Consider the following 113,615-nt stretch of genomic DNA (forward strand, 5'->3'; position numbering starts at 1 on the left):
GTCAGATAACGGCGTTTTCTGGCCATGAACCAGTCTCGCGTGCGGGCTGGCCGCTTTGAGGCGCGGCGCGATCAGGGGTTGCCGTCACGCTTGCCTGGCCTCGCCGAGCCGGTCGAGCCAAGCTTGCGCCTGCTTGGGCTCGCCGACTGCGTCCGGTTTGACCGGGCCGCGCGATGCCAGGAACTCCTGGTGCAGATCGAACGGCGACATGGCCAGTTGCTCTCGCATCTGGTCGATCGTCTTGCCTGTTTCGAGCAGATTGTCGACAAACGGCGTCGCGGCATTACGCGATATGCGATCCGCATTGTGCCCGAACAGGCCCCATTGGCCTGCGGCGGTGACGCGCAGGGCCTCGATCAGCGCCTTCGCGTAGTCCGCCTCGAGTTCGGCACGACGGTTATCAAGCCGTTCCAGTCTATCAGCTCTGGCCATGCTCCAGCCCGTACACGGTACAATGGGTGGCGGCAATGCAGGCGGCAGTTGGCGGAGCGTGTTGAATGGCATCTTCTGGGTGCTGCGTTCCTGGCCCCGGGGCGCGACCTGCCCGAGCTATGGGCCGTGCACCACCTGCTACCATCGCTGCAACCGATGGCGAACCCGCACGCACTGATTTACGCCCTGCGACGTCCAAGCAGGCGCCGAGCGCAGCCGTGCCGCCGATCCGTGAGGCAATCGGCCGGTTCGAAGATGATGACAGTTGGGTGCCCCTTGGCCAACTGGGCCGGCGTCTATGTCCTTTGTGGAAAGCTCAGGGAACGTTGCAAAGGCCGCTGCGCCCGCCGCATAAACCAACGCCTGCTTTCGACGCGCCGATAGCTTTTGGTTGAGTGAGTTCTATTTTCGAACTAACAAAGAGTGCGAATCCGCGAAAGGCGCGGACACTTGCGGGAGGATTTCCAGCCATGCGGAGCCTTGAATTTCACTTCGATTTCCGTAGCCCCTACTCCTATCTCGCGCTCACGCGGCTGCCGCTCCTGAATGCCGAAATCGATTACCGGCCGTTCGACGTCCTCGACGTGATGGGCAAGGTCGGTAACGTGCCGACCAGCGTCACCTGCCAGGCAAAGCGCCGGTATCTCCAGCAGGACCTGCGGCGCTGGGCGATGCATTACCAGGTGCCGATTGCACCCAATCCGGGGATGGCGAACATGGATACCCGCGCCATGCTGCACGCCATGCTTGCCGCGCGGCGAAAGGGACTGGCGGCAACCGCTGCCAGCGCGTTGTTCAAGGCGGTCTGGGCGTCGCAAGTCTCGATCGCGAGCGAAGGCGATATTGCGTCCATTCTCGAAGGCGCCGGCATCGACGTGGCTGCGCTCGGCGATCTTGGCAGCGCCGAAGCCGCAGCCGAGCTGGCCGCCGTCAACGCCGAAGCCGCCGAACGGGGCATCTTCGGGGCGCCAACCTTTTTTGTCGGCGAACAGCAGTTCTTCGGCAACGATCGTCTGGAATTTGTCGCAGCTGCGTTGGAGGCCCAGCCATGAAACCACTTGCCATCATCACCGGCGTAGGTCCGGGCACCGGGGCCGCGCTGGTGCGGCGCTATGCGGAAGGCGGCTACCGCGTCGCCATGCTGGCCCGCGACGTTGGCCGTCTCGATACGCTGGCGCGCGAGGTTCCGGACAGTTTCGCCCTTCCCTGCGACGTTGGCGATCCCGACGCGCTCCTTGCCGCGCTCGACCAGGCGGCAGCGGCCGGCGGCCCGGTCAAGGCGGTCGTACATAACGCGGTGGGCGGCGCGTTCGGGAATTTCCTGGATGTCGATCCCTCGGTGCTCGAAGCCAATTTCAGGATCAACGTCATGGCGCTCTACCATATCGCGCGGTGGGCCGTGCCGCACATGGAAGCCGAAGGCGGATCGATCCTTGTCACCGGCAACACGTCCGCCGAGCGCGGCAAGGCCCTGTTCGCAGGTTTCGCTCCGACCAAGGCGGCGCAGCGCATTCTTGCGGAGTCGATCGCGCGCCAGCTCGGCCCCAAGGGCATCCATGTCGCCTATCTTGTGATAGACGCGGTGATCGACGTGCCGTGGACGCGGGAGCGTTTCCCCGGCAAGCCGGACGACTTCTTCATCCAGCCGGCCGACATCGCGGCGGAAGCCTTCCATGTCGCGCACCAGCCCAAAAGCGCGTGGTCGTTCCGCACGGAAATCAGGCCGGCGGGCGAAGTCTGGTAGCGCGGGCAGGCTTTCCCCACAGTGGCACAAGCGAAAGGAACGGCGTGATCATCGAACCCAAACAGGCCTCGGTCGCCATCGTCGGTGCCGGCGACTATATCGGCGGCGCCATTGCGAAGCGTTTCGCACGGGCAGGCTATCTCGTGCAGGCCGGGCGCCGCAACGGCGACAAACTCCAGCCGCTCGTCGACGAGATAGAGGCCGAGGGCGGCCGCATCGCGGCGCGCGGGCTGGACGCCCGCATTCCCGAGGACGTCACGGCCTTTCTGGCCGAGGCCGAAGCCGCGGCACCGCTCGAACTCGTGGTCTTCAACATCGGCGCGAACGTCAATTTCCCGATACTCGAAACCACCGACCGGGTGTTTCGCAAGGTCTGGGAAATGGCCTGCTTTTCCGGGTTCGTCACGGGGCGCGAGGCCGCGCGGATCATGCTGCCCCGGCAGCGCGGCAAGATATTCTTCACCGGCGCCACCGCCGGCCTGCGCGGCGGCAAGGGCTTTGCCGCCTTCGCCTCTGCAAAGTTCGGCCTACGCGCGGTGGCGCAGTCCATGGCGCGCGAACTGTGGCCCCAGAAGATTCACGTCGCCCACCTGATCATCGACGCCGGCGTCGATACCGCCTTCGTGCGAGACCTCATCGCCAAGCGCGAAGGCCCCGACGCGCTCGAGACGCTCGATCCGGACCGGCTGATGCCGCCCGAGGCGATCGCCGACGCCTATTGGGATCTTTTCAACCAGCCGCGGACCGCCTGGACCTTCGAGCAGGAAATCCGCCCCTATGGAGAAACCTGGTAATGGCGGGCAAATCCATCGCATTCCTGTTCGATTTCGGCTCCCCCAACGCCTACCTCGTCCACCGCGTCATCCCGCAGATCGAAAGCCGGCATCCGGTCGTCTTCGATTATGTGCCTGTTCTTCTGGGGGGCATCTTCAAGGCGACCAACAACCAGTCGCCGGCCACCGCCTTCGCGCATATCCCGGCCAAATTGGCTTACGATCGTCTGGAAATCGATCGCTTCTGCGCCCGTCATGGCATCGCAGACTATCGCATGAACCCGCATTTCCCGGTGAACACGCTCACCCTGATGCGGGGAGCGATCGCGGCGCAGCATCTCGGCCTGTTCGCGCCTTATGTCGAGGCCGTGTTTTGCGCGATGTGGCGCGATGGGCTCAAAATGGATGATCCGGAGGTGTTCGCCCGTGCACTCGATGCGGCCGGCCTTCCGGCCGGAGAAATCGCGGCCCGAAGCCAGGCCCCCGAGGTCAAGGGCGGCCTTATCGCCAACACCGACCGCGCGGTGGCGCGCGGTGCCTTTGGCGCACCGACCTTTTTTGTTGATGACGCCATCTATTTTGGCAAGGACCGACTCGACGAGGCGGTCAGGGCCGCCCTCGCATAGGGTCCGGACGGAGCGAGAAATGCGGTGGAACGAACTGGATGAGGAAGCCTGCTCGCTAGCCCGGACCATGTCGGTAATCGGGGATCGCTGGACGTTGCTGATCCTGCGCGAATGCTTCCTCAGGGTGCGGCGGTTCGACGATTTCCAGGAACGGCTGGGGATCAGCCGCGGCATTCTTGCCGAACGGCTCAAGAAGCTTACGGACAGCTCGATCCTGACCAAAGTTGCCTATCAGCAGGACCCGCCGCGCCACGAATACCGCCTCACGCCAAAGGGGCTGGACCTCTACCCGATCCTGATGTCGCTGGTGCATTGGGGGGACGAACACCTTTCGGACGAGGCCGGCCGGCCGCTGGTGCACGTCCATGCCCTGTGCGGTTCGGAATGCGACCCCGTTCTGGCCTGTTCCGAATGCGGCGAACCGCTCGATCCGCGGCAGGTCCGTGTCTATCCCGGCCCTGGCGCACCGCGCCCGCACAATATTCCGTTTATCGCCGCGAGCGTTTCCGCGCCGCCAGAGGGTACGCGCAAGCGCACCTGACGCGGCCTAAATCAGGTCCAAGGCTGCCGCCGGCGACGGCGGTCGGCTGCCTCCATGTCGATCGCTTCGGTCACGCGGCCAAACGCCAGAAAGTGCTGCCACAGCACCGCAAGGCGCTGCCGGTCCATTTGCCACCGCGTCATGCCAAGCTGCCCGGCGGCGGAGAATCAAGAAACAGGCCGGCGTGTTCCACGAAAAGGGAGGGATACTGGAAGTGCGAGGCACGCCCCGCGTCGGGATAGAGGATGAGCTGTGCGCCGGGAGTGTGCTGTTGCAGGTAGAAGCTGTTGATCGTGGGGATCATCACGTCTTCGGCCCCGTTCACGACGAGCGTGGGCACCGCGATCGCCTTCAGGTCGGCAAAGCGTTCGCCCTTCGGTAGTGCCCAGTCGCGCGCTGCCGCAACTTGCGCCGCGATGGATTCCGGCCTTATCGGCGCGTCGAGGTCGGTAGTACGCTGGTGGCGACGATCCCAGAATGCCTTGCCCGCAGCGACCGCCGCCTCCGACCGTCCGAAAAACAGAAACAGGAAATCGTCGAGGTTGCCGTTGCCGCGCGCATGTTTTGCAACGTCGGCCTGGTAGGGCGTCGGGTCGCCGCCGCGCGGTCCCGTGCCAACGAGAATGAGCCGGCGCAGGCGATCGCTGTGTTGCTTGGCATAGGCCTGGGCGACCATCCCGCCCATCGAGAAGCCGAGAAGATCGAAACGCTGGAGACCGAGCGCGTCGGCAAAGGCCGCCACGTGGCCGGCCATGGCTTCGATGGTCGGCGGGACGGCGCCGCCCGAAAGGCCCACACCGGCGTTGTCGAACAGGATTACCGGGCGGCCGCGCCCCAATCCGTCGGTCACCGCCGGATCCCAATGGTCGAGCCCACCGGTAAAATGCTGCAGAAAGACCAGCGGCACACCCTGCACGGCCCCAAAGCGGCGATAGGCATAGCGCACGCCATTGGCCTCGACGAAACGTGTCGGCGCATCCCCGTGGCGCATGCCCGCGGATCGCGGCAGGGCGGCCGATGGTAATACGGCACCGGCGGCCACGATCGCAGCACTACCCAGGCCTAGCACCGCTCGGCGCCCGACGGCTCCAGACACTTTCCGACCCGTTTCATTCAGCGCTTCCATCGACCGCTCCATTTAACATTACAATTGACATGTAATCCGGCAACCTTATCATGACAAGTGTAATCCAATGGTGCCTGACAGGAGAGACCCATGCCGCTCTGGACAATCTATCATCCCGCCGATGCCTATTCGGACAGCGACAAGGCCGAGCTTGCGGAGAAGATCACCGACCTTTACGGCACTGTCATGCCGCGCTTTTCCGTGGGGATCGTGTTCCAGCCGATTGACGCCCGCAATTTCTACGTGGCCGGCAAGCCCGCCGACCGGTTCGTGCGGATCGTCATGGAACACATCGCGCGCTCTTTCCCCAGCATCGAGATCAGCCGCCGTTTCATCGATCGCGTCAACACGCTGCTCAAACCCTATGTCGAGGACCGGGGCTTCGACTGGGAGTTCCACATCGACGAGACGCCGTTCGACTACTGGTCCATCAACGGCTATTTTCCGCCGCGCGCCGATACCGAAGACGAAAAAAGGTGGCGCGCCGAAAACCGCCCTTCCCCGCGCACGCACGACTGACGGAGCACGCCCATGTCCGACAGGAAGACCGCCGTCATCACCGGAGCCTCATCGGGCATCGGCGCCGTTTACGCCCAGCGGCTTGCCGCGCAGGGCTATGATCTGCTGCTGGTGGCGCGCCGCGCCGATCGGCTCGCCGTCCTTGGCGCAAGGCTGGAAGCCGAATTCGGCATCAGCGTCCAATGCTGGATAGGGGATCTCGCCGATCCGGCCGATCTCGCCCGGCTCGAACGCCGCCTCGAAGGGGAGCCCGTGGCCATGCTGGTGAACAACGCCGGCGCGGGCGGCCTTGGCCCCACGGCCACCACCGGAGCCGACGCGCAGGAAGCGCTGATCCGCCTCAACGTCATCGCGCTCACCCGCCTGTCCATCGCCGCGCTTGCGGGGTTCCGCAAGGCGGGTACCGGCACGCTCGTGAACATCGCCTCGGTCATCGCCTTTGGCCCTTCCGCAGGAGGGGCGTCCTACAGCGGCTCGAAAGCCTTCGTGCTGAACTTCACGCGGTCCCTGCAAATGGAATACGCCGATAGCGACATCCGCATCCAGGCCATCCTGCCGGGGCCGATCCGCACCGAGTTCTTCACGTCGCAGGGCCTCAGCGATTCCGTGTTCCCCGACACCGCCTACCTTTCCGCCGAAGAGCTAGTCGATGCCGCGCTCAGCGGGCTGGAACAGGGCGAGAAAGTGACCATCCCCAGCCTTGGCTCGCCCGCGATCTGGGACGCGATCGAGGCCGCGCGCCAGGCGTTCTTCAAGGACGTGCTCGGCGGGCAGGTCGCCGAACGCTACAAGGGCGGCTAGAATTTCAGGAAGGTGGCGTAAACGTGGCAAAATACAGCGAGGACCATAAGCGCGCGACGCGCGAGGCGATCCTCAAACACGCCGCGGAGCGATTCCGCCGCGAAGGAATCGCGGCGGTGGGTGTACGCCCGCTGATGGCCGACGCCGGCCTCACCCATGGCGGTTTCTACTCCCATTTCGGATCGCGGGCGGATCTGGTTGCCGAGACGCTGGAATATGCCAGCGCGTCGACGCACGCCTACTTCGAGAAAGCGGTTGCCGATTGCCCGGATGACAAGAAGCTCGAGACGATCGTGCGGAGGTATCTGCGCCCGATCCATCGTGACCATATGGGGCTGGGCTGCGCCATCTCCGCGCTTGGTCCCGAAATCGCCCGGGAAAGCGAGGCAACGCGTCACCGCCTTACCCCCCGGAACCTCGGGTTGGTCCGCCTGATCGCGGAGAACCTGCCCGCGGGTGGCGATGCCGACGAGCGTAGCGAGCGGGCCAGCGTTGTTTTCGGGGCCATGCTCGGCACCTTGCAGCTCATGCGCATAGAGACCGACCCGGAGATTGCCGCCCGGCTGGCCAAGGCGGGCTGCGAGGCCGCCCTGCGCATCGCTTCGGCGCCTTGGCGTTCCCCGGCTGCCTGACGCGCCTGCTGCGCCTGCTGCGCCTGCTGCGCCTGCTGCGCCTGCTGCGCCTGCTGCGCCTGCTGCGCCTGCTGCGCCTGCTGCGCCTGCTGCGCCTGCTGCGCCTGCTGCGCCTGCTGCGCCTGCTGCGCCATCGTTCGGGCATTGCCTTGGCCCGATCAAGCAAGGGGCGCGGTATCCTCGATTGTGGACCGGTCGCGAAGGGGTGGCTGTTTCAATTCCGTGCGGATCTGACATTTCCACGCTGCGTGCGGCCAACTCCACCGGGGTCAGCAAGGCGCGCGCGTCGATGACCTTGAAAGCATGGGACGGTATACCAGGTGAACAGAGGCCTGGTATCAGGGAGGGTCTTGAGTGCCGCGAACGGCCGCTATCGGGGCGGCACTTTCCATCACGGCACATAGGCGGCAAGCGACCTAGATCAAGCCGTTCCGACGCGTACTCCGGAGCGCCGGCTTGCGCCGAAACCGATCATTCGGCCGATCGACGGCTTCCAGTCTGCAGTGCGCCCAATCAAGTCGTCCGAACTTTCGAATGCCTTTTCTGGATACTGCCGTTCATGAGATCGCGGCGACAGGCCCGCAAAGTGTTTCAAGCTGGGGACGATTACTGCAATCGCGCCCTCCAACCAGCCCATTGCTTCAACGCGGCCTATCAAACTTGAGCGCGGCCACCGTCAACGAAAAGCTCGGTGCCGCTGACGAAGCTCGAGTCTTCTGAGGCGAGATAGAGCACTGCCCGAGCCACTTCTTCCGGTAATCCCACGCGGCCCATGGGCACTGTAGAGGTCAATTTCTGGAACGCCTCGGCTGAGAAGCGTTGTGTTGCGGGCGTATCTATCGGCCCCGGGCTGACCACGTTAGACCGAATTCGCCTATCCTTGAGCTCGATGGTCCATGCGCGCACGAAGTTGCGCAACGCAGCTTTGGTCGCACCGTAAACGCCAAAGCCGCTTGTGCCCTTCACGCCTGCCACCGAGCCCATCAGGATGATCGAGGCGCCGTCCTGGAAAAGCGGAAGGGCCTTCTGCACCGCGAACACGGCGCCCTTGACGTTGATGGAGAAGAGCCGATCGAAATGCTCTTCCGTAAGCTCCTCCAAGGTTACGCTTTCCGCGATCCCTGCGTTGGCCACCAGCACGTCTAACTTGCCCATGGCCGCAACGCTCTCGAACAGACGGTCCAGATCTTCAAGCGACGCTACATCACCGCGGAATGCCAAGGCGCGTGGTCCAAGCGCAGCTACCGCATCATTGAGTTCCTGCTCACGTCTGCCAGTGACGACAACGCGCGCACCGTTCGCCACAAAGATCTGTGCAATTGCCAGGCCGATGCCGGAGCTGCCGCCGGTAACAACCGCGAGCTTACCATCGAGTTTCGACACGGTGCATATCTCCATATATATATATCTAATATCTTTGAGAAAAATGCGCTCAAGGCGCACATTCACCTGAATTAATTGCGCTTTTTTGGGTGAAAGTTTCTTGAATTACTCAAACAGCGATAACTGTTGGGTCAGCTTCCATGCATCTGCTTTGGCGGCGCGTGCACTGCCCCAGACCGATCCCGGACGATGCTTAGGTTGAAGCACTGGATGTGTCGCGATTCAGAATTTTTGCAGGTCAGCCGATGGCCGAAATCCTGCTGCATTTTCCAGCAGCCAATCTGCAACCGATCGGGCATTTTTGCCCGTAAGTTCGGGGACGGTTGTTGTGGTTTCGGCCAAAACGCCTTCACGAAAAATTCGGTCGAGCCCTAACAGAAGGTCCGCAACCATCTCGCTTACCCCTGATGCCAACAGGTACTCGCGATGTTCCGCGTGCGTGCGATGATGATAGGAAACTGTCCGCCCCAGAATTGAAGACAGCTCTTCTGCGATTTCTGGCATGCTGACAGCATGCGGGCCGGTGAGATGATAGGCACGCTGGGCGCCAATGAAACGATCGTCGAGCAGGGCAATACGGGCAACGTCCGCAATATCGCGGGTGTCGATCAGGTTGACCTTACCGTCGCCAGCGGTTCCTCCCCAGTGACCCTCCGCGACCGGCTTCTTGGCCCGTGCGAGAACATCGACGAATGAACCGGGCCTCAACACGGTGTAACCGATCTCTTGGTTTGCGAGATGGGCTTCGATTTTCATATGCCAGTCGAAGGGATGCAGATGCGTGGGCGGGCCAAGCGCAGATAGCTTGACGATATGGGATACCCCTGCCTGCACGGCCGCATCGATCACTGCGATTTCGTTCTCAACTTGGCGGTCGGACGTCCCGTGGGCAAGGAACAGGCGATCCACTCCATCAAGAGCGGATGCGAGCGACGCTGCGTTCGAGAAATCCACCTCGGCCGTCGGTATTCCGGCAGGCAAGCGGTCGGAATTGGCATCCCGCGTCATGGCGATCAAGTCGACCGGGTCGTTTGAGAGGCTCGCCACAAGCGTGGCACCTACTCTACCGGTTGCTCCCGCTACAGCTATGCGCGGGCGTGAAGCGTTACCTGAATGTCCGTTCATAACCAACCTTCGACCTTAACTGGCTCGAGATTGATTATGGGTAGTCGAACTTAAGCGCGCAGGACGTACGATGGTATGGTGCCCCATCCATTCCCTGCTTCAAAAATATGTAAATCCACAGTCGTTTGCAAATGACCGGGCCAGCGCAGCGGCCCCCCTTGTGGCGTAGTCGGGAATGACCGCTATCCACTATCCATCGTTCAACGCCTGCCGGTCCGTTCACGGCCAGTCCCTTCCATTCCGGGAACGATCGTCGGTGCTTCATGAATGGCAGGTGTCGGCTAGGTCCCTGCCATTTTCGGCGCGGCTCGGGAACGGCAGAAATATCCCAGCCCTCGTCATTCAAGCGCTCCACTGTGGCGGTAAACGAACGACGGATTCCGACGCCCCGGACCGGACCCCTGAACGTCCGGCATAGAGGCGGTAATTTACATCACATCGTCTTAGTAGCAGCCGCCCCACCCCTTGCGCACCGAAGTGCCAAAACAGACGTCAGGTGTTGGACAAGCCCGCAGGTTTCAACGCCAGGACCTGTCGGGCGATGATGTGCCGACCGAGAGACGCCCGTTATCATGCAGAGGCATATTGGTTATTGTCCCTGCATTTGCTTCGCGCGCCCCGACGCCGCTGTGGGAATGGTGCGGACCGTGTTGCACTCGGTGCCACCGGCACCGAACTGATTGGGTTTGACCTCGATGGAGACGCGCCGCGTTGTGCCATCGGCTTGGGGCACCAATTCGACGACGATGACGGGCACGTTCGCAGCGGCAGTTCCGTTCGATGGCCTGCCCTTGATCGCCCCCGTTCTCGGGTCGATCGTGATCCAGCAGGGCAACTCCCCGCCGTTTTCGGCCATGGCTGTTATCATCTGGCCCTTCGGTGCGGGCGCGATTTGCGGGCGCAAAACTTCGCGATTGGGGTCCATTTGTGCAGAGACCGGATCGCCGTGAGTCAGTTTGACGTTTGTGTCATGCCCGCTCATCGATGCAGGCTCGGCGAACTGAGTTACGGGACGGGAACTTGTCGTGTCGTTCGACATCCCCTTGGATCGTTCGGTATCGTTCATTCCTGTCCGATCGCCCTGCTGCTCGCGCTGCGGTCCGGTCGTGGTGGTGGTGCCACCGCCCTGCTGCTCGCGCTGCGGCCCGGTCGTGGTGGTGGTGCCGCCGCCCTGCTTTTCGCGTTGCGGCTCGGTCGTGGTGGTGGTGCCGCCGCCCTGCTGCTCGCGCTGCGGCCCGGTCGTGATGCTGGTGCCGCCGCCCTGCTGCTCGCGCTGCGGCTCGGTCGTGGTGGTGGTGCCGCCGCCCTGCTGCTCGCGCTGCGGCTCGGTCGTGGTGGTGGTGCCGCCGCCCTGCTGTTCGCGCTGCGGCCCGGTGGTGGTGGTGGTGCCGCCACCCTGCTTGTCGCGCTGCGGCCCGGTCGTGGTGGTGGTGCCGCCACCCTGCTTGTCGCGTTGCGGCTCGGTCGTCGTGGTGGTGCCGCCGCCCTGCTGCTCGCGCTGCGGCTCGGTCGTCGTGGTGGTGCCGCCGCCCTGCTTGTCGCGCTGCGGCTCGGTCGTGATGATGGTGCCCCCGCCCTGCTTGTCGCGCTGCGGCTCAGCCGTGATGGTGGTGCCACCGCCCTGCTGCTCGCGCGGCTGTTGCGTGATGGTGGTCGTAACGCCGGTCTGGTTGCTGCCTGGCTGCGCGGGCGGGGTGTACGTGATCTTGGGCGTCGGCACGATCGCGACCGGCGCGGCCGATTTGATGGGATTGGCCGGGACCGGAACAACGGCCTGACTCACCGCGGGCAGGTTACCGGCACGCGAAACGGCACGCGCCTCGGGGGCCGCAAGCGGGGTTGCTGCTTGAATGGCCGCGCCGACCGGCGCGACGGCCGCGGGCGCCGCCGCGTTGCTTAGCCCCGCTGCGGGAGACACCGCTTGCGCCCGCGCGCCCGGGTTGGCCGTTATGGGCGCAACCGTGATGGCACTGGAGGGCACTCCCGAAATCCCGGTAGCCCGACCCACGGCCGTTTGCGGGCCCGCAGCAGCCGCCCCTTGTCGAAGCGCGGTTCCACCGGTGGCTACCGCGCTAGCGCCGCCCGTCTGCGGAGCTTCGGGCGAGAGACTGTCGGCCTGGTTTCGTGTGGTCACCACGCCCGCAGCAACGCCGGGATCGATTGCCACTTGCTGAACACCCGGGCCGGTGATCACCTGCTGCACGATCGGCGAAACGCCGTTGCCGACAAACGCCGGACCCGATTGCGAGGTGATGCGGGTGTCGACCGTCTTTTTGTCGGTCTGGTTGTAGACGTTGAATCCGCCCGAACCTCTGCCCTCGGTTTCAAGCTTGGGCTTTGTGGGAGGAGTGCCCCCATCGGTTTGCCCTCCCGGGTTCGGCGACGGTATCACCGGATTCTGCGCGGCGTTCGCATTGGCCCGCGCCCGGCCCCCTGATGGCGTCTGCAGGACTGCATTCTGTGCGGCGTTGGCGTCCGCACGGGCACGGTTTCCGGTGACGCCGCCCGTGTTCGCGTTGGAAGGTGCATTGCCGGCCGCCGCCGGATCCTTGCCGCCGGTCCCCGGCTTGGCGTCCTTGGGTGCCTGTTCCAGGCCGATGGCCACGTTGAACCCGCCGCCCTGTTTCTGGTTGATATCGACCACCGCCTGGTTCGTTACCGTGCCCTTGGTCGCAACCACGTTGGCGCCGGTAGCTGCATCGATACGGGTGCCCTGCAGGGTGACGCTGTCGCCCGCGACATTGACGGTGCCCTGGCTGGAGGAAAGCTTGACCACCTCGTTCTTCACCGTGTTGGTGCGGTCCACCTGGTAACCGCCCTTCACTTCCAGGCTGTTGCCATTGACGTCCCCCGGCGTGCCGCCGTTGCTTGCCTTCTTTTCCTTGCCCACGGTGAAGTCCAGGCCGGCATTGGCGGTTTCCGCCGTGCTGGTCGAGGTAGAACGCGCAGCCTCCAACAACACCTTGCCCCCGGTGGCACCCACGTCCACGCCCTTCGCGCCGCTGATTTCGGTGCCGACGAGCCGCAGATCGCCCCCCGTAGTCGTGACACTGACCTTGCCCGAACCCGATTCGATCTTGCCGACGACAGCTTCGCTGCTGGCGCTCGAACTCTTGCCGTATTCGGCCTCGACGCCCCCGGCCACGGTCTTGCCGATGATGTCGACGCTCAGTTTCTGGTCGACGCCGATCTCCTTGCCGGACTTGTTCTCGGTATTCTGTGCGGCCTGGTAATCGAACGACCCAGCCTGGATCGCAACGCCCTGATCGCCCTTGATCTGCGTGCCTTCGAGCGAGGTCTTGCCGCTGGTGACGGAAACCACGCGGCCACCCGCGTTGTAGCTGGATGTAACGGCCTTGCTCGAACTCTCGCTTTCTGCGGACTGGCTATGGGTAAAGCCCTGCTTCACCCCCGCGCCAAGCTGGGCGTCGGTGGTCAACCCCTGCGAGACGCCGGCATTCGCAGTGACCCCGATCTCGAAGACATCGCTGCGGCTGGAGGTCGAGGAAAACTTCGTGTCCGCTGCGGCGCGATCGGTCAGCGTCGTCGCGCTTTGCAGGATGTCTCCGCCTGCGGCGATCTGCGTGCCCTGATCATTAATCGCGTTCTTCGCCACGCGGACGACGTCCGTACCAGCTGACAGCGTGGTGGTGACCGCGTGCGTGCTGCCCTCTACCGAGCTTTGAGATTCGTTGGCGACGCGGACCCCCGCGCTCGCATCGACCTGGACCTTGACCCCGGCGGTGGCCCCGAACTTGGCCGGGCTGCCCGCGCCGCCGGCTTGTGCGGCGATCTTGTCCGGCGAAAGCTGCACCGAACCTTCGCCCCCAGCCTCGGCCTCGGCCTTGCCGCCGGCCGTGAGGTAAAGTCCGGCAGTCGTCTGGCTGCTGCTCGACGTGGTGATGTCGTGATCGGTCGCCGCCAGGTTGTTGATGTTGGTTGCGGATTCGACCAGCTTGCCCGCCGCCGAAAGGTTTGCGCCGCGCGTGGTGATGTCGTTGTCCGCCACGATCACGAGGTTGCCGCCCGAACTGATCTGGCTGCCCACGTTGGTCAGCTTGTCGGTGGTGTCCTTCGAACTCGTGACTCGCGCGCCGATCGTCACCGTGCTCGATCCTTCAGCCGAAGCCTTCGCGCTGGCGTTGCCGCCCGCTGCCAATGCGGCCTTGCCGTCCTTGCCCGCGACCGCGCCGATCGCGCCGGCCTTGGCTTCCGCGCTCGCCTTGCCTTGCGAATCGACGAAGATGCCGACCGATGTGGTCTTGCTCGTCGTCGTGCTCGTCTCGGTGTTCTCGCCAGACAGGATGTTCACGTCCTTGCCCTTGAGCACGAGATCACCGACGGTGGTCGCCACATTCGAGCCCTGAATGGTCAGGGTGTTGCCCGCCACGATCGCGCCCTTGTCGCCGAACGTCACGTTGGAGGCGACGCTGTCGGACTTCTTCGCCTGGCTGTCGGTCACCGTCTTGCTGTAGAAGTTGAGCGAGGAGGAATTCTTGCCCTCCGCCGATGCCTGGGCCTGGGCCGAAACCTCGCCGCCAGCGCCTGTCTGTTGATTTCTGCTGAGAGTTGACCCGGGAGGGGCGTAAATTTCCACTGAGAAGTGACTCACTTTTGCTGCTGGAGGTGCTCAGTTTGCGCCGACGAGGCGAGCTTCAAGCAGATCGAGCTTTGCGCGGCCATACATTTGACGTTTGATCAGCTTTAGGCGGGTAATCTGCCCTTCTGTCTGTCCGTTCGACCATTGTGATACCATTGCATTTCGGACCGCTGCCAAGTCTCGTTCAACGCCGTTGACAAAAGAGCTCACGAGGCCGCCTCTTGCGCTGTCGAGCCAGTCACTGAGCTTAGCCGCTGATTTTGAACGGATCATCGATTGGAACTCGCTGATCGCTTGACGCGCTGCGACCAGATCAGGGACATGATCTTCGATCACGGCCACAAGGATCGCTTCGGATCTGGCAAGTCCGTCGCGCGCAGATGTCATCAGCCGCGCAAGCACCCGTGCCGATGGTGTGCGAGCGAGGCCGCTTTGATTGGCCTTCTCGGCAAGGCGCCGACGTTGCGCCCATTGCGATACGATACCACGTTGCCCGACAAAGCCTTCGTTGCGCATTTCACGCCAGAGCGCCGAGGCATTGCGAGCACCAGCCTCCCACCTATCATTCATCCATGGCAGCCAGGCATCAAGGGAGCTAGGCCGAGTGCGGAATACATCCAGACGCTGACCGCGCAGCACGTCGCGTACGAGCTTGCGGCTGTACCCCGTTTGTCGAACGATTTGCCGGATGGAGGTCCCATTCTGTGAGAGTTGTTGGATTGCTTCATTCGTCTCCTGCCGGCGCAGGTAGCCTTCATACTGCAGCTTCTCGGCACAGGTGAGAAGCTTGGGATCCACGACATTGTTGCCGACCGCATGCCTAATCTGACGCATGGATTTGTTCACGGCATCAAGGAATGCCCGGCTCGAGTTCTCCATAAGATGCCATCTGTCCGCGACCTGTTCAGCATCAGGTAGACCTTTGGCGATGGCTTCACCGTAGCCGCCACCGCGATCACGGGCGACAACCGATATCGAGGGATGCCTTGCAAGCCAGGCGCGGGACGTTTCCAAGGCGCGATCTGGCAGCAAGGTAACAGGTTTGCGCCGTTCCAAATCGCAAACAATCGTGCCGTAAGTTTGACCACGCCGAAAGGCGAAGTCGTCAATGCCAATGACATTGAGCTCATCGCACCGTGCACCGACACGTCGCCGTACGACCCGCAACAGAGTGTCTTTGCTCACAGGCATCATCAGCCGTTGGGCAAAAGCTGCTCCAGGCCTGCCACCAAGCGCCAGTCCAAGCTGATGAACGATCGTTTCGAGCCGCTGAGTTCGCCGAGCGTACCGGGTAAGAACGCTTTTATTGAATTGCTCGCAAAAGATGCGTCGGCCACAAACTACCACGTCACACCAGAAACGACGTGCCTCGATCAAGAGAATAACCCGCCGACCGCTAAGCGGAAGGTCCGATGGTCTGCGCACATATCGACTTTGTACGCGCCGACTTCGTCGGCCACAGTCGGGACATGTCCCTACAGAGCAACGCGACCGTAACAGAATATGGAAATTCTCACCGACGCTATCAACCGAAACGACCACGAAACCTTCGGGGACCAAGTTCGCGCGCTGAAATCGACCGGGCATGGCAGATCCTCTCAATGGAACAGCCAAAGCCTATCATACCAGCAGCAAAAGTGAGTCAGAGCCACTTCTCGATGAAAATCCCGGGTCAACTCTCAGCAGAAATCAACAGTGCGCAGACCCAGTTTGCGACACCCCGATGCTATTGGAGCAAGGCCGGGGCTGATGGGCGGACGCTTAACCTTGTGTTGCAGGATCTTTCACAAACAACCCGGGCTGTCAGCCAGGTCGAAGGATGCAGCCCGGCCCAAGCTGTGGCGGTCGGTGCCGAACTCGCCAGGCTCCATACCGCGTACTGGGATCATCCCGACCTGGGCTCGGCCGCGTGGCTGCTCGATCGCAAGCGGGGTGCCAGCCACTCCGCAGAAGTCCAGCTTGCGGCGGCGGCAGCCTTCCGCGATCGTTTCGGTAATCGCGTGGCAAGTGGCTGTCTCGATGCGATCGACCATTTCGCGCGGCGGGCTAAGCAAGACATCCTGAACTTGCCGGTGGGCAAAGCGCTGATCCATGGAGAGCCGCGGGTCGATAACGTGCTGTTCGAGGACCTGCCCAGCGGCCCGCGAGCCTGGCTGATCGACTGGCAGTTTGCCACGCTTGGCAGCCCGATGTTTGATCTGGCCTACTTTCTATCGGGTTCTCTGGAGCCTGCAGACCGACGCGCGGTTGAAGAAGGCATGATCAAGGCGCACCAGGCAGCGATTGCCGTTTGTGATCCGGCATACTCGCTCGATCAAGCCCGCCGGGAATTCAAGGCTTCTCTTCCGATTGCGCTGCATTTTTCGGTCGGCGCCGTTCTCGCAATCCCGCCGGGAGATTTGGAAGACCGCCTGCTCTCGACTTTAGCCGAACGCAATGTGTCGGCCCTGATTGACTGGGACTGCCTCGCATCTTGAGCCACGGGCCATCATACGGAATGGATGGCCGCTTCGGGGAAGTCGCAACAGGAACGCGAGTGTCAGCGGCAGAGGCCGGAACCCTGATCGAAAAGAAGGCGCGCCGCGCCGGCATCAGATCGGCAGATGCGGCTTGCTGGTATCGATGGTGATCCAGCGCAGTTCGGTAAATTCGGCAATGCCCGCCTCGCCGCCGAAACGGCCATAGCCGGAAGCCTTGGTGCCACCGAACGGCATCTGCGCCTCGTCATGCACGGTCGGGCCGTTGATATGGCACATGCCCGCCTCGATCCGCTCCGCCACGGTCAGCGCGCGCGCGATGTCGCGGCCGAACACCGACGATGTCAGCCCGTATTCGGTGTCATTGGCGATGCGCACCGCATCGTCATCGTCCTTCGCGCGCAGGATCGTGGTGACCGGACCGAACGATTCCTCGGCATAGATCAGCATGTCAGGCGTCACGTTGACCAGCGCCACGGCGGACAGCAGCGTGGCGTCGTCACCCGCCTCGCCCAGCATCGTTGCGCCCTTCCCCACCGCATCCTCGATGAAATGGCGGATGCGCCGCGCCGTGCCGGTATCGATCACCGACCCCAGCGGTGCCGCGCCGTGACGCGGATCGCCGGCGCGCAGGGCCTCCACACGGGTGCGGAACCTCGCGATGAAAGCATCGGCCACGGCCTCATGCACGATGATCCGTTCGGTCGACATGCATATCTGACCGCTGTTCATGAACGCGCCGAAACCGGCCGAAGCCACCGCTGCATCAAGGTCGGCATCGTCCAGCACGATCATCGGCGCCTTGCCGCCCAGTTCCAGCAGGACCGGCTTCAACTGTTCGGCCGCCAGCGTCGCGATGATCCGGCCCACCTTGGTCGATCCAGTGAAATTGATCCGCCGCACCGCGCGGTGGCGGACCAGCGCGGCCACTACCTCGGCCGCATCGGCCGGGGCATTGGTCACCACGTTGACCACGCCTTGCGGAAAGCCCGCATCGCGGAACACATCGCCGATCAGCCGGTGGGTCGCGGGGCACTGCTCGGATGCCTTGAGCACCACGGTATTGCCGCAGGCAAGCGGGGCGGCCACCGCGCGCACGCCCAGAATCACCGGCGCGTTCCACGGCGCGATGCCCAGCACCACACCGGCCGGGCGGCGCACCGTCATCGCGTGGCAGCCAGGCCGGTCGGAGAGAATCGTCTCGCCCCGCACCATCGTGGTCAATGCCGCCGCCTCGCGCAGCATGCTTGCGGCCAGATGCACGTTGAAGTGCGCCCACCCCGCCGATGCGCCGGTTTCGGCAGGCATCGCGGCGGTAAAGGCTTCCCCGCGCGCCTCCATGATGTCGGCCGCCGCCAGCAGCAGGCGCCGCCGCGCATTCGGCCCTTGCGCGGCCCAGCCGGGAAAGGCCCGTGACGCCGCCTCGGCCGCCGCGATCGCATCTTCCGCACGCCCCGCCGCAGCGCGGCTCGCCACCCCGCCCAGCGGCCCTGCGCGCTCGAACATGGCGCCCGAGGCGGCCGCCACGTCCCGGTTCGCGATCAACAACTTCACGTCCATCTGATCCTCCGGATCGATTGTGGGGAACCGGCGTGTGGAGCGCGCCGGCCTTCGGGCTCGTTGCCATAATAGAATTATGTGCTATCTGACAGAACAAAATTCAGACCGAGGATGAACATGACCCAGTATCCCGCGCTCCACATGATGATCGACGGAGAGCGCGTCACCGGCGGCGGACGCAACACGTTTCCCGTGGTCAATCCGGCCACCGGCATGAAACTCGGCGACTTGCCGCTCGCCACGCAGGCCGATCTCGACCGGGCGCTGGATACCGCCGCGCGCGGTTTCGCCCGCTGGCGTCATTCGCCCCCACAGGAACGTGCCGCAGTGCTGGAAGGCGCGGCGCGACTGATGGAGGAACGGCGCGAGGACCTGGCCCGCATCGCCACCATGGAACAGGGCAAGACGCTGCCCGAAGCCCGCATCGAAGTGATGATGAACGTCGGCCTGTTTCGTTTCTATGCCGGCGAGGTGTTCCGCCTCTATGGCCGCGCGCTCGTGCGTCCGTCGGGGCTGCGCGCAACGGTCATCCACGAACCGGTCGGTCCGGTCGCCGCCTTCGCTCCGTGGAACTTCCCGCTGGGCAATCCGGGGCGCAAGCTGGGGGCGCCGATCGCGGCGGGCTGCTCGGTCATCCTGAAGGCGGCGGAAGAAACCCCTGCCTCCGCGCTGGGCGTGCTGCAGTGCCTCTATGACGCCGGCCTCCCGCAGGAGGTCGCGCAGGCGGTGTTCGGCGAACCGGCGGAAGTCTCGTCCTATCTTCTGCGCTCGCCGGTGATCCGCAAGCTGAGCTTCACCGGATCGACCCAGGTCGGCAAGCTGCTGATCAAGCTCGCCGCCGAAGACCTCAAGCGCACGACCATGGAGCTTGGCGGACATGGCCCGGTGCTGGTGTTCGACGATGTCGATGTCGATCAGGTGCTCGACGCCGTGGTCCCGCACAAGTTCCGCAATGCCGGGCAGGTCTGCGTCGCACCGACGCGTTTCATCGTGGAGGAAGGCATCTACGACCGCTTCCTCGAAGGCTTCGTCCGCCGCGCGCAGGCGATCCGCGTCGGCAACGGAGTGGAGGACGGCGTACAGATGGGGCCGATGGCCAACGCCCGGCGGCCCGAGGCAATGGAGCGGCTGATCGGCGATGCTGTGCGGGCCGGCGCCACGCTTCACACCGGCGGCGCACGGATCGGCAACCAGGGCTTCTTCTTCGCGCCGACGGTGCTGTCCGACACCCCGCTTTCGGCCGAGATCATGAACGAGGAACCGTTCGGTCCCGTCGCGCTCATCAACCGCTATGCCGGTGAAGAAGCCATGATCGCGGAGGCCAATCGCCTGCCCTACGGCCTTGCCGCTTACTGCTGGACCAGCAACGCCAAGCGGCAGAAGACGATCCAGAACCGGCTCGAAACCGGAATGCTGGCGCTCAACACCACTACCATCGGCGGGGCGGACGCGCCGTTCGGCGGCGTGAAATGGTCGGGCCATGGCCATGAGGACGGCCCGGAAGGCCTGGCCGCCTGCCTCGTCACCAAGACCGTCCACGAAGGCTGATCCAGCCGCTGCAACCGGGATAGACACGATGTCTCACGAACTCAGGACCGGCGGCGACCGCGGCTATCTGCGCATCGCCACCGAAGAAGCCTTCGCCACGCAGGAACAGGTCGATCTGCTGATCCGGCTGGTGAAGGACGGCAAGGCCGACCGGGGCATCACCTCGCTCTGGGGCTTCTACGGCATGAACAGCGACGGTCGCGCGCGCCAGACGCTCGATCGCCTGCTCGATCTTGGCGCGGGACGCATCGCCGACATGGACGCCAGCGGCATCGACGTAGCCGTGCTTTCGCTGACCAGCCCCGGCGTGCAGGCCTACGTCGACGTGGAAGACGCCCGCCGTGTCAGCGCCTCATCCAACGCCCTCCTGGCCGAAGCTGTCGCCGCGCACCCCGACCGCTACGTGGGCATGACCGCGATCGCGCCGCAGGACCCGGAATGGAGCGCGGCGGAAATCCGGCGCGGGGCGGAACTCGGCTTCCGGGGCGTGCTCGTCAACAGCCACACCCATGGCGAATATCTCGATCATCCGAAGTTCGATCCGATCTTCCGCGCGCTGGCCGATACCGGCCATCCGCTCTACATCCACCCCACCACGCCGCCCGACAGCATGATCGGCCCGATGCTCGAAGCCGGGCTGGACGGCGCGGTGTTCGGCTTCGGCGTGGAGACCGGGCTGCATCTGCTCCGCCTCATCACCTCGGGCATTTTCGATCGCTATCCCGATCTCCAGATCATCGTCGGCCATGCGGGAGAAGCGCTGCCCTACTGGCTCTATCGCCTGAATTTCATGCACGGCGCGGGCGTGCGCTCGCAACGCTACGCATGCCTGAAGCCGCTGCGGCACGACCTGTTCCACTACATGCGCAACAACGTGCTGGTGACCACCAGCGGGATGCCGTTCGAACCGGCGATCAAGCTGTGCCTCGATGTGCTGGGCGAAGACCGCGTGATGTACGCGATGGACTATCCCTACCAGTACGTGCCCGAAGAGGTGCGCATCCACGACCTGCTCGACATAGCCGACGGCGCGAAGAAGAAGCTGATGCAGACCAACGCCGAACGCGTATTCCGGCTCTGAAAATCCTGTTGCCCCCGGCGCCCGACGCGGCTCCGGGGGCGGCGGGTCACATGCCGCCGAACCGCTTGCGGAACGCTGCGAACAGGCCGCCATCGCGCAGCATGGCGAACTGGCTGTCCGACCAGACATCGGCCCGCGCACCCAGGCGGAGCGGTTCGTCCTGCCCCGGCTCGAGGATTTCGACCACCAGCGTCCGGTCCGCCTCCGAAAGCGCTCCAATGCCGCGCAGCGCGATCCTCGCCGCGGCGCTCACGCCCGAAAGATCCGCCTCAACGACTACCGGCAGCACGCCCAGCGCAATCAGATTCGCACGATGGATGCGCTCGAAGCTGCGGGCGATGACCGCGCGAACACCCAGCAGCGCCGTTCCCTTGGCCGCCCAGTCGCGCGCGGAACCAGTGCCGTAGTTCTCGCCCGCCAGCACCACCACGGGCACGCCCAGCGCCGCGAACGCCATAGCCGCGTCATGGATCGCGCATTCCGCCCCGTCCGGCCCGATCGTCCGGTTGCCCGGCGCGCTGACGAGGCGGTTTTCCAGTCGCGCGTTGTCGAACGTGCCCCGCAGCATAACGTGATGGTTCGCCCGCCGGTCGCCATAGCTGCCGAAGCTGCCCTCGGCAGCGCCGGTCGATCGCAGATAGGCCGCGGCCGGCGTATCGGGCTGGATGCGCCCGATCGGGGAAATGTGGTCCGTGGTCACGTTGTCGCCCAGCACCAGCAAGGCGCGTGCATCGACGATGTCCCCCAACAGCCCCGTGCGTGGTTCGTCGAAGAAAGGCGGTGGCTGAATGAAGGCGGATAGCGCATCCCAGGGGAATTGCGGTGTGCAAGCAGCGTCCAGCGCTGCCCAGGCTTCCGTGTCGCCAGCTTCGGCAGTGCTATCGCGCCAGTGCGTCATCGCGTGCGCGATCTCATCCGGATCGGGCCATATGTCGCGCAGGAACACCGGCTGGCCGTTCCGGTCATGCCCCAGCGGATCGGCGGAAAGATCGGCATAGAGGTTGCCCGCCAGCGCTCCGGCCACAACCAGCGGCGGCGAGGCGAGATAGTTCGCGCCGACCGCGGGGTGAATGCGGTTCTCGAAATTGCGGTTGCCCGAAAGCAGCGAGACCAAAAGGTCCGGCGCGTCCGGTCCGGTCAATGCGGGCTTGAGATCGCCCGAATTGCCGACACAGGTGGTGCAGCCGAAACCCACGACGTGAAAACCCAGCGCATCGAGCGCGTCCTGCAACCCCGCCCGCAGCAGCAGCGCGGCAATACGGCGCGAGCCTGGCGCAAGCGAGGTCTTGACCCAACCGGGAACCGACAGTCCTCGTGCGATGGCCTTGCGCGCCACCAGCCCCGCCGTCAGCATCACCTCGGGATTCGCGGTGTTCGTACAACTGGTGATCGCCGCGATGGCCACCGCCCCATTGCCCGGACGGGCACGGTCGACCGGCGGCGCCAGCGCGGAAAACCGGCTTTCGAGACTGGCGCGGACCTCGGACAAGGTCCGTACCTGTTGCGGACGATGCGGCCCCGCCATGACCGGCCGGACCTCGTCCAGCGCGATGGCAAGCGAGCGCGAATAGCGTCGCGCCGGGCCTGTCCCGCGCCACAGCCCCGTTTCCACCGCATAGGCGCGATAGGCCGCCAGCACGCTGGCATCGCGGCCCATCGTCTCCAGATAGGCCAGCGTTTCCTCGTCCACGGGAAACAGCGCGGCCGTTGCCCCGTATTCAGGGCACATATTGGCGATGGCCGCTCGATCGGGCAGCGAAAGCCAGGAAAGTGCGTCGCCATCGAATTCCACGATCTGGTCGACCACACCCTCCGCGCGCAACCGCGCGGCCACGTGCAGGGCGATATCGGTCGCCGTCACGCCGATTGGCCGGACGCCGGTCAGCACCACTTCGCACACGCGCGGCAGCGGGATCGGCACCGGCGCGCCGAGCGCGGCCAGTTCCGCCTCGATACCGCCCACGCCCCAGCCAAGCACGCCCAGCGCGTTGACCATTGTGGTATGGCTGTCCGTACCAATGACCGTCTCCGCCATCCAGCCTCCGGGCATTTCCGGCGCGGGAACGGCACCGTTGGTCAGCATCTCCAGGTTGATCTGGTGGCAGATGCCCTGCCCCGGCGGCACCACGCGGAATTTGGGAAAGGCGTGCTCGGCCCATTTGAAAAAGCGGTAACGCTCACCATTGCGGGCGTATTCGAGCGCCAGATTGCGCGTCGCCGCTTCCGGTGTGCCACTGTAATCCACGCGTACCGAATGATCGATGACCAGATCGATCGGAATCGCGGCGTCGACCTCGCCCGGGGCATGGCCGTTCGCCACGGCATGATCGCGCAACGCGGCCAGGTCGGCCATCGCCGCGACACCGGCGGTATCCTGCATCAGGATGCGTGCCGGGCGGAACGGCAGTTCCGCCATCGCCTCGCCGCGTTGCAGCCATTCCTCGAACCGCGCGACCAGCGGCGCCGGCTCGGCCTCGTGCGCCAGCACGTTTTCGAGCAGGATGACCAGAGATCGCGGCAAGTGCGCCAGCGCGGCGCTGCGGATGGCGGAAAGCCGCGAAAGCGGCGTCAGGCAGGCATTCATCGGTCGGGCTTTCGCGAAGATCAGGCGAACATCACGACGCGGCGATGCGCGAACGCAGCGCGGCAAGGCTACCGCCGGTCTTGACCTTGCCGGGCAGCGGATGGCCGACGATCTCTTCCGCCAGCCTTGCGCATTCGGACAGTTTTTCCAGATCGACGCCGGTCTCGATACCCATCTCCTCGCACATCAACACGAAATCCTCGGTGCAGATGTTGCCGGCCGCGCCGGCGTGCGCGGCGAACGGGCAACCGCCCAGCCCGGCTACCGCCGCGTCGAAATGCTGCACGCCCATCTGCAGCCCGGCATAGGCATTGGCGAGGCCCAGCCCGCGCGTATCGTGGAGGTGGAGCGAAAGGTCCACGTCTGGGTTGGCGTCCTGCACCATGCCAACCACGCGACGGATGCGTTCGGGCGTGGCCCAGGCCATCGTGTCGCCCAGCCCGATCAGCGAAAGGTCTTCCCCCTGATCACGCGCGATCGCCCGCATCTCGTTCACCAGCGCGACAATCTTGGCCGGGGCCACGTCGCCTTCGAAATTGCAGCCGAACGCGGCGGTGACGAAGCCGGTGCGCACCGGAATTCCATGCGCCTGATACATCTTCACCAGTTCCGGCTGGGCGGCAAGCTGCTGCTGCGGATCCCGGTTCTGGTTGCGCTTGAGGAAAGCGTCGGACGCGTAGAGCGTCAGCTTGCCCTCCAGATAAAGCCTGCCCGTAGCGATAGCGCGGATCAGCCCCTGCTGGTTCAGCCACAGCCCGGCATAGCGCACCCCCTCGCGCGGGGTCATCCCGGCGACGACCGCTTCCGCATCGGCCATGCCCGGAACCTTGCCGGGATGAACGAACGAAGTGACCTGGATATAATCCAGCCCCGTATCCGAAAGCGCATCGACCAGCCGGATCTTTTCCGTGGTCGGAATCAGGCGCTTCTCGATCTGGAAGCCTTCTCGCGGCCCTTCTTCCTTGATAAACACGCGCGAGGGCAGATCGGTCATGTGCTGGTTCCTTCACCGAACATTTGTTTTCGCCGCAAATAGCCATTGACAGATTGAACCGACGTTCTGCTAAATAGAACAACCAATAAGGCTTAGGCGGGGCATCCCAAAATCATGAATTCCAAGGCAGGCGTCGCGGCGGTCGACCGCGCATTCGATATCCTTCACGCCTTCCGGCACGACAAACCGGTCCTCACCCTTGCGGAAATCTCGCGCATTACCGGCCTCTACAAGAGCACCATCCTCAGGCTGATGGGATCGCTCGAAAAGTACGGCTTCGTCTGGCAGCGTGCGGATGGGAGCTATCAGCTCGGCGCAGGCCTGCTGGCCTTGTCCACCGTGTTCCAGGACGCTTTCGACCTGCGGCAGTTCATCGATCCCGTGCTGGACGATCTGGTGGCGCAGACTGCCGAAGGCGCATCGTTCTTCATCCGCGACGGCGAATACCAGGTCTGCCTGTTCCGCGCCGAAGGGCGCCATACCGTGCGCGACTATTCGATCCGCCAAGGCGACCGGCGCGAACTCAACCGCAGCGCCGCGTCCACCATCCTGCGCGACTATGAAGCAATGCCCTATGCCCCGCTTACGCCGGACAATGCCTGCGTCATCTCGATCGGCAGCGTCGATCCGGAAATGGCGGCGGTCGGCGTCCCCGTGTTCGGCGCCGGGCACAAACTGATGGGCGCAATCACGCTTTCCGGCCCCAGCGCGCGCTTCACCGACGATTACGTCGAAAAGCTGCGCCCGATCGCGATCGACGCCGCCGCGCGGCTCTCGATCAATCTGGGCGAAACGCCCGCCCGCTTCGCGCAGGTTCGCGCGGGCTGATCCGGGATGGGGCGGCGGACTTCCCGCCGCTGCCACGCCGACCTTGGCGCAAGCTCTCAAATCGCGCCTCCGGCCTTCAACGTCTCCAGCACCGCCGTGTCCCGGCCCAGCGCGCCGAATATCTCGGCATTGTCGGCCCCCAGCAAGGGCGGTGCGGAGCGTGCGGCCGGCTGGCTGTCGCCCAGGCTGTAACCTGCGCGGCAGACCTTGACCGTTTCGAGCCCCGGCTGGCCCATGGGGATTTCATGGATCAGGCCGCGCGCCGCGATCTGCGGGTGCGCGAGGATTTCGGGAATGGACAGGATGCGACCGGCGGGAATGCCGTTGGCGTTGAGCAGTTCCTCCCATTCCGCCGCCCCCCGCGCGCGGAGCGCTTCGTCCAGCAGCGCGTTGAGCGCCGCGCGATTGGCCTTGCGCGCCTCGCGCTCGGCAAAGCGCGGATCGGTCTTGAGCGCGGAAAGCCCCACCAGATCGCACAACCGCTCGAACTGTTCCTGCTTGTTCGCCGCGATGTTAATCTGGCCGTCGGCGCAGCGGAACGCGCCGGAAGGCGCAGCCGTCGTGTTCTGGTTGCCGATCGGCTGCGCCTCGACACCCGCAATCAGGTAGTTCGATACCGCCCAGCCCATGGCCGAAATCGTCGCATCGAGCATGGCGAGGTCGATATAGGCCCCTTCCCCGCTGTGCTGGCGCCGGAACAGCGCGCTCACCACGGCAAAGGCCGCGGCCAGCCCGCCCAGCGTATCGCACAACGGATAGCCGACGCGCAGCGGCGCGGACTGCGCATCGCCGGTAATGCTCATCACCCCCGACAGGCCTTGCACGATCTGGTCGTAAGCGGGATTGGCGCTGAGCGGCCCTTCCTGCCCGAAGCCCGAAATCGCGCAATAGACAATGCGCGGGTTAATCGCCCGCACTTCCTCGTAACCGAAGCCCAGCCGATCCATCACGCGCGGCCGGAAGTTCTCGACCACCACGTCCGCTGTCACCAGCAGATCGCGAAACAGTGCCTTGCCGTCCGGATGCTTGAGATCGATCGTCACCGACTTCTTGCCCGCGTTCTGCGCCAGGAACGAGGTGCCGAGCATCATCGCATTGAGCGCCGGGGACGCGCCGAGCTTGCGCGCGAGATCGCCCTCTTTCGGATTCTCGACCTTGATGACCTCCGCACCCAGCATGGCCATCTGATAGGTGGCATAGGGGCCGGACAGCACGTTGGTTAGATCGAGCACCCGCACGCCCGCCAGAAGGTCGGCAGGCGGACGGGCGGCAGAAGCGGCAGCCTCCGTCATGCTCAGATCTCGGCGGTCAGAACGTCGTAGCGATAGAGCCAGTCGTAGCGATCGTTGATCGGATCACGGCTCCATTCGCTTTCCATGTACTTCACCGCGCCTTCCTCGGTCGCCAGCGCGGTTTCGTGGAAGCGGGCGGTGTTTTCCTTGGCCCCGCGCACCATGCGGCTCGTGCGGTCGACGCGCGCGGCCTCGTAGCGCAGCAGGGCTTCCTTCGGATCGTCGTACTGGTCAAGGCAACGGCCCAGCACCACGCCGTCCTCGATCGACATCACCGCACCCTGTGCCAGGAACGGCAGCGTGGCGTGGCAGGCGTCGCCCAGCAGGGTCGAACGGCCCTCGCTCCACTTCTGGCGCGGCGTGCGTTCCATGAACGCCCACTTCATTACCGTCGGCGCGGACCGGATCAGCGTCTGCACGTCCTCGTGCCAGCCGGCGAAATCGTTGGCGCATTCCTCAATGCTGCCCTGCGTATACCAGGATTCGACCTGCCAGTCATTGCGCTCGATCGTGCCGATCATGTTCATCAGCTTGCCGCCGCGCAGCGGATAGTTGACCATGTGGCCCCCTGGCCCGATCCACGTCCAGCCTACCATCTGGCGCATATGTTCGGGCAGACGCTCCATGGGGATCACGGCGCGCCAGGCGATCATGCCGGTGAAATTGGCTTCGTCATCGCCGAACAGGCACTTGCGCACGGTGGATTTCACGCCATCGGCACCGATCAGGATATCGCCTTCCACGGTCTTGCCGCCGACCAGGTGCAGCGCCACGCCGTCTTCCCGGTTGGTCACGTTCTCTACCGCCGCGCCCAGATGGATCGCTTGGGGCGCCATCGCGCGCACCGCATCGACCAGCGTTCCCAGAAGGTCCGGCCGATAGACCGTGAGATAGGGATAGCCGTATTTCTCGATCGCCATCTGGCCCAGATCGAACATCGGCCACGCCCGCCCGGTGTTCCACAGGCGGAACTCCTTGCGACGCGGCGCGCAGGACGCGGCCTTCAGCGTCTCGAACACGCCCAGCGCATCGAGCGCGCGCGCGCCGTTGGGGCTGATCTGAACGCCCGCGCCCACCTCGCCCAGTTCGGGCGCCTGCTCGTACACCTCGACGTCATAGCCGCGCCGCAGCAGGGAAAGGGCGGCCGCCATGCCGCCGATGCCGCCACCGGCGATAAGGATCTTGGGCGATTTGGTCATGCCATGCTCCGGAATGAAAGTTGGTTGCGATGCCGCGCGATCACGGCGTTTCGGTCCTCAGCCAGCCAAGCTTGGCGAGGACGGGTTCATCGGTGACCTGGAGAAGCACCGCATCTTCGGCGGCGTGGTGCGTGAACGGGCGCCACGCCGGAATCGCCACGGTATCCCCGAAGCGCCATTCCATCGTCTGCCCGTCGACCACGGTCGTGCCGTTGCCACGCACGACGGCAAAGATGTTGTTCGCGGTCGTGCGCAGGGACGCGGTTTCTACCCCGGCGGGTATCCGCATCATGCGCAGGGCGATCGTATCGAGCTGCGCCGGCCCCAGCGTCACCGATGCCGGTGTGCCCTCGCCGACCCGCGCCTGCTCCGCATCCAGGGCGGCGAGCGTGTCTTCCCAGCGGAACGCGATCGGCGCTTCGGCCAGTTCGGTCACGTCCGCTTCCAGCCCCGCCGGATGCGGCTGGTAGAACATCGGCTCCATCAGATGCACCAGCGGCACATCGAGGAAATCCATCCAGTAGCAATCCTCGCCGCCGCCATTGGCGTGCGAGTGCCAGGCCCAGTTTGGCGTCAGCAGCACGTCACCTGGCCGCATTTCCACCTGGCTGCCGTCGACCACGGTATAAGTACCGCGCCCTTCAAGGATCAGCCGCAGCGCGTTGGGCGTATGGCGATGGGCGCGGGCGACCTCGCCCGGCCGGATCATCTGGTAAGCCGCCACGATCGTGCGCACCGTGGAATAGACGTTGCCTTCCACGGGGTTGAACATCGTCAGGTTGCGGCGTTCCGCCTGTGCGGTATCGACCAGCCGCCCGGCGCGGTCGAGGATCGGCTTGACCTCGGCATAGCGCCAGACGTGCGGCAGGAAATTACGCCGCGGCTCGGGCCACAGCGCCGGGAATTTCCGGTGCCAGCCGCCCTCCATGTTCATGCTCGCGAAGGCGCCGTACAGCGCCTCCAGCGAATCCGCTTCCGGAGCCGCCATGGTCAGGCCTGCTTGATGATCGGCGGCACGTAGGGCTGCGCGAAGACTTCGGTCATGCCGAGATCGCCCTGCACCACGTCCACGTTCATTTCGCCGATCCGGTCGATCACGATGCGTATGCGATCCCCGTCTACCACGGGACCGACGCCTTCAGGCGTACCGGTCGCGATCACGTCACCGGGATAGAGCGTCATCACCGCCGAGGCGGTTTCGATCATGCCCGGAATATCGAGCACTAGATCGCGCGTATTGGCGGACTGGCGCAGGTCGCCATTGACCCACAGCTTCATGTCGAGCGACGCCGGATCGGGCACTTCGTCGGCGGTCACCACCCAAGGCCCGATCGGGCAGAAGCTGTCGTATGCCTTGCGGAACACGCGCTCCTCGCGCCCGCGCACCACCATGTCGAGCAGGCAGGTGTAGCCGAACACCGCCTCGCGCCAGTTCTCGCGCGGAAGGCCGCGCACTTCCTTGCCGATGATGATGCCCAGTTCGCTTTCGTGGTGCACTTCACGCCCCGGCACCCGCGGCAGCACCACCGGATCGGACGGCCCCGAAAGCGACGAGCACGGCTTCAGGAAGAAGCCCTGGTTGGTCGCACGGTACTGCGCCTGCATTTCGCGCCCATGCGCGTGATAGTTCACCGGATAGGCGATGACCTTGTTCGGCCACGGCACCGGCGTTTCCAGCCGGACATCGGCCAGCGGCTTGCGCGCAGCGGCGGCGAGCGCCGCCTCGATCTTGGGGCGCCGCGCCTCGAAATCACGGATCAGCCGCAGCGGACCGACCGCCGGCCATTCCGCAGGATCGATGCCGCAGACATCGGTGACATCGACGATCTCGTCGCCAAGGCACACCCCGATCCTGCCACCATCAAATCTCGCGAGCCGCATAATCCCTTCTCCGTTCTATTTAACAGAACATCGTTCTTTTATTAACATAGGCAGATGTGAAATCAATTGTATTCGCGTGCTGAGACCGCATTTTTTCGGAATCGGAAGCGTCCCGCCGTTCCCGCTCATCCGGCTCGCCGTCCCGCATCGTGCCGCGGGATTTCCCGAGGCGCGGACACACGACGGGCGCGGACGACATCTGCCTTCCGCGCCCGTTGCCGGAACCCCGCACCGGGGCGGCGGCCTCATCGCCCCCCGGCCTGCCCCATCAGAAACGGGCGCGGAAACGGGCGCCCCACGTGCGGGGCGGCGCGATGTCCTGGCCGTTGTAGTTGGCGATGAACGGATACTGCTGCGTGCCGGTGTACACCGCCTTGTCGCCGATGTTCCGCACGAACAGCTGGACCGAGTACCTGTCCTCGGGCGAACGGTATGTGAGGCTGGCGTTGACCAGCGCATAGGCCGGCGCGCGCGCGTTCTCGACGAATTCGGCACTCAACCAGCGCGACGAGGCAAACGTCATGTCAGGCGCGAACTCGATCTTCGCGCCGTTGGCGAGATCGAAGGTGTGGGTATAACCCACCGTGCCCGACCACTTCGGCGTGCGCGGCAACTGGAAGCCGTTGCAGTTGATGTTCCAGAAGCCCATCTGGGCGTTGCCGCCGGTGATCGCCGTGACATCGCACGCCGTCGAGGCCGACGGATTGCCCGCCCTGTAGTTCCGGTAGCTGAATTCCTTGTACTTGCTCTCGGTGTACTCGATGCCCACCCGCAGGCTGTCGTTGGCGGTCGGACGCAGCGTCACGTCGGCGCTGACGCCCTTGGCCACGGCCTTGCCCGCGTTGAACAGCGAGGAAACCTGCGCGCCGCCGCGATCGAGCTGCGAGAAGTTTTCCTGGCGGTTCTTGTAGTCCATCCAGAACAGTTCGAGGTTGAGCTGCAGCAGCCGGCCGAAGAAGCGGTTCTTCGCGCCGATCGTATAAGCCGTCACGTCCTCGGGCTTGTAGGGATCGATGTCGGCGTTCGACTGGCCGCCCGACTTGAAGCCAGTGACCACGCTGCCGTAGATCATGCTCTGCGGCCCTGCATCGAATTCAAAGCCAGCCTTGTAATTGACCCGATGCGCCGAATAGGTGCCCCGCACGTTGGTGCCCGCCGCCGTCTTCAGTTCACAGCTGCCGCCGATCGCCGTGCCGCCATTCGGGCAGGCCAGGCTGCCCGCGATGGCATAGCGATAGCCATCGACGCTCTTGGTTTCGTCGGTGTAACGGATGCCGCCGGTCAGGCGGAAACGGTCGGTCAGCGAATAGGTCGCCTCAGCAAAGGCGGCGTAGGCGCGAGTGTTGAGCGTGGCCACGAAAGCCGTGTCGGACGCGCGGCCAAGGCGGACGGCGTTGAAGCTGTCCTGATCCTCGTTGAAGAAATAGCCGCCCAGCACCCATTTGAGCTTCTCGTTCGCATTGCCGAGACGGACTTCAACCGTTTCCGCATCAGACGTGGAAGGCGCGCCGGTGAAGTAGTTGGTGGTGCTGAAATAGAGCGCCGGCATCACCAGCGAATCCAGCTTGACGTGCTGGTAGGCCGGGATGACGGTCAGCGTGGCCGGGCCAAGGTTCCATTCCAGATGACCGTTGATGCCCCAGATATCGATGTTCTGGTAGGTCTTGCTGGTGTCGAGCGGATAGATGCCCGGAGGCGCGACAACCTTCGAGATCAGGCTGTTCAGCGTGCCATTGATCGATGTCCAGCGATCGGCGGGGATGATCGGCTGGCTGTTGGTCAGGCCCGGCGCGGTCGGCGCGGTCGGCTCATAGACCACCTTGCCGGGACCGCGCCCGCCGAGGTGCTGGTAGTTCAAGCCGAGGCGAAGGGTCAGATCCTCGGTCGGCTCCGCCTTCAGTTGCAAGCGGAACGAATGGTGCTTGTCGTCGTCGGTGCCGTCGCTGATGTAACCGTTGCGCGAAACACCCTGGAACGCCGCGCGGATGGCGACCTTGTCGCCCAGTGGGATGTTCAACGCGCCTTCGGCCGAGAAGCCGTTGTAGTTCTGGAAGCCGGCCGACATGTATCCTTCAAACACGCCCAGCTTGGGCTGCACAGGAAGGATATTCAGCGCGCCGCCGGTGGCGTTGCGGCCATAGAGCGTGCCCTGCGGCCCCTTGAGCACTTCGACGCGCTCCAGATCGTAGAACACGCCGGCCACGTACTGGCTGCGCGCGGCGAACACGCCGTCATAGTTCTGCGCAACGGCCGAGTTGCTGTAGGCGGTCGTCGAGAAATCGCCGGCGCCGCGGATGTATATCTGCAGCGAACTGCCGCCTTGCGTAATCTGCACGCCGGGCGAAAGCCGCGCGAGATCGGTGGCCTGCGCCACACCGGCACGCGCCAGCGTCTCGGCCGAAAGCACGTCGATCGAAACGGCGGCCTTCTGCGCGCTTTCCTGACGGAACTGCGCGGTAACGACGATTTCGCCGTCGGACGGTGCCGCTGCCTGATCTTCGCCCCCCCCCGCTTCGGCCCCTGATTCCGCGGTCGCCGTTTCCGCCATGGCAGCCGTCGGCAGCAGCGCACAGGCTGCAGCGCTCAGCATGAATTTCGTGAAGCAATCGCGTCGACGCATCGATGTCCTCCCCTGATCGTCAGTTATCGGAACAAGTCCGGCAAGCCCTCCGATTCAGAGGTTCTTCCAGACAGAACGACGTTCTTTTAATCCAGAATTGCGGTGCTTGTCAACGCATAGGGCCGGCACAGACGGCCACCGTCTCTCGATCCTGTTCATCCGATTGATATTGAACGATTCAAGGATGCCGTTTTTGCGGCTTCACAGTCACTGGACAAAGGTCGATCCATCACATAGAACATCGTTCTGTTTTATTGCTGCGTGGATCAGGCGCGTAGGCCCAGATTCGCACCAACGGCGCCACGCGGCCTCTGGGAGATGATGAATGACGACTTTTCCTGACGTTCCCGCGTTCACCGGTTTCAACACGCCTTCCCGCGTCGAGGCGAATGTGCATGACCTCAACGTGGTCGGCACGATCCCTGCGGAAATGGACGGCGCGTTCTATCGCGTGCAGCCGGAACATCAGTTCCCGCCCAAGCTGGGCGACGACATCGCGTTCAACGGCGACGGCATGATCTCCATGTTCCGGTTCAAGGACGGCCGGGTGGATTTCACCCAGCGCTGGGCCAAGACCGACAAGTGGAAGCTTGAAAACGAAGCCGGGCGCGCGGTGTTCGGCGCCTATCGCAACCCGCTGACCGACGACGAAGCGGTGAAGGGCAAAATCCGCGGCACGGCGAACACCAATGCCTATATTCACGGTGGTCGGCTCTATGCGCTGAAGGAGGATTCCCCGGCGCTGGTGATGGACGCCGTCACGCTCGAAACCGCCGGCTACACCGATTTCGATGGCAAGATGAAGGGCGAGACCTTCACCGCGCATCCCAAGACCGACCCCGCCACCGGCAATCTCTGCGGCTTCGGCTATGCCTCAAAGGGCATCCTCACCCGCGACATGGCCTACTACGAGATCAGCCCCCAAGGCGAGCTGCTCTACGATGTGTGGTTCGAAACACCCTACTACTGCATGATGCACGATTTCGCGATCACGCCGGACTACGCGCTGTTCTCGGTCATGGGCATGACCAGCAACTGGGATCGCCTGAAAGCCGGCAAGCCGCATTTCGGCTTCGACACCTCTCTGCCGAGCTACCTTGCCGTGATGCCGCGCAAGCCCGGCACCACCGCCGCCGATATCCGCTGGTTCAAGGGCGGAAACTGCTTCACTGCGCACGTCATGAACGCGTTCCAGGAGGGCACCAGGCTGCACCTCGACCTGCCGGTAGCCGCCAACAACATGATGCCGTTCTTCCCCGACATCGACGACGCGCCGTTCGATCCCGTCGCCGGCAGCACGTTCCTGACGCGCTGGACGGTTGATCTCAGCCAGAACGAGGAAGAGTTCAAGGCCGTCCGCCTGTCCGATATGATCGGCGAATTCCCCAAGATCGACGATCGCTTCACCGGCCAGAAGAACCGGTATGGCTGGATGGTCGTGATCGATCCCAGCCAGCCGGTCGAGCTGAAGGGCGGCAGTGCCGGCGGCTGGGTGATGAACACACTAGGCTTCGTCGACCTCGAGACTGGCCAGGAACAGAAGTGGTGGGCCGGCCCCGTCTCCAGCATCCAGGAACCGTGCTTCGTGCCCCGTTCGCCCGACGCGGCGGAAGGCGACGGGTGGATCGTGATGGTGTGCAATCGCCTCGAAACCCGCAGCAGCGACCTGCTGATCTTCGACGCCACCGAAATCGCCAAGGGCCCGATCGCCACGATCAACATTCCCGTGCGCCTGCGCTTCGGCCTGCACGGCAACTGGGCGGATGCGGCGCAGATCCACACCCTCAGCGAAGCAGCCTGACCACGCTCCGCCGGAAACAGAAAGGCCCGGGAAGTTCGCTTCCCGGGCCTTCTTCTTTTCGATTCTCCAGTCTGCTGCAGTCAGGGCTTTGCGGCCAATCCGTGGCCGATCATGTCCGCCAGAATGTCCGCCGCCTCGCTCCAGTCGATCGATGCGAGATCGAACCCCATGATTCCCGCGAGCCGCTCGCCATGCGCCTGCGGATACATATAGGCGCCCAGCACCACGTTCATCGCCAGGAAAAAGCGCTTTTCGTCCAGTTGCGGCAGCGCGCGGCGTAACAGGGCGATCAGGCGCGCGCGGACCGGTGCGGCCAACGGGCGCGTGATGCCACGCGCCTCGTCAGACGGATCGAGCAGCGCCATGCAATAGACGCGATGGCTCTTGCGCAAGGCGGCCTCTTCCCGCGCCAGCGCGGCGCCGAAGAATGCGGCAACGATCGCGCGGACGGTGATGTCCCCGCTCGCCTCGATGGCGTCGAAGCCGGCGTTCTGCGCGGCGTGGATGGGGTCGAAGTGCCGCTTGAACACTTCCTCGAACAAATGGCGCTTGCTGCTCCAGTTCCGGCTCAGCGATGCGAGGCTGGTCCCCGCCTGCGCGGCGATCGCGCGGATCGTGCAGCGGTCATAGCCATTGGCGATGAACTGGTCATCGGCCGCTTCGAGAAAACGCTGGCGGCTGGAGCTTTCGCGCGGGGCCTCGTCCGTTGCGGACTCGATGGCGCGGAGCGGCTCTTCAGACATCGAAGCCAACCCGGCCATAGCGCCCGTCCAGATATGTCAGCGGCACGGTATCATCCCCCAGCATCACGCGCTCCACCAGGCCTTTCACGATGGTATGGCTGCCGAAGGCCTCTGCCTGATCGACGGCGCAGATGATAGTGGCGACGGAGGCCGACACAACCGGCACACCCCGCTCCATCCGCCAGGGCATCGTCGCGAAACGCTGGTCGGCCGGCGTCGAGACGAACGTTTGGCAGCCTTCGCGCTGCTCCCATGCCAGAATGTTGACGGCGAACGCCCCGTGCGCCAGCAGCGGCGCGCACAGCGACGCGCCGGTATTGATCGCCAGCAGCATCGACGGCGGCTCCATGCTCAGCGACATGAACGCGGTCATGGCGATGCCATAAGGCGTTCCGGCCGCATCCGCCGTGGTGACCAGCGCCACCCCGCTGGCCAGGCGCCGCATCGCGCCCTTGAACAAGGCGTCGAGCGGCGGTTGCGCCGATACGTCGGCGCGCGATGTCGTGACAGTCATGGTGCGTTCCCCAAAACAGGAAGCGGCCGCCCGTTGCCCGGCGGCCGCTTCCGATGGCATGACGGAGATGCTCCGATCAGCCCGGCAGGATGCCGGACTTCTGCATGAACTCCTGCACCTGGTTCCATTCGTAGTCGCGCTGCGCGATCATGTGGTCGCCAATGCGCGCGCGCGTCTGGCTGGTCAGGTAGAACATTTCGTACAGTTCGATACGGCTGCCCAGCGCCGAACCGGCGAAATCCCAGGCCATTCGCATGATCCGTGCGCGCTCCTCGGCGGCGATGCCGTTGGAACCGGGCAGATACTTGCGCAGCAAGTCGCCGATCTCGGGATTATCGAACAGCGCCAGCGAAGGCGTGCACAGCAGGTTGTGCGAACCGATCGCGCGAATGATCTGGTTCACGCGCGTCATCCAGCCTGGCATTACGCAGCGCAGCACCGACAGGTCGCGGTGCGGGAAGAACGCGCCTGCGCCCCAGTCGTGGGCCCGTTCTTCGGCGGCATGGATGATCGAGCGGGTCATCGACAGGTACGAATAGATCTCGCCCAACTGCACCGCCACGTCGGGCGCATGCAGACTGTTGGTGACTTTGGCGATGCTGCTGCACAGGTCATAGGCAAATTCAAGCTTCACCATCGCGCGGATGGCCGTCTGCTGCAGCGTGTTGCCCGGCGAGACGCCCTGGTTCAGCGTGTTGTAGACCGTGAGGTCGCCATCGCAGAACAGCCGCTCGTAGGGCACTTCCACATCGTCGAAGATCACGAACGAATCCTGCTCGTCGAAGCGCGATGAGAACGGGGCGTCGGCCACGCTGCGATCGACGCCATAGTGATCGCGGCAGATCTGGATCACGCCCTTGGTGCTGACCGGGATCGAGAAGATCAGCGCATACTGTTCTGCGCCCGAAGGGATCGGGGCCGAGGAATAGACGTAAAGCTCGTCGGCAATCGGGCCGAGCGTCGCCAGCACCTTGCCGCCCCGCACGATCACGCCGTTTTCATTGCGGCCGACTACGCGCAGCGTCAGGTCAGAGTTCATCCCCGCCAGCGGCGGCGCGCCCTTGTCGATATTCGCGTGAACGATGGTGTGCGTCATCGAAAGATCGCCGTCGATGACTTCGCGATGGAAGTTCTTCAGCCGCTCATACCCCTCGGGCTTGCCCTTCGCCCATATGTCCGCGCGCGCGGTGTGACCCGCCAGCACGACGTTCACATAGTCGGGCGTGCGACCGAGCATGCCGTTGGAATAGCGCGCCAGTCGCTCCAGACCACGATGGCGCACCATCAGGTCTTCCTTCGACTTGGGCAGCATCAGGCTGACGTTCATCTTCTCGCCGGGGCGTTCCGGATCGTCGATGAGGCATTCGTCAGCGTATTCGTTCTGCCAATCGAAATAGCCGGCCATGCCGTTCAGCGAGCCCGCCAGCAACGGGTCTTCCGCGACGCTGACCTTGCCTTCGCCGAGCCAAACCACCCGGCCGTCATTCAAGCCTGCCTTGTACTGGTCGCCAGTCCGGACTGCCATAGCCTCTTCTCCCCAATCGAAAACACATGTATTCACGAATCAACTGGCTAGATGCAAATGAAACGTCATTCTGTCAATCAGAACTTTGGCATTGACCAATGCAGGCGGCGAGAGGTAAAAATAGAATGTTATTTTTCATAACAGAATGCGTCTGCGCCCGGCTCCGGCGAAACCGGTCCCGGCCGTAAAACCCCGGGAGATGCGATCCATGCCCATGCAAGCCGTTCCTGCCGTCACGCCCTCCCCCGCGCTGATCGAACGCGCAGCCGACCGCTTCACGCAACTGCTGGGAACCGATGCGGTCCATCGCGAAGGTCGCAATCTCGCCGAATTCCGCGATCCGTTCGAAGGCCCCGCGGCGACGGCACACCAGCCCTCTTTCGTCATCCAGCCGGAAACGGTGGAACAGGTGCAGGCGGCCGTGCGGATCGCCGCCGAACTGGGCGTCCACCTTTGGACATCGTCGATGGGCCGCAACTTCGGCTACGGCGGATCGGCGCCTGCCGTCAGCGGCGGCATCGTGCTCAACCTGCGCCGGATGAACCGCATCCTCGACATCGATGCGAAGCAGGGCTTCGCGCTGATCGAACCAGGCGTCACCTTTCACCGGCTTTACGAGGAACTGCGCGCGCAGGACGCCCCGCTGATGATGTCGGTTCCCGATCTCGGATGGGGCAGCATCATCGGCAATGCGCTCGAACACGGCTACCGCTACAACGTCCACGGCGATCATGCCTCGGCGCTGTGCGGGTTGGAGGCTGTGCTGGCCGACGGCACGCTGCTGCGCACCGGTCAAGGCGCGATCAGCAACAGCCCGGTGTGGTCATGTCATCGACGCGGCTTTGGTCCTTCGCTCGATGAACTGTTCAAGCAATCGAACTTCGGCGTGGTCACCAAGGCCGGCCTGTGGCTGATGCCGCGCCCGGAAACGATCGTCACCGGCACCATCCGCTGCGAGGGTGACGGCGATATCGTGCCGATGATCGACATGCTGCGCCGACTGATGCACGAAGGTGTGCTGCAAGGCGTGCCCATGATCGTCGGCACGCCCGCCGATACCGAAAACGAGGAAGCCGGCAACGGCGCTTTCACCATGCGCAACCTGCGGCAGGTACTGCGCCCGGGCCGCTGGAACGCGCGCATCGGCCTCTATGGCCCCGCCCGCATGGTCGAAGCGCGGCGCGCCCTTCTGGAAGAAGCCTGCGCCACCCTGCCCGGCGCGGTACTGGAACTGCGCGCTTATTCCGGCGAGGCCGGCCCGGACGAGGTGGAACCGCGGGACCTGATTTCGGCGGGCATTCCCAATCAAGTCCTGCTCGAACGCCTGCACGGCATTTTCGGCCCGCGCATCGGCCACATGGATTTCTCGCCGGTCCTGCCCTTTACCGGTGAAGCGGCGCTGAAAGCCGAAGCGCTGGTGCGCGAAACGCTGGACCGGTACGGACTGGTCGGCCCGTTCGGCCTGCTGCTGACCGGCCGCAGCATGGTCAGCGCCAGCATGATCCTGTTTGACACCGCGGATGCCGAACAGGTGGAAACCACCCGCAACGCGGTGCGCGAAATGTATGATCGCGCCGCCGAGTGGGGCTGCACCGGTTATCGCGCGCACGTTTCGCTGGTCGACCACGTCGCCGCAAAGTTCGATTTCAACGATCACGCGCTCGGCAAGACCTACGCGCGGCTGAAGCAGGCGTTCGATCCGGCAGGTATCCTTTCGCCCGGCAACCACGGCATCTGGCCCGCCGGCCAGTCATCACGCGATGGCTGACCGGCCATGCCCCCTGTCGGCGGAACTCCGGCCCCTGCGTCGGAGCCTTTTGCCTCCAGTCGGATTGACTCGTCTGCGCACTAAAAATAAAAGAACGATGTTCTGTATAAAAGAACGATCTGCACGACGGATCGTCGGAGACATCACGACCGGCGCGCCACCTGGGCGTCACACGGTGACGAGGAGACAATGATGACGGGTGGGGAGCGGATCGCGATCGCGCAGGTCCGGCGCTATGCGCGCATGAATATCGTGGCCGGTTTCCTGATCTGGGGCATCGCGCTGGCCGGCGTCTCGATGATGATGCCGATCATGTACAACACGATCGCCAAAGACATGGGCTGGAGCGTCGCGCAGACCACCAGCTTCATGGCGATCAAGTCCGCCGTGTCGGCGGTGGGCGGGTTGTTCGCGGGCGGCATGTTCGTGCGCTTCGGCCTCAAGCGCGTATTCATGCCCTCGGTCGTCACGATCGGCATCGCCACCACGCTGCTCTTTTTCGTCCGCAACCTGCCGGTCTACTATGCGCTTGCCGCCGTCTCCGGCTTCGCCTCGATCCTGGCCCTGATTGCCATCCAGGTCACGCTCGCACGCTGGTATTCGGCGAGCCTTGGCCGGATCACCGGGATTGCCATGCTGGGCGGCGCCGTTGCTGGTACCGTCGTTCCGATGGCGACGACCCTGGGCCTGCGCCAGCTTGGGTGGCATGCCACCGCCGGAATGGCGGGCCTTATCGTGCTGGTGGTACTGTCGCTCGCGGTCAACTTCCTCGTCCACGAGACGCCCGAAGCTTACGGTTACACCGCCGACGAACTGGACCCTGGCAAGGCTGCTCCCGGCAAGCCCGGAGTTGCGGGGCAGGCCCCCGATCCGGGGCCGGAGTTTTCCTCGTTCCTGCGCAGCCGTCAGTTCATCCTGCTGATCGTCGCCGCGGCGATGTCGGGCGTGATCAGCAACGGCATCAACGAATACATCCCGCTGTTCATCGAACGCCACACCAGCCTTGGCGCTTATGTCGCGGCGCTGGGTTTCACCATCGTCATCGTGATCTCGGGCCTCGGCAAGATCCTGTTCGGCTGGGTGTTCGATCGCCTTTCCACGCGCGGCGTGGCGCTGTGCTGGGCGCTGTGCGGCGTTGCAGCGCTGCTCACCTTCCCGCTGGCCGGCCTCGCCACGTTCCTGATGTTCACGATCGTGCGCGGCGTGTCGCACGGCGGCGTGATCGTGCAGGCCCCCGTCCTCGCACGGCACATGTACGGCGTGCGATCGCTGCCGCAGGTCATCTCGCTGCTCAGCGCCGCGTTCCACCTCGGCGCTTCGGCGGGTATTGCGGCGATTGGCTTCGGCGTCGACCTGACCGGCGGCTTCACCCTGCCGTTCGTCGTGGTGACGTGCATCGCCTTCGCCGCCGCCTTCATCGCCCTCAGCTTCAAACCCCGCTACTGGGCCGGCTATACGGAGCGCTAGGTGCAGGAACCAACGCGGTTGCTGCTGCTTGCCGGGGCAAGCTTCGCGGCCTCCTTTCTCAGCGCCTGCTTTTCGGTCGGCGGCGGCTACATCCTGTTCGGCGCGACGACGTGGATTCTGCCGCTGCCGAGCGCGATCGCGCTGCAATCGGTGCTGTCGTTCGGTTCGCTGTTCTCGCGTACCCATGCCTTCTGGGCCGATATCGACTGGGCGATCGTGCGCTCCTTCACCGCCGGTTCGCTGGCCGGCGTGGCGGGCGGCATGTGGCTGTTCAGCCGCGCGCCGGAAAACCTGCTGGCAATATTGCTGGGCGTCCTGCTGCTGGTGTTGGCATGGCTGCCACCGCTCCGGCTGCGCATCTCGCCCGGCAAGTCGTTCTTCTCGGTCGGCGTCCTGCATGCCGTGGTGGGAACGCTGTTCGGCCTCGGCGCGATCCTCCAGCCCGCGCTGCTGCGCACGAAGCTGACCCGCACCGCGATCGTCGGCACCTTCGCCACCTGCATCATCGTGCTCGAGGTGCTGCGGACGGCGGGCTATTCCGCAGCGGGCTTCGACTACCGGCAATACGTGCCAGAAATCCTCGTTGCGACGGTCACGGGCCTGGCCGGCACCTACCTCGGCAAGCGCGCTACGCCGATCATTCCGGACCATGTTTTCCGCGCGGCCTTGCGCCTGTTCATCAGCGTGCTCGGCATACGGTTCATGCAGAAGGGAACGGTCGGATGGACCGCCTGACAGCCCGCCTTCCTGCCCTTGGCACCGCCATGACCGTTGACAGGCCCCGGCGACTGCCATACGCATTTTTATAGAATATCGATCCGTCAGACAGAATATTCCTCGCGCACTGGAGCCTGCCTCCGCCGCGTGCAAGCAAATCATCAGGAGTGGATATGGCCTCCTTGCTCCCCAAGGGCGTAGGCAGCACCGGGTTCCAGAAAGCCCTCGCCGGATTTCGCGCCGCCATCGGCAACCAGTGGGTGCTCGACAGCGAAGAGGACCGCGCGTCCTATATCGATCCCTATGCCATGGGCGACGGCATGGATCACGATTGCTCCGCGATCGTGGCGCCGGCCTCGGTCGAGGAAGTGCAGGCGATCGTGCGCGTGGCCAACGAAACCAAGGTCGCGCTCTGGCCCGTCGGGCGGGGCAAGAACCTGGGCTATGGCGCGGCCTCGCCGGCGGAAAAGGGCGATGTCATCCTCGATCTCAGCCGCATGAACCGCGTGCTCGAGGTCAACGACAAGCAGGCCTATTGCCTGCTGGAACCGGGCGTCGGCTATTTCGACCTGTTCCGCCACCTCAAGGAAAACAACCATCCGTTGTGGATGTCCGTTCCCGGCAACTCCTGGGGCAGCGTCATCGGCAACGCGCTCGACCGGGGCATCGGTTACACGCCCTATGGCGATCACTGCGAACAGATCTGCGGCATGGAAGTGGTGCTTCCCGATGGCTCGGTCGTGCGCACCGGCATGGGCGCGATGCAGGGTTCCGCCGGGTGGCAAGCCTACAAGTACGGATATGGCCCCGGTTGGGACCAGATGTTCATGCAGTCGAACCTAGGCGTAGTCACCAAGGCCGGCGTCTGGCTCCAGCCGGAACCGGAAATGACCGCCAAGATCGAACTGGCCCTGCCCAATTTCGACGATGCCGCGTGGGCCATCGACATCCTGTGCGACCTGCGCCGGCGTGACGTGATCCAGCACAATATCGTGTTCGGATCGCCGGTGCGCGCGGCCTCCACCATATCGCAACGGGCGGACTGGTACGACGGCCCGGGGGCGCTGCCGGATTCGGTCAGCGAGACCATGATGAAGAAGCTCGGACTCGGCTGGTGGAACGCCAAGATCAGCCTGTTCGGCCACGAAGGCACGGTGACGGCGCAAGTGGACCTGATCCGCAAGCTGTTCGAGCCGAAGCTGGGCCGTCCGCTGGAATTCGAGCTGTGGAAGAAGGGCGATCCCGAGGAGAAGTCGGCCCAGGGCGTTCCCACCACGATGGGGCTTCAGTGCGTCAACTGGTACGGCGGACGCGGCGGTCACCTCAGCTTCGCGCCGGTGCTGCCGCAAGACGGCACGCTCGCCTTCAATTACGCCAAGAAGATCAAGGCCTATTACGAGGAAATCGGCCAGGACTATTACGCCAGCTTCACCATCGGCCGGCGGCACATCAACAACGTCAGCCTGATTCTCTACAACCGCGATGAGCCGGAGATGGTCGCCCGCGCTGACAAGCTCTATCGCCACCTGCTTGCCGAAGCCGCGAGCCAGGGCTTCGCCGAATATCGCGGCCATATCTCCTACATGGATGCTGTGGCGGAAACCTACAATTTCGGGGGCGGCGCGCTGCGCAGGCTCAACGACAAGGTCAAGGCCGCGCTCGATCCCAACAACATCATCGCGCCCGGCCGCAACGGCATCGGCACCCGCCGCTGAGCAGAGGGAGAACGCCCATGAAACTTTCGCGATCGCTCCTGCCGCTGGCCGGGCTTGCAGCGCTGCTGGCGGCATCGTGCGGCACGGCGGGAGATGTCCCTCCTCCGCCCGCGCCGAAGCCCGCTTCCCCGATCGCCGCCGCGCTGTTCGGGTCGGGATCGAAGGACGAGGGCGAACGCCTGTTCGGACAGGAATGCGCCTTCTGCCATGTCGGCAAAAGCACCGGCGCGATGATGCTGGGCCGTCGGCTGGGCAAGGACAAGGCCGAGTTGATCCACCGCACCGACCTTGACGCCGACTACGTTAAGGCCGTGGTCCGCAACGGGCTGATGAACATGCCGGCCTTCTCGCGGGTCGAAGTGACCGACGCGGAACTCGACAAGATCGCCGCCTATCTCGCGCGGAAGAAATCGTGATGCCGCTTCGTCGCGATATCCTGAAAGGCGGCGTGACGCTGGGGGCGGTCGGCCTTGCGGGCCTGCCCGGCCTGGCGTCTGCACTCGATCTCTCCGGCGATCCGCGCTTCATCGTCGATGGCAGACTGCCGGAAGCCCCTCGCCTGATCGCGCGGGCCCGCGCGGGCGGACACACGCTGGCTGATCCGCAGGGCGAAGTCGTGGCGCTGCTGCTTGCCCCGCATGGCCGCTGGCTGTCCGCCAATGGCATGATCGTGGGGCTGACCGGATATTCCGATTTCGTGCTGGCGCGCGATGTCCTGCGCGGAACATCGCGCCCCGTGCGCCATGCCGTTTCCCTCAACGGCATGGCGCAGATGGAAACCACCCTGGACGGCGGCAACCGCACCACCCGCACGCTGGACGCTTTGCTGGGTCCGGCGCCGTGGCGCGAAAACACGCGCGCGACCAGCTTTCTCTGGCTGGCCTGACCGGTTTCGCATTTTCAACAAAAAGGCTTGTGGCCGTGGACACCCTGGAATTCGATTTCATCGTGATCGGTGCCGGTTCGGCCGGTTCGGTACTCGCCAACCGGCTTAGTGCCGATCCCGCCGTGCGCGTGCTGCTGCTCGAGGCGGGCGGCGAGGCGAACCATCCCTATGTGCGGATGCCGCTGGGTTTCCTCCAGGCGTTGCGCAGTTCCGACCTTGCCTGGCAATTCGCCTCCGAACCCGAAACCCATGTGGGCGGCAAGAGCTTTCCCTTGCCGCGCGGGCGGATGCTCGGCGGATCGTCGTCGATCAATGGCATGGTGCATTTCCGGGGGCATCCGCGCGATTTCGACGATTGGGCGGCGGCGGGGTGCACCGGCTGGGACTATGCCAGCGTGCTACCCTATTTCAAGCGCTCGGAAGACCACTGGACCGGCGGCAACCGCTGGCGCGGACGCGGCGGGCCGATCTCGGTCCAGCCGGTCGATACCTCGCGCCTGATGGCGGACGAACTGCGCGCCTCGGCAGCACTCTGCGGCTATCCCTACAACCCGGACTATGACGGCGAGAGCAACGAAGGCTGCGCCGACGTGCAGATCGCGCTACGCAACGGCGAACGCTGCGGATCGGCGGCGGCGTACCTCAAGCCCATCCGTTCGCGCCGCAACCTCAAGGTGATGACGCGCGCGCATGTTCACCGCATCCGGTTCGACGGCAAGCGCGCCACCGGCGTGGAGTTCGAACGCCATGGAGTGCGCCAGCAGGCGACTGTGGAACGCGAGGTACTGCTCTGCGCCGGTGCATACGGCTCGCCACAGATCCTCATGCTGTCGGGCATCGGGCCGGGCGGAGAGCTAGCCAGCCACGGCATCTCTCCGGTCCACGAGCTGCCTGGCGTCGGGCAGAACCTGCAGGAGCACGTCCGCCTTGCCCACCAGTACGACGCGGCTCCGCCCCACAGTTTCGCGCGCGAACTGCGCTTCGACCGCGCGACCGTTTCGTTCCTGCGCTGGTATTTCACCGGCACGGGCCGCTTCGCCAACCAGATCGCCGCCGGCTGTATTCTCGCCCGGTCGGAACCCGATCTCGACCGGCCCGATCTCCAGATCATGTCCAGCCCGGTCAGGGTCGATGCGAACATCTGGTTTCCCGGCTTCGCCAAGCCGAAACAGGATTGCTTCTACAACTCGATCTGCCTGCTGCGCCCCGAAAGCCGTGGTTCGGTTACGCTGCGCGATCGCAACCCGCTATCCGCCCCGCGCATCCAGCTCAACCTGCTGGAACACCCCAACGACTGGGCGACACTGAAGAAGGGCCTCTCGATCTCGCGCAGGATATTCTCGGGCGGTCCGATCGCCGATTACGTGCTGCGGGAAATCCTGCCTGGCACGCATGTGCAGGACGATACCCAGCTCGATGCGATGAAGGCCGATCTGGCCGGCGTCGTCCACCATCCCGTCGGCAGTTGCACCATGGGCACCGGACCGGACGCGGTGGTCGATCCGCAACTGCGCGTCCACGGCGTCGAGGGTCTGCGCGTGGTCGATGCCTCGATCATGCCGCTGCTGGTCGGGGCGAACACCAATGCCGCCGCCGTGATGATCGGCGAAAAGGCGGCAGACCTCATTCTTGGCAATCATGCGCCGGAGTCCATGCAATGACCGAGCTTTCCCCTGTCTTCGATCGCGCCGCCGCGCGCATCGGGCAGCTTTCCGGGCACTTCATCAACGGCGCCTGGCAGCGTGGAAACGCCGCCCCGATCGACGTGATCGATCCCGCGACCGAAACGGTGATCGGACAGATCGCGTCCGGCGGCGCGACGGAAGTGGATGCAGCCGTAAACGCCGCGCGCGCCGCCTTCGAACGCCCGGAATGGAGCGCGATGCCCGCTGCCCAGCGCGAAAGGCTGCTGCTCCGCCTCGCCGATATCGTCGAACAGCATCAGGACGAGATCGCCGCGATCGAAACGCTCGACAATGGCATGCCCTATGCCATCGCGCGGCAGATGGCGGTCGGCTCCGCGATCAGTTCGATCCGCTATAACGCCGGCTGGCCGCGCCGCCTGAACGGAGAGACCACGCCCGTCTCGGTACCCGGCAACTGGCACGGCTACACCACGCACGATCCGCTGGGCGTGGCCGCGCTGATCGTGCCGTGGAACGCCCCGTTCGCGATTACCTGCACCAAGGTTTCAGCCGCGCTGGCAGCGGGCTGCACGGTGGTGCTGAAGCCGGCCGAACTGGCGCCGATGTCAGGCCTGCGCCTGGCCGAACTCGTCGCCGAAGCCGGCTTTCCGGACGGAGCGGTCAATGTCGTCACCGGTCTCGGAGCGCAGGCCGGCTCGGCGCTGGTGGCGCATCCGGGGGTGGACAAGATCTCGTTCACCGGCTCGACGGCCACCGGCCAGTCCATCCTGCGCGAAAGCGCGGGTTCGCTGAAGCGCGTCTCGCTCGAACTGGGCGGCAAGTCGGCCTCCATCGTGTTTGCCGACGCCGATCTGGCGAAGGCGATCCCGGGCGTCGCCATGGGCATCTTCGGCAACAGCGGGCAGGTCTGCGCAGCCGGATCGCGCCTGTTCCTGCACGATGCCGTCTATGACCAGTTCCTCGAAGGCCTTGCCGCCTTCGCCGCCAAGCTGGTGGTCGGCCCCGGCACGCGGGATGGCGTCCATCTTGGTCCGCTGATCTCGGCAGGGCAGAAAAGCCGGGTCATGGGCTATGTCGAAGCCGGCAAGGCGGAGGGCGCAAGCCTTTTGTTTGGCGGCGATGCGCCAGCCGGCGCGGGCTACTTCGTCAACCCCACCGTCTTCGTCGATGCCCGCCCGGACATGCGCATCATGCGCGAGGAAATCTTCGGGCCGGTGCTCTCGGTCATGCGCTTTTCGGATACGGACAGCCTCGACGACCTCGCCCGCAAGGCCAACGACAGCATCTACGGCCTTTCGGCCTACGTCTGGACGCAGAACCTGGCCGCCGCGCAGACCATGGCGAAGAAGCTGCGCTCCGGCTCGGTCAAGATCAACGGGTCCGGCATGGAATTCGCCCTGCCCTTCGGCGGCTTCCGCCAATCCGGCCTCGGTCGCGAAAACGGGCGCGACGGCGTCGAGGCCTTCACCGAAACCAAGGCCGTGATGGTCGGCTGGTCCTGAAGTCAGGCGCGCCCAAGGCCGGTTGGGCATTGGAACCGCCGCGTGGTTCCGATGCGAGCGCGCGTTGGGCACGGCGTTGCATGACGCAATGCCTAGCACCACTTTGGCAGATATTGGCGGATCATGCGTCTCCATCTTCTACGGCAGTGCGGGCAGGTCGGCGGGTCATGAGCATGGCGGCGGCGGATTGGGAAAGCCGCGCAATGCGCCGAGCCGCAATCCGAGAACCGGGCAACCGCATTCGATCGCAGCGAATTTCAAGCCGGATCGAACGCAGCGACCGACCCATGCCAGGAGGTTTGGCATCGGTTCAAACCCGGCCGCCCCAGCCGATGGCGGGGCACCATCAGGCCGTGGCGAAGGCTTCCACCGGCAGTGCCATCACGGTTTCGCCACCCGCCTCGATCTCGCGCCGCAATGCGCCAGCCTGGGGGATAGAGCGCAGCGCGAAATGCTTCGCGGTGACCAGCTTGGCCTCGTAGAACAGCGTATCGTCCGTTCCCGCCGCCAGCGCCGCAGCCGCCACCTTGGCCATCTTCAGCCACATCAGGCCCAGCGAAACGATGCCCATCAGCGTCATGTAGGCATAGGCGCCCGCGCCCAGTGCGTTGCGGTCGGTCATGCCGTGCTGGAGGAACCACATGGTCGCGGCCTTCAGCTCGCCATTGGCCTTGCCCAGCCGTTCCGCCACCAGCGCTACCGCATCGCCGTTATCGGCGGTGGAAGCGCATTCGTCATCGACCAGCTTGAAGAAGGCCTGCACCGCGCGGCCGCCGTTCATCGGCAGCTTGCGCCCGACAAGATCCATCGCCTGCACGCCGTTCGCGCCTTCATAGATCATGGCGATGCGCGCATCGCGCACGAACTGCTCCATGCCGCTTTCGGCGATATAGCCGTGGCCGCCCCAGATCTGCTGCATGTCGGTGGCGGTCTGGTAGCCCCTGTCGGTGCCGTAGCCCTTGATCACCGGCGTCAGCAGGCTGATCAGGTCATCGGCTTCCTGCCGCTCTTCCGCCGTCGCCGCCTTGTGCGAAAGATCGACCAGCAGACCGCCCCAGCCGGAGAAGGCGCGCATCCCTTCGGTGAAGGCCTTGGCATCCATCAGCATCCGGCGCACATCGGGGTGGACGAACAGCGGATCGGCCTTCTGATCGGGCTCGGCGGGGCCGGTCAGCGCGCGGCCCTGCCGGCGCTCCTGCGCATAGAGCACCGAGTTCTGGTACGCGGCTTCCGCCTGCCCCAGCCCCTGGATGCCCACGCCCAGACGGGCCGCGTTCATCATCACGAACATCGCGGCAAGGCCCTTGTTCTCCTCGCCGACGATCCAGCCCTTCGCGTCCTCGTAGTTCATCACGCAGGTGGCGTTGCCGTGGATACCCATCTTGTGTTCGATCGAGCCGACCGACACGGCATTCTTCGCGCCCAGCGAGCCATCGTCGTTCACCAGGAACTTGGGCACGATGAACAGGGAGATGCCCTTGCTCGATTCCGGCGCGCCCGGCGTTTTGGCCAGCACCAGGTGGATGATGTTCTCGGTCAGGTCATGGTCACCCGCCGAAATGAAGATCTTGGTGCCGGTGATGGCATAGGAGCCATCGGCCTGCGGCTCGGCGCGGGTACGGATCAGGCCCAGATCGGTGCCGCAGTGCGGTTCGGTCAGGTTCATCGTGCCAAGCCATTCGCCGGAGACCATCTTGGGCAGATACTTCGCCTGCTGTTCGGGCGAACCCTTCGAGAGGATCGCGGAAATCGCGCCATTGGCAAGGCCTGGATACATCGCGAAGGCGTGGTTCGCGCTGCACATGTATTCTTCCATGACGAAGCCGATCACGTGCGGCAAACCCTGTCCGCCGAACGCCTCCGGCCCGACGAGCGTGGGCCAGCCGCCCTCTACGTACTGGCGATAGGCTTCCTTGAACCCGGTCGGCGTCGTCACCGAAGCGTCGGGGTGGCGGGTGCAGCCCTCGATATCGCCCACGCGGTTGAGCGGCGCGACCACTTCGGAAACGAAGCGCCCCGCTTCCTCGATCACCGCGTCCGTCATGTCCTGCGTGGCGTTCTCGAACCCGGCCAGATGAGTATAGTCGGCCACGCGGACGACTTCGTTGACGATGAAACGCGTGTCCCGCGTTGGAGCCTTGTAGATCGGCATTGCTTGGTCCTCAGGAGTTGTGCGACCCGCCGGTTTCGGGATTGCGCCCTTCCAGACGCTCCCGCTTCACCAGAAGGTCGACGAAGCTGGTCAGTTCATCAATGGTGTCGGTGATGTCCGCCTGCTGGCGGCGCAAGTTGTCGATCCGTTCGCGGCACTTGGCGATGGTGACGCGGCGCTGTTCGGCACGCCCGTCGCCCAGATCGTAAAGATCGATCATGTCGCGGATTTCGGCGAGGCTGAAACCCACGTTCTTGGCGCGCATGATCCATGCCAGCCGCGCCCGGTCGCGCTTGCTGTAGATGCGCGACAGGCCGAGCCGCGTCGGCGCGATCAGGCCCTCGTCCTCATAGAAGCGCAAGGCGCGAGCGGTAACGCCGAACTCGTTGGAGAGATCGGAAATCGTATACTGATCGCGTGCGCTCGCGTCAGGATGGTCGAGATGGCCGGTGTGGTCACGATTTGCGGCGGCGGACTGAGCGGGCATGCTCATAGAGCTACCTACCCTTTACGTAAGCGTCAATCCACGATCCGCACAAGTTCTCCGTTATTATCGATCCGCCGGTAGAAACAGCTCCGCGCCAGCGTGTGGCAGGCCGGCCCCGCCGCCTCGACTCTCAGTTCCAGCGCATCCTGATCGCAATCCACGCGGATCTCGACGACCTTGAGCGTATGCCCCGAGCTTTCGCCCTTCATCCACAGGCGCCCGCGCGACCGGGAATGGAAATGGGCGAATCCCGTCTCGCGCGTCTTCGCGATCGCTTCAGCGTCCATATGCGCCAGCATCAGCAATTCGCCGGTACGATGATCCACCGCCACCGCCGTCACCAGCCCGGCGGCATCGAACCTGGGCATGAAAACCCGCCCCTGTTCGCGCAATTCGGAGGAATCATCCTGTGAAATGGTAAGGACCTTTCTCTGCAACCCGTATCAAATGAGGATTTGTTGCAGGATAACCACAGATGGGTCGCAAAATCCATCCAAACGCAACAATGGACTTTCGTCGGGGCGACCAATCGCGGATGAAGAATGCGCGGTCTGAGGGAACCGCATTCTGGACCGCCGAAAGGCGGCGCAAAAGCGCCAAAGTTCAGGGAAAAAGAGGGCGGCTTCAGGTGCCGGAGACAGCGGAGGCTGGATCGGTATCTGGCCGGATGATGAGGGACCTAGAGCGGAGCGACAACAGGGGGCTGTCGTTGTAACGCTTGCAATTTCGTCACGAGGACGCCCGGAATCGCAAGATTCCGGGCGTTTCTTTTATGGCCCCGTGTCCGTGCCGTCCAGGGATGTTCCAGACCGACCGGCTGCATCCAGCGCCTCATCCAGCACGCGGGCGAAACACGCGATGCGAATCCGGGCCGCCCCGGCTTTGCGCAGCGCGCGCAGGCAGGCGTCGGTCGTCGCGCCACTCGTCATGACGTCATCCACCAGCAGCACGTTTGCGCCATTCAACCTGCTTGCCCAGCGCGGCGACGCAGCAATCGCGCCTGAGAGCGCCACCGCCCGCGCGCGGCGGTTCAATCCCCCCAACGGGGGCGTCTGCTTGACGCGAACGAGCGCATCGACGGCCAGCGCCTGCCCCGTAACCCGAGCGATCCGCGCTGCCAGCAGCGCGGACTGGTTGAACCCGCGCCGCCACAAACGCCAGCGGTGGAGCGGCACCGGTACGACCAACCACTCCCCGTCCAGCTCTGGCAGCCGCGGCACGATCAATTGCGCCAGCAAGCCGGCAAGGCCAACGCGGCGCCCGTGCTTGAACGCCAGCACCAGATCGCGCGAGGCATCGTTGTAAAGCGTCGCCGCCGTGATCCCCTCATGCTTCGGCGGACTAGCCAGACAGGGCGCGCAGATCAGATGCCCGTCATCGCGATGCTCTTCGCCCAAGGGGCGCTGGCAGAGCGCGCAGGCGGGATCGCCCGGAATGGCGAGCCTGCCCCAGCAGGCCACGCACAACCCGCCCTGCCGCGCCAGCGGATCGCCGCACAGCGGGCAGCGCGGCGGAAAGACCAGGTCGATCACCGGGGCCGTCACGGCGGCAAGGGAAGCGGACCGGAGCATGAACCGTGTTGTCCGCCCGGAACGGGGGCTTGGCAAGAGCATCCCGAACGGGCAGGCAGCCGCGCATGGCTTCCGCGCTTCCCCCCGCCCCCTCGCCGCCCGCGTCACCGCCGACCATCTTCTCGCCCACTCGCCGCGCCGCGCTCCGCGCGCGGATGCGCCGGCTGCAACAGCGCCCCGACGCGGCGCGCTACGTGATGAATGACATGGTGGAGGACGTGCTCGACCGTCTGTCGTTCCTGCGCCACGCCCCGGCCCGGGCGCTGGTGATCGGCGACTGGACCGGCACGCTCGCCACGGCACTGGCCGCGCAGGGCTGCGCCGTCACCCGCGCCGATCCGGTCCCCGGCCCTGGCGAAACGCCGATCGACGAGGAAAACCCGATCCCGGCGGACGAAGGCTTCGACCTCATCGCCAGCCTCGGCACGCTCGATACCGTCAACGATCTGCCCGGCGCGCTGCTGCACTTGCGCCGCGCGCTGGCGCCCGATGGCCTTGCGATCATGAGCTTCAGCGGCGCGGGCAGCCTACCCGCCCTGCGCGCGATCATGCTCGCGGCCGACGGCGACCGCCCCGCCCCGCGCATCCACCCGCAAGTGGACGTCCGCGCCGGCGGGCAACTGCTCCAGCGCTGCGGCTTCGCCGCCCCGGTGATCGACAGCCGCTCGCTACCGGTGCGCTTCGGCAGCCTGGAGCGTCTGGTGGGCGACGTGCGGGCGCAGGGGCTGAGCAACTGCCTCGCCCGCTCCGGCCCGACGCTGGGCAAGGCTGCGCTGGCTAGGGCACGGGCCGCTTTCGCCGGACAAGCCGACGCGGAAGGCCGCGTGACCGAGACGTTCGAAATCCTGACGCTCAGCGGCTGGCGGAAGTAACCCTCCGCCAGCGCGCCCTTTATCAGCCCAAGGCGGCCTGCGCCGCCGCCAGGCGGGCGATCGGCACGCGATAGGGGCTGGCGGACACGTAATCGAGGCCGGTCTTTTCGCAGAACGCGATCGAGGCCGGATCGCCGCCGTGTTCACCGCAGATGCCCAGCTTGATGTCGGACCGGGTCTTGCGCCCGCGTTCCGCCGCCAGTTCGACCAGCTGGCCCACGCCCTCGATGTCGAGGCTGACGAACGGATCGCGCGGGTAGATGCCCTGATCGACATAGGGATTGAGGAAGCGCGCGGCGTCGTCGCGGCTGACGCCCAGCGTGGTCTGGGTCAGGTCGTTGGTGCCGAACGAGAAGAACTTGGCTTCCTCGGCGATCTCGCCCGCCATCAGCGCGGCGCGCGGCAGTTCGATCATCGTGCCGACGAGGTAATCGAGCGTGTGACCCTTTTCGGCGAAGACCTCCGCCGCCACGCGATCGACCAGCGCCTTCAGGATTTCGAGTTCCTTCCGGGTCGCGACCAGCGGGATCATCACTTCGGGCACGACCGCCTCGCCCGATTTCGCCGCCACGTCGCAGGCGGCCTCGAAAATGGCGCGGGCCTGCATTTCGTAGATTTCGGGGAAGGTGATGCCAAGGCGGCAGCCACGATGGCCGAGCATCGGGTTGAACTCGTGCAGTTCGCCCGCGCGGCGCTTCAGGTGATCGACGCCCAGGCCGGTGACTTCCGCCAGTTCGGCGAATTCCGCATCGCCGTGGGGCAGGAATTCATGGAGCGGCGGATCGAGCAGGCGGATGGTGACCGGAAGGCCCGCCATCACCTCGAAGATCGAGGTGAAATCGGCGCGCTGTTCGGGCAGCAGCTTGGCCAGCGCGGTGCGGCGGCCGGCTTCGTCCTCGGCCAGGATCATCTGGCGCACGGCCGAGATGCGGCTGGCGTCGAAGAACATGTGCTCGGTGCGGCACAGGCCGATGCCTTCCGCGCCGAACTGCCGCGCGACCTGACAATCGAGCGGGGTTTCAGCGTTGGTGCGCACCTTCATGCGGCGGTGCTTGTCGGCCCAGGTCATCAGCGTGCCGAAATCGCCGACGAGTTCGGGCTCCACGGTGGGCACCTTGCCCGCCATGACATCGCCGTTCGATCCATCGAGCGTAATGACATCGCCTTCACGAATATCGCGGTTGCCGATCTTCGCGGTGCGCGCAGCCATGTCGATCGACAGCGCCGACGCGCCCGAAACGCACGGGCGGCCCATGCCGCGCGCCACCACGGCGGCGTGGCTGGTCATGCCGCCGCGCGCGGTGAGGATGCCCTTGGCGGCGTGCATGCCGTGAATGTCCTCAGGGCTGGTTTCCACGCGCACGAGGATCACCGCATCGCCGCGTTCCGCCAGCGTCTGCGCGGTGTCGGCATCGAAAACCACCGCGCCCGAAGCCGCGCCGGGGCTGGCCGGCAACCCGCGCGTCAACACGTCGCGCGGCGCCTTGGGATCGAGCGTGGGGTGCAGCAACTGGTCGAGCGCCATGGGATCGATGCGGCGGATCGCGGTGGCCTCGTCGATCAGCCCTTCGCCCACCATGTCCACCGCCATCTTCAGCGCGGCCTTGGCGGTGCGCTTGCCCGAACGGGTCTGGAGCATCCACAGCTTGTTCTTTTCGACGGTGAACTCGATGTCCTGCATATCCTTGTAGTGCTTTTCGAGCAGTTCAAAGACAGCGGCGAGTTCTCCGTAAGCCTGCGGCATCGCCTCTTCCATCGACAGCGGCTTGGCCCCTGCCGCCTCGCGTGCGCGTCGGGTCAGATACTGCGGCGTGCGGATGCCGGCCACGACGTCCTCACCCTGCGCGTTGACCAGCCATTCGCCGTAGTAGGCCTTCTCGCCAGTCGCCGGATCGCGGGTGAAGGCCACGCCCGTGGCCGAGGTATCGCCCATGTTGCCGAAGACCATCGCCTGCACGTTGACGGCGGTGCCCCACGACTGCGGAATATCGTTCAGGCGGCGATAGACCTTGGCACGGTCCGATTCCCACGAATCGAACACCGCGCCCACCGCGCCCCACAGCTGTTCGTGCACGTCCTGCGGGAACGGGCGGCCGAGTTCTTCCTCGACGATCGCCTTGTATTCCTTGACGAGAGCCTGCCAATGTTCGGCGCCCATCTCGACATCGGCATAGAAGCCATTGTCTTCCTTGGCGATTTCCAGTGCATCCTCGAACCGGTGATGATCGAGGCCCAGCACCACGTCGGAATACATCTGGATGAACCGGCGGTAGCTGTCCCATGCGAAGCGGGCATCGCCCGATCCCGTGGCCAGCCCTTCGACGGTGGCGTCGTTGAGCCCCAGGTTGAGCACGGTGTCCATCATGCCCGGCATCGAAACGCGCGCGCCCGAACGGACCGAGACAAGCAGCGGATTGGCGGGATCGCCGAACACGCGGCCCGTCGCCGCCTCGATATGCGCGACGCCGGCGGCCACGCCGGCCTTGATATCCTCGTCAAAGGTCTTGCCGGCTTCGTTGTAGAACGCGCAGACTTCGGTGCTGATGGTGAAGCCTGGCGGCACCGGCAGGCCGATGCCCGCCATCTCCGCCAGATTGGCGCCCTTGCCGCCGGTGATCGTCTTGTCGCGCGAACGGGGATCGTCGCTGCGGGCACCACCGCCGAAGTGGAATACGTATGCGCTCATCGTAAAAAGCCGTTCCCTGACGAAGTTGACGAAGCTGGATTTATCGTTGTGGTACCTGCGGGGGACACGCGCCAGCGCCCCCGCTGCTTATCCTTCGATGCGCCCGAAATCGGCGACCTTGTGCACTGCAGCACGGAAACGGTCAAGCAAACCCAAGCGATTCGCACGCTTGTTCGCATCCGCATCGTTGACGGTAACGGTCTCAAAGAAGGAATCGATCGGCGCGCGCAGCGTGGCGAGAGCCGCCATGGCGCCGGTGAAATCCTCCGCCCCGACCGCCGCTTCGGCGCGTGGGCTGGCGACGGCCAGCGCCTCGATCAGCGCCTGTTCGGCGGGTTCGGGCGTATAGGCGAGTACGGTGGGTGAATGCGCCATCTGGTCGGCGATGCCCTCGAACGCGGGATCATCCACCATCACCAGCGGGTCTTCCTCGCCATCGGGCGGGATGATGTCCGCCGCGGAGAAGCCTTCCTTCTTGAGGATGTTCGCCGCGCGCTTGTACCCGGCCAGCAGGTTCGCCCCGTCCTCGGTGCCGATGAACGCCTGCAACGCATGGACGCGCGCCAGCAGGCGGACGAGATCGTCCTCTTTGCCGAGCGCGAACACCGCATCGATCAGGTCATGCCGGACGCCGGCTTCGCGTTGCTGGACCTTGAGGCGGTCAATAAGGAAGTCTTTGGCAAAATAGAAAGCACCTTGGTAAGCAATTGCAAAATTCTGTATTTCTTGGGCTTTTGCGCGCGCTTGCGTTAAAGCCTGCTCTTTCTCGCTAGATATTTCAGAAATCTTCTTGTTCGCGAAGAAGGCCTTTACCTCATCATTTTCCAATGTGGCTTCACGCACAGAATTGTAGAGCTCTTCAATCTCAAATTGGTAATGCTCATCAAGCCATGCTTCGACCTCTTGCACATGATCGCCCCCCTTCTTTATAAGATACATTCCGATAAAATCGGAAGCTTCGTTTATCCGCCGTAGACCATGCTTGAGCCATATTGAGAGTAGTGAGTAGCCGTTTCGACGAAGAGCAAATGGGTCCTTTGAACCCGTCGGGCGCTGTTGTATGGCTTCAAATGCAAATAGGGTATCCAGCTTGTCCGCTAGCGCCACGGCCACGGTGACCGGCGCGGTGGGTACGTCGTCGCTCTGCCCGACCGGCTTGTAGTGATCGCGGATCGCATCGGCCACGGCATCGGGCAGACCTTCGGCGCGGGCGTAGTACCCGCCCATAAGGCCCTGGAGTTCGGGAAATTCCCCGACCATCTCGGTGACGAGATCGGCCTTGCACAGCCGCGCGGCGAGCTCGGCCTGGTCGGCCAGGCTCCCCTCCCGCTCGCGGGAGGGGTTGGGGGTGGGCCGGGCTTGGGTGGGCGCCTCGTCAGACCCACCCCTGGCCCCTCCCGCATGCGGGAGGGGGGATTCCTGGACAATGCCCTCTTCCACCAGCCAGCGCGCCAGCTTGGCCACGCGCTCCACCTTATCGGCGACAGTGCCGAGCTTTTCGTGGAAGGTGATCCGCTGGAGTTTCTCGGCATGGACCGAAAGCGGCACCTTGCGGTCCTGCTGCCAGAAGAAGCGCGCGTCCGAAAGGCGCGCGGCCAGCACCTTGCGGTTGCCGGCCACGATCTCCGCTCCGCCATCGCTCGGCACGATGTTGGCGGTGCAGACGAAGGCATTGGCGAGCTGGCCATCGGCATCGCGGCAGATGAAGTATTTCTGGTTTGTCCGCGCGGTTAGCTGGATGACTTCAGGTGGAACCTCAAGATATTCCGCGTCGAAGCGGCCCAGCAGCGGCACCGGCCATTCGGTGAGGCCGGCGTTTTCGACAACCAGCCCTTCATCCTCCACCAGCGTCAACCCGGCGGCGCTGGCCACGGCGCGGGCCTGGTCGCGCACGATCGCCTCGCGCTCCGCGTGATCCACCAGAACGTGCGCGTCGCGCAGCTTCGCCGCGTAATCGTCCACGCCATCAATGGTGATTTCGCCGGGCGCGTGGAAGCGGTGGCCGCGCGTGATCCGGCCGGCGCGGATGCCGCCGACCTCGCAATCGACCACGGCGCCATCGAGCAGCGCCACGATCGCGGAGAGCGGGCGCACCCAGCGCAGGCTTTCGGTGGACAGCGAGGCCGCGCCCCAGCGCTGGCTCTTGGGCCAGGGGAACGCGCGGACGATGGCGGGGATCGCCTCGGCCAGCACATCGGCGGTGGCGCGGCCGGGCTTCTCGCTGACCGCGAACCACACGCCGTCGCGCTCGGTCAACTGGTCCTTGGTCAGTCCAGTCTTGCGCAGAAAGCCTTCGAGCGCCTGTTCGGGCGCGGAGGTGCGCGGCCCCTTCACTTCCTCGCTCACCGCCTCGGTCGCGGCAGGCAGGCCACGCGCGATCAGCGCAAGGCGGCGCGGCGTGGTCCAGATGGTAAGGTCGCCCACGGCAAGGCCGGCAGCGGCAAGATGATCGCGGAACAGCTTTTCCAGCGAGGCGCGCGCGCCGGCCTGCATCCGCGCGGGGATTTCCTCGCAGCGCAATTCGAGGAGAAATTCAGTCATGATTTTCTCCGCAGCCCGCGCGAAAGCGGGGGCCTCGTGCCCCAGGGAAAGCGATCCCAGCTTGCGCTGGGATGACGCGGTCATACGCATCCATCATGCCGTCCACCCCGGATAGGCCTGCGCCCATTCGTCCTTGAATTTGTCCATGTAGGCCTCGCACGATCCCCGCGCGAGATCGCGCACGCGGCCCATGTAGCTGGCGCGTTCCTGCACCGAGATCACGCCGCGCGCCTGCAGCAGGTTGAACAGGTGGCTGGCCTCGATCGCCTGTTCGTAGGCCGCGATCGGCACGCCGGCATCGAGCGAGCGGCGGCATTCCTCCTCGGCGCGGCGGAAGCCTTCGAACAGGCTGTCGGTATCGGCAACCTCGAAGTTCCACTTCGACATCTCGCGCTCGTTCTCAAGGAACACGTCGCCATACGAGACGCCGTGATTGTTGAACGCAAGGTCGTAGACGTTGTCGACGCCCTGGATGTACATCGCCAGGCGCTCCAGCCCGTAGGTCAGTTCGCCCGCCACCGGCTTGCAATCGAAGCCGCCCATCTGCTGGAAATAGGTGAACTGGGTGACTTCCATGCCGTCGCACCAGACTTCCCAGCCCAAGCCCCAGGCGCCCAGCGTCGGCGATTCCCAATCGTCCTCCACGAAGCGGATATCGTGCAGCAGCGGATCGACGCCGATCGTGCGCAGGCTTTCGAGATAAAGCTCCTGCAGGTTTTCCGGGCTGGGCTTCAGGATCACCTGATACTGGTAGTAATGCTGAAGCCGGTTCGGGTTCTCGCCATAGCGCCCGTCGGTGGGCCGGCGGCAGGGCTGCACGAACGCGGCGTTCCACGGCTGCGGACCCAGCGCGCGCAGCGTGGTGGCGGGATGGAACGTACCCGCGCCCATGCGCATATCGTAAGGCTGGAGGATCAGGCAGCCCTGTTCGCTCCAGAACGCGTGAAGGCGCAGGATGATATCCTGCAGGCTGAGCGGCCCCGTGGGGGATGCTTGGGTATGATCGGCCATGGCCCGCGCCTTTGGCCGATGGAGGCCCGCAAATCAACTTTGCCGTGCGGCGGGCGGTGCGATTTTGCCGGGCGATTGCATCGCGGCAATAGTTCGTTCATCGCGCCGGGGTAGGCAGGAGCGATGTCGATGACCGCATTTTTCCGAACCGCGCCGCTCCGCCGGCTGACGAAGCCGCTGGCCGCGCTGGCGCTGGCGGGCCTGTTCGCCGGGCCGGCGCTGGCGCGCGAACCGGTGGCACCCGCCCCGGCGGCGCCGGTTGCTGCCCCTGTCGCCGCGCCCGCTCCGGCGCCGCAGGTGGTCCATCCGGCGCTGTGGAAAGTGGCGGACGCGGATACCACGATCTACCTGTTCGGCACCGTCCACGTGCTCAAGCCCGGCTACGACTGGCTCAACGGGCCGCTGAAGCAGGCGCTCGACGGATCGGACGAACTGGTGACCGAAGTGCTCGATCCGGTGGGCGGCGAAGCGCAGGCGGCGCTGCTCTCGCGCGCGACCTTGCCTGAAGGCCAGACGCTGCGCGGGTTGATGGACGCGCCCCAACGGACCGCCTTTGAAGCGCTGCTGGGCCGGGTGGGATTGCAGGCGCCGGCCTTCGACCGGTTCAAGCCGTGGTACGCCGCGGTCGTGCTCTCCTCGCTGCCGATGATCAGCCAGGGCCTCAGCCCCAAGGACGGCGCCGAGGCCACGCTCAACGCCTATCCGGGCGGCAAGGCGCGGACGCGCGCGGGGCTGGAGACGATCGACTATCAGCTTGGCCTTTTCGATACGCTGCCGGCCGATGCGCAGCTTGCCTACCTGGGCAACGTGGTGCGCGATTACGACAAGATCGGGCCGGAGATCGACAGCCTGATCGTCGCCTGGGGCAAGGGCGATGCCGAAGCGCTGGCCACGATCATGAACGCCGACATGGACGATCCGCGCCTGACCGAGACGCTGCTGGTCGGCCGCAACCGCCACTGGGCGCAATGGATCAAGGCGCGGCTGGACAAGCCCGGCACGGTGTTCGTGGCGGTGGGCGCCGGGCATCTCGCCGGCAAGGGCAGCGTGCAGGAACAACTCGCCGCGCTCGGCCTCGCCACGCAGCGGGTGCAATGAACCGGATGAAGACCGGGACCTGGAGGAAGGCTTGCGCGGGCATCGCGCTGGCGGCGGGGCTGCTGCTGGGCGCGTGCCGGAGCGAGCCGCAGCCCGCTGCCCCGGCGGTGGAATCGCGCGTGGCGCTGTGGGAAGTGACCGGCCCCGGCGGCGCGCGGGGCTGGCTGTTCGGCACCGTTCACGCCCTGCCCGAAGGCACGCGCTGGTCACGCCCCGCAATCGCGCAGGCGCTGGGCGCGGCGGACCGGCTGGTGTTCGAGATCGGCGAACCGCTGGACGCGAAGATCGCGGGCGAAGCGCTTGGCCGGCTGGCCTTCACCCGGGGGTTGCCGCCGCCGTCCGAACGGATCGACCCCGCCTATCGCGGCAAGCTGGAGGCCGTGTACAAGGACCTTGCGCTGTCCGACGCGCAATTCCGCGACGAGGAATCGTGGGCTGTGGCGCTCCAGATTTCTGCCATCGCCGGGCAGAAGCACGGGATGAGCCCGGACAACGGCGTGGAGCCCGAGCTACGGCGCATGGCGAAGGGCAAACTCGTCACCGGCCTTGAAACCATCGACAGCCAGTTCGGCATCTTCGACCGGCTGGGCGACCGGGAACAGAAAGTGCTGCTGGAACAGGTGGCCGAGGAAGCATCGAGCGGCAAGGATGACGAGCAGGACATCCTGAAGCTGTGGCTGCGCGGTGATGACCTGGGCATCGCGAAGGAAAGTGAGACCGGCTTTCTGGCCGATCCCGGTCTGCACGAAGCGCTGTTGGCCGCGCGCAACCGCAACTGGACAGGACAGATCGACGCCATGCTGAAAGCCGGCGCGCATCCCTTCGTGGCGGTGGGCGCCGCGCACGTTTCGGGCACGGACGGCCTGCCCCGGATGCTGGCCGAACGCGGCTGGACGGTGCGGCGCGTGCAATAGCGCACGGGGCCAGGCCAGAAAGTCTGGCCAGAAAGGCCGGCAACGCTTGCTTTTTCCGTCCGATCCGCTAAGGGCCGCCGCTTCCCCGGCATGGTCATCCCTGGAGGCGTGCGGGCGGAAACGTGTTCAACACAGCATTTTCGGAAGGTACAGACAATGAGCGAGACGCTTACGCTGTCGGCCGAGACGCGCGATCGGGCTGGCAAGGGAGCCTCCCGTGCACTGCGTCGCGAAGGCCGCACCCCCGCCGTGATCTACGGCGGCAACGAGGATCCGGCCGCGATCCACGTCGGGGAAAAGGAACTGGTCAAGGCGCTTGGCACCGGCCACTTCTTCAACTCGATCGTCGAGCTCACCGTCGGCGGCAAGACCGTCCGCACGCTGCCCAAGGACGTTGCGTTCCACCCGGTTTCGGACCGTCCGCTGCATGCCGACTTCCTGCGCCTTTCGGCCGACCACGCCGTTCACGTGAACGTGCCGGTGGTCTTCGCCAACGAAGAGAAGTCGCCCGGCCTGAAGAAGGGCGGCGTTCTCAACGTGGTCCGTCACGAACTCGAACTGGTCTGCGCGCCGGATTCGATCCCCGATGACATCGTGGTCGACGTGACCGGCTTCGAAGTGGGCGATTCGATCCACATCAGCTCGGTGACGCTGCCGGCTGGCGTGAAGACGGCGATCACCGATCGCGATTTCACCATCGCCACGATCGTTGCCCCCTCCTCGCTCAAGAGCGAAGAAGGCGATACGACTAAGACCGAAGCCTGATCTTCAGGCAATCGTTTCCGCCGTCCCTCTATCAAGAGGCCGACGGAGGAACCGGAAAGAAGCCCCCTTCCGCCCCGCGCGGGAGGGGTTCTTTTTTGCCTGGCGGTTGTTTTCACATGCCGTCTGGCCTGATGAGCCCGACACTGTAAACGGGCGCAAAGCGAAGGAGCATCACCGCCATGCAAGTCTGGGTCGGGCTGGGCAATCCGGGGCCGCAATATGCGCTGCACCGCCACAATGTCGGCTTCATGGCGCTCGACACCATCGCCGAAGTGCACTCCTTTGGTCCGGTGCAGAAGAAGTTCCAGGGCTGGGTGCAGGAAGGCCGGATCGGCGCAGCGAAAGTGCTGCTGCTGAAGCCGGCGACCTTCATGAACGAAAGCGGCCGCGCCGTGGGCGAAGCGCTGCGCTTCTACAAGCTGGATACCGATGCGCTGACCGTATTCCACGACGAGCTCGACCTCGCCCCGTTCAAGGTAAAGGTGAAGACCGGCGGCGGCACCGCGGGGCACAACGGGCTGCGCTCGATCGACAAGCACCTCGGCCCCGATTTCCGCCGGGTACGGCTGGGCATCGGGCACCCTGGCCACAAGGATCGCGTGACCGGGTACGTTCTCGGCAACTTCGCCAAGGCGGAGCAGGACGATCTCGTCGACATGCTCGGTGCGATCGCTTCGGAAGCGGAATGGCTGGCCAAGGGGGACGACGTGCGCTTCATGAGCGATGTGGCGCTGAGGCAGGCCGGGTAATCATTCCTAACGCGATTTAACCATCTGAACTGTCGGGCAAATTTACAGATCGGACCTTTCAAAACCTTCGTTAACCAGCGTACCCCGCAGGATTTCCCGTTTGGCACGGCAATTGCGAAGAATGGCGTGAACCATTCGTACCGCTTTCAAAGGGGGCCAAACCATGAAGCGTTCCACTGCCATTCTCGCCGCGCTGGCGACGTCCGCGATGTTCGCCACGCCGGCGCACGCGACCTTCGGCCACACCCACTATTGCAACTGTGGCCACAGCGGCGGCTCCAAGTCGTGCGGCGGTTCGTCGTCGTCCTCGTCGACGTCGTCGACCAGCGGCGGCAGCACGTCGTCCGGCGGCAGCACCTCCTCGGGTGGCAGCACCTCCACGTCTTCTGGCGGCAGCACCTCAACCTCGTCGACCTCCACCGGCGGCAGCACGTCCTCGGGCGGTGGCAGCACCTCGTCCGGCGGCACGGCGGTTCCCGAACCCGGCATGCTGGGCATGATGGCGATGGGCTTGATCGGCCTGGGCTTCGCGCGCCGTCAGCGCCGCAAGGCCTGATCGCTCCGAATTAGGGCACGCCCCACGGGTTCGGCCGCGCCGGACCCGGCCCCGGGGCAAACGTCAGCGGACGAAGCCGTCTTGCGGGACGGCGCATCGCGATCCGCTCAGCCCGCCACTTGCGCGCGGGCCAGATCGTTCCGGAACAGGCGATTGGCAGGGTCTGCCCGCAAAGCCTGTTCGAGATAGGCCACCGCCTTGTCGCGGTCCGTCCCGGCCCTGAACCGCACCAGTCCCGCCATGTGGATCATGTCGGCGTTGGAGGGCTGCAGCGCCAGCGCCTTGTCCGCGAACCCGATCGCTTCGGCATTTCGCCCGGCCTGCGAGGCCGCGAACGCCAGCCGCTTCAGCACATCGGCATCGGACTGATAGCTGGAGACCTGCTGGTACGCCGCGATCGCCGCGCTCCAGTCTCCCCGCGCCATCGCCGCTTGCCCGGCAGCGGCCACTTGCTGCGTCCGCCGCAAATCCCCGGACTGCAGGCGCGCCTTCAGCGTATCCGCCGCCGGATCACCGGCGGCCCGCGCCGCCTTTTCCGCAAGCTCCAATTCGCGCGGCCCGGCCATGGCGCTGTCCGCCAGCGGTTTGACCGTGGCATAGGCCGTCGCCGCATCGCCGGTCGCCAGTTGCGCTTCGGCCAGCATCAGCCGTGCGAACGGGTTTTGCGGGGAAAGCAGCAAGGCCTTGGCGTAGATCGCCCGCGCCTGCTCGGCCCGCCCGAGGCGGAGCAAGGCTTCGGCATAGGCCAGCCCTTCCGGCGAGCGCGGCTCCAGGCTGCTTTCGCGCGGGGCGAGCGTGCTGCGCACTTTTTCCCAATCGCCCCTTTCGGCAGCGATCTGAATGCGCATCCGCAGCACGTCGCCGCTATCGGGCGCGACATCGGTAGCACGGGCCACCAGCGCCTCGGCCTCGTCCAGCTTGCCCTGCTGGTCAGCCGCATCGGCCTGCGCGAGCAAAGGCTCGGGCCGCGTGGGATAAAGCGACTGCGCCCGTTTGTACGCGGCCAGAGCGCCGTCCCAACGGTTCGCCTGCGCATCGATATCGCCCGCCAGCATCAGCGTGTCGAGCGCATCGGGGCTGCGACGGCGCAGATCGGCCAGTTGCGCCTCGGCCCCGGCAATGTCCTGCGAATCCAGGAGGAACCGGGCGTAGTCGCGCACCAGCCGCGCGTCCCCGCCGGCGGCAAGCCCCTTGCGATAGGCTTCGAGCGCGCCGGCCTCGTCCTTGTTCGCGAGCAGGGCCGAGGCGCGGATGCGCCATGCCTCGGGATGGCCATCGTTGCCCAGCAGCGACAGCGCCTCGCGGGCCTGGCCGCGCAGCAAGGCGGCATCGGCCTTCATCCGCGCGATCTCAAGCCCCTTGCCACCCGCCGCTTCCAGCCGCGCGAGCGTGGCCTGCGCGCCCTCGCCATCGCCCAGGCGCAATTGCACCCGCGCCAGCAGATCGAGAATCCGGGCATCCTCGGGCGCAGCCGAAACCGCTTCGCCCAGTTCCTTGCGGGCCGTGCGATAGTCCTCCGCCTTGAAGGCGGCTTGCGCGCGGTCCAGATGCTGTTGCGGCGTTTCCGAACCGCAGGCGGCAAGGACAAGCAGGGCGGGCAGTATCAGCGCTTTCTTCATGCCCGCGTGATGACACGAACGCCTGAAATTTTGGTGAAACTGGCCAAACCGTCCCGCCCCCGCTATGGGCCGCGCGAAAGGCTTGGGCGCAAGAGCCGCGCAGGCCGCATCCAGATCACTTGTGGAGCATCAAATGGGTTTTCGTTGCGGGATCGTCGGTCTGCCAAACGTCGGCAAGTCGACGCTGTTCAACGCGCTGACCGAGACGCAGGCGGCGCAGGCGGCGAACTATCCGTTCTGCACCATCGAGCCAAACGTGGGCAACGTGGGCGTGCCCGATCCCCGGCTGGATGAACTGGCCAAGATCGCCGGCAGCCAGAAGATCATCCCCACCCAACTGGGCTTCGTGGACATCGCCGGGCTGGTGCGCGGCGCGTCCAAGGGCGAAGGGCTGGGCAACCAGTTCTTGGGCAACATCCGCGAGGTGGATGCCATCGTCCACGTGCTGCGCTGCTTCGAGAACGACGACATCCAGCATGTCGACAACAAGGTCGATCCGATTTCGGATGCCGACACGGTCGAGACCGAACTGATGCTTTCGGACCTCGAAAGCCTGGAAAAGCGCGTGCCCGCCGCGCAGAAGAAGGCGGCGCAGGGCGACAAGGAAGCGAAGCTCATCGCCTCGGTGCTGGGCCAGGCGCTCGACCTGCTGCGCGAAGGCAAGCCCGCGCGCCTGACCAGGCCGAAGGACGAGGAAGAAGCCCGCGTGTTCCGGCAGGCGCAGCTGCTCACCGCCAAGCCGGTGCTCTACGTGTGCAACGTGGAGGAAGGCGCGGCAGCTGAAGGCAATGCCTTTTCCGCACGCGTGTTCGAGAAGGCGAAGGCCGAAGGCGCCAACGCCGTGATCGTCTCGGCCGCGATCGAGGCCGAACTGGTCGGCATGGAGCAGGACGAACGGCTGGTGTTTCTGGAGGAAATGGGCCTGCACGAAACCGGTCTCGCCCGTGTGATCCGCGCCGGCTACGATCTGCTGCACCTCATCACCTTCTTCACCGTCGGCCCCAAGGAAGCGCGCGCCTGGACCGTGCATCAGGGTGCCAAGGCCCCGGACGCGGCGGGCGAAATCCACTCCGACATGCAGCGCGGCTTCATCCGCGCCGAAACCATCGCCTATGCCGACTATGTCGCGCTGGGCGGCGAGAACGGCGCCAAGGAAGCCGGCAAGCTGCGCCAGGAAGGCAAGGAATACGTGGTGCACGATGGCGACGTGATGCACTTCAAGTTCAACGTGTGAGGCCGCACGCCGGTTAACCGATCGATTGACAGCGCGGCCGGCACGGGCAAAATCCCGCCCATGCAATATTTCGAAGACCTTGAGCCCGGCACCGTCGACCGTTTCGGCCACTGCCAGGTCACCCGCGAGGAAGTGATCGCCTTCGCCTCGCGCTATGATCCGCAGCCGTTCCACCTTGATGACGAGGCGGCGGCGCAGACCCATTTCGGCCGCCTCTCGGCCAGCGGCTGGCACACTTGCGCCATGGTGATGGCGCTGGTGGTGGAGAACCTGAAGGCGCGCCAGCAGGCGGGGCTGGGGTCGCCCGGCGTGGACGAGCTGCGCTGGCACAAGCCGGTCTATCCCGGCGACACGCTGCGCTGCGAAACCCAGTTGCTCGAGAAAAAGCGCAGCCGCTCGCGCCCGGAAATGGGCAGCTTCCGATCCACCCTGCGCGTGTTCAACCAGAACGACGATCTGGTGATGAGCTTCACCTCGATCGGGTTGATCCGCGTGCGCGATCCGGAAACCGCATCGACCGACTAAGCGCGCGCCGGAGCGGGCGGTGTTGTTACATCGGCTTGCACTGGACGTTGCCGCGCGCCTTGTAGACCACGCGGTCGAACGGATCGGTCACCACCACCTGCCCGCTGAACAGATCGACAAGGCCGTTCTTCACCGCCTTGCCATCGTCGATGCGGGTCAGCGTGAGCGCATATTCCTTCCCCGAATAGCGCGACCAGGCGCCCTGCGGCAGTTGCGTGCTGCCCTTGTCGGACGCGAAGACTACCAGCTTGCCGTCGAGCTTCATCACGCCGCGTTCATCCTGCGCCAGCAGGATCGCGCCCATGCCGCCGCCATCGGCCACGAAGTTGCAGCCGGTGCCGGTCAGCTTGCCGTCGCGGATGTCGAAGAACATGATCGGCTGCGGATCGATCGGCTTCACCGGCGGCTGGCCGTTGCGCTGCGCCGCTTCCACCTGGGCAATGGCCCGCGCATCCTCGGCCGCCTTTTCCGCCGGCGTCTGGCTGGAGCAGGCAGCCAGCAGAACGAGCACTGCCGCTCCGGCAACGATCCCGCGCATCACTTTCTCCCGAACAGTTTCTCGATATCGCCATGGGCAAGCTTCACCCACGTCGGCCGCCCATGATTGCACTGGCCGGAGCGCGGCGTCACTTCCATTTCGCGCAACAATGCGTTCATTTCGGCGACGGAAAGGGCACGCCCAGCGCGGACCGAGCCATGGCAGGCCATCGTCGCCAGCACGAGGTCGAGCCGTTCGCCCAGCAGCAGCGCGTCGCCGTTCTGGGCAAGATCGTCGGCCACGTCGCGCACCAGCGCTTCGGGATTGCCCTTGGCGAGCGCCGCCGGCACCGCGCGGACCAGCACGGCACCCGGACCGAAGCGTTCGAGCGCGAGACCATATTCAGCCAGCTTCGGCGCGGCTTCCTCAAGCCGATCGCAATCGGTTTCCTCAAGCTCGACCACTTCGGGGATCAGCAGCGCCTGACTGGGCGCACTGCCCTCCCCCGCGCTGCCCCCCGCTCCCGCCGCGCGCAGGCGCTCCAGCACCAACCGTTCGTGCGCCGCGTGCTGATCGACGATCACGAGGCCATCGGCCGCCTCCGCCACGATATAGGTGTTGGCGACCTGCCCGCGGGCCACACCCAGCGGATGCTCTACCGGCTCCGGCACGGCATCCTCGGCAGCTTCGGCGCGAGCGACAGGCGGGGCCATGACCGTGGCCTCGTACCCGCGCCACGCCTGCCCGGCATCGCTGACCCGCGGTTCCGGCTGCCATGCCGGGGAGGCGAAGATGCTGCCTTGCCGTTCGGCCGGTGCGGGAAACAGCGGCCCCGGCCCTGGTGCCGCCCCCGGGAGCGCGGCAATCGGTTCGGCCTGCCAGGCACGCATCGCGGTTTCGGAAGGGGCCTGCGCGGAGCGCTGGTCCCCGCTTGCCAGCGCCGTGCGCAGGCCGGTCACCACCATCCCCCGCACCAGCGCGGGATCGCGAAAGCGAACCTCGGTCTTGGCCGGGTGGACGTTCACGTCGACCTCGGTCGGCGGCACGTCGAGAAACAGCGCCAGCACCGCGTGCCGGTCGCGCGCCAGCATATCGGCATAGGCGCCGCGCACCGCGCCGATCAGCAGGCGGTCCTTCACCGGGCGGCCGTTGACGAACAGATACTGGTGATCGGCCACGCCGCGGTTGTAGGTCGGCAGGCCGGCCACACCGGTCAGGTGGAAATCGCCGCGCACCAGATCGACCGTCACCGCGTTGCCGGCCAGCTCGCGCGCAACCAGCTGCGCAACGCGCGCCTCGAGCGAATCGCCCGGCTGCACCTGCAGCGCGCGGCGGCCGTCGTGCTCCAGCGTGAAGCCCACTTCCGGGCGTGCCATGGCCAGGCGGCGCACGACATCGAGCGAAGCCGCCCATTCGGCCCGTGCCGAGCGCAGGAACTTGCGCCGCGCCGGAATCTTGCCGAACAGGTCTTCCACCCGCACGCGCGTTCCGGGCGGCAGCGCGGCAGGGCCATCGGACACCAGCGCCCCATGATCGACCACGCGTTTCCACGCCTCGCCGGTCTCTCGCGCGCGACTCTCGATGGTGACGCGCGCGACGCTGGCGATGGAAGGCAGCGCCTCTCCCCGGAAGCCCAGCGTTTCGACCAGTTCGATCGATTCGTCGGGCAGCTTGGACGTGGCGTGGCGCTCCAGCGCCAGCGCAATCTCGTCCGCGCGCATCCCGCAGCCATCGTCCGTCACCTCGATCAGCGAAAGCCCGCCCTCGCCCAGCCGGACATGGACTTGCGTGGCGCCCGCATCGATGGCGTTTTCGACCAGTTCCTTGAGCGCGCTGGCCGGCCGTTCCACCACTTCGCCAGCGGCGATGCGGTTGACCAAAGTATCGGGAAGGCGGCGGATCGTGGGCATCGTCAAAGCTTTGTTCAGGGCCGTGCCGGCGTCGGGATTCCGGCACGCCCAGACATTACTAGCGATGGACCCGCGCTTTTTCGAGCCAAGTGGAGAAGTTATCCCGCAAACGCAGCATAAACCTATGGGTTTTGCGCAAATCATGCGCTAATGAGCCGGGCTTCCCGGGCACTCATTTGGTTGGGGTTGGCGCGTGCCCGCGTTCCAACCCGCAGATTCATACGGATTTCCTGATGGCTTCGATGCTTTCCCGATTCTTCAAGTTCGGTTCCCAGAACATCGCGATCGACCTCGGAACGGCGAATACGCTGGTCTACGTACAGGATCGCGGGATCGTGCTGAACGAGCCTTCCGTCGTCGCGATCGAGACGATCAACGGCGTCAAGAAGGTGAAGGCCGTCGGCGATGACGCGAAGATGATGATGGGCAAGACGCCGGACAACATCGAGGCGATCCGTCCGATGCGCGATGGCGTGATCGCAGACATCGAAGTGGCCGAAGCCATGATCAAGCACTTCATCCAGAAGGTGCACGGCAAGAAGAGCCTGCTGCGCTATCCGGAAATCGTGATCTGCGTGCCTTCGGGCTCGACCTCGGTCGAACGCCGCGCGATTCGCGATGCCGCTTCCAACGCCGGCGCCAGCCAGGTGTTCCTGATCCTGGAACCGATGGCGGCCGCGATCGGCGCGGACATGCCGGTGACCGAGCCGGTCGGCTCGATGGTGGTCGATATCGGCGGCGGCACCACGGAGGTCGCCGTGCTTTCGCTGCGTGGCCTTGCCTATACCACCAGCGTGCGCGTGGGTGGCGACAAGATGGACGAAGCCATCGTCAGCTATGTCCGCCGCCATCACAACCTGCTGATCGGTGAAGCCACGGCCGAACGGATCAAGAAGGATTACGGCATCGCCACGATCCCGGCCGACGGCGTGGGCGAAACGATCCACATCAAGGGCCGCGATCTCGTCAACGGTGTGCCCAAGGAAATCACGATCACCCAGGCCAACGTGGCCGAAGCCCTGTCCGAACCGATTGGCGCGATCGTCGAAGGCGTGCGCATCGCGCTGGAAAACACCGCGCCGGAACTCGCAGCGGACATCGTCGATCAGGGCATCGTACTGACCGGCGGCGGCGCGCTGATCCGCGGGCTGGACGAGCATCTGCGCGAGGAAACCGGCCTGCCGGTGAGCGTTGCCGAAGACCCGCTGTCCTGCGTGGCGCTGGGCACCGGCCGCGCGATGGAAGATCCGATCTATCGCGGCGTGCTGATGACCGCGTAATGGCAGGTTCATCCCGTTGCTGCATGGAAGCAAGCCGGCACCGGCCGGCGGACAGCGGCGGGAACGGTAGGGAATAACGGACATGGCGCGGTCACAGGACCGGCGCCCGGGCTTTTCGCGCAGGGCGCAGTACGGGATCTTCACAGGCTACGTCGTCGCCATTCTTGGCGTCGTGGTCGGCGCCGTGCTGCTCATCGTATCGTTGTTCAACCCCGAGGCGTTTGCCTTTGCGCGATCAGGCGCGAGCGAGATAGCGCGGCCGATCGGGCAGGCGAGCGCCGAATCCCGCGCCACCGGCCAGGGCGTGTTTGCCGCCGTCGGCGCCTATTTCAACGCCGGAAGGCAGAACGCCGCGCTGCGGCGCGAGGTGGAAGCCGCGCGCGCCGACGCGGTGACCATGCGCGCGGTGCAAACCGAAAACGCGCGTCTGAAAGCGCTGCTCGGTATCGTCGACCCCCAGGTGCGGCCGATTGCCGCCGGCCGCCTTATCGGCTCCACCGCGGCCAGCGCACGGCGCTTCGCCGTGCTGTCGATCGGCTCCTCGACCGGGCTGCGCCCCGGGATGCCCGTGCGATCTTCCACCGGACTGATCGGCCGGATTGTCGAAACCGGGCGCGATACGGCGCGCGTTCTGCTCGTGACAGACCCGGACAACGTCGTGCCCGTGCGCCGCGCCACCGATGGTCTGCCCGCCTTCGTACAGGGTGCCGCCAACGGCCGGATCGAAATCCGCTTGATCAATTCAGGCGTAAACCCCGTTCACAAGGGCGACGTTTTCGTGACCTCCGGATCGGGCGGCCTCTATCCCCCCAACATTCCGGTCGCGATCGCCACCGATCCGCATCATGACGGGGCGGTCGGCCACCTTGCCAGCGATCCTGCGGACGTGGACTACGTGCTGGTGTTCCCGAGCTTTCAGCCTGCCGCCCAGGCAGCGCTGAGCGAAAGCGAGAAAGCCGCTGGCCCGCCGCGCGACCCGGGCGACCAGTAAGCCGGAATGATGCTGCCCCGCTTTCCCGCCCGCGCCGAGGACATCGTGCGCAACCGCATCAACCGCGCGCCATCGCCGGTCCTTGCGGTGGGCATTCCGTGGGCGTCGATCATCCTGGCCTCGATGGCAACCTTTTCCCCGGTGATCGCGTCCGCGCCCCTGCTCCCGCCATTTTCCTACATGATGCTGCTGGCCTGGCGCATGCTGCGGCCCGGCATGCTGCCGGTGTGGGTCGGCTTGCCACTGGGCGCCATCGACGATCTGTTCAGCGGACAGCCGTTCGGCAGCGCGATCATCCTGTGGTCGCTGACCATGCTGGCGATGGAAGTGATCGACGAACGGTTCCTCTGGCGGGGCTTTCTGCAGGACTGGCTTGCGGGCAGCGCGCTGCTGGCCGGCTATCTGTTTCTTGCCGCCAGTTTCGCGGGCTTTGCCGCCGGCTATCCGCTGCCGCTTTCGATCGGCCCGCAATTGCTGCTGAGCGTGTTCCTGTTCCCCGTCATCACCCGGATCGTCGCCCTGCTCGACCGGGTGCGCCTGCTGCCGCTGCGGAGAATCTGAGCGTGGCGAGACAGCAACTGCCGATGAGTTCGGCCCGGCTGACCGACACCTTCAACCGCCGCACCTTCGTGCTCGGATCGGCCATGGGCGGCATCGGCGTGCTGCTCGCGATGCGGCTCGGCTACCTCTCGATCGCGCAGAACGAGAAGTACAAGGCGGCGTCGGAGAGCAACCGCGTCAACCTGACGCTGATTCCGCCGCGGCGCGGCTGGATTCTCGATCGCAACGGCGCGGCGCTGGCATCGAACCGCGCCGACTTCCGCGTCGACCTGATTCCCGACCGGGTCGTGGACGCGGACAAGACGCTGGCCACGCTCGCCTCGCTGCTCGACCTTTCGCCCGACAAGGTGGGCGACATCCACGACAAGCTGGACAAATCGCGCGGATTCCAGCCGGTCGAAGTTGCCGCCAATCTCAACTGGGACAAATTCGCCGCCGTCAGCGTGCGTCTGCCCGAACTGCCTGGCGTGGTGCCGCAACGCGGCTATTCGCGGTTCTATCCCACCGGCGCGACCGTGGGGCATCTGGTCGGCTATGTCGGCCCCGCTTCGGCCGAGGACTACGAGCGTGAACGCAACCCGCTGCTGATCACGCCCGGCTTCAAGATCGGCAAGGACGCGCTGGAGAAGTATTTCGAGACGCGCCTGCGCGGCGTGCCCGGCGCGCGGCGCGTGGAAGCCACCGCCAGCGGGCGCGTGGTGCGCGATCTGGGCACGCGCGAAGACGTGCCGGGCAAGCCGATCCAGCTCACCATCAACGGCCCGTTGCAGGACTATGCCTCGCGCCGCATCGGCCTGGAATCCGGGTCGGTCGTGGTGATCGACTGCCTGACCGGCGATGTGCTGGCCATGGCCTCGATGCCCAGCTTCGATCCCAACAGCTTCTCCGACGGCATCGGGCGCATCGAATGGAAGATGCTGTCGGACGACGACCATGTGCCCTTGCGCAACAAGGTTCTGCGCGGGCTTTATCCGCCGGGCTCGACCGTGAAGCCGATGGTCGCGCTGTCGTTCCTCGAAGCGGGGCTCGATCCCAATGCCTCGGTCAACTGCGCGGGCGGCCTGCGCGTGGGCAACCGCGTGTTCCACTGCTGGAACCACCGTGGCCATGGCGCTACCAACATGGCCAAGGGCATCTACCAGTCGTGCGACGTGTACTTCTATCACTTCGCGCAACAGATGGGCATGGACGTGATCGCAGCGATGGCGAAGCGGCTGGGGCTAGGACAGGAGTTTCCGCTGCCCGTCGCCGGGCAATCCTATGGCACGGTGCCCGATCCCGCGTGGAAGCTGCGCAAGTACAAGCAGCCCTGGGCGATCTACGACACGGTGAACGCCACCATCGGGCAGGGATACATGCTGGTGAACCCGCTGCAGCAGGCGGTCATGGCCTCGCGCATCGCCTCCGGCCTCGAACTGATGCCGCGCCTGCTGCTCGACCGGCACGCGCCTCAGCCCAAGTCCATGGGCTTCAAGCAGGAACACCTCGATTACATCCACGCGGCGATGAACGAAGTCGTCAACGGACGTGGCACCGCCGGCAAGGCGCGCCTGCCCATTCCCAACGTGCAGATGGCGGGCAAGACCGGCACGGCGCAGGTTGTCGGCCTCAACATCGGCAACGGCAAGGGCGGGCTGTGGAAGCACCGTGACCACGGCCATTTCATCTGCTTCGCCCCGTTCGACAAGCCGCGCTATGCCTGCGCCGTCGCCATCGAGCACGGCGGTGGTTCGGGCGCGGCCTATCCCATCGCGCGCGACGTGATGACGTTCCTGTTCGATCCGGGCAAGGCGCTGGAAGTGCTCGAAGGCTTCGAAAAGCAGTGGGGCGGCAACGTGCAACAGCGCATGGCGGCCCGGTACGACGCCTATGCCGCGCAGTACGGCGCTTCCGCACCCAAGGCGGCGGACGACGCGCAAGTGGCGCAGGAAGTCGCCGCCGAAAACAAGCCGGTGCCCGAACCGACCGCCGCGCAGACCGACGCCGCGCCGCCTCCGCCCGAGCCGACGACGCCCGAACCGGGCACGCCGGCGCCGGGCGCATCGCCGCGGCCGGCACCGGGCACCGCTCCGGCACCCGCCACTCCCGCCACGTCCGGCGCGCAATAGAGGCCCCGCCGATGCCCCGCGCCTATGTTCCCGCCGCCATCGCCCGCCAGCCCTGGCGCGTGCTGCTGCCGCTGGCGATGCTGGTCGTGTTCGGCGGCTTCGTGCTCTATTCGGCGGCAGGTGGGCATCTCCAGCCCTGGGCACTGACCCACGTGCTGCGCTTCTGCGTGTTCCTGGCGCTCGCCATGCTGATCGCGCGGGTGCCGCAGGACTGGTTCAAACGCGCCGCCTTGCCGATCTATGCCGGCCTGTGCGTGCTGCTGGTGCTGGTGGAACTGATCGGCGGGATCGGCGGCGGCAGCCAGCGCTGGCTCAATCTGGGCTTCATGACGCTCCAGCCGTCCGAACTGATGAAACCGGGTATCGTGCTGGTGCTGGCCTGGTTCTACAGCGTGCTGCCGGTGGGCGAAACGCGCGGCTGGCGCGCGGTGGCGCCGGCGGCGGTGCTGCTGGGCATTCCCGCCGGCCTCGTCATGCTCCAGCCAGACCTTGGTACCGGGCTGGCCATCAGCTTCGGCGCGGTCGTCACCATGTTCCTTGCCGGCCTGCCGCTTCGCCTGTTCCTGGGCGGCGTCGGCGCCGGGCTGATCGTCGCGCCGCTGGCGTTCTTCACGCTGCTGCACGATTACCAGCGCAAGCGCGTGCTGGTGTTCATGGACCCGGAAAACGATCCGCTGGGATCGGGCTATCACATCACCCAGTCGAAAATCGCGATCGGATCGGGCGGGCTTTTCGGCAAGGGCTTCGGCCACGGTTCGCAAAGCCACCTCGATTACTTGCCCGAAGCGCAGACCGACTTCGTCTTCGCGACGATGGCCGAGGAATGGGGCATGGTGGGCGGCCTGTTCGTGCTGGCGATCTTCGCCGTGGTGCTGCGCTGGGGCCTGAAAGTGGCGATGAACGCACCCGACCGCTTCTCGCGCCTGCTGGCGGCGGGCATGACCACCACGATCTTCTTCTATGCCTGCATCAACCTGATGATGGTGATGGGCCTTGCGCCGGTGGTGGGCATCCCCCTGCCCTTCATGAGCCACGGCGGATCGTCGATGATGACCAACATGATCTGTATCGGAACGATCATGGCGGTGGACCGCTGGAGCCGCCGAAGCGGCAGCGGGCTCGCCTGAAAAACACCATTTCAGGGCTTGGCAGCGCGGCAGAAATCGCTATGGGAGCGCTTCCCACACGGGAATGGACGCATAGCTCAGTTGGTAGAGCAGCTGACTCTTAATCAGCGGGTCCTTGGTTCGAGCCCAAGTGCGTCCACCATTTTTCCTCTATATATCAAAGCCTTGAACCGCTTCTTCAGAAGTGGCTCAAGCTGTTCTCCATCGCTAGGTAGCTTTCTAGGTAGCAGGCAAGATTGTCGCATTTTCTGAAGCGACGAGCACACAGGCAGTTGCCCCTTGAGATCGGTGGTATGCGGACTTTTGTGGAAGCGTGCGGATGGTAGCGGAGGAGGGAACCAACGCCTTCCAATATGTACTTGTTTTTCAGACATATAACGGAAAAAACGCGCTGAGAATACCCCCTCCAATACCCCAAGAAGGGATCTTTGCGGCGGAACGCGCGGGCGATGCGACAAGGTGATTTCGTATCGTCATTTTCGCTACCTCGGTCTTTTCAATAGATGCCAGCGCGACAGGCACTCTTCGCAGAAATCCGGCACCCTGCTTCGCAATCACTTGGCCATACCTATCCATAAGTGGCGGCATAGCGTTCGCGCATATGCGCATCGACCGTGATCGCTGCATACTTGGGGCCTTCGTCTCCGCTCAGGCAAGAAGGGATGCACTCTATCAGATGTTCGGGATTCCCCGAAAAGAAGAACGGGGCCGAATAGCGCTCCTGCCCGGACGTGTTGACGACGCGGTGGACAGTCGAGTGATAGCGGTCGTTCGTCCATCGGCTCATCATGTCGCCGAGATTGATAACGAAGGCCCCCGGCATCGGCGCCGCGTCCAGCCATTGCTCGGCATCGCGATCCCAGACCTGTAGACCGCCGATGTCGTCCTGCAATAAGATAGTAATTCCCCCGAAATCGGTGTGGGCGCCGCACCCCTTTTCGCCGGGACACGGGTTGGCAGGCTGGGGCGGATAATGGAGTAGCCGCAGCGTCGCGATGGGCTGCTGCTCGAAGGCCTCGAAGAAGCGCCGTTCGAGATCGAGCGAGAGCGCCAGTCCCTCTAGTATCAAGCTCGCCAGCGCGCACAACCGGTCGAAATAGTCCGAGATCGCCAAACGAAACTCAGGCATCGCCTCGGGCCAGACATTCGGTCCGGTGTTGAAGAAACGCTCAGCCAGATCGCTGTCCGCTGCGACGTCCAACCCGATGTAGTACCCTTCCTTTCGGTCGGGCGGTGTGCCTGGCTCCAGCGTCTGGGCGCCCAGTGCTTCATATCCGCGGTTCGCTTTGGACCGCATTAGCGAAACCTTGCGCTTTTCTGCTTCGGACAGCGCGAAAAAGGCCCGGCTGACGCTGAACAGCCGCTCGATCGTCACTGGATCTACACCGTGGCCGACGCAGTAAAAGAAGCCCTTGTCGAGGCAGGCGTCACGGATCGCGGACACGACCGGCCCCCACGCCGCGGGGTCGGGAGAACGCAATCCACCTATATCCACCACCGGAACAGAAGTTCGAGGGGTGCTTGACGGCAAATACGATGCCAAGCTCATAGCATAAACTCCGCTGTGTTTCGTGCATCATGGGCCGGGCAGGCGTCCGCAAATAGCGCAATTTCTCGATACGCATGATGCCGGAATTAGGACGTTGACCTTAGCCGCCACATCGCGGAACATTTGGCCATGTCGAACCGCGCCCACCGCTTCCACGCCCCGATGATCGTCTATTTCGATGCTATCAGGCGTGCCGGGTCGATCCGGGAGGCGGCGCGGCGGCTCAACGTCGCCTCATCAGCGGTGAACCGGCAGCTGCTGAAGCTCGAGGCGGAGCTTGATACTCCGCTGTTCGATCGTCTGCCCGGCGGGCTCAAGCTGACCCATGCGGGCGCGGCCTTCGCCCGCCACGCGATCGAAGTGCTCCAGGACGCCGAACGAATTCGTTCCGAGTTGGAGGCCATGCGGGGACTGCGCTCTGGCCATGTCGAGATCGCCACGGTCGAAGCGCTCACCTCCGATCTTCTGCCGAAGGTTTTGACGCGGCTGCGCGAACTCCACCCGCGCATCACCGTGGGGGTAAGCGTCTTGGGTTCATCGCTGATCCCCGAGGCCGTGATCAACGGAGATGTCGACCTGGGCATCGCCTTCGGGATGGATCGGACCGCCGATCTCACACAGATGGCGCTCTCGCGCTTCCATCTGGGCGCGACAATGCGGCCGGATCATCCGCTCGCCAAGCAGCCCACGCTGTCGCTCGCCACCTGCCTGTCGCACCAGCTAATCCTGCCAAAGTCCGACCTCTCGATCCGCCAGCAATTGCACCGGGTCCTGGGCAAGTTGCCGACCGGGGCGGTTGAGACAAGTTCGGTCGAGCTGGCCAAACAGTTGACGTTGCGCGGATTGGGCATTTCGTTCCAGACCCGGATCGGCATCGAGAAGGAGATCGCGAAGGGCGAACTGGTCCACATCCCGATCTCGAAGCCCGCCGCGCTGCCGGCCGATCTCGGCATCTATGTGCGCTCGCAGCGTAATCCGCCGATCGCGGCCCATGCCCTGATCGAACTCTGCTCCACTGCGATGACTGAGCTGGCAGGCGGCGCTCAGACCGCCTGACCGCGGAAGGCTTCGACTCCGACACCAGCGGCATCTGCCTTTACGCGGTCGGCTTCGGCACCATAACGGCGCGCTAGGACGGCACAGACCATCAGTTGCAACTGGTGGAAGAACATCAACGGCAGGATCACCGCGCCGACTTGCGGCGTTGCAAACAGCACGCCTGCCATCGGCACGCCCGAGGCCAAGCTTTTCTTCGAGCCGCAGAACTGCAGGACGATCCTGTCTTCGCGGCTGAAACCCAGCCAGCGGCCGAGCACTGCGGTCAGCGACAAGACCAGAGCGAGGAGGACCGCAGAGACAGCGAGGATGGTCGCCAGGTCGACCGACGAGATCCTGCTCCACAACCCCTGGACAACGGCCGCGCTGAAGGCGGTGTAGACGACCAACAGGATCGAACCGCGGTCCACCATCATCATCAGCTGCTTCTGGCGCGCGATCCAGGCTCCGATCACCGGGCGCAACAAGTGTCCAGCAACGAAGGGCAGGAGCAACTGGAACGCGATCATCGCGACCGCCTCGGTCGAAGACTCGCCCTGCTTGCCTGTGATCAGAACCGCCACCAGAATGGGGGTGATGAAGATGCCCGCCAGGTTGGAGAACGACGCACTGCAAACCGCAGCCGCGACATTGCCCCGTGCCATCGCGGTGAAGGCGATCGACGATTGCACCGTTGAAGGCAGCAGCGTCAGGAAAAGGATGCCCATCGCCACTGAGCTATCGAGGAACGGCAACAAACCGACCGCCAGGCCAAGGACCGGAAACACCACGTATGTCATGGCCGCGACCGCGGCATGGAGCCGCCAGTGGCGCGCGCCGTCCAGCACCGCTTGCCGCGACAGCCGGGCACCGTGCATGAAAAAGAGCACCACGATGCCGGCATCGGCGAGGAGCCCGGCGACTACCGACGCCCCGCCCCGCACCGGCAACACCGATGCCAGCGCGACCATCCCCAACAACAGGAGGATATAGGTATCGATGTTGAGACGGGCGAGCAGCGCCTTCATGATGTACTTCCTTCGAGCGATACGTGCGCAGATACTATCTTCCATCCCTCCGGAAACCGCACCCAGACCTGGGTCTGGCGGCCGCGACGCTCGCTGTCGGCGCGAAAGAACTCCGCGTGGGTCAGTGCATGGTCCGGCCCGAAGGCGGAGATCGCGACGCGCCCCAGCCGACGCTGCGGCGAGCCGCCGCGGCCCATGCGAAACGCCCGGATCTCGTCGATTCCGTATAGCACTTCGCCCACCCCGTATCGCACCGTGCTAGCGCCATCGTGAAACAGGGCGTCGAGCGCGGGCAGGTCGTCAGCCATGAGCGCGCGTTCGTACGCATCGAACTGCGCTTGCACCTCGGCTAGCACGCGAGGATCGTCGATGGTCATGCGGCTGTCTCCAGGAGAATGGGGTGGCTCCGCGTCAGGCCCTGCGCTTCGAGCATGGCGGCATAGGCAAGCAGTTCCGCGTCGCGTCCCTTGGAAGCAATGAGCTGGACGCCCATCGGCAAGCCGTCGACGGCCAGCGGCGCGGTCACGACCGGCAGACCGAGGAAGCTGATCGGCTGGGTGTAGAGCCCCAGGTTGGCGCGGGCCGGTTGGGGCTTGCCCGCGATCGTGATGAAGGGATCTGCAATACGCGGCGCCGGGCCGTAGGTGGCCGGGGCGATCAGGACGTCGTGGTTGCGAAACGCCGCCTGGATTGCCGCGCCGAACACGGTTCGAAAGGCCAGCGCATCACGGTACAGCTCCTCCGGCAGCGCCGCGCCAGCCAACAGCCGGTCACGGGTGGCGGGATCGTAGGACAGGGCGTCTTCGGCCAATGCGGCGAGGTGCAAGGTCCCGCCCTCGTAGGCAGTGATCAGAAATGCCGCCGATCGCGCGCGCGCGACCCCGGGCAGTTCGACCATCGGCAGGCCGCCAAGGCCCGCCGACAGGGCGGCCAGCGCAGCGGTCATGCCTGGGGCCAGGTCGGCCTGGAACCACCCGTCGAGCAGCGCGGGCCGACCCAGCGGCCTGCAGGGCGTGCGCGCACCTCCCCGCAGCACCGCGTCGACCGCACCGAGATCGACCGCCGAGCGGGCGAAGGCGCCGATGTCATCGAGCGTGTGGACGAAAGGATAGACCCCGGCCATCGGCAGTGAGCCGTGGGTCGGCTTGTTGCCGTAGATCCCGCAAAGGCTGGCCGGGATGCGGATCGAACCATTGGTGTCGGAACCCAGCGCGAATGGGACGAGGCCCGCCGCCACCGCCGCCGCCGACCCGCCCGACGAACCGCCGGCGAACCGGCTGGGATCGTGCGGGTTGCGGGTCTGGCCCCACCGCGCATTGTCGGTGACAAAGCCATAAGCGAATTCGTCCATGTTGAGCGTCGCCACGAGCACGGCCCCGGCTGCGCTCAGTCGTGCGATGGCCGCAGAGTCTTCCCCTGCGGGCTCGGCCTCGGCCAGCCGCCCTGCCCCCGCCGTCGTCGCCAGTCCGGCGACATCGAACAGATCCTTCACCCCATAGGGCACGCCCGCAAGCGGACCGGGATCTTCCCCCGCCGCCAGCCTCGCATCGACCGCCGCCGCCTCGCGTAGCGCACGATCGCGCAGCGTGCGGGTGACCGCGTTGATCCGCGGGTTCAGCGCTTCGATCCGGGCAAGCGCCGCCTCGGCCAGGGCGGTCGCCGACACACGCCGCGCCGCGACCGCCGCGGCGGTCTCCAGAACGCCCATTCCCGCAAACTCGCCGATCATCGGACAGGGCCCCTCAACGTATCTGTATGGACCTGCAGCAGCCGCGCGTTCGCCGCGACGCCCGGCACGCAGGGCTCCGGCAAGGTGATGCCGATCCGCGCCGCCACTTCGTCGGCCAGGCGCGCATCGGATTGGGCGAGCGCGACGAAAACCTGCCCCACGGGCGCAGCGGCATGGCGCGGCGGCACCGCAACCGCCTGCTCGGGCCACTGCGCGAAGTTGAGCACGCTCCCACGCGAACGCCACGCCGCCACTTCGCCGAGGTCGATATCGGCGTAGGTCCAGCCAGGCTGCGAAGGCTCGCCGCTGGCAACGACGCCGTCGTGGGGAGTGTTGCCGTCGGGCGGGCAGAAGACCCCGGCCGCACCTTGGTTCTCGTCCAGCGCGGGAGCCAGTCCGCCAGCCCCACTGTCGAGGCCTGGACCACGAAGCACTGGTTCTCCAGCGCGCGGGCCTGCGCCCCGATGCGGACCCGCCAGAAGCCCTGCATCGTGTCGGTTGCCGACGGCGCCAGGATCAGCCGCGCTCCCGCTTCGGCCTGGGCACGGGCGATGAGCGGGAACTCGACATCGAAGCAGATCGCGATCCCCACCAACCCTGCCGGTGTATCGATCACCTGGATCGTATCGCCGCCGCTGACGCCCCACAGTTCGCGTTCGAACCGCGTCATGACGATCTTGTCCTGGTAGCCACCGCCGCCGTCCGGGGTATGCAGCCTGGCCCGGTTGACGACGATCCCGTCGTCGCGCCGGAACGGCCGGCTTCCACCTAGCAGCACGATCCCGTGCTTCACCGCGAGCGCCCGGCAGGCGGCATCGTATGCTTCGCCCAGCGCGATGACGAGTTCGAGCGACGCCGCGAGATCGCCGGCGGCGGCGGGATCGGTCCCGGCCAGTTCCATCGCCGCATATTCGGGAAAGACCAGGCAATCCGCTCCCCTTACCACTGCCTCCTCGACCCAGCGCGCCAGCTTGGCCTCCCAGGCCTCGAAACTGGGGAGTAGTTCGATCGGATATTGCGCGGCGGCGATCCTGATCCGGTCCTGGGTGATCCCTTCCGCCATCACAGCCGCCGCGCCCAGAATTGCATTTGGTGGAAGGTGCTGATCGGCCTGTCGCGGTCCTTCCAGTCCATCGCCGTGGTCACGCCGTCCAGCGGCGCATAGCCGCGCTTGCGCCAGAACGACGCCAAGTCGCGCGCGTTCTCGGGCCGCAGCGGGTGGCGTTCGCCGCGCACGACCGCGCAGAAGGTGCAGGCAGTCGCCCCGGCAGCGCGGGCCGCCGCCTCGCGCAGGTCGAAGAAGGCGTGGCCGATGCCGCGCCCACGATAGTCCCCGAGCAAAACGGACTCGCCGAAATAGAACGTGTCGTCCGCCGCAAAGCCCGCGCGGACGAGCGGCTCGGACAGCGCAGCGGGCTGCCGCGCAAGCCGCGACGCGGTCGCCGCGCCGACCGCCCGGCCATCGTGCCGCGCGACGATCATCACCGCGGCGGGATCGCTCAGGAACTCGGCGAGATAGGCCGCCTCGTCCACTGGATTGCCGTTGTAGAGATAGGGCCAGTCGCGAAACACTGCCATCCGCAGCGCGGCCAGGACCTGCAGGGTCTCGAGATCGCGCGCTGCGGCCTCGACGACCACTTCGCCCCGTAATGCCCGCCGTTCCGCCAGGGCATCCATCGCTCAGGCAGCCTCGACCTGACGGATCCAGTCCGCCATGTTGTAATGGTTGCTGACCCGAGTGATCCAGTTATCCCGAAGTTCGAAGAAGGCGCCGACGCGCAGGCGATAGGCCTGGCGGTTCGCGGGCGGAAGGCCTTCGTCGGTGACCAGGTATTGCCCCTCAAGCATGAACTCCGCCGCAGCCCGCGAGCCGTCCGGAGATGTCATGATCACCGGGTCGATCACGGTCTCCCGGTACGACCGGTTCATGTGTTCGAGAAACTCGCGAAACCGGGCGATGCCTTCGCGCGGGATGCCCTGGCTTGGCTCGTGCACGACCGCATCGTCCAGCAAAGCGAGCATGCCTGCCGTGTCTTGACGATTGAACGCATCGTAGTAGGCGCGCAGGATCTCGGCGGCTTGGTTCGGCACGGCAGGCTCTGGGCGCGTCATGCCTGGCCCGCCGACGGTCGGTTCAGCCGCTCGGCGTGCCAGCGCAGGTGGGCAGCCATAAAGGTCGAGATAAAATAATAGCTGTGATCGTATCCGGCGCGCAGGTTCAACTCCAGATCGATGCCGGCGGAATCGCACGCCGCGGCCAGCAGATCAGGACGCAGCTGCGTCTCAAGGAATTCGTCCGCCGCCCCCTGATCGACGAGCAATCCGGGCACCCGCGCCCCATCCTCGATCAGGGCGACAGCATCGTGTCGTCGCCAAGCGCTGGCGTCGGTGCCGAAATAGCCGCTGAAAGCCTTCTGCCCCCAGGGCACCAGGCTAGGTGCCACGATCGGCGAGAAGGCGGATATCGCCTTGAACCGCTGAGGAAAGCTAAGCCCGATGGTCAGCGCGCCGTGTCCGCCCATCGAATGGCCCATGATCGACTGCCGCATCATGTCGACGGGGAAGTTCGCCGCGATCAGGGCGGGCAGTTCCTCGGTGACGTATGTCCACATGCGATAGTTTGCGGCATAGGGCGCCTCGGTCGCATCGACGTAGAACCCTGCGCCCAGCCCAAAGTCATAGGCCGCCGCGGGATCGTCGGGAACACCTTCCCCGCGCGGACTGGTGTCGGGAGCGACCAGGATCAGCCCGAGTTCGGCGCAGGCGCGGCGGAACCCGCCCTTCTCGGTAACGTTGGCGTGGGTACAGGTCAGCCCGGACAGATAATAGACGACCGGCAGCTTCGCGCCCGGCGTGAAGTCCGGCACGAAAACCGAGAAGGTCATGTCGGTGCCGGTCGCGACCGAGCTGTGGCGATAGACGCCCTGGGTTCCACCGTGACTGCGGTGGGCCGAGACACGCTCGACCTGGGGTTGCTCGAGGACCGCCTGTTCAGACAAGGATCGTCTCCGGATTGGCGATGCCCTCGGCCTGGAGCCGCTCGGCCAGGCGCTCGACCACCGAGGCGCGGACCGGCTCGCCCTTGCGCAGCTTCTGCCAGGTGTTGAGGCTAATCCCGTAGGTCTCGGTCACGCAGTCACGGGTATGGGCGCGCAGGCGCCGGGCCATCTCGTCGATGGTGCCGCTGGCCAGTTTGGCGCGCGCGATGCCGCCTGCCGCGCTGTATTCTTGGCGCTCTTGCATGGGACCGCCCTCAGAAAACCACGACGGAGCGAATCGATTCGCCCGCGTGCATCAGATCGAAGCCCTTGTTGATTTCCTCCAGCGTCAGGACATGGGTGATCATCGGATCGATCTCGATCTTGCCGTTCATGTACCAGTCGACGATCTTGGGCACATCGGTGCGCCCCTTGGCCCCGCCGAAGGCGCTGCCCTGCCAGACCCGGCCGGTGACCAGCTGGAACGGCCGCGTCGAGATCTCTTTGCCCGCCTCGGCCACGCCGATCACGGTCGATACGCCCCAGCCGCGGTGGCAGGCTTCCAGGGCCTGGCGCATGACCTCGGTGTTGCCGGTGCAGTCGAATGTGTAGTCGGCCCCGCCGTCGGTCAGCGCGACCAGATCGGCGACAACTTCCGCCGTGGTCTTGCCCTTGGGGTTGTAGAACTGGGTCATGCCGAAGCGGCGACCCCATTCCTCGCGCTCGGGGTTGATGTCCACGCCGATGATCCTGTCCGCGCCGACCAGCCGTGCGCCCTGCAGCACGTTGAGGCCAATGCCGCCCAGGCCGAAGACGATCACGTTGCTGCCCGGTGTCACCTTGGCCGTGTTGATCACCGCGCCGACGCCCGTGGTTACCCCGCAGCCAACGTAGCAACTCTTGTCGAATGGCGCGTCCACGCGGATCTTGGCTACCGCGATCTCGGGCAGGACGGTGAAGTTCGAGAAGGTCGAGCAACCCATGTAGTGATATACTGGCTGGCCCTTGTAGCTGAATCGGGTTGTGCCGTCGGGCATCAGTCCCTGGCCCTGGGTCGCGCGGATTGCGGTGCAGAGGTTGGTCTTGCCCGACAGGCACGACTTACACTGGCGGCATTCCGGGGTGTAGAGCGGTATCACGTGATCGCCCGGCTTCACCGAGGTGACACCGGTGCCAACCTCGCGCACGATCCCCGCGCCTTCGTGGCCCAAGATGCTCGGGAAGATTCCCTCGCTGTCGAAACCGTCGAGCGTATAGGCGTCGGTATGGCAGATGCCGGTCGCCATAATCTCGACCAGCACCTCGCCCGCCTTGGGGCCTTCCAGATCGAGCTCGACGATCTCTAAGGGCTTTTTCGCTTCAAAGGCGACTGCGGCGCGGGTCTTCATCGGTATTCTCCGTCAGTAAGGGCTGTGAGGATCGGCCTGGCCTGGTGGCCTCAGCTTCCCCGATAGGTCGAATAGGAAAATGGCGAAACCAGCAGCGGCACGTGGTAGTGTGCATGTCCGTCTATCCCGAAATCGATCGAGACGACGTCGAGGAACGGCGGATCGGGCAACGCAATCCCCTGCCTGCGGAAGTAGTCGGCTACCGCGAAGCTCAAGCGATAGGTTCCGGCATCCAATGCGAGGTCGCGCAAGGCCGGGCACCGGCCATCGGCGTCCGTCGTGCCGCTGAACAAGGTTTGTTTCCCCGCGACAAGCGTCAGCGCGAGACCGGCGGCGGGACGCCCGTGAGCGGTGTCCAAGACATGGGTGGACAGGCTCACGCGACGTGCTTCCAGGGTTCCTGGCCGGCGACGAATTCGGGTTCGTCATAGGCCAGATAGTCGGCGACGATCCTGTCCTGATCGTCGAGAAACAGCTGGTCCGCAACGCCGGCCGCGAGGCGAGGCAAAGCATGCTTGAGGCCCGAGATCGCGGAGGCCGAGAGGCCGAAGTTGATCAGGCCCGAATAGTTGAATGCGAACAGACCGTGAAGCACCCGCTCGTCTTCCGCGGTCCGCCCGAGCAGTTCGAAACCCGCACCGAGATAGGGATGCGCGTCGAGCACCGGGCTGCGCTCCTCCGCCTCGCCAGCCAGGCGGTCTGCCCAGCGCAGGATGCGGTCGGCAACCAGGGCCAGCTCGGGCCGCAAGGCCGGATCGGTGACCAACCCGGTCGACAGGATCAGGAAATCGAAGGTCTCCTCACCCTGCGGGGTGGTGACCCGTACCCCGTCGGCAGTCTCTGTCACGCCAAGCCACGGCGCGCCCCAAGTGCAGGCGAAAGCCAGGATAGCTTGCCGCGCGGGAGAAGGTGTCGTTGGTCGGCGGCTGGTTGCGGTCGAAGAAGCTCCGCATGAAACGGTACTTCATTTCGTCACCCAGCGCCGGAAAGCGGGGGATCAGGCCAGACTGTTCCATGAAGCGGATCGGATTGACCGCGGCCAGCTCCTTGCGCCTTACGAAGACATCGACCGATCCGGCGCCCAGGGACAGCGCATGCTGCGCATTGTCGAAGGCCGAGGCTCCACCGCCAAGAACCGCGATCCGCCGCCCCGCGAGCGCCGCAAAGTCGATCGCTTCGGATGTATGGGCATAGCGAGTACGCGGCAGCGACTCGACCATCTTCGGCGTCTGCCACCGCCCGCCGCCCTGAATCCCGGTGGCGAGGACGACCTTGCGCGAAAGCAGCGAGTCGCCACCCGCCAGGTGAAGCCGGAAAAGGCCGGGCGCGACGGGCTCGACCAGTTCGACCTTGCTGCCGTTGCGCACAGGCAGGTTCAGCACTCGGCGATACCAGCGCAGGTATTCCATCCAGTCGCCGCGCGGGATCTTGTCGAGCGCCGCCCAGCCTGCGGGCCCGTGGAGCGCCTCCCAATAGGCCCGGAAGGTCAGCGAGGGGATTCCGTAATCAATTGAGGTCAGGTGCTTCGGGGTCCGCAGAGTGACCATGCGAGCATAGGTCGCCCATGGGCCTTCATATCCTTCCGGGTTCTCGTCCAGCACCAGGATGTTGCCCACCCGCTCACGCAGCAGACCGAAGGCCGCGCCGAGGCCACTCTGTCCGCCGCCCACCACGATCACGTCGTAAACATGTTCATCGTCATGCGGGACGGTGGGCGTCCAGGCCGGGCCACCCAGCCCGAGGCACTCGAGATCGTGCCTCACCCGTTCTTCGTGCTGCGCCAGGGTCATGCCATGTCCTCCAGCCTAAGCCTTACGATCTCGCCGATCTGCGCGATGGCGGCGGCGAATTCGGTCGGCCGGTCGTTCTCCAGCCGCGACGCCATCGCCGCCAGGATGCCGGCCTTGTTGGTAAGCCGAACGCAGATGATGAAAGGGAAGGCGAATTTCTCGGTGTAGCGGCGATTGAGATCGTGGAACCGCGCGAACTCGTCCGGGTTCAGGCGGTCGAGCCCGGCCGAGGCCTGCTCGGCGGCCGAGGCGCTAGTCAGCGTTCCGTCGATCGCGGCCTTGCCCGCGAGTTCGGGGTGCGCGCGGATCAGCGCCAGTTGCTCGTCGGTCGTGGCCGCCCGCACCACCTCCATCAAGCCCGCGTGAAGATCGGCCAGCGGCAGGCGCCGCGCCGCACGCTCAACCACCCAGGGCGAATGCTCGAACAGTTCGCCGTAGCGGGCGACGAAGGCAGTAGCCGCATCAGTCATGGGGGTGGGCCTCCAGCCAGTGCCGGGCGATGTCGATCCGCCGCGCGATCCATGCGTCGCCGGCGGCGAGGACGTGATCGACGAAGCGGGCGACCGCTGCGGCGCGTGCCGGCTTCCCAGCGATCCGACCGTGCAGCCCGATCGACATCATCCGACCGCCCTCGGCACGCAGGCATTCAAAGGTGTCGCGCAGGTAGCGGAATAACTGCTCGCCCTCGGTGAAGCCGTTGAACGCGACCATCTTCATATCGTTGGCGTCGAGCGTATAGGGCACGATCAGTTGCGGCCGGCCGTGGCGCACATCGTAGTACGGCACGTCATCGGCATAGGAATCGGCGTCGTAGACAAAGCCGCCCTCTTCTACGACCAGCCGCGCCGTGTTGGGCGAGGTGCGGCCCTGATACCAGCCGAGCGGCCGCTCCCCCGTGACCCGCGTATGGATTTCGACTGCGCGGGCGATGTGCTCGCGTTCGATCTCCTCGGGCACGGCCTGGTAGTCGATCCAGCGATAGCCGTGGCTCGCAATCTCCCAATCTGAGCGCAGCATGGCCTCGGTTGCGGCGGGGTTCATCTCGAGCGCAGCGGCTACGCCGAACACGGTCACCGGCGCCCGCCGCTCGGTGAACAGGCGGTGTAGCCGCCAGAATCCAGCACGGCTGCCGTATTCGTAGAGGCTTTCCATCGCCATCGCCCTCGCCGGATGGCTCGCAGCGCCAACCATCTCGGACAGGAACGCCTCCGAACCGCGATCCCCGTTGAGGACGGAGTTCTCCGCGCCTTCCTCGTAGTTCACGACGAACTGCACCGCGATCCGCGCGCCGCCCGGCCAGAAGGCGGGGGGCGGCGTCTCGCCGTAGCCGATCAGATCGCGCGCCGTCATACGGCGTCCCACGCGGCCAGCGCGGAGGCGACGGCCTCGCCCGGCGGGCAGGCGAAGCCTTCGGCGCGCAGAACGGCCTCCAAAGCGCCCAGCGTAATCAGAACCTTGTGCTTGCGCGCGTTGTACCCCATCGCGCCGAAGCGCCAGACCTTGCCGGCAAGCGGACCGAAGGCGGTGCCGATCTCGATCTCGAAGTCCTCACGCAAGCGGCGGCGGACGGTCTCGCCATCGACTTCATCGGGAATGAACGCCGCGGTGACACTGGTCATTCGGTGGCGTTCGTCGCCGAACAGCGTCAGGCCTAGCGCGCCGAGCCCGGCCGCCATCGCCCGCCCGGCGGCACTGTGCCGGGCATAGCGCGCGGCGAGGCCTTCCTGCAGCATGATCCGGGCGCATTCCCGCGCGCCGTAGAGCATGGTCGTCGCCTCGGTGTGGTGGTTGAGGCGCTTTTCCGACCAGTAATCCATGATCATGCCCAGATCGAAATAGTTCGACCCGATGACCAGACCATCTCCGTCGCTGAACTCATCGGTCCGCAGCCCGAGTTCGACATGCCGGCGGCGGCCTATGTGCTCGGCGGCGCGGTCCGAGATCGTGATCGGCGCCGATCCGGAAGAACCTCCCAGGCACTTCTGCAGGCCGCCGGTGACGATGTCCGCCCCCCATGCATCGACCGAGAGTTCCATCCCGCCGATCGTCGCCGTGGCATCGACATAGAGCAAGGCGCCGGCATCGCGGCACAGCGCGCCGAGGCCGCCCAGCGGCTGGGCCATCGTGGTCGAGGTGTCGCCGTGGATTGTCGCGACCAGACGCGGCGCGGTGCGCTGGATAGCGGCAGCGATCGCATCCAGCGGCACCACCTCGCCCCAGGGGGCCTCGACGGTTTCGATCCGCGCGCCGATCCGCCCGAGAATTTCCGTCAGGAGCAGACCGAAGCGCCCGAAGTTCACGACCAGAACGACGTCGCCGGGCGAGACCAAGCTGACCAGTGCAGCCTCGATCCCGGCCCGGGCCGTGCCGTTGACAAGGAATGTCCAGCGGTTGTCCGTGCCGAAGATCGGTCGGTAGAGCGCCATGACCTCGTTCATGTAGCCGGTCATTTCGGGATCGAACTGCCCAAGTAGATCGGCCGACATCGCGCGGAGCACGCGCGGGTGGGCGTTGACCGGACCGGGTCCCATCAGCAGGCGCTGCGGCGGGTCAATCTCGCCAAAGAAATCATGCATTGCGGAGTCCTTCCAGGTTTTCGATGAAGCGCAGCATGACTCGCGCCGCAACTTCGACGTCGGACACGGCCACGCGTTCGGCAGGGTTGTGGCTGATCCCTTCCGCGCATCGGATGAACAGCATGGCCGTGGGGCATAGCGCCGACAGGATCATCGCATCATGCCCCGCGCCCGACATGAGCCGGCGGATGGGCACACCCTCGGCCCCGATCGCCTGATCCAGCAGGCCCATCAGCGCGGGATCGGAGGGGCTCGCAGGCAATTCGTGCAGGAGGTCGACAGCCAGTTTGATCCCGCGTTGCGCGGCGATCGCATCGAACCGGTCGAGCAGCGCCGCTGCCAGACCCGCGCAACCCGCGTCGGTCGCGGCGCGCACGTCGAGCGTGAAGCGGACCACTCCGGGGATGACGTTGGCGGCGCCGGGCGCAGCGGCGATCGTTCCCACGGTGGCGACATGCTCGCCGCCCGCGGACAGGGCCAGCGCCTCGGTCGCGAGCATCATCTCGGCAGCGGCGGCCAGCGCATCGCGGCGGAGCCCCATGGCAGTCGTCCCGGCATGACCCGCACGGCCGGTTAGCTGGATCGCGTAGCGCTTCTGCGCCGCAATCGCCGTCACGTTTCCCACGGGCAGCCCCGCTGTCTCAAGCGCCGGCCCCTGTTCGATATGGGCCTCGAAATAGGCGAAAGCACCCTCGTGACGCGCCGCCGCGTATTCGCCGAAACTGGCCGCGACGGGCACGCCTGCTCTGGCGCCATAGTCGCGCAGCGCCTGGAAGAAGCTTACCCCCTGCGCATCGACCGGCTCGTGCGCAATATCGCCCAAGGTGCCCGCAACCGCCCGGCTGGCTAGCATCGCCAGGGGGAAGCGCGATCCCTCCTCGTCGCCAAAGGCATAGACCTCGATAGGAAATGAAGGTCGCCTACCCGCCGCGTGCAACGCGGCGACGCACTCGATCCCCAGCATAATCCCCAGCGGACCGTCATAGCGGCCGGCATCGCGCACGCTGTCGAGGTGACTGCCGATGATCAGCGCCGGACCGGAGGCAGTTCCTTCGTAACGGCCAACCAAATTGCCCGCCACGTCGATCCGCACCGTCATCCCGGCCTCGGCCATCCAGCTGGCCACGGACTGCTGCGAGGCGGCATAGGCGGGTGTCAGGTAACCGCGGTGAAGCCCGCCCGCCATGTCGCTGTAGGGAGCATGTCCAAGCGCGTCGCAGCGCTCGACCGCACGAATCCCGCCTACCACGTGCCGACCCCGCCGTCCGAGCGCGGATCGGTCGCGCCTTCCAGCAAACCATCCGGATGCCGGACAATCGCCCCGGCATGCCCCATGGTCGACGTAAAGGCGCCCAGGACTTCGACATCGTGGCCAGCGTCGCGCAGCGCGGCGAGCACGGTGTCGTCGATGCGACGTTCGAGCTTGAGCGTGGTGCTCGTCTCGCCCCAGGTGCGGCCCAGCAGCCAGCGCGGCCGGGTGATGGCCTCCTGCAGCGGCACCCCGAACCAGGCATAGCGGCTGAACACGGCTGCCTGGGTCTGCGGCTGGCCTTCGCCGCCCATCGTGCCATAGGCCATGACCCGGCCATCGTCGAACCGGGCCAGCGCGGGGTTGAGCGTATGGAACGGCTTGCGCCCCGGTTTCAGGGCGTTCCAGCCCTCGTCCGGCAGGCGGAAGCTGGAGCCGCGATTCTGCCAGGTAATCCCGGTTTCGGGTAGTACGAGGCCAGAACCGAATTCGAAATAGGTCGACTGGATGCAGCTCACCACCTGGCCGCGCCCATCGGCTGCCCCGAACCACGTCGTATCGCCCAGCGCCGCATCTTGGGGCCAGGCAAGGGCCCGCTCGCGGTCGATCGCCGCAGTCATCGCGTCGAGCCCGGCGGTATCGTCGAGGATAGCCTGCGGCGCGACGGGCATGTAGGCCAGATCGCCAACATGGCGGTCGCGCACAATGAACGCCTGCTTGGTCGCTTCGATCAGGCCGTGCAAGTGGGCGAAGCCTTCGCCTTCGCTTACACCGAGCCGGTCGAACAGCGCGAGGATCAGTAAAGAAGCCAGTCCCTGGGTCGGCGGGGCGGTGTTGAACAGGCACGCATCCTTGACCGCGATCGTCAGCGGATCGGGCTTGGTCGCCGCATGATGCGCCAGATCGTCTTCGCTGACCGGACTACCCAGCTTCGCCAGATCCTGGGCGATCGAACGCGCCAACTTGCCCTCGTAGAAATCCTGCAGGCCGTTCTCAGCCAGTGCCCGCAGCGTCCTCGCCAGCGCGGGCTGGCGCAGCAACTCGCCCTCGCGCAGCGGGCGGCCTGCGGGGGCGAAAGTCGCGGCATAGGCGCCGGGCTGATCGACCAATTCAGCGTGCTTGGCCGCGGCGAGCTCGGCCCCGCCGCAGGTGACGGCGACGCCTGCTTCCGCGAGGTCGATTGCGTCGCGCAACAGCCGGTCCAGCGCAAGCGTGCCGGCATCGTCGGCCAGAGCGCGCTTCCAGCCGGAGATCGTGCCGGCGACCGTGTTGGCCGACAGCGGTCCGCGCCAGGGGATTTCGCTCATTCCTGCATAGAGCCCGAGGTTAGCCTTTGCCGCCGCGCCGCCGCAGGCGTCGATCGCGTGAACCCTGCCGTCGGGCTCGTGGATCAGCCAGAAGCCATCGCCACCGATTCCCGTCATGTGCGGATAGACTGCCGCCAAGGCCGCGGCGATGGCGACGCAGGCCTCCACCGCGGTGCCGCCATCCTTGAGCACGTCGCTGCCGGCCTGGCTGGCCAAGTGATGTGGCGAGGTCGTGATCCCCTTGTAGCAGCGCAGTGAGTGCATCATTCGGGAAGTTCTCGCATAGGTGGCGTCTGGCCATGTCTGCCGATGATCCTCGCTCGCAAAAAGAACATTTTATAGACCATAGTGATGCCGTTTTGCGGACACCCCGACTGTACAGGATCGTGGCTGATCAAGCCCCCGAAACAAAAAAAGGCCGGCGGAAGCCCCTGGGAGGGGTTCCCGCCGGCCAGGGCCGTTCGCAGGGCGAGACTTCAGCCCGTCAGGCCAAGCTCCCGCAGCGCCTTACGATAGGCGACCGAGGATCGGTCGGCCGCGAAATGCGCCTCGTCGTCGAGTTCAAGCGGCAGATCCTCGGGCGACTGCGCCTCAACGATAGCCTGATCCTCGGCGAAGATCTGAGCGTTGAAGGCGTAGACATCGTCAACCGAGCCCGTCATGTCGAAATTGCGGACCAGCGGCACGTAGAGCGTAGTCCGCCGCGCCGAGACAGGCGTAGCGATGTTCATGATCCGCAGCACGCCGCCCTCGGGAAAGTCCACTGTCAGAAAAGCGGTATAGGGCGGGTGGACATCGAAGACACGGCGCCAGACGAAGCCTTCAGGCTCGAGGTGCTGCAGCGCCTTGGGAAAGTTGCTGATCCCGCTGATGTATGTGCTGCGGAAGCCGTAGTCGGTCGATTTTGTTTGGTAGACCGGCACCACAGGGCTCTCGCGGTCGGCGAAGGCCTCGTGGTGTATCCAGGCGAAGTGGGCGACGTCGATGAAGCCTTCGACTTGGCGGCCCGGCGAAGCTTCCATCGCCACCGGCGGGCACAGGATCGCCTGGAAATGGGCATCATCCCATTCGGGAAAATCGGGAATCCCGCCTTGCGCATTGTCGGGATCGAGACAGGTCCAGACCAGTCCGTAGCGCTCGGTCGCCGGCAGGGTGGTCGCCCGGAAGCGATCGGAGGGCACGACGTTGGGCTGCGCAGGAATCCGCACACAGCGCCCGTCGTTGGCGAAACGGAGGCCGTGATAGGGGCAAACCAGTTCGTCGTTCTCGACCCACCCCATGCTCAGCGGCACACCGCGATGCGGGCACAGGTCGCGCGCGACGCTGATGCCTTGAGTTGTCCGATAGACCACCAGATTCACGTCGAGCAGGACCGATCGCACAGGCTTGTCGGCCAGATCCTTGACGCGGGCGATCGGGAACCAGAACCGCGAGAGGACTTCCCAGTCGCCTTCGGCATAGGTGCAGTCGCGCGGCCGACGGACGAACGGTCGGGGCGGTGCGACGGCCGACGGTTCGTCGGTCCGCTCCGCCAGCAGGGAAATCGTCTCGCTCATTCCGGGGTCCCCCGGAAGTTGATGCGCAGCGCATTGCCATCGGGATCGCGCAACACCGACTGATACCAGCCGTAATAGGTAGTGAACGGCTCCTTCACAATCGTCGCCCCCAGATCGCGCGCCTTGTCGGTCAGGGCGCGGACTTCGTCCTGGGATTCGACGTCGAAGGTCTGGAACACGCGGTCGCCCGGCGTTTCCTGTGGGGTCAGGCCAAGCAGGTCGTAGGCGTCGGGCGCGTTGAAGCCCAGCCCGGTCCCCCCGGCGAAGAAGGCGCGGAAGATCGGCGTGCGGCTGACGAGGTTCTCCTCAAAGCCGAACAACTCCCCATAGAATTCGGCCATGCGGTCGATGTCGGTGGTGAAGATGTTGGTATAGGTCAGGGCTGGCATCGGTTAATCCTTCACGCGGCGAGGCCGTAGGTCTTGCGGTACATTTCGGCGATGTGGCCGCCGACAGTGGTTTCCTGGAAGTCGGGCTTGCCGCCCGCCGGCAGGCAGGTCGGCGCGCAGCGCACCTCGTAGAAGTAGTTCGGGTCGAAGAAGGTCGGCACCGAGAAGCGGTCGCGACCGCTGTGGTTATTGAGCACGCGGTGCATGTTCGCGTGGTAGAGCCCATTTGTCAGAACCCGGACCATCTCACCCAGGTTGATGACGAACGTGCCCGGAATCGCCGGGGCAGCGATCCATTCGCCCGCGGCATTTTCCACCTCGAGCCCGCCGACGTCGTCCTGCAACAGGATCGTGATCATGCCCCAGTCGGTATGGGCTCCTGCGCCGATCTGGTTGAACGCAGCCGTTTCGGGCTGAGGCGCATAGCGCAGCAGCCGGCTGTTGAAGAGCGGCTCGGCCAGACCATCGGCAAAGTAGGTCTCCGGCAGGTCGAGCGACAGCGCGATCAGACCCATCAGGTGTCGGCCAACGCGGAACATCTCGTCCATGTAGGCTTCATAGCGCCTGCGGAAACCGTCTGGCTTGCTAGGCCACTGGTTCGCGCCGCAGTTCGGCACGCCATCGCGGACGTAGGGATGATCGTCGTCCAGATCGCAACCGATCAGAAAGCCTTCCTTGAGATCGGGCGGTGAGCCGTCGTCGAGCGTCTGGATGCCGGGAACCTCGTAGCCGCGCATGCAGGCCGACTTGCGCGCATCGACCGCCAGCTTCTCGGCCAGCGGCAGGCTGAAGAAGTCGCGCGCAAGCGCGAGTTGCCCGTCCATCAACTCCTGCGCGACGCCGTGGTTAGCGATGTAGAAGAACCCGGTGTCGCGGGCGCTCTTGTGGATTTCCCAGGCCACGGCCCGCTTGAGCGCCGGGTCGTCGGAAAAGCTCGGGGCCAGGTCGATGACCGGGATTGTCGTGGCGGGTTTGGGCGGGGTGTACACGATCATGGGCGATCCTCCTGCAGGCAGCGCGGCATCACGCGGCCTGGGTCTCCTTGAACTTGGGGGTGTCGTTCATCTGGTTCATCTTCATGTCCAGATGCTCGATCGAGGTGGTCGGTGCGTATTTCGGCGCCTGGCCAACCGCGCAGGTCGGGATGCATTCGATCACCGCGTCGTAGTTGGGCTGGTGGAAGAACACGAGCGACTGACGGCGGCTGCCCACCCCCTGCGCGCGCGGCGGATTGACCACGCGATGCATCGTCGAGACCCATTCGTCGTTGGTCCACTGCGCCATCAGGTCGCCCAGGTTGATAATGAAGGCGCCAGGCACGATCGGCACGGGTTCCCAGCACCCGTCGGCAGTCAGCACTTCCAGCCCGCCGGGCTTGTCCTCGGTCTTGAGGATGGTAAGCCCGCCGTAGTCGGTGTGCGCGCCGGCCCGGAGCTGACCGACCTCGAGCTCCTCGGGCTGGTCGGGATAGTTGCTGACGACCAGGTTCGTGATGTGCTTGTCGATCTTATCGGCGAACCAGTCGGCGGGCAGGTGCAGCGCGCGCGCGCACAGTTCCATCAGCAGTTCGGCTAGGCCGGCCATCTCGCGGTAATAGTCGATGATCGCCGGCTTGAACGCGGGCACATGGGCATCTGGCCAGATGTTCTCCTGGAAGATACGCCGCGCGGTTGGCGTGGTGAAATAGGGGTCCGCTGGGTCGAGATCGAACCGGCCGACGTTGTAGTATTCGCGGTGATCCGGCTTAGCCCCGTCCTCGCCGATCGTGCTGGCGAGGTTGCCGGTCTCAATCCCGAAATAGCCCCGGTAGATTGCGGGGTCGGGCGAGCGATACTTGGCCTTGTCAGCCGCAGGCAGGTCGAACAGGCGGCGCGAAGCCTCCGTCGCCGCATCGATCACCGGCTGCGGCACGCCGTGGCCGGAGACGACCAGAAACCCGATGCTGCGCGCCGCCGCGCCGACTTCATCGGCGACCTGCTGCTTTTCCGCTTCGCTTCCCGTCCGCGCCTTGGTGAGGTCGATGACGGGAACCACGCTGCCCGCGAACTTCATGCTATCCTCCTGTATGGACGGGCGACGCCGTCGAAAGTGTGGTGTTGTTGATGGATGGTTCGTGCGCCGCCGCCTTGCCGGGACGCAGGAACAGGTTGAGCGCGATCGCGGTCACGATCCCCAGCAGCACGCCGCTGTGCAGGAACGGGGCCAGCACCACTGGCGCCGCGGAGAAGAACCTGTCCGACATGGTTGGGATCAGGCCGACCCCTAGGCTTACCGCGACGATCAGGACGTTCTCGCGCGAGGAGCCCAGCCCGGTGGTGGCCAGCGAGCGGATGCCCGAGACGGCGACCATGCCGAACAGCACCAGCGCTGCACCACCCAGGACGCTTGGCGGCATGGCCGCGACCAGCGCCGAGAGCTTGGGGAACAGCGCGAGGCCCAGAAGGATCGCGGCGGCGCCGACGCAGACGAAGCGGCTGCGCACCCCGGTCATGCTCACCAGCGCGATATTTTGGGCGTAGGAGGTATAGGGAAAGCTGTTGAACAGACCGCCGATCACCGCGCCCATGCCGTCGGCCCTCAGTCCGCGCGAAAGGTCGCGGGTCGAGACCGGCCGTCCGACGACATCGCCCAGCATCATCAGCATGCCGCTCGATTCGACGAGCGTGATCAGCAGGACGATGACCATCGAGGCTATCGCGGCGAGATCGAAAATCGGCAGGCCGAAGTGGAACGGCGTGACCAGTTGCATCGCGGGCGCGGTCCCCACGGCGGCGAAATCGACGATACCAAGCGTGATCGCCAGGGCATAGCCCACGGCCATCCCGATCAGGATCGCGCAGTTCTGCAGGAAGCTGGCGGCAAACCGGGTGACTAGCAGGATCGTCGCCACGGTGATGCCGGCGAGCAGCAGGTTGGCCGGCGATCCGTAGTCCACCGCTCCTTGCCCGCCGGCGGCCCAATCGATCGCCACGCCCATCAACGAGAGTCCGATCAGCAGCATCGCCGTGCCCGTCACTGTCGGGGTCAGTACCGAGCGTAGCCGGCCGACGAACGGCACCAGCGGAATAATGATCAGGCCGGCGGCGATCGCCGCACCGTAGACGCCCTGCAGGCCCAGCCCGGGCTGGCCGGCGATCGCGATCGCAGGCATCACGCCCACGAAGGTCACGCCCATCATGATTGGCAGGCGGATCCCGAAAGGACCGACGCCCAGGCACTGCAGCAGCGTCACCAGGCCGCAGGCGAAGAGATCGGCGCTGACGAGATAGGCCGCGTGCTCGGGCGAAAGCTTGAGCGCCGAGGCGACGATCAGCGGAACCGTGATCGCCCCGGCATACATAGTCAGCACGTGCTGGAGAGCCAGCGCGCCCAGCGCCCCGGCCGGTGGAACGGCATCCACCGGATGGGGGTAGGCCGTCTCAGAAGTCATATTTCACCGAAGCGATGACCTGGCGGGGCGGAATGTACATGTCGCTGGTCGTAAAGCTGCCGAACGGATTGGAATAGCGCGACGCCACCCCGGCATTGTCGAACAGGTTCGTCAGGGTCAGGCCGATGGTCAGGTTGCTGTCCTGCGGGGTCAGCGTGAAATTGGCGTTCACCTGAGTATAGCTCGGCACCACATCGCGCGCGCCGTCGTTGAAGATGCGGTACTGGAACTTGCCACGATAGATCAGTTCGGCGTGCGAGCGCAGCGTTCCCAGCGAGCCGAGTTCGAGTGTGTGGGTCGCCCCAATCGAACCCTGCCATTTGGGCAACTTGGGCGGCAGGTTGCCGTTGGTGTTGCGGGTCTGCTGGGCGCGCAGGTTGATCGTATAGGCATCGAACGGACCGTAACCGAGTGCCGCCGCCGCGACGGTGGCGGCATGGGCGCGCGACGGGTCAAGCGTGATGTAGTCCCCAACCAGCTTGCCGCCGAGGTATGTGACGTTGCCGTCGAGCTTCAGGTTGTCGGTGACCTGGACCACCGCCTCGGCCTCGGCGCCCCAGATGCGGGTCTTCGGCACGTTGGAGACGCCGCCCTGGTAGGGCACCGGATCCTCCATCTGGTACTGGAGGTTCTTGTAGTCGTAGAAGAAGGCCGCCGCGTTCAGCGTGACGCGCCCATCGGCGAAGCGGTTCTTGGCGCCGAGTTCGTAGGACCAGACGTGTTCCGACTTGTAGGTCAGCGGCACCAGCAGCGGCGTGCTGTTGTTGCTGACCCCGCCTGGCTTGTAGCCGCGCGACACGCTGACGTAGACCATGTTGCGGTCGCTCAACTCAAAGTCAAGTTCGGCCTTGCCGGTCAGCGCGCTCTCGCTGGTCTCGGAGAACACGGTCGGCCCGAAGATGTCGAACAGCGTGCTGTTACTGCTCTTGAACTTGTCGTGATTGAAGCGCAGGCCGATCGTCGCGCTGAGCCGATCGGCGAACTGGTACTTCCCCTGCGCAAAGGCCGCGTAGCTGTAGCGCTTCTGCCGCGAATTGAGAGCATAATCGAGATTGTAGGGATAGTTGCCGAAGGTCAGCGGCAGGGTCAGGTTGAAGGTGGCGTGGCATCGGTGCCCTTGTATTCCAGGATGTCCTGCTTGAGGTTCTGGTAGAGGAAGTAACCGCCCACGATGTAGCTGAGCGGACCGTTTCCGTTCGACGTCAGGTTGAATTCCTGGCTGAAGGCATCGACTCCGTTGTCCCAGTACGGCTGCACGTCATAGGCGCCGAGCGAGGCGTAGTTCAGCCGGTCCACGTCTATCTGGTTGTGGTTGCGGGTCCTCTGGTACGAGGTCAGCGACTTCAGCGTGCCGAAACCCAAGTCGTAGCGCAGGTCGGCATAGGCCAGGAAGAAGTCGAGCTGGTACTTGTTCGGATAGTCCTGCGAGATCCGGCGCGGATCGGGATCGGGATCAGCCACATGCTTCTGTGCTGCGCCGTTTTCGTCTGCAGTGAAGTACTGCGCAGTAAGCTGGGCCGAGAAGCTGTCGCTCGGCTCCCACAGCAGCGAAAGCTTGGTCGAGAGCCGATCGGCATCGTCGAGGCCGTAACGGCCGTAGCTGGGGGCCAAGCCCGTCTGGACCGCAAAGCCCTTGTGATAGTAGCGTTGGACCGTGCCGCGGATCGCGAGGGTATCGGTCAGCGGTACGTTCAGAGTGGCGGTGCCGCGTACGAGATCGTAGTTGCCCAGTTCGAGCTGCACCGATCCACCAAACTTCGCCATATCGGGCTTCTCGGTAATGGCGTTGATGATTCCGCCGGTGGCGCTTTGCCCGAAGACCGTGCCCTGCGGCCCGCGCAGCACTTCGACGCGCTTGAGGTCGAGGAAATCCTGCTGCAGCGCATAAGGGCTGACCACATAGACTCCGTCGATGTGGAACGAGGTGCCAGGCTGGGCGCTGAGGTTGTCCGATGCCTCGTAACCCACCCCGCGGATCGAAACCACACGGACGAAACTGCCGCTGTTCGCTACCGTAAGGCCGGGCACGAAGCCGTTCATGTCGATGAGTTGGGTTACGTTTGATTGCGCCAGCCTGTCCGCACCAATCGCTGTGATGGCGAGAGGAGCGCGCTGGAGAGTGGTTTCCTGCTTTTCACCGGTAACGATGATTTCCTCGCCCGCATCGGCCTCGGCTGCCCCCACATCGACCGTCGCTGCGTCCGCGGTGGCCAAACTGTCCGCCGCCTCCGCGGCATGCGCCGTCTGGCTGAGCCCCAGGAACGCCGGGATCATCGCCCCTGCCAGAAACCGCGCTTTGTGCCGCATCGAAACCATGTGTCTTTCCCCGTGCTAGGACGGCCTCCTGACCGCCCAAATTGTTTTCTCCTCTCGTTTTTTGCTCTCCAATCTGTGTGCCATTGCGCAGCGACCTAATCCATATCAGAATACAGCACTCACTGTTCGCAAAATGTGATCACCTGGAGAATCTGCGATGTTGCTTGGCCGAGCCGCCCTATATTTTGATGAAGTCGCCCGGCGAGGTGCCCTACGGCGGGCGGCCGACGTACTCCACATCGCACCATCGGCGGTGGACCGACAGATCATCCAACTCGAGGAAGAGCTGGGCACCCAGCTGTTCGAGCGGACCCCCACCGGCATGAAGATGACGGCGGCGGGCGAACTGCTGATCGACGGGGTCAGGCGCTGGCGCCGTGACCTGCAGCGGATCCGCTCGGAGATTGACAATCTGGTCGGGCTGCGCCGCGGCAGCGTGGCCATGGGCTTGGTCGAGGGCGCGACCGAATTCACCGCCCTGGCCATCGCGATGTTTCAACGGCGCTATCCCGCCATCCAGTTCCGCATGGAGGTGTTCGGAGCGCAAGGCGTGATCGATAATGTACTGTCAGGCGACATTGATGTCGGCATTACCTTCAACCCGCCCGACAACCCCACCATCCGGCTCGATCGCACGATGATCTATCGACTGGGGGTCATCGTCCCGCCCGCACACGAGCTGGCAGGTCGACAGGAAATCTCCCTTAGCGAATGTGCGAGCTATCCGCTGATCATTCCCAGCGATAATCTTTCGCTTCGCCGTGTCCTGGACACGGCGTGGGGACGGCATGTCGGCGGCTCTCCGCGAGCGATCGTGGAAGCCAACAGCATCGGCCTGATCAAATCGCTTACCATCCGCGGCGTGGGGGTCGGCTGGCTGACTGCCTTCGACGCCATCAGCGAAATTGAAGCGGGGGCGCTGGTGTTCCTGCCGCTCTCCGACGAACGCGTCGACCTGTCGACGCTGTCCATCGTCAGCGCTGCCGGGCGGACGCTATCGGTACCGGCGTCATTGTTAATCCAACACTTATCGCAGACGATGGATGAGCATGGGGTGCCCGTTATTTGATATTCGCTTCTATTAGCAGATCGAAACGGGAATTCAGGGTCTACGAGTGGCCGTCTGCCGTAAAGCGAGTTGTCTGTTCACGTCCCAACCATTGCGACGGCGAACAGTAAACCATTGACACAGCTTAGCGCGAGGAATCCTAGCCGAATAGATCACAGCGTCATGAGTTCTAAACTCGCGATACCGCACGAATCCACTCCTCGATTTCCGCCTCGACCCAAACTGCACATTTGGGCCCCAGCGATCGCGACCTCGGGAATCGCCCTTCGCTCATCCGCTGATAGATGGCTGAACGACGTAGCCCGACACGGGCCATCACTTCCGGCAGTCTAAGAAGCCGGGCCGGCGGAAGTGCTTCGGCCAGTTGAGGGACGTGCGTTTCATCTTGTATTGAATTCGGCATTGCGGGTCTCATTCGTAAAGTTCGGTCCCCTCCGAACTTTCAGGCTTACCGGGGCATAGACATCGTGATGTCCCGATTGGCGAAATCATCGATGTGCTTGGCAAGCATTCGCGCCACGAGCTGGGCCGTGCCGCCCGCCCAGCGGGGCCTCAGATCCTCGATCCGGCGGCCAAGGGTCCGCTGAAGATGGACGGGCAGGCTGGTGAAGAATTCTTCGAGAAACTCGCCCATCTCGCCATGCATCCACTCGCAAGCGAGATCTTCCTGACCGGCGAGAGCGAGGATCATGCTGGCTCGCGGGTGAGCTCCACAGGCGGCAAGCACACGCGCTGCTTCGTCGAGCCCGATGGGCCGCTCACCACGCGCAACGCGAAGCAGGGTCTCGCGATGCATCCCACATTCATTGGCGATCCTGTGGCGGGGCTTGCCTGCTGCATCGATCGCATGGGCGAGCACCCGAGCCAGGCTTTCATTGGCCGGTCTGGCGGCGGCAGTTGGATGGTACATGGTTGTCTCCTAGCTTCTGCACTGGTGCGACTCGCAGGCATAACGCGAAACATCCCATGTAGGAAAATAAAAAGAACAGAGATGGAACATCTCGTTTAAAGGCGAATCAGTTCCTCTGCCCGAGTCGTCGGCGGATCACGGCGCATGCGGCGGCGATCTTCGACATAAAAACCCCATATTATCGCCATCATCGCTGTTGAAGACCGACGAGCACTGAAGACTGTGTCCGCATCCATCCGTCGCCAAAGCGGATCGGATGCCAACCCTTTCCTACGATCATTTCCTAGATGCATGTGGAACACACAGCGAACGCAAGAACGCTGTGACCACCCCTCCAACCGGAGCTTCACATGCAGTCTCTCACCCTCCCCCGGCGCGCCAGCGTCAAGGGTCTCGGCAAGACCCTCAACATTGCCATCCCGGTCGCAGTCGCGGCGCTTGCGGCGAGCGCCGCCTACGCTGGCGCGGATACGACCTTCACCCCTGCCCTCACCAAATTCACGGATTTTCTGGAAGGCTCGGGCGGCAAGATCATCACGGTCCTCAGCCTCGCCGGTGGCCTGATCGGTCTGGCATCCGGACGCTTTTCGCTCGGCCAGGTCGCCGTTCCGGTGGGCGTCGGCATCGGCGTCGGCACGGGTGTTCCGATCGTCACCTCGGTCGTGACCGCGGTTATCTGAGCGGTCGGACGGGAAGGCGGCGGCGCCATGGCAGACCCTTTCATCATTCCCCGGCGCCTCGATGACCCGGAGCTGATCGGCTTCTGGACCATCGACGAGTTCGCGGGAATGCTTGCCCCCTTCACCTGGGGGATCCTCACTCAGCATATCTTCATCGGCATCATCGTCGCCTTCGGCGCCTGGTTCGCACTGCGAAAGGCAAAAGCAGGACGCGCCAGCTCCTGGGTAGCCCATGCCGCATATTGGTATCTGCCTGCAGGATTTTTGGGTCTCAAGGCAACGCCGCCTTCCCACTGCCGACTGCTTGCCGGTTGAGGGGAGAAACTCATGTTTTCCGACATATCCCACGAACGTCAGCAATCGCTGCTGCGCCAGCGGAACCTGTTCGCGCTCACCAGCGCCGGTCTCGGCCTCGCACTGGTCGTGGCAGGGAGCCTTGCCGCCACCCGCGACCGCGAGGTCGTGCTGGTGCCAACTGTTCCCAAGCAACTCACGGTGAGCAGCGCCGGGGTCGAGGCCGACTATCTCGAGCTTGTCACTCGCGATGCCGCCCTTGTTCTCCTCAATCGCAGCCCGGAGGGCCTCGATTACTGGATGAACGAGATCCTGAAGCTGGCGGATCCCCCAAGCTATGGGCGGCTGAAAGCTGAGCTCGTGCGGATTGTCGAGGAGCAGCGGGGCTCAGACGTCACCCAGGCTTTCGTGATCCGGTCGATGACTGTCGATCCGAAGGGGCGGACCTCGGATGTGACCGGAACCCTCAAGACCTTCGTCGGCGCGCAGGTGATTGCGAGTGACGAGCGCCGCTTCCGCTTCAGCTGGACTTACCGCGGCCTGCGCCTGGCGCTGGCAGGGTTCGCCCAGCTACCCCCACAGGACAAATCGAAGGAGGCCCAGTGATGGCTTACCTAAAAGGGGCCCATACACGGGGTCTACTTCTGAGCGCGGCCGCTCTGCTCATAGCAGCAACGTCCCCCGCTCATGCCGCCGACCAGTTCAAGCAAGCGGCCGACGGCGCCGGAATTGAGTGCAGCGTCTCGGCGCGGGAATTGACCCGCTTTGCGCTGATCGACGATCAGTTCGCCAGCGTCTCGAAGATCTCGACCGGCACGCCCTACAACGACTTTGCGGTCACCAACGAGCCGGTGCGCGGCGATATTTACGTGTCGGTGCCGGAAACCTACGCCGCCCGGGCAATCAGCTTCTTCGCCACCACGAAGAAGGGCTTCGTCTACAAGGTCGCGTGCCGGGTTGAGCAAATTTCGGCGACCCAGGTCTTCATCACCAACCCCGCCATCGCGAAAACCCAAGCGGCGGACTGGGAGAGCCAGACCCCGATCGAGACAAGCGCCGTAAGGCTCATCCAGGCCATGGCCAACGACCGCACTGTCGCTGGCTACGAGGTCCGCCAGTCGACCGCCATGCCCGCAAGGGTCGGCGATCTCGAGGTTCAGCTCATCGCTGATTATCGCGGCGCCAGCCTCACCGGGAAAGTTGTTCGCATCCATAATCGCGGATCGAAGCCCGTGACGCTTGCCGAGCGCGATCTCGCGCCCCGCGACACCCTCGCCGTCTCGATTGCCGAGCCAAAGCTCGAACCCGGGGCCAGCACAACCGCCTTTGTTGTCGGCGCAAACGCGGAGACCGGCCATGACTGATGCAGTCAATGCGAACGGCACGGGCCCTCTCCAGGCCGAGAGCGCGGCGCCATCCGAACTTTCCGGGCTCAACGCCCGCACTGCGCGCCGTCAGAAGCTGCTTTTGGGCTCGCTGGGAGCGCTCGCGCTGCTCGGCGGAAGCTGGTTCATCCTTGGCGGTGACGACAAGGCCAAGACCGACGATCCCAATGCGGCGCAGACGATCGACACGGCAGGTCTGGTCAACCGCGATCTGTCCCAACGTGAATTCGTCGCGACCTATGGCAACCGGCTCGATGCGGTCACGCGCGAACAAAAGGCGCTGAAGGATGGGAGCATCCCGCGGACGGAAATTGAGGCACAGCTTGCCGCTCTCAAGGCCGAAAACCAGGCCATGCGTGTCGATGGGCAGGCTGCGATCGATGCGATCTCTGCTGAGAATGCTGAGCTGAAGACGCGGCTTGCCGCTCAGCCAGCGACGACGGCACCCGCTGTACCGCCACCGGCCTATGGGCCGCAGGCAGGCGGTTATGACGCGCGGGGACGTTCGCCTCAGCCCAGTGCTGTTTCCGCAAGCGGCGATCCGCAGGGCGGCATGATCCCTTCGCCTGGCGAAGTGAAGCTTATGAGCTTCAGCTCCGACAAGGCGGCAAGCAGCGGTCTCAGGGTGGGCCGCCCCGACGCGCCCCCGGTCGTTGTCGAGGACTCGCCTGATTACCTGCCACCCAATTCCTACGCGCCGGCCCGGGTGATCGTCGGCGTCGATGCCTCGGCGGGTGTCGCCAGCCAGACCGATCCGCTGCCCGTGGTGCTGAGGATCACAGGGCCTGCCAGATCCGTGATGCAGAACGGGAAGGTTCTGACCACCCGGATCCAGGGCTGCGTTGTGAACGGCGCGGCGCGCGGCGACCTCAGCAGCGAGAAGGTCTATGTGAAGCTCGCTCGCATGACCTGCGATCAGCCCGGTGGCCGGGTCGCGGTGAGCGACGTCAAGGGCTTCATCAGCTTTGCAGGCAAGTCCGGGGTGCGCGGTCGCGTTGTGAGCCGCGAAGGCAGCCTCGTCAGCCAGGCATTGCTCGCCGGGATCGTCGGTGGGTTCGGGCGTGGCTTCTCCGCCAACGCCAACAGCGTGTTCTCCGGTGTCACGACCAACCCCGATGGCAGCCGCTCAAAGCTGTCCGCCGGCGACATCCTCGGTGGCGGGCTTGGCCAGGGCGCCGCCGATGCCGCCGACACGGTCAGCAAATACCTGATCGAGCGCGCCGAACAGTACCAACCCGTCGTCGAGATGCCGACCGGCATCGATGTTGAGATCGTGTTCCTCGACGGCGTCTACGTGAGGAACTCCCAATGATCGAAAACAATCTCCTCGAGCAGGATAACCGTCGGCGGCTCTGGTTGCGTCCCGCCGCCGGGGTGGCAGCAATCATTGCCTTGTCGGCCGCGACCGGATGGGGTGTGGCAAGCCTTGCAGCCCCTGCCGCTGCTCCGGACACGGCGAAGGTGCGTGAGGCACTCAAGCTGCGCCTGCCCAAGACGCCGATCGACGCGATCAACTGCAAGGGCCTTGGGGGCTTGTGCGAAGTCGCATCCAAATCGACGCTCTTCTATGTCGACCGGGCTGCGAAGTATCTGGTGATCGGCCGGGTCTACGACATGGAAGCCCGTCAGGATCTGACGGCTGCGCGGCTGCTCGCCCTCAATCCGGATCTGCTGGCGGCAGGCGCTGCGCGGCGCAGCAATCCCGAAGCGCAAGCAGAAGGCGGCCCAAGCCCATCCGGGGCATCAGCCCGGAACGCGGCACCGCGCCATGTTCCGCTCGGTAAACTTCCTCCGAACGGCGCGATCACCTGGGGGCCTGCCAATGGTCCACGCGTCGTCGTCTTTTCGGACTTCCACTGCGGCTACTGCAAGAAACTTGAAACCGAACTGAAGGCGATCGGCGCGCGGGTCGAAGAACGGCCGATCTCGATTTTCGGGGCCGAAAGCCGCCGCGATGCGGAACGGGTGCTGTGCTCGCCGCGACCCGAAGTCGCCCTCCACATGGCCTATTCGGGCCTCGCGCTCGCCAATCCCAAACCCTGCGACACGAGCGGCCTCGATGCCAATGAGGAGTTCGCGCGGGCTCACGGCTTCGGCGGCACACCCGTGATCGTGCGCCCCGCCGATGGCGCCGTTCTCGAAGGCTACCGCCCTGCCGCAGTGCTCCGGGAATTCCTGCGCGCTGCCCCCACCCCAGCTCCGAAAGGATAAACCCATGCGGTTTCCGACACGTCTCCTCGCCTGCGCCTGTCTGGCCGGCTTCGCCAGTGGCTGCGCCACGTTCGGCACCAATGTCGAAGGCGATTTCACCTGCCGGGCGCCCAAGGGCGACTGCGCACCGTCCCACGTCATCGATGCCAAGGCGACGAACAATCTGTCGTCGGGCACGGCGCCTCATGCCGAGACACGCCCCCGGTCGGGCGTCGTGGATGCGGACACCACCCGTACGGCGGAGCGGACCCTGCGGGTCGTCTTCCCGGCGCATGTCGATGAGGCCGGAACGCTCCATGATGAAGCGGTCGCCTGGACGGTCGTCGATAACCCGCGCTGGGCAACCGAGCTGCGCCGCAAGGCGGGCGAGGACAAGAGCGGGTCCGTAATGCGCCAGGTCCGCCGGCAGCTGAAGGCTTCTCAAGCTGAGTCGGCACACGAAGCCGCCGACGGACACTCGGATGCTACCGTCGATCTTGCGTCGCCCTTCTCGTCTGCCGGCACTGCCGAAACCAGGGCCGTCCAACCCTTGGCCGCAGAAGCCCGCAATTCGCTCGATGAAACTTCGGATGCCTCGCCGCTGGTCCTCCCCTCCACGGCGCGCGAGGCCGTTGCCGGTGCCAAGGCACCGGCGGTCGAGGGGTTCGACACGTCGCCTCCCCCGCGTGATCGAGCCCCTCGGCCTGAGGCGGAGCACAGCGCCCCGGTGTTCCCGAGCGCGGCGGCGATTGACGCCGCGAAAGCTGCAATCCGCCCGGCAATCCGGACCGGCGCTCAGCCGACAGACACCACCTCGCAGTCGAAGGAACCCAAGTGATGGCCGAGCAACTCAAGTCCGTCGTTGATCGGTTGCTCAGCGGATTGCTGGGGGATGCCGAGCACGCCGAAAAGGCCCGTCCCCAGCTCATGGTCGACATGCTCTCAGACTGGCTGCCCTACCGTGTCTATGACCCGGCGACCCGGCTGTACTTCAATGCACGCTCGAAGGGCTTTGTCCTCTCGGTCACGCCGCTGATCGGCGCGGACGAGCGCACCGGGGAAATCCTCGGGCAATTCTTTTCGGAAGGCTTGCCAGCCGGCGCGTGCCTTCAGGTGCTCCACCTTGCAAGCCCGCGCATCAGCAGAATCATCGCCCCGTGGTTTGCGCCACGGTACATGCAGGGCGGCGTGTACGAGGCGATTGCCCGGCACCGTGCGCGGCGGCTCTATTCGCTCGTCTGGGAGTCCGGCTCTGCGGACGCACCCTTTCATGCGCGGCATCACCAGGTCATCGTCTCGGTCGGCGTGCCGACGTCCAAGTCGGTCAGCAATGAGGATCTCAAGCAGACCCGCGACGGGCTGATGGCGATGCTCAAGTCGCTGAACCTCGGCGTGGTCGAAGTCGGTCCCGAAGCGCTGATCGCCGTCATCGACGATCTGACCTCGCCCACCACTGCGCCGCAGGATGATGCGGTGCCCTATAACCCCAACGATCCGATCGCCTCACAGGCGATCCGTCACGACATCGAACTGGTCGTGGCAGAAGACCGCATGCGCCTGGTGACCGAGCGGTTCCGTCCCACCGGCAAGGTCAATGACGGGGTGCCTGAGATCGGTACCGTCTACCCCGACGCATTCGATGTGCGGCACTTTGCAGTTCGCAACATGCCGTCGCGCTGGGCCCCGTGGGAATGCGCGCGGCTGATCGGCGACCTGTTCACCGACAAGCTGCGCTTCCCCTGCCCGGCCGCGACCATGCTGTGTCTCGTCTATCCGGACCAGGAGGCGGCATCGGCGAAGGCCGGCTTCAAGTTCATGCGGACAACCAGCCTCGCCGGCACCCGCAGTGCCAGGTTCCTGCCGCGGATCGGGGAACAGGCCGCCGAGTGGCAACATGTTCAGGCAGAGCTGCAGGAAGGCCGCCGTCTGGTACGCGTGTTCTACGGCGTGACGACCTATTCGCCGCTTGGGTCCGGCGACCGCCACGAGCGCGCGATCAAGTCGATCTACAAGGCGGCAGGCTGGGACCTCACCGACGAGCGCTATCTGCAGATCCAGGGGCTGCTCGCGGCGATGCCGCTGACGCTAGCCGACGGGCTCGGTGCCGACATGGAGCGGCTGAAGCGGTTCAAGACCGTCCTGTCGACCACGGCAGCCAATATCGCACCCATGCAGGGCGAGTATCTCGGAAGCGCCCACCCTCACCTGCTGTTCGTCGGTCGGCGCGGCCAGCCCTTCTTCTGGTCGCCGTTCGAGAACGAAGCGGGCAATCACAACGTCGCGATCTGCGGCAAGTCGGGATCGGGCAAGTCGGTCCTGCTACAGGAGATGTGCGCCGCGCTGCGCGGCGCCGGCGCGCAGGTGGTCGTGATCGACGATGGCCGCAGCTTCGAGCACTCGGTCAAGCTGCAGGGCGGCCGCTTTGTCGAGTTCACGATGAAAGCGGGCTTCTGCCTCAACCCCTTCTCGATGATCGACGCAGCCCGCGCCGCCGAGGACGAGGATTATCGCCTCGACTGCTTCGGGATGATCAAGGCGATCGTCGGGCAAATGGCCCGCCACAGCGCGAAGCTGACCGATACCGAGCGCGGATTGATCGACCGGGCGGTCAACCTCGTCTGGACGGAACATGGCGCGGCGGCCACGGTCACCACCGTCGGCGAGATGCTGGCGAGTCTCGGCCATGACACGGCCGCAGACATTGCGACTGCGCTGGCCCCCTACATGGCTGGCGGAACCTACGGCGCCTTCTTCGAAGGCCAGGCCAGTCTCGACCTCGATGCAGACTTCACCGTCTTCGAGATGTCCGACCTCGCGAGCCGGGAAGACCTGCGCAGCGTGGTTCTCTCCGCGATCATGTTCATGACCAGCCAGGCGATGACGCGCAGCCCGCGGTCCCTGCGCAAGCTCCTGCTGATCGATGAAGCCTGGTCGATGCTGAAGGGCGGATCGATGGGTGAATTCGTCGAAACCTATGCCCGCACCTGCCGGAAATATGGCGGCGCGCTTGCGACCGCCACCCAGTCGCTCAATGACTACTACAAGTCCGACGGGGCAACGGCGGCGCTGGAGAACAGCGACTGGATGCTGATCCTGCAGCAGAAGCCCGAGACGATCGCGGATTTCAAGGCGAGCAAGCGCCTCGATATGAACGATCGCACCGAGACGCTGATCCGCAGCCTCAAGCGCTCCGGGAGCGACTATTCCGAGGTGTTCATCAAGGGGCCGGAGACCGAGGCGATCGGACGGCTCGTGCTCGACGACTACTCGGCAACGCTGTTCTCGAGCTCCCCCCAGACTTTCGCCGCGATCGATGCCGAGATCGCCCGCGGCCACCAGCTCGCCGATGCCATCGAGCGCATCGCCTTCGCCAATCGCTGACATCCCCTGATCAAAGGATCCGTATTCTCATGCCTCTCCATCTTGTCACCCCTTTCGACCGGACCGCCCCGTCCGAAGTCGAGCAGCCCGCCAGCCATCGAGTGCCCACCTGGCGCTCGCGCATGGCCGATGGCTGCTACATCGTTCTGCGCGGCAGCCTGTTTCTGGGCTCGTCCTATCTGATGGCGCTGGGCCTGCCGCTGCTCTTCTTTCTCGCCCTGTCGGGCGGCAATCCCGATTCCTTCTTCGCCCATGTCGCCAATCTCGCAGACCGCTTCCTGGGAGCCGATCTCGAGCGGCGCGTGACGTTCCTCGGCGAATTCAAGTTCGTTGCTGTCGCTCTCGCAACGCTGATCGTGATGGCACGCATGCCGCGCTTCATCCGTGATCTCGACCGCGAACTCTCGGGAGAAAAGCTGTGAAGAACATTTTGGCAACATCGAACCTGCGCGTGCGGCTTGCGTCGATCAATCTCACCGCAGTTGTGGTGGGCGTCGGCATGATCGGCCAGGTCCTGTGGGGCGTCTGGGCGACCGACAAGCTGCTCACGCTTGAGAAGCGCGAAGTCGTCACGGTCCAGCTAAGCCGGATCATGGGCGACTTCATCGAAGCCGAAGCGCGCGCCGGCCGGCCGCCCGAAGAGACCAGGCTGCGCGTGCAGGCCTACCTCAAGGCCGTGGAAGCCTCTGTACAGAAGCTCGGACGCGAAGGCCGGACGGTCCTCGTTGCCGAAGCGGTGGTCGCCGGGAGCACACCGGACCTGACGCCATCTGTGCGCTCCGATGTTGTACGCCGGATGGGAGCCATTCCCGATGCAGCCCGCTGATCGCCTGATCCGCTCTGCGTCCGCACGCCGGCTCGCGCTCTGGGGCGGGCTTGGCGCCGGGGCGCTGGCGCTCTCCTCGCTTGCCGCCTTCGCGCAGGGCCATGCACTGATGATCAACGTGAGCCCCAGCCTGCCCTACTGGGCCCTCTGGGTGACGCGCGGGGCGGCCGTGCACCGCGGGGATATCATCTTGTTTGATCCGCCCGCCTCATCGTTGCTGGTGAAGCATTTCGGAGCGGAGCCGAAGCCGTTCGGCAAGCGGGTGAGCGGTGTGCCGGGCGACATCGTCACCGAGCAAAACCGCACCTACTTCGTCAACGGGCAGGCTGTCGCCAAGGCCAAGCTTACAAGCCGCCTTGGCGAACCCCTCGCACTCGGCCCGACGGGCCGCGTTCCGCAAGGCTGCTATTTCGTCACCAGCGAACACAAGGACGGTTTCGACAGCCGCTACGCCGCAATCGGTTGGATTTGTGGGCCACGCATTCTCGGGGTCGGGAGGCCGATCCTGTGAGGCTGCTCACCTTTCCCATATGCGCCACTGCGCTTGGCCTCGCCATTGTATCCCAAGCATCGGCTCGCGATTACGGTCAGCACGGCACGGTCTGGCCAGTCATCGAACCGGATCTGCTTCAGCAGATCCATGCCAGGCTTACGCAGCTCGAGAAGACCGGCGAGACCGCTCGCCTCAATGAGGAGCTGAAGCGGCGCACGATCGCCCGGGTCAACCGGCCTGAGCCTGTCGCGGGTGTATCCCTCGCCTCGGCGATACGCAGCTGGCGTTTCGATCCGACAATCACCGTCGAGCGCGACATTGCCGACGACAAGGGCCGGGTCATCATTGCCGCAGGCACGCGGGTCAATCCGCTCGATACCGTGCCGCTGCGGGCTCCGCTTGTCTTCCTCGATGGCGACGACCCGGCCCAGCTCGCCTGGGCCACCCGTCGCTATGCCAGTACAAAGGCCAAGCTCATCCTCGTGCGGGGCGCGCCGCTCGAACTCATGAAAGCCCGCCAGCGGCGGTTCTACTTCGACCAGGGCGGCACGCTGGTGAAGCGCTTCGGCATTCGCGCGGTGCCGGCAACCGTCGAGCAGCAGGGCCGCGCGCTCCTCATCACCGAGCAGCCGGTCATCCCTAAGGAGCGTGCGCCATCATGAGCAGGAAACATCGCCTCTTGTCATGGCTTTGCGGAGCACTTCTGCTCACCAGCCTGAGCACCATCTCCAGCGCTCCGGCCCAGGCTGCGGCCGGTCCGGGCCGCTGCACGGGCAAGTTCGTCAATCCGATCACGGACATCTGCTGGTCTTGCCTGTTTCCGATCTCGATCGGGGGCTTGAAGATCTGGCCGTCCAGCCGACCGGACACCAACAATCCCGATCTGCCGGTGTGCCTGTGCGGGCTGCGGCCCGGGATTGCCATGGGGTTCTGGGAGCCGGTCCGGCTTGCCGATGTCAGCATGAAGCCGTGGTGCTTCGTCAATCTGGGCGGAATGAAGCTCGATCCGGGCTTCGACATCGGCTTCAAGTCGATGGCCGGGCCATCGGCAGTTGGCGGCAACACCCAGTACAACTCACAGTGGCATGTCCACTGGTATGCCTATCCGCTGATCTACTGGATGGAGATCGTTGCCGATTTCCTGTGCCTCGAATCCGGCTCGATCGACATTCTCTACATCACCGAGATCGATCCGCTCTGGCAGGACAGCGAACTCACCGCGATCATCAACCCCGAGGCGGTCCTGTTCGCCAATCCGCTGGCGCTTGCGGCCTGCGCGGCCGACTGCGTGGCGGCAACGGCCAAGCTGCCGACCGATGAACTGTTCTGGTGCGCGGGCTGTCAGGGCACGATGTATCCGCTTAACGGCAATGTCTCGGCGACCATTGGCCATGTCCAAGCCTCGCGGCTCGCGCTCGCCCGCTTCTCCTACAAGCTCCACCGCGAGCTCGTCGCCTGGGGGACGATGGGGAGCAAGGGGCTTTGCGGCAAGTACCTGATGCCGGTGATGCGCAAGCAGCAATACCGCTTCCAGGCCACCAATCCCAATCCGCAGACCAAGGGCCGCTACGCCTGCGCGCCCATTGGTGCCTCCACCACCTTCATGTCGGCAGGCCAGGTCTATCCCGCCATTGGCGAGGACATGGGCTATCTGGTCTGGCGCAAGCGGAACTGCTGCGCACGAGCGCCGTGACGGCGCAGAAAGGAAATATGTATGTAAACAACATCATATCCTTTCGATCGTCTTGCTGACGATTGACCGGTGGCTGCGATGCCACCCCACTCGGCGGAAGGAGCCGGGTCGGAAGGGGGTCTCCAAGGTTTTCCACGTTCCGGCGGACGGCCTCAAAGCAGGAGACCTTAACTGCACCGGATGCGGCCCGTCAGCCGCAGGTCGGGCTACCACAGGTCCTATGGTGAGATAAAAGCGAATGACGTGTCTGAAGCCTCTTTATTTACAGTTGAACTCCCGATCACCTGACGGGGTGGGGAGATCGCGGTGCGAACCGGTTGGTTTGGCATGCTGCCTTCTGGTGAATTCTCGCAGAGTATTCGTGTGCGGATCGTCCTTTCTTGTCCGCATGCCTGAACCGCAAGGGGTTAAGCGTCGCACCTACGGGTCCAAGGTTGATCGTCGGAACACGGGAACCATCATCGTCCGCCTGCTTCGGAGCAGGCTATCCGCGGAGACCGGGGATGGGCGCTGGCGGGGCGGAGCCTGCGTAGTAGTCCGAGGGCGGGAAAGCCGTCCACATGGCGAAGGCGGGCAGGAAGTCGGTGTGCTTTCATGACGGAGGAACTATCAGTGGACTCTGATAATCAAGCCTCTCAGGCTTGGCTCCTCAGCGTTCAGCGCAAGCTATACCAGTGGAGTCGGGAAAACCTCGAGACACCATATCGTGATCTGTGGAATTGGGTAACCGATCCCCGCAATCTGTACATGGCCTGGAAGACGATTGCCGGTAATCGCGGCAAACAGACGCCGGGAGTCGACGGGGCGACCGTAGAGAAAATTGCTACCGGCAAAGGGGTCGGCCTTTTCCTTCATGAGCTCCGAGAAGAGCTCCGGTCGGGCGATTATCGTCCGTCTCCTGCACGAAGGAAGTGGATCCCCAAGCCCGGCAAACCGGGGAAGTTCCGACCCCTCGGTATCCCTACGGTCAAGGATCGCGTGGTGCAGTGCGCGGTCAAACAAGTACTGGAGCCGATCTTCGAGGCCCGGTTCTGGCCTGTCTCATACGGGTTTCGGCCCGGACGAGGTAGTCAGGCCTGCCTCGAACATATCCGTGTGACCATCCAGTCGCGGGGCAAACCTGCTGCCGATGGCTACCGACATGATGCGCCGTATCAATGGGTCATCGAAGGTGACATTGAGGCCTGTTTCGACAACATCGGCCATCACCCTCTGATGGAACGCGTGCGCCACGGCGTCGCGGACCGCAAGGTGAACCGGCTGATCGTGCAGTTTCTCAAAGCCGGAGTACTGGAGGATGTCTCGTACAGTCCAACAGACACCGGCACACCGCAAGGTGGCGTACTTTCGCCGTTGCTGGCCAACATCGCGCTTGGCGTGATCGAGGAACGGTATCGACAATGGGTCCGCCGCCCCGAAGACCCCCGGCTGAAATCCGATGGGATCAGGCTGGCGGCCATCAAGCGCGACAAGGACCGGAGGGCCGGTCGAACGGTCTTCTACCCTGTCCGCTATGCCGATGACTTCCTGATTTTCGTGTCAGGGACGGAAGCTGATGCTCTTGCCGAAAAGCAGGCGCTGGCCTCCTACCTGTACGAAACGATGGGTCTGACGCTCTCGCCTGAGAAGACGCGCATCACCGCGCTGACCAAGGGCTGTCGGTTCTTGGGATGCCGTGTAAGGCTCAAGTGGGACAGGCGGTTCGGGCTGCATGCCCGCATCGAAATCCCCCGCGAGCCGATCAACGGCTTCCGCATTCGGGTAAATCAACTGGCTCGTCGCCAGACGCTTCGGCGTTCGCTCACGGCCATGCTTCAGGAACTCAATCCATACCTTCGGGGGTGGTCCGCCTATTATCGCTACTGTTTGGGGTCCAAACGCATCTTCGCCAGTCTCGACTGGCATGTGCGTCAACGTCTCTGGCTGTGGCTGCGGGCCAAGCACGCAGGTGTCCCCGGGAGGAAGATCGCATCGTGGCGCCGACCCAGTACCGCGCACTCCGGTGCCAAGGTCTGGGCTGAAGGCGGCACAGAACAGTTCTTGATGAGCTACGTGCCGGTCCACCGGTTCGATCTCAAATGGATGAGAAAACCCGAGTTCGCCAAGACTTTTGGAGAGCCGGATGCACAACGAAAGGTGCAAGTCCGGTTCGGAGAGCAGGCGTGGGAGACGGGCGGTGGAGACACCGCACCGCGCCCACGTCTGACTCTACTATGAAAACCATTCCTCATCTCATTGTGATCGCCTCGCTTTCGAGCCTTGCCGCTTTCGCTGGCGCGTCGGCGCAGACGGCCGAACCGGACCTTGATGTGGCGGCCATCCGGGCACGCGCCAGCGCTGGCGCCAGTGATGCCGACGCGCTCTCTGCCAATGCTCGCGCAAGGGCCGAGGCGCTGGCGCGGGATGCCATGACAAGCACCAGCGAGGCCGAGGCGCACGCTCGCCGCTTCACCCGTGAGGCCGCCGCAAGTGCTAAGCACGATCCGGCC

The 113,615-nt window shown here is 65.1% G+C and carries 106 protein-coding genes, 1 tRNA gene and 2 pseudogenes (2 of these 109 cut by a window edge); 54 read left to right on the forward strand and 55 right to left on the reverse strand.

What is annotated here, in order from left to right:
* On the reverse strand, positions 1-26 hold the beginning of the coding sequence (locus tag F1640_RS01685) for a hypothetical protein (protein ID WP_125956041.1). The gene continues 235 nt to the left of window position 1, outside the view; 26 of the gene's 261 nt are visible here — the first part of the coding sequence; it begins with the start codon at positions 24-26; the stop codon falls past the left edge of the window.
* Between the two features lie 58 nt (positions 27-84).
* The gene (locus F1640_RS01690) at positions 85-432 is read right to left on the reverse strand and encodes a hypothetical protein (protein WP_194921044.1); all 348 of its coding nucleotides are present in this window, start codon (positions 430-432) and stop codon (positions 85-87) included.
* Between the two features lie 52 nt (positions 433-484).
* Between F1640_RS01690 and F1640_RS25035 the strand changes: the two are divergent.
* The 6 genes and pseudogenes from F1640_RS25035 to F1640_RS01715 form a co-directional block, all read left to right on the forward strand.
* Positions 485-595, forward strand: a pseudogene (locus F1640_RS25035) (transposase); the annotation flags it as partial.
* A 307-nt stretch (positions 596-902) separates the two neighbouring features.
* The gene (locus tag F1640_RS01695; RefSeq protein WP_194917408.1) at positions 903-1,484 is read left to right on the forward strand and encodes a 2-hydroxychromene-2-carboxylate isomerase; all 582 of its coding nucleotides are present in this window, start codon (positions 903-905) and stop codon (positions 1,482-1,484) included.
* Complete coding sequence (locus F1640_RS01700) at positions 1,481-2,176, forward strand: SDR family NAD(P)-dependent oxidoreductase (protein WP_125956046.1); 696 nt, start codon at positions 1,481-1,483, stop codon at positions 2,174-2,176. The genes F1640_RS01695 and F1640_RS01700 overlap by 4 nt, the downstream gene beginning before the upstream one ends.
* A gap of 44 nt (positions 2,177-2,220) precedes the next feature.
* On the forward strand, positions 2,221-2,970 hold the full coding sequence (locus F1640_RS01705; protein ID WP_309229173.1) for an SDR family NAD(P)-dependent oxidoreductase: 750 nt from the start codon (positions 2,221-2,223) through the stop codon (positions 2,968-2,970).
* Positions 2,895-3,575 (forward strand): 2-hydroxychromene-2-carboxylate isomerase, encoded by a 681-nt coding sequence (locus F1640_RS01710; RefSeq protein WP_255530161.1) that lies wholly within the window; start codon positions 2,895-2,897, stop codon positions 3,573-3,575. Before F1640_RS01705 ends, F1640_RS01710 begins: the two co-directional genes overlap by 76 nt.
* Positions 3,576-3,594: 19 nt before the next feature.
* The gene (locus F1640_RS01715; protein WP_194917410.1) at positions 3,595-4,116 is read left to right on the forward strand and encodes a helix-turn-helix domain-containing protein; all 522 of its coding nucleotides are present in this window, start codon (positions 3,595-3,597) and stop codon (positions 4,114-4,116) included.
* An 11-nt stretch (positions 4,117-4,127) separates the two neighbouring features.
* On the opposite strand, the gene F1640_RS25040 is transcribed toward F1640_RS01715, so the two are convergent.
* On the reverse strand, positions 4,128-4,259 hold the full coding sequence (locus F1640_RS25040) for a hypothetical protein (RefSeq protein ID WP_255530162.1): 132 nt from the start codon (positions 4,257-4,259) through the stop codon (positions 4,128-4,130).
* On the reverse strand, positions 4,256-5,107 hold the full coding sequence (locus tag F1640_RS01720; RefSeq protein ID WP_194917412.1) for an alpha/beta fold hydrolase: 852 nt from the start codon (positions 5,105-5,107) through the stop codon (positions 4,256-4,258). Before F1640_RS01720 ends, F1640_RS25040 begins: the two co-directional genes overlap by 4 nt.
* Positions 5,108-5,332: 225 nt before the next feature.
* Between F1640_RS01720 and F1640_RS01725 the strand changes: the two genes are divergently transcribed.
* The 4 genes from F1640_RS01725 to F1640_RS24950 are packed head-to-tail and all read left to right on the forward strand — an operon-like array spanning position 5,333 to position 7,487.
* Complete coding sequence (locus F1640_RS01725) at positions 5,333-5,761, forward strand: tautomerase family protein (RefSeq protein ID WP_194917414.1); 429 nt, start codon at positions 5,333-5,335, stop codon at positions 5,759-5,761.
* Positions 5,762-5,773: 12 nt separating this feature from the next.
* The gene (locus F1640_RS01730) at positions 5,774-6,562 is read left to right on the forward strand and encodes an SDR family oxidoreductase (protein WP_194917416.1); all 789 of its coding nucleotides are present in this window, start codon (positions 5,774-5,776) and stop codon (positions 6,560-6,562) included.
* 23 nt (positions 6,563-6,585) lie between these two features.
* Positions 6,586-7,194, forward strand: coding sequence for a TetR/AcrR family transcriptional regulator (locus tag F1640_RS01735; protein ID WP_194917418.1), 609 nt, complete (start codon positions 6,586-6,588; stop codon positions 7,192-7,194).
* On the forward strand, positions 7,173-7,487 hold the full coding sequence (locus F1640_RS24950) for a hypothetical protein (RefSeq protein ID WP_219730919.1): 315 nt from the start codon (positions 7,173-7,175) through the stop codon (positions 7,485-7,487). Before F1640_RS01735 ends, F1640_RS24950 begins: the two co-directional genes overlap by 22 nt.
* A gap of 361 nt (positions 7,488-7,848) precedes the next feature.
* Here the strand turns inward: F1640_RS24950 and F1640_RS01745 are convergent, their stop codons facing one another.
* From F1640_RS01745 to F1640_RS01760, 4 genes are all read right to left on the reverse strand, one after another.
* Complete coding sequence (locus F1640_RS01745; RefSeq protein WP_309229174.1) at positions 7,849-8,577, reverse strand: glucose 1-dehydrogenase; 729 nt, start codon at positions 8,575-8,577, stop codon at positions 7,849-7,851.
* 222 nt (positions 8,578-8,799) lie between these two features.
* Positions 8,800-9,702 carry an SDR family oxidoreductase gene (locus F1640_RS01750; protein ID WP_194917422.1) on the reverse strand — a complete coding sequence of 301 codons (903 nt, stop codon included), beginning with the start codon at positions 9,700-9,702 and terminating at the stop codon, positions 8,800-8,802.
* 589 nt (positions 9,703-10,291) lie between these two features.
* Positions 10,292-14,299: a hemagglutinin repeat-containing protein gene (locus F1640_RS01755; protein WP_194917425.1), complete on the reverse strand. Its 4,008-nt coding sequence runs from the start codon at positions 14,297-14,299 to the stop codon at positions 10,292-10,294.
* A gap of 33 nt (positions 14,300-14,332) precedes the next feature.
* Positions 14,333-15,889, reverse strand: a complete 1,557-nt coding sequence (locus F1640_RS01760; RefSeq protein ID WP_194917215.1) for an ISL3 family transposase — start codon at positions 15,887-15,889, stop codon at positions 14,333-14,335.
* Between the two features lie 14 nt (positions 15,890-15,903).
* On the opposite strand from F1640_RS01760, the gene F1640_RS01765 reads away from it, so the two are divergent.
* Positions 15,904-16,779, forward strand: coding sequence for a phosphotransferase (locus tag F1640_RS01765; RefSeq protein WP_194917427.1), 876 nt, complete (start codon positions 15,904-15,906; stop codon positions 16,777-16,779).
* A gap of 114 nt (positions 16,780-16,893) precedes the next feature.
* On the opposite strand, the gene F1640_RS01770 is transcribed toward F1640_RS01765, so the two are convergent.
* A complete protein-coding gene (locus tag F1640_RS01770; RefSeq protein WP_194917429.1) occupies positions 16,894-18,339 on the reverse strand; it encodes an aldehyde dehydrogenase in 1,446 nt (481 codons plus the stop codon).
* A 117-nt stretch (positions 18,340-18,456) separates the two neighbouring features.
* Between F1640_RS01770 and F1640_RS01775 the strand changes: the two genes are divergently transcribed.
* Positions 18,457-19,887 (forward strand): NAD-dependent succinate-semialdehyde dehydrogenase, encoded by a 1,431-nt coding sequence (locus tag F1640_RS01775; RefSeq protein WP_194917431.1) that lies wholly within the window; start codon positions 18,457-18,459, stop codon positions 19,885-19,887.
* Between the two features lie 28 nt (positions 19,888-19,915).
* On the forward strand, positions 19,916-20,968 hold the full coding sequence (locus tag F1640_RS01780) for an amidohydrolase family protein (protein ID WP_194917432.1): 1,053 nt from the start codon (positions 19,916-19,918) through the stop codon (positions 20,966-20,968).
* A gap of 46 nt (positions 20,969-21,014) precedes the next feature.
* Here the strand turns inward: F1640_RS01780 and F1640_RS01785 are convergent, their stop codons facing one another.
* Both F1640_RS01785 and F1640_RS01790 read right to left on the reverse strand, forming a co-directional pair.
* Positions 21,015-23,552 carry an aconitate hydratase gene (locus F1640_RS01785; protein WP_194917434.1) on the reverse strand — a complete coding sequence of 846 codons (2,538 nt, stop codon included), beginning with the start codon at positions 23,550-23,552 and terminating at the stop codon, positions 21,015-21,017.
* A 31-nt stretch (positions 23,553-23,583) separates the two neighbouring features.
* Positions 23,584-24,546: a hydroxymethylglutaryl-CoA lyase gene (locus F1640_RS01790; RefSeq protein ID WP_194917435.1), complete on the reverse strand. Its 963-nt coding sequence runs from the start codon at positions 24,544-24,546 to the stop codon at positions 23,584-23,586.
* A gap of 114 nt (positions 24,547-24,660) precedes the next feature.
* Between F1640_RS01790 and F1640_RS01795 the strand changes: the two genes are divergently transcribed.
* Entirely contained in the window at positions 24,661-25,374 is a 714-nt protein-coding gene (locus F1640_RS01795; RefSeq protein WP_125956141.1) for an IclR family transcriptional regulator, read from the forward strand.
* Positions 25,375-25,430: 56 nt separating this feature from the next.
* Here F1640_RS01795 and F1640_RS01800 read toward each other — a convergent pair whose 3' ends face one another.
* From F1640_RS01800 to F1640_RS01820, 5 genes are all read right to left on the reverse strand, one after another.
* Positions 25,431-26,666, reverse strand: coding sequence for a CaiB/BaiF CoA-transferase family protein (locus F1640_RS01800; RefSeq protein WP_194917437.1), 1,236 nt, complete (start codon positions 26,664-26,666; stop codon positions 25,431-25,433).
* 2 nt (positions 26,667-26,668) lie between these two features.
* Complete coding sequence (locus tag F1640_RS01805) at positions 26,669-27,865, reverse strand: FAD-dependent monooxygenase (RefSeq protein WP_194917439.1); 1,197 nt, start codon at positions 27,863-27,865, stop codon at positions 26,669-26,671.
* A gap of 40 nt (positions 27,866-27,905) precedes the next feature.
* Positions 27,906-28,853: a cupin domain-containing protein gene (locus tag F1640_RS01810; RefSeq protein WP_194917440.1), complete on the reverse strand. Its 948-nt coding sequence runs from the start codon at positions 28,851-28,853 to the stop codon at positions 27,906-27,908.
* 2 nt (positions 28,854-28,855) lie between these two features.
* Entirely contained in the window at positions 28,856-29,746 is an 891-nt protein-coding gene (locus F1640_RS01815) for a fumarylacetoacetate hydrolase family protein (protein WP_194917442.1), read from the reverse strand.
* 268 nt (positions 29,747-30,014) lie between these two features.
* Positions 30,015-32,336, reverse strand: a complete 2,322-nt coding sequence (locus F1640_RS01820) for a TonB-dependent receptor (RefSeq protein WP_194917444.1) — start codon at positions 32,334-32,336, stop codon at positions 30,015-30,017.
* Positions 32,337-32,691: 355 nt separating this feature from the next.
* On the opposite strand from F1640_RS01820, the gene F1640_RS01825 reads away from it, so the two are divergent.
* The gene (locus F1640_RS01825; RefSeq protein ID WP_125956155.1) at positions 32,692-34,167 is read left to right on the forward strand and encodes a carotenoid oxygenase family protein; all 1,476 of its coding nucleotides are present in this window, start codon (positions 32,692-32,694) and stop codon (positions 34,165-34,167) included.
* A gap of 80 nt (positions 34,168-34,247) precedes the next feature.
* On the opposite strand, the gene F1640_RS01830 is transcribed toward F1640_RS01825, so the two are convergent.
* The 3 genes from F1640_RS01830 to F1640_RS01840 form a co-directional block, all read right to left on the reverse strand.
* Complete coding sequence (locus F1640_RS01830) at positions 34,248-34,910, reverse strand: TetR/AcrR family transcriptional regulator (protein ID WP_194917446.1); 663 nt, start codon at positions 34,908-34,910, stop codon at positions 34,248-34,250.
* Positions 34,903-35,424, reverse strand: coding sequence for a flavin reductase family protein (locus F1640_RS01835; protein WP_194917448.1), 522 nt, complete (start codon positions 35,422-35,424; stop codon positions 34,903-34,905). Before F1640_RS01835 ends, F1640_RS01830 begins: the two co-directional genes overlap by 8 nt.
* A 76-nt stretch (positions 35,425-35,500) precedes the next feature.
* On the reverse strand, positions 35,501-36,949 hold the full coding sequence (locus F1640_RS01840; RefSeq protein WP_124809615.1) for a 4-hydroxyphenylacetate 3-hydroxylase N-terminal domain-containing protein: 1,449 nt from the start codon (positions 36,947-36,949) through the stop codon (positions 35,501-35,503).
* Positions 36,950-37,157: 208 nt separating this feature from the next.
* Here F1640_RS01840 and F1640_RS01845 point away from each other — a divergent pair, with 208 nt between their 5' ends.
* The 8 genes from F1640_RS01845 (at position 37,158) to F1640_RS01880 (ending at position 46,650) form a co-directional block, all read left to right on the forward strand.
* The gene (locus F1640_RS01845) at positions 37,158-38,717 is read left to right on the forward strand and encodes an FAD-binding oxidoreductase (RefSeq protein ID WP_194917450.1); all 1,560 of its coding nucleotides are present in this window, start codon (positions 37,158-37,160) and stop codon (positions 38,715-38,717) included.
* Positions 38,718-38,906: 189 nt separating this feature from the next.
* A complete protein-coding gene (locus tag F1640_RS01850) occupies positions 38,907-40,184 on the forward strand; it encodes an MFS transporter (RefSeq protein ID WP_125956164.1) in 1,278 nt (425 codons plus the stop codon).
* Positions 40,185-40,919 carry a sulfite exporter TauE/SafE family protein gene (locus tag F1640_RS01855; RefSeq protein WP_194917452.1) on the forward strand — a complete coding sequence of 245 codons (735 nt, stop codon included), beginning with the start codon at positions 40,185-40,187 and terminating at the stop codon, positions 40,917-40,919.
* Between the two features lie 155 nt (positions 40,920-41,074).
* Positions 41,075-42,616 carry an FAD-binding oxidoreductase gene (locus F1640_RS01860; RefSeq protein ID WP_194917454.1) on the forward strand — a complete coding sequence of 514 codons (1,542 nt, stop codon included), beginning with the start codon at positions 41,075-41,077 and terminating at the stop codon, positions 42,614-42,616.
* A 17-nt stretch (positions 42,617-42,633) separates the two neighbouring features.
* A complete protein-coding gene (locus F1640_RS01865; RefSeq protein ID WP_194917456.1) occupies positions 42,634-43,032 on the forward strand; it encodes a cytochrome c in 399 nt (132 codons plus the stop codon).
* A complete protein-coding gene (locus F1640_RS01870; RefSeq protein ID WP_194917457.1) occupies positions 43,032-43,502 on the forward strand; it encodes a hypothetical protein in 471 nt (156 codons plus the stop codon). Before F1640_RS01865 ends, F1640_RS01870 begins: the two co-directional genes overlap by 1 nt.
* 35 nt (positions 43,503-43,537) lie before the next feature.
* Positions 43,538-45,163: a GMC family oxidoreductase gene (locus tag F1640_RS01875; RefSeq protein WP_194917458.1), complete on the forward strand. Its 1,626-nt coding sequence runs from the start codon at positions 43,538-43,540 to the stop codon at positions 45,161-45,163.
* A complete protein-coding gene (locus tag F1640_RS01880; RefSeq protein ID WP_194917459.1) occupies positions 45,160-46,650 on the forward strand; it encodes an aldehyde dehydrogenase in 1,491 nt (496 codons plus the stop codon). Before F1640_RS01875 ends, F1640_RS01880 begins: the two co-directional genes overlap by 4 nt.
* Before the next feature lie 346 nt (positions 46,651-46,996).
* Here F1640_RS01880 and F1640_RS01885 read toward each other — a convergent pair whose 3' ends face one another.
* The 4 genes from F1640_RS01885 to F1640_RS01900 form a co-directional block, all read right to left on the reverse strand.
* A complete protein-coding gene (locus tag F1640_RS01885) occupies positions 46,997-48,802 on the reverse strand; it encodes an acyl-CoA dehydrogenase C-terminal domain-containing protein (protein WP_194917460.1) in 1,806 nt (601 codons plus the stop codon).
* 10 nt (positions 48,803-48,812) lie between these two features.
* Positions 48,813-49,295: a MerR family DNA-binding transcriptional regulator gene (locus F1640_RS01890; RefSeq protein WP_223806641.1), complete on the reverse strand. Its 483-nt coding sequence runs from the start codon at positions 49,293-49,295 to the stop codon at positions 48,813-48,815.
* A gap of 26 nt (positions 49,296-49,321) precedes the next feature.
* On the reverse strand, positions 49,322-49,657 hold the full coding sequence (gene hisI / locus F1640_RS01895) for a phosphoribosyl-AMP cyclohydrolase (RefSeq protein WP_125956175.1): 336 nt from the start codon (positions 49,655-49,657) through the stop codon (positions 49,322-49,324).
* 402 nt (positions 49,658-50,059) lie between these two features.
* The gene (locus tag F1640_RS01900; protein WP_194917461.1) at positions 50,060-50,860 is read right to left on the reverse strand and encodes a ComF family protein; all 801 of its coding nucleotides are present in this window, start codon (positions 50,858-50,860) and stop codon (positions 50,060-50,062) included.
* A 65-nt stretch (positions 50,861-50,925) separates the two neighbouring features.
* On the opposite strand from F1640_RS01900, the gene F1640_RS01905 reads away from it, so the two are divergent.
* Complete coding sequence (locus F1640_RS01905) at positions 50,926-51,732, forward strand: class I SAM-dependent methyltransferase (RefSeq protein WP_255530164.1); 807 nt, start codon at positions 50,926-50,928, stop codon at positions 51,730-51,732.
* A gap of 22 nt (positions 51,733-51,754) precedes the next feature.
* On the opposite strand, the gene ppdK is transcribed toward F1640_RS01905, so the two are convergent.
* The 3 genes from ppdK to F1640_RS01920 all read right to left on the reverse strand — a co-directional run bounded on the left by ppdK (position 51,755) and on the right by F1640_RS01920 (position 57,970).
* Positions 51,755-54,418 carry a pyruvate, phosphate dikinase gene (gene ppdK, locus F1640_RS01910; protein ID WP_194917462.1) on the reverse strand — a complete coding sequence of 888 codons (2,664 nt, stop codon included), beginning with the start codon at positions 54,416-54,418 and terminating at the stop codon, positions 51,755-51,757.
* 87 nt (positions 54,419-54,505) lie between these two features.
* Positions 54,506-56,959, reverse strand: coding sequence for a glycine--tRNA ligase subunit beta (gene glyS / locus F1640_RS01915; protein ID WP_194917463.1), 2,454 nt, complete (start codon positions 56,957-56,959; stop codon positions 54,506-54,508).
* A 93-nt stretch (positions 56,960-57,052) separates the two neighbouring features.
* Positions 57,053-57,970 carry a glycine--tRNA ligase subunit alpha gene (locus F1640_RS01920; RefSeq protein WP_124809602.1) on the reverse strand — a complete coding sequence of 306 codons (918 nt, stop codon included), beginning with the start codon at positions 57,968-57,970 and terminating at the stop codon, positions 57,053-57,055.
* Between the two features lie 129 nt (positions 57,971-58,099).
* Here F1640_RS01920 and F1640_RS01925 point away from each other — a divergent pair, with 129 nt between their 5' ends.
* The 5 genes from F1640_RS01925 to F1640_RS01945 all read left to right on the forward strand — a co-directional run bounded on the left by F1640_RS01925 (position 58,100) and on the right by F1640_RS01945 (position 62,052).
* Positions 58,100-59,068 (forward strand): TraB/GumN family protein, encoded by a 969-nt coding sequence (locus F1640_RS01925; RefSeq protein WP_194917464.1) that lies wholly within the window; start codon positions 58,100-58,102, stop codon positions 59,066-59,068.
* A gap of 5 nt (positions 59,069-59,073) precedes the next feature.
* The gene (locus F1640_RS01930; protein WP_194917465.1) at positions 59,074-59,982 is read left to right on the forward strand and encodes a TraB/GumN family protein; all 909 of its coding nucleotides are present in this window, start codon (positions 59,074-59,076) and stop codon (positions 59,980-59,982) included.
* A gap of 156 nt (positions 59,983-60,138) precedes the next feature.
* The gene (locus tag F1640_RS01935; RefSeq protein ID WP_124809600.1) at positions 60,139-60,747 is read left to right on the forward strand and encodes a 50S ribosomal protein L25/general stress protein Ctc; all 609 of its coding nucleotides are present in this window, start codon (positions 60,139-60,141) and stop codon (positions 60,745-60,747) included.
* A gap of 179 nt (positions 60,748-60,926) precedes the next feature.
* Positions 60,927-61,496: an aminoacyl-tRNA hydrolase gene (gene pth / locus F1640_RS01940; protein WP_194917467.1), complete on the forward strand. Its 570-nt coding sequence runs from the start codon at positions 60,927-60,929 to the stop codon at positions 61,494-61,496.
* A gap of 163 nt (positions 61,497-61,659) precedes the next feature.
* A complete protein-coding gene (locus F1640_RS01945) occupies positions 61,660-62,052 on the forward strand; it encodes a PEP-CTERM sorting domain-containing protein (protein WP_194917469.1) in 393 nt (130 codons plus the stop codon).
* Positions 62,053-62,159: 107 nt separating this feature from the next.
* Here the strand turns inward: F1640_RS01945 and F1640_RS01950 are convergent, their stop codons facing one another.
* Complete coding sequence (locus F1640_RS01950; RefSeq protein ID WP_194917471.1) at positions 62,160-63,671, reverse strand: tetratricopeptide repeat protein; 1,512 nt, start codon at positions 63,669-63,671, stop codon at positions 62,160-62,162.
* A gap of 133 nt (positions 63,672-63,804) precedes the next feature.
* Here F1640_RS01950 and ychF point away from each other — a divergent pair, with 133 nt between their 5' ends.
* Positions 63,805-64,905 carry a redox-regulated ATPase YchF gene (ychF, locus tag F1640_RS01955; RefSeq protein WP_125956194.1) on the forward strand — a complete coding sequence of 367 codons (1,101 nt, stop codon included), beginning with the start codon at positions 63,805-63,807 and terminating at the stop codon, positions 64,903-64,905.
* 60 nt (positions 64,906-64,965) lie between these two features.
* Positions 64,966-65,430, forward strand: coding sequence for a MaoC family dehydratase (locus tag F1640_RS01960; protein WP_194917473.1), 465 nt, complete (start codon positions 64,966-64,968; stop codon positions 65,428-65,430).
* 25 nt (positions 65,431-65,455) lie between these two features.
* On the opposite strand, the gene F1640_RS01965 is transcribed toward F1640_RS01960, so the two are convergent.
* Together F1640_RS01965 and mutL are read right to left on the reverse strand one after the other, a co-directional pair.
* On the reverse strand, positions 65,456-65,968 hold the full coding sequence (locus F1640_RS01965) for a hypothetical protein (protein WP_124809594.1): 513 nt from the start codon (positions 65,966-65,968) through the stop codon (positions 65,456-65,458).
* On the reverse strand, positions 65,968-67,818 hold the full coding sequence (gene mutL / locus F1640_RS01970) for a DNA mismatch repair endonuclease MutL (protein ID WP_194917474.1): 1,851 nt from the start codon (positions 67,816-67,818) through the stop codon (positions 65,968-65,970). Before mutL ends, F1640_RS01965 begins: the two co-directional genes overlap by 1 nt.
* Before the next feature lie 233 nt (positions 67,819-68,051).
* Here mutL and F1640_RS01975 point away from each other — a divergent pair, with 233 nt between their 5' ends.
* The 6 genes from F1640_RS01975 to F1640_RS02000 all read left to right on the forward strand — a co-directional run bounded on the left by F1640_RS01975 (position 68,052) and on the right by F1640_RS02000 (position 74,027).
* Positions 68,052-69,098 (forward strand): rod shape-determining protein, encoded by a 1,047-nt coding sequence (locus F1640_RS01975; protein ID WP_125956198.1) that lies wholly within the window; start codon positions 68,052-68,054, stop codon positions 69,096-69,098.
* Between the two features lie 82 nt (positions 69,099-69,180).
* The gene (mreC, locus tag F1640_RS01980; RefSeq protein WP_124809591.1) at positions 69,181-70,089 is read left to right on the forward strand and encodes a rod shape-determining protein MreC; all 909 of its coding nucleotides are present in this window, start codon (positions 69,181-69,183) and stop codon (positions 70,087-70,089) included.
* 6 nt (positions 70,090-70,095) lie between these two features.
* Positions 70,096-70,650: a rod shape-determining protein MreD gene (gene mreD / locus F1640_RS01985; protein WP_125956203.1), complete on the forward strand. Its 555-nt coding sequence runs from the start codon at positions 70,096-70,098 to the stop codon at positions 70,648-70,650.
* A gap of 23 nt (positions 70,651-70,673) precedes the next feature.
* On the forward strand, positions 70,674-72,758 hold the full coding sequence (gene mrdA, locus F1640_RS01990; protein WP_124809647.1) for a penicillin-binding protein 2: 2,085 nt from the start codon (positions 70,674-70,676) through the stop codon (positions 72,756-72,758).
* A gap of 11 nt (positions 72,759-72,769) precedes the next feature.
* Positions 72,770-73,885 carry a rod shape-determining protein RodA gene (rodA, locus tag F1640_RS01995; protein ID WP_124809589.1) on the forward strand — a complete coding sequence of 372 codons (1,116 nt, stop codon included), beginning with the start codon at positions 72,770-72,772 and terminating at the stop codon, positions 73,883-73,885.
* Between the two features lie 66 nt (positions 73,886-73,951).
* Positions 73,952-74,027 (forward strand) — tRNA-Lys (locus F1640_RS02000).
* 426 nt (positions 74,028-74,453) lie between these two features.
* Here F1640_RS02000 and F1640_RS02005 read toward each other — a convergent pair.
* Positions 74,454-75,434, reverse strand: coding sequence for an isopenicillin N synthase family oxygenase (locus F1640_RS02005; RefSeq protein ID WP_194917476.1), 981 nt, complete (start codon positions 75,432-75,434; stop codon positions 74,454-74,456).
* A gap of 129 nt (positions 75,435-75,563) precedes the next feature.
* On the opposite strand from F1640_RS02005, the gene F1640_RS02010 reads away from it, so the two are divergent.
* A complete protein-coding gene (locus F1640_RS02010; RefSeq protein ID WP_054725625.1) occupies positions 75,564-76,490 on the forward strand; it encodes a LysR family transcriptional regulator in 927 nt (308 codons plus the stop codon).
* On the opposite strand, the gene F1640_RS02015 is transcribed toward F1640_RS02010, so the two are convergent.
* From F1640_RS02015 to F1640_RS02125, 23 genes and pseudogenes are all read right to left on the reverse strand, one after another.
* Positions 76,478-77,497, reverse strand: coding sequence for a bile acid:sodium symporter family protein (locus F1640_RS02015; RefSeq protein ID WP_194917478.1), 1,020 nt, complete (start codon positions 77,495-77,497; stop codon positions 76,478-76,480). The genes F1640_RS02010 and F1640_RS02015 overlap by 13 nt on opposite strands.
* On the reverse strand, positions 77,494-77,874 hold the full coding sequence (gene hpxZ, locus F1640_RS02020) for an oxalurate catabolism protein HpxZ (RefSeq protein ID WP_194917480.1): 381 nt from the start codon (positions 77,872-77,874) through the stop codon (positions 77,494-77,496). The genes F1640_RS02015 and hpxZ overlap by 4 nt, the downstream gene beginning before the upstream one ends.
* Positions 77,871-79,226 (reverse strand): AtzE family amidohydrolase, encoded by a 1,356-nt coding sequence (locus tag F1640_RS02025; RefSeq protein WP_255530165.1) that lies wholly within the window; start codon positions 79,224-79,226, stop codon positions 77,871-77,873. Before F1640_RS02025 ends, hpxZ begins: the two co-directional genes overlap by 4 nt.
* A 13-nt stretch (positions 79,227-79,239) precedes the next feature.
* Positions 79,240-80,289: a carbon-nitrogen hydrolase family protein gene (locus F1640_RS02030; RefSeq protein ID WP_255530166.1), complete on the reverse strand. Its 1,050-nt coding sequence runs from the start codon at positions 80,287-80,289 to the stop codon at positions 79,240-79,242.
* The gene (locus F1640_RS02035; RefSeq protein WP_194917482.1) at positions 80,289-80,903 is read right to left on the reverse strand and encodes a GNAT family N-acetyltransferase; all 615 of its coding nucleotides are present in this window, start codon (positions 80,901-80,903) and stop codon (positions 80,289-80,291) included. The genes F1640_RS02030 and F1640_RS02035 overlap by 1 nt, the downstream gene beginning before the upstream one ends.
* Before the next feature lie 3 nt (positions 80,904-80,906).
* The gene (locus tag F1640_RS02040; protein WP_054725615.1) at positions 80,907-81,338 is read right to left on the reverse strand and encodes a ketosteroid isomerase-related protein; all 432 of its coding nucleotides are present in this window, start codon (positions 81,336-81,338) and stop codon (positions 80,907-80,909) included.
* The gene (gene fghA / locus F1640_RS02045) at positions 81,335-82,225 is read right to left on the reverse strand and encodes an S-formylglutathione hydrolase (RefSeq protein WP_194917484.1); all 891 of its coding nucleotides are present in this window, start codon (positions 82,223-82,225) and stop codon (positions 81,335-81,337) included. Before fghA ends, F1640_RS02040 begins: the two co-directional genes overlap by 4 nt.
* Entirely contained in the window at positions 82,218-82,469 is a 252-nt protein-coding gene (locus tag F1640_RS02050; RefSeq protein ID WP_145923365.1) for a hypothetical protein, read from the reverse strand. Before F1640_RS02050 ends, fghA begins: the two co-directional genes overlap by 8 nt.
* A gap of 10 nt (positions 82,470-82,479) precedes the next feature.
* Positions 82,480-83,592, reverse strand: coding sequence for an S-(hydroxymethyl)glutathione dehydrogenase/class III alcohol dehydrogenase (locus F1640_RS02055; RefSeq protein ID WP_054725608.1), 1,113 nt, complete (start codon positions 83,590-83,592; stop codon positions 82,480-82,482).
* 50 nt (positions 83,593-83,642) lie between these two features.
* A complete protein-coding gene (uraH, locus tag F1640_RS02060; protein ID WP_054725606.1) occupies positions 83,643-83,972 on the reverse strand; it encodes a hydroxyisourate hydrolase in 330 nt (109 codons plus the stop codon).
* Positions 83,969-85,382: pseudogene (locus tag F1640_RS02065) on the reverse strand (FAD/NAD(P)-binding protein). Before F1640_RS02065 ends, uraH begins: the two are co-directional and overlap by 4 nt.
* Positions 85,379-85,852 carry a 2-oxo-4-hydroxy-4-carboxy-5-ureidoimidazoline decarboxylase gene (gene uraD, locus F1640_RS02070; RefSeq protein ID WP_054725600.1) on the reverse strand — a complete coding sequence of 158 codons (474 nt, stop codon included), beginning with the start codon at positions 85,850-85,852 and terminating at the stop codon, positions 85,379-85,381. The pseudogene F1640_RS02065 and the gene uraD overlap by 4 nt, the downstream one beginning before the upstream one ends.
* Complete coding sequence (puuE, locus tag F1640_RS02075; protein ID WP_194917487.1) at positions 85,845-86,732, reverse strand: allantoinase PuuE; 888 nt, start codon at positions 86,730-86,732, stop codon at positions 85,845-85,847. Before puuE ends, uraD begins: the two co-directional genes overlap by 8 nt.
* Positions 86,729-87,958, reverse strand: coding sequence for an alanine--glyoxylate aminotransferase family protein (locus tag F1640_RS02080; RefSeq protein WP_054725592.1), 1,230 nt, complete (start codon positions 87,956-87,958; stop codon positions 86,729-86,731). Before F1640_RS02080 ends, puuE begins: the two co-directional genes overlap by 4 nt.
* Positions 87,951-89,207, reverse strand: a complete 1,257-nt coding sequence (locus F1640_RS02085) for an allantoate amidohydrolase (protein ID WP_194917488.1) — start codon at positions 89,205-89,207, stop codon at positions 87,951-87,953. Before F1640_RS02085 ends, F1640_RS02080 begins: the two co-directional genes overlap by 8 nt.
* Positions 89,201-90,781, reverse strand: a complete 1,581-nt coding sequence (locus tag F1640_RS25050) for a gamma-glutamyltransferase family protein (RefSeq protein WP_194917490.1) — start codon at positions 90,779-90,781, stop codon at positions 89,201-89,203. The genes F1640_RS02085 and F1640_RS25050 overlap by 7 nt, the downstream gene beginning before the upstream one ends.
* Before the next feature lie 209 nt (positions 90,782-90,990).
* Positions 90,991-92,070 carry a Rieske 2Fe-2S domain-containing protein gene (locus F1640_RS02095; RefSeq protein WP_194917492.1) on the reverse strand — a complete coding sequence of 360 codons (1,080 nt, stop codon included), beginning with the start codon at positions 92,068-92,070 and terminating at the stop codon, positions 90,991-90,993.
* Positions 92,067-92,459: a VOC family protein gene (locus F1640_RS02100; RefSeq protein WP_194917494.1), complete on the reverse strand. Its 393-nt coding sequence runs from the start codon at positions 92,457-92,459 to the stop codon at positions 92,067-92,069. The genes F1640_RS02095 and F1640_RS02100 overlap by 4 nt, the downstream gene beginning before the upstream one ends.
* A gap of 11 nt (positions 92,460-92,470) precedes the next feature.
* Positions 92,471-93,454 (reverse strand): isopenicillin N synthase family oxygenase, encoded by a 984-nt coding sequence (locus F1640_RS02105; RefSeq protein WP_054725574.1) that lies wholly within the window; start codon positions 93,452-93,454, stop codon positions 92,471-92,473.
* A 28-nt stretch (positions 93,455-93,482) separates the two neighbouring features.
* A complete protein-coding gene (locus F1640_RS02110) occupies positions 93,483-94,511 on the reverse strand; it encodes an isopenicillin N synthase family oxygenase (protein WP_194917496.1) in 1,029 nt (342 codons plus the stop codon).
* A 1-nt stretch (position 94,512) separates the two neighbouring features.
* A complete protein-coding gene (locus F1640_RS02115; protein ID WP_194917498.1) occupies positions 94,513-95,889 on the reverse strand; it encodes a nucleobase:cation symporter-2 family protein in 1,377 nt (458 codons plus the stop codon).
* On the reverse strand, positions 95,879-97,012 hold the full coding sequence (locus tag F1640_RS02120) for a TonB-dependent receptor domain-containing protein (protein ID WP_309229310.1): 1,134 nt from the start codon (positions 97,010-97,012) through the stop codon (positions 95,879-95,881). Before F1640_RS02120 ends, F1640_RS02115 begins: the two co-directional genes overlap by 11 nt.
* Positions 96,976-98,205, reverse strand: a complete 1,230-nt coding sequence (locus tag F1640_RS02125) for a TonB-dependent receptor (RefSeq protein WP_194917502.1) — start codon at positions 98,203-98,205, stop codon at positions 96,976-96,978. The genes F1640_RS02120 and F1640_RS02125 overlap by 37 nt, the downstream gene beginning before the upstream one ends.
* A gap of 157 nt (positions 98,206-98,362) precedes the next feature.
* On the opposite strand from F1640_RS02125, the gene F1640_RS02130 reads away from it, so the two are divergent.
* Positions 98,363-99,274 carry a LysR family transcriptional regulator gene (locus tag F1640_RS02130; RefSeq protein ID WP_194917504.1) on the forward strand — a complete coding sequence of 304 codons (912 nt, stop codon included), beginning with the start codon at positions 98,363-98,365 and terminating at the stop codon, positions 99,272-99,274.
* Between the two features lie 169 nt (positions 99,275-99,443).
* On the opposite strand, the gene F1640_RS02135 is transcribed toward F1640_RS02130, so the two are convergent.
* Positions 99,444-99,677 carry an AlpA family phage regulatory protein gene (locus tag F1640_RS02135; RefSeq protein ID WP_082395431.1) on the reverse strand — a complete coding sequence of 78 codons (234 nt, stop codon included), beginning with the start codon at positions 99,675-99,677 and terminating at the stop codon, positions 99,444-99,446.
* A gap of 45 nt (positions 99,678-99,722) precedes the next feature.
* Positions 99,723-100,184, reverse strand: coding sequence for a hypothetical protein (locus tag F1640_RS02140; RefSeq protein WP_054725559.1), 462 nt, complete (start codon positions 100,182-100,184; stop codon positions 99,723-99,725).
* Positions 100,185-100,534: 350 nt separating this feature from the next.
* On the opposite strand from F1640_RS02140, the gene F1640_RS02145 reads away from it, so the two are divergent.
* The 15 genes from F1640_RS02145 to trbC form a co-directional block, all read left to right on the forward strand.
* A complete protein-coding gene (locus F1640_RS02145; protein ID WP_054725555.1) occupies positions 100,535-100,864 on the forward strand; it encodes a hypothetical protein in 330 nt (109 codons plus the stop codon).
* A 27-nt stretch (positions 100,865-100,891) separates the two neighbouring features.
* Positions 100,892-101,179: a type IV conjugative transfer system protein TraL gene (gene traL / locus F1640_RS02150; RefSeq protein WP_036527642.1), complete on the forward strand. Its 288-nt coding sequence runs from the start codon at positions 100,892-100,894 to the stop codon at positions 101,177-101,179.
* Between the two features lie 12 nt (positions 101,180-101,191).
* Positions 101,192-101,764 (forward strand): type IV conjugative transfer system protein TraE, encoded by a 573-nt coding sequence (locus F1640_RS02155; RefSeq protein WP_194917505.1) that lies wholly within the window; start codon positions 101,192-101,194, stop codon positions 101,762-101,764.
* The gene (locus F1640_RS02160; RefSeq protein ID WP_194917507.1) at positions 101,764-102,522 is read left to right on the forward strand and encodes a type-F conjugative transfer system secretin TraK; all 759 of its coding nucleotides are present in this window, start codon (positions 101,764-101,766) and stop codon (positions 102,520-102,522) included. The genes F1640_RS02155 and F1640_RS02160 overlap by 1 nt, the downstream gene beginning before the upstream one ends.
* Entirely contained in the window at positions 102,515-103,855 is a 1,341-nt protein-coding gene (locus F1640_RS02165; RefSeq protein ID WP_054725547.1) for a TraB/VirB10 family protein, read from the forward strand. Before F1640_RS02160 ends, F1640_RS02165 begins: the two co-directional genes overlap by 8 nt.
* The gene (locus tag F1640_RS02170) at positions 103,852-104,754 is read left to right on the forward strand and encodes a DsbC family protein (RefSeq protein WP_194917509.1); all 903 of its coding nucleotides are present in this window, start codon (positions 103,852-103,854) and stop codon (positions 104,752-104,754) included. Before F1640_RS02165 ends, F1640_RS02170 begins: the two co-directional genes overlap by 4 nt.
* 4 nt (positions 104,755-104,758) lie before the next feature.
* Entirely contained in the window at positions 104,759-105,571 is an 813-nt protein-coding gene (locus tag F1640_RS02175; RefSeq protein WP_194917511.1) for a TraV family lipoprotein, read from the forward strand.
* Positions 105,571-108,114 (forward strand): type IV secretion system protein TraC, encoded by a 2,544-nt coding sequence (traC, locus tag F1640_RS02180; RefSeq protein WP_194917513.1) that lies wholly within the window; start codon positions 105,571-105,573, stop codon positions 108,112-108,114. Before F1640_RS02175 ends, traC begins: the two co-directional genes overlap by 1 nt.
* Before the next feature lie 29 nt (positions 108,115-108,143).
* On the forward strand, positions 108,144-108,536 hold the full coding sequence (locus F1640_RS02185; protein WP_194917515.1) for a hypothetical protein: 393 nt from the start codon (positions 108,144-108,146) through the stop codon (positions 108,534-108,536).
* The gene (locus tag F1640_RS02190; RefSeq protein ID WP_194917517.1) at positions 108,533-108,940 is read left to right on the forward strand and encodes a type-F conjugative transfer system protein TrbI; all 408 of its coding nucleotides are present in this window, start codon (positions 108,533-108,535) and stop codon (positions 108,938-108,940) included. The genes F1640_RS02185 and F1640_RS02190 overlap by 4 nt, the downstream gene beginning before the upstream one ends.
* A complete protein-coding gene (locus tag F1640_RS02195) occupies positions 108,927-109,451 on the forward strand; it encodes a S26 family signal peptidase (protein ID WP_194917518.1) in 525 nt (174 codons plus the stop codon). The genes F1640_RS02190 and F1640_RS02195 overlap by 14 nt, the downstream gene beginning before the upstream one ends.
* A complete protein-coding gene (gene traW / locus F1640_RS02200; RefSeq protein WP_375336173.1) occupies positions 109,448-110,095 on the forward strand; it encodes a type-F conjugative transfer system protein TraW in 648 nt (215 codons plus the stop codon). Before F1640_RS02195 ends, traW begins: the two co-directional genes overlap by 4 nt.
* Entirely contained in the window at positions 110,092-111,126 is a 1,035-nt protein-coding gene (gene traU / locus F1640_RS02205) for a conjugal transfer pilus assembly protein TraU (RefSeq protein WP_194917520.1), read from the forward strand. The genes traW and traU overlap by 4 nt, the downstream gene beginning before the upstream one ends.
* A 594-nt stretch (positions 111,127-111,720) precedes the next feature.
* On the forward strand, positions 111,721-113,343 hold the full coding sequence (gene ltrA, locus F1640_RS02210) for a group II intron reverse transcriptase/maturase (protein WP_103095352.1): 1,623 nt from the start codon (positions 111,721-111,723) through the stop codon (positions 113,341-113,343).
* Positions 113,289-113,615, forward strand: partial view of a type-F conjugative transfer system pilin assembly protein TrbC gene (gene trbC / locus F1640_RS02215; RefSeq protein ID WP_309229176.1) — the start only. The gene runs 489 nt beyond the window's last position; only the first 327 of its 816 coding nucleotides appear in the window; the start codon lies at positions 113,289-113,291; its stop codon lies off the right edge, out of view. The genes ltrA and trbC overlap by 55 nt, the downstream gene beginning before the upstream one ends.

This window comes from Novosphingobium sp. NBM11, assembly GCF_015390225.1.
GTDB lineage: Bacteria > Pseudomonadota > Alphaproteobacteria > Sphingomonadales > Sphingomonadaceae > Novosphingobium.

Excerpts from the sequence above, each read along its gene's own strand:
- F1640_RS01750 (WP_194917422.1), bottom strand. The coding sequence starts at position 9,702 with ATGAACGGACATTCAGGTAACGCTTCACGCCCGCGCATAGCTGTAGCG.
- F1640_RS01925 (WP_194917464.1), top strand. The coding sequence starts at position 58,100 with ATGACCGCATTTTTCCGAACCGCGCCGCTCCGCCGGCTGACGAAGCCG.
- F1640_RS01930 (WP_194917465.1), top strand. The coding sequence starts at position 59,074 with ATGAAGACCGGGACCTGGAGGAAGGCTTGCGCGGGCATCGCGCTGGCG.
- F1640_RS01695 (WP_194917408.1), top strand. The coding sequence starts at position 903 with ATGCGGAGCCTTGAATTTCACTTCGATTTCCGTAGCCCCTACTCCTAT.
- F1640_RS01935 (WP_124809600.1), top strand. The coding sequence starts at position 60,139 with ATGAGCGAGACGCTTACGCTGTCGGCCGAGACGCGCGATCGGGCTGGC.
- F1640_RS01775 (WP_194917431.1), top strand. The coding sequence starts at position 18,457 with ATGACCCAGTATCCCGCGCTCCACATGATGATCGACGGAGAGCGCGTC.
- F1640_RS02010 (WP_054725625.1), top strand. The coding sequence starts at position 75,564 with ATGTCGAACCGCGCCCACCGCTTCCACGCCCCGATGATCGTCTATTTC.
- F1640_RS01725 (WP_194917414.1), top strand. The coding sequence starts at position 5,333 with ATGCCGCTCTGGACAATCTATCATCCCGCCGATGCCTATTCGGACAGC.
- F1640_RS02165 (WP_054725547.1), top strand. The coding sequence starts at position 102,515 with ATGACTGATGCAGTCAATGCGAACGGCACGGGCCCTCTCCAGGCCGAG.
- F1640_RS02125 (WP_194917502.1), bottom strand. The coding sequence starts at position 98,205 with ATGGTTTCGATGCGGCACAAAGCGCGGTTTCTGGCAGGGGCGATGATC.
- hisI (WP_125956175.1), bottom strand. The coding sequence starts at position 49,657 with ATGCCCAGGTTCGATGCCGCCGGGCTGGTGACGGCGGTGGCGGTGGAT.
- F1640_RS25050 (WP_194917490.1), bottom strand. The coding sequence starts at position 90,781 with ATGATGCACTCACTGCGCTGCTACAAGGGGATCACGACCTCGCCACAT.
- F1640_RS02005 (WP_194917476.1), bottom strand. The coding sequence starts at position 75,434 with ATGAGCTTGGCATCGTATTTGCCGTCAAGCACCCCTCGAACTTCTGTT.
- F1640_RS02105 (WP_054725574.1), bottom strand. The coding sequence starts at position 93,454 with ATGATCGTGTACACCCCGCCCAAACCCGCCACGACAATCCCGGTCATC.
- F1640_RS01945 (WP_194917469.1), top strand. The coding sequence starts at position 61,660 with ATGAAGCGTTCCACTGCCATTCTCGCCGCGCTGGCGACGTCCGCGATG.
- F1640_RS01795 (WP_125956141.1), top strand. The coding sequence starts at position 24,661 with ATGAATTCCAAGGCAGGCGTCGCGGCGGTCGACCGCGCATTCGATATC.
- hpxZ (WP_194917480.1), bottom strand. The coding sequence starts at position 77,874 with ATGACCATCGACGATCCTCGCGTGCTAGCCGAGGTGCAAGCGCAGTTC.
- F1640_RS01720 (WP_194917412.1), bottom strand. The coding sequence starts at position 5,107 with ATGCGCCACGGGGATGCGCCGACACGTTTCGTCGAGGCCAATGGCGTG.
- F1640_RS02115 (WP_194917498.1), bottom strand. The coding sequence starts at position 95,889 with ATGACTTCTGAGACGGCCTACCCCCATCCGGTGGATGCCGTTCCACCG.
- mreD (WP_125956203.1), top strand. The coding sequence starts at position 70,096 with ATGATGCTGCCCCGCTTTCCCGCCCGCGCCGAGGACATCGTGCGCAAC.
- F1640_RS01825 (WP_125956155.1), top strand. The coding sequence starts at position 32,692 with ATGACGACTTTTCCTGACGTTCCCGCGTTCACCGGTTTCAACACGCCT.
- F1640_RS02155 (WP_194917505.1), top strand. The coding sequence starts at position 101,192 with ATGTTTTCCGACATATCCCACGAACGTCAGCAATCGCTGCTGCGCCAG.
- F1640_RS01835 (WP_194917448.1), bottom strand. The coding sequence starts at position 35,424 with ATGACTGTCACGACATCGCGCGCCGACGTATCGGCGCAACCGCCGCTC.
- glyS (WP_194917463.1), bottom strand. The coding sequence starts at position 56,959 with ATGACTGAATTTCTCCTCGAATTGCGCTGCGAGGAAATCCCCGCGCGG.
- uraD (WP_054725600.1), bottom strand. The coding sequence starts at position 85,852 with ATGACTGATGCGGCTACTGCCTTCGTCGCCCGCTACGGCGAACTGTTC.
- F1640_RS01840 (WP_124809615.1), bottom strand. The coding sequence starts at position 36,949 with ATGGCAGTCCGGACTGGCGACCAGTACAAGGCAGGCTTGAATGACGGC.
- F1640_RS01890 (WP_223806641.1), bottom strand. The coding sequence starts at position 49,295 with ATGAGCATGCCCGCTCAGTCCGCCGCCGCAAATCGTGACCACACCGGC.
- traL (WP_036527642.1), top strand. The coding sequence starts at position 100,892 with ATGGCAGACCCTTTCATCATTCCCCGGCGCCTCGATGACCCGGAGCTG.
- F1640_RS02055 (WP_054725608.1), bottom strand. The coding sequence starts at position 83,592 with ATGAAGACCCGCGCCGCAGTCGCCTTTGAAGCGAAAAAGCCCTTAGAG.
- ltrA (WP_103095352.1), top strand. The coding sequence starts at position 111,721 with ATGACGGAGGAACTATCAGTGGACTCTGATAATCAAGCCTCTCAGGCT.
- F1640_RS01865 (WP_194917456.1), top strand. The coding sequence starts at position 42,634 with ATGAAACTTTCGCGATCGCTCCTGCCGCTGGCCGGGCTTGCAGCGCTG.
- F1640_RS01800 (WP_194917437.1), bottom strand. The coding sequence starts at position 26,666 with ATGACGGAGGCTGCCGCTTCTGCCGCCCGTCCGCCTGCCGACCTTCTG.
- F1640_RS01920 (WP_124809602.1), bottom strand. The coding sequence starts at position 57,970 with ATGGCCGATCATACCCAAGCATCCCCCACGGGGCCGCTCAGCCTGCAG.
- F1640_RS02030 (WP_255530166.1), bottom strand. The coding sequence starts at position 80,289 with ATGGCGGAAGGGATCACCCAGGACCGGATCAGGATCGCCGCCGCGCAA.
- F1640_RS01885 (WP_194917460.1), bottom strand. The coding sequence starts at position 48,802 with ATGCCGATCTACAAGGCTCCAACGCGGGACACGCGTTTCATCGTCAAC.
- F1640_RS01820 (WP_194917444.1), bottom strand. The coding sequence starts at position 32,336 with ATGCTGAGCGCTGCAGCCTGTGCGCTGCTGCCGACGGCTGCCATGGCG.
- F1640_RS02145 (WP_054725555.1), top strand. The coding sequence starts at position 100,535 with ATGCAGTCTCTCACCCTCCCCCGGCGCGCCAGCGTCAAGGGTCTCGGC.
- mreC (WP_124809591.1), top strand. The coding sequence starts at position 69,181 with ATGGCGCGGTCACAGGACCGGCGCCCGGGCTTTTCGCGCAGGGCGCAG.
- F1640_RS01785 (WP_194917434.1), bottom strand. The coding sequence starts at position 23,552 with ATGAATGCCTGCCTGACGCCGCTTTCGCGGCTTTCCGCCATCCGCAGC.
- F1640_RS01960 (WP_194917473.1), top strand. The coding sequence starts at position 64,966 with ATGCAATATTTCGAAGACCTTGAGCCCGGCACCGTCGACCGTTTCGGC.
- F1640_RS01905 (WP_255530164.1), top strand. The coding sequence starts at position 50,926 with ATGGCTTCCGCGCTTCCCCCCGCCCCCTCGCCGCCCGCGTCACCGCCG.
- mutL (WP_194917474.1), bottom strand. The coding sequence starts at position 67,818 with ATGCCCACGATCCGCCGCCTTCCCGATACTTTGGTCAACCGCATCGCC.
- F1640_RS01810 (WP_194917440.1), bottom strand. The coding sequence starts at position 28,853 with ATGGCGGCTCCGGAAGCGGATTCGCTGGAGGCGCTGTACGGCGCCTTC.
- F1640_RS02160 (WP_194917507.1), top strand. The coding sequence starts at position 101,764 with ATGGCTTACCTAAAAGGGGCCCATACACGGGGTCTACTTCTGAGCGCG.
- F1640_RS01900 (WP_194917461.1), bottom strand. The coding sequence starts at position 50,860 with ATGCTCCGGTCCGCTTCCCTTGCCGCCGTGACGGCCCCGGTGATCGAC.
- F1640_RS01730 (WP_194917416.1), top strand. The coding sequence starts at position 5,774 with ATGTCCGACAGGAAGACCGCCGTCATCACCGGAGCCTCATCGGGCATC.
- F1640_RS01965 (WP_124809594.1), bottom strand. The coding sequence starts at position 65,968 with ATGCGCGGGATCGTTGCCGGAGCGGCAGTGCTCGTTCTGCTGGCTGCC.
- F1640_RS02100 (WP_194917494.1), bottom strand. The coding sequence starts at position 92,459 with ATGCCAGCCCTGACCTATACCAACATCTTCACCACCGACATCGACCGC.
- ppdK (WP_194917462.1), bottom strand. The coding sequence starts at position 54,418 with ATGAGCGCATACGTATTCCACTTCGGCGGTGGTGCCCGCAGCGACGAT.
- F1640_RS01830 (WP_194917446.1), bottom strand. The coding sequence starts at position 34,910 with ATGTCTGAAGAGCCGCTCCGCGCCATCGAGTCCGCAACGGACGAGGCC.
- F1640_RS02080 (WP_054725592.1), bottom strand. The coding sequence starts at position 87,958 with ATGCATGATTTCTTTGGCGAGATTGACCCGCCGCAGCGCCTGCTGATG.
- F1640_RS02015 (WP_194917478.1), bottom strand. The coding sequence starts at position 77,497 with ATGAAGGCGCTGCTCGCCCGTCTCAACATCGATACCTATATCCTCCTG.
- F1640_RS02025 (WP_255530165.1), bottom strand. The coding sequence starts at position 79,226 with ATGATCGGCGAGTTTGCGGGAATGGGCGTTCTGGAGACCGCCGCGGCG.
- F1640_RS01715 (WP_194917410.1), top strand. The coding sequence starts at position 3,595 with ATGCGGTGGAACGAACTGGATGAGGAAGCCTGCTCGCTAGCCCGGACC.
- pth (WP_194917467.1), top strand. The coding sequence starts at position 60,927 with ATGCAAGTCTGGGTCGGGCTGGGCAATCCGGGGCCGCAATATGCGCTG.
- F1640_RS01870 (WP_194917457.1), top strand. The coding sequence starts at position 43,032 with ATGCCGCTTCGTCGCGATATCCTGAAAGGCGGCGTGACGCTGGGGGCG.
- F1640_RS01805 (WP_194917439.1), bottom strand. The coding sequence starts at position 27,865 with ATGACCAAATCGCCCAAGATCCTTATCGCCGGTGGCGGCATCGGCGGC.
- F1640_RS01700 (WP_125956046.1), top strand. The coding sequence starts at position 1,481 with ATGAAACCACTTGCCATCATCACCGGCGTAGGTCCGGGCACCGGGGCC.
- F1640_RS01975 (WP_125956198.1), top strand. The coding sequence starts at position 68,052 with ATGGCTTCGATGCTTTCCCGATTCTTCAAGTTCGGTTCCCAGAACATC.
- F1640_RS02195 (WP_194917518.1), top strand. The coding sequence starts at position 108,927 with ATGCAGCCCGCTGATCGCCTGATCCGCTCTGCGTCCGCACGCCGGCTC.
- F1640_RS01765 (WP_194917427.1), top strand. The coding sequence starts at position 15,904 with ATGGAACAGCCAAAGCCTATCATACCAGCAGCAAAAGTGAGTCAGAGC.
- F1640_RS02135 (WP_082395431.1), bottom strand. The coding sequence starts at position 99,677 with ATGCCGAATTCAATACAAGATGAAACGCACGTCCCTCAACTGGCCGAA.
- F1640_RS01790 (WP_194917435.1), bottom strand. The coding sequence starts at position 24,546 with ATGACCGATCTGCCCTCGCGCGTGTTTATCAAGGAAGAAGGGCCGCGA.
- F1640_RS25040 (WP_255530162.1), bottom strand. The coding sequence starts at position 4,259 with ATGACGCGGTGGCAAATGGACCGGCAGCGCCTTGCGGTGCTGTGGCAG.
- F1640_RS02185 (WP_194917515.1), top strand. The coding sequence starts at position 108,144 with ATGCCTCTCCATCTTGTCACCCCTTTCGACCGGACCGCCCCGTCCGAA.
- ychF (WP_125956194.1), top strand. The coding sequence starts at position 63,805 with ATGGGTTTTCGTTGCGGGATCGTCGGTCTGCCAAACGTCGGCAAGTCG.
- F1640_RS01845 (WP_194917450.1), top strand. The coding sequence starts at position 37,158 with ATGCCCATGCAAGCCGTTCCTGCCGTCACGCCCTCCCCCGCGCTGATC.
- F1640_RS02110 (WP_194917496.1), bottom strand. The coding sequence starts at position 94,511 with ATGAAGTTCGCGGGCAGCGTGGTTCCCGTCATCGACCTCACCAAGGCG.
- F1640_RS01880 (WP_194917459.1), top strand. The coding sequence starts at position 45,160 with ATGACCGAGCTTTCCCCTGTCTTCGATCGCGCCGCCGCGCGCATCGGG.
- F1640_RS01815 (WP_194917442.1), bottom strand. The coding sequence starts at position 29,746 with ATGCGGCTCGCGAGATTTGATGGTGGCAGGATCGGGGTGTGCCTTGGC.
- F1640_RS01770 (WP_194917429.1), bottom strand. The coding sequence starts at position 18,339 with ATGGACGTGAAGTTGTTGATCGCGAACCGGGACGTGGCGGCCGCCTCG.
- F1640_RS01850 (WP_125956164.1), top strand. The coding sequence starts at position 38,907 with ATGATGACGGGTGGGGAGCGGATCGCGATCGCGCAGGTCCGGCGCTAT.
- F1640_RS02140 (WP_054725559.1), bottom strand. The coding sequence starts at position 100,184 with ATGTACCATCCAACTGCCGCCGCCAGACCGGCCAATGAAAGCCTGGCT.
- puuE (WP_194917487.1), bottom strand. The coding sequence starts at position 86,732 with ATGACGGCGCGCGATCTGATCGGCTACGGCGAGACGCCGCCCCCCGCC.
- F1640_RS02175 (WP_194917511.1), top strand. The coding sequence starts at position 104,759 with ATGCGGTTTCCGACACGTCTCCTCGCCTGCGCCTGTCTGGCCGGCTTC.
- F1640_RS02050 (WP_145923365.1), bottom strand. The coding sequence starts at position 82,469 with ATGCAAGAGCGCCAAGAATACAGCGCGGCAGGCGGCATCGCGCGCGCC.
- rodA (WP_124809589.1), top strand. The coding sequence starts at position 72,770 with ATGCCCCGCGCCTATGTTCCCGCCGCCATCGCCCGCCAGCCCTGGCGC.
- F1640_RS01780 (WP_194917432.1), top strand. The coding sequence starts at position 19,916 with ATGTCTCACGAACTCAGGACCGGCGGCGACCGCGGCTATCTGCGCATC.
- F1640_RS02040 (WP_054725615.1), bottom strand. The coding sequence starts at position 81,338 with ATGACGCGCCCAGAGCCTGCCGTGCCGAACCAAGCCGCCGAGATCCTG.
- F1640_RS02035 (WP_194917482.1), bottom strand. The coding sequence starts at position 80,903 with ATGGATGCCCTGGCGGAACGGCGGGCATTACGGGGCGAAGTGGTCGTC.
- F1640_RS02130 (WP_194917504.1), top strand. The coding sequence starts at position 98,363 with ATGTTGCTTGGCCGAGCCGCCCTATATTTTGATGAAGTCGCCCGGCGA.
- F1640_RS02095 (WP_194917492.1), bottom strand. The coding sequence starts at position 92,070 with ATGAGCGAGACGATTTCCCTGCTGGCGGAGCGGACCGACGAACCGTCG.
- F1640_RS01760 (WP_194917215.1), bottom strand. The coding sequence starts at position 15,889 with ATGCCCGGTCGATTTCAGCGCGCGAACTTGGTCCCCGAAGGTTTCGTG.
- F1640_RS01950 (WP_194917471.1), bottom strand. The coding sequence starts at position 63,671 with ATGAAGAAAGCGCTGATACTGCCCGCCCTGCTTGTCCTTGCCGCCTGC.
- traC (WP_194917513.1), top strand. The coding sequence starts at position 105,571 with ATGGCCGAGCAACTCAAGTCCGTCGTTGATCGGTTGCTCAGCGGATTG.
- mrdA (WP_124809647.1), top strand. The coding sequence starts at position 70,674 with ATGAGTTCGGCCCGGCTGACCGACACCTTCAACCGCCGCACCTTCGTG.
- F1640_RS02170 (WP_194917509.1), top strand. The coding sequence starts at position 103,852 with ATGATCGAAAACAATCTCCTCGAGCAGGATAACCGTCGGCGGCTCTGG.
- F1640_RS01860 (WP_194917454.1), top strand. The coding sequence starts at position 41,075 with ATGGCCTCCTTGCTCCCCAAGGGCGTAGGCAGCACCGGGTTCCAGAAA.
- traU (WP_194917520.1), top strand. The coding sequence starts at position 110,092 with ATGAGCAGGAAACATCGCCTCTTGTCATGGCTTTGCGGAGCACTTCTG.
- F1640_RS01690 (WP_194921044.1), bottom strand. The coding sequence starts at position 432 with ATGGCCAGAGCTGATAGACTGGAACGGCTTGATAACCGTCGTGCCGAA.